The sequence below is a fragment of the Luteibacter anthropi genome (assembly GCF_023699965.1).
GTDB classification, from domain to species: domain Bacteria; phylum Pseudomonadota; class Gammaproteobacteria; order Xanthomonadales; family Rhodanobacteraceae; genus Luteibacter; species Luteibacter anthropi.
In genome coordinates, this window is the sequence record NZ_CP077072.1 from 2,588,877 (window position 1) to 2,703,707 (window position 114,831).

101 protein-coding genes, 1 pseudogene and 1 riboswitch (1 of these 103 cut by a window edge) are annotated in these 114,831 nt (G+C 65.3%); of the genes and pseudogenes, 66 read left to right on the forward strand and 36 right to left on the reverse strand.

The genetic code is table 11. The features are described 5' to 3' along the window. The 11 genes from nrdR to KR767_RS11425 all read left to right on the forward strand — a co-directional run. Positions 1–332, forward strand: the 3' portion of a protein-coding gene (gene nrdR, locus KR767_RS11375) for a transcriptional regulator NrdR (protein WP_166947522.1). Its footprint begins 184 nt before the window's first position; 332 of the gene's 516 nt are visible here — the last part of the coding sequence; the start codon falls outside the window, past its left edge; it ends in the stop codon at positions 330–332. Between the two features lie 206 nt (positions 333–538). Further along, positions 539–1,606 carry a bifunctional diaminohydroxyphosphoribosylaminopyrimidine deaminase/5-amino-6-(5-phosphoribosylamino)uracil reductase RibD gene (gene ribD, locus KR767_RS11380; RefSeq protein WP_425602750.1) on the forward strand — a complete coding sequence of 356 codons (1,068 nt, stop codon included), beginning with the start codon at positions 539–541 and terminating at the stop codon, positions 1,604–1,606. Between the two features lie 351 nt (positions 1,607–1,957). Next, positions 1,958–2,947: a Gfo/Idh/MocA family protein gene (locus KR767_RS11385; RefSeq protein ID WP_250876396.1), complete on the forward strand. Its 990-nt coding sequence runs from the start codon at positions 1,958–1,960 to the stop codon at positions 2,945–2,947. Positions 2,948–3,223: 276 nt separating this feature from the next. Continuing rightward, positions 3,224–3,373, forward strand: a riboswitch (FMN riboswitch). 126 nt (positions 3,374–3,499) lie between these two features. Then, positions 3,500–4,141, forward strand: a complete 642-nt coding sequence (locus KR767_RS11390; protein WP_250876397.1) for a riboflavin synthase — start codon at positions 3,500–3,502, stop codon at positions 4,139–4,141. A 13-nt stretch (positions 4,142–4,154) separates the two neighbouring features. Then, on the forward strand, positions 4,155–5,246 hold the full coding sequence (gene ribB, locus KR767_RS11395; RefSeq protein WP_250876398.1) for a 3,4-dihydroxy-2-butanone-4-phosphate synthase: 1,092 nt from the start codon (positions 4,155–4,157) through the stop codon (positions 5,244–5,246). 10 nt (positions 5,247–5,256) lie between these two features. Beyond that, positions 5,257–6,186 carry a muramoyltetrapeptide carboxypeptidase gene (gene ldcA / locus KR767_RS11400; protein WP_250876399.1) on the forward strand — a complete coding sequence of 310 codons (930 nt, stop codon included), beginning with the start codon at positions 5,257–5,259 and terminating at the stop codon, positions 6,184–6,186. A gap of 45 nt (positions 6,187–6,231) precedes the next feature. Continuing rightward, positions 6,232–6,699 (forward strand): 6,7-dimethyl-8-ribityllumazine synthase, encoded by a 468-nt coding sequence (gene ribH / locus KR767_RS11405; protein ID WP_166947532.1) that lies wholly within the window; start codon positions 6,232–6,234, stop codon positions 6,697–6,699. Beyond that, positions 6,696–7,130, forward strand: a complete 435-nt coding sequence (nusB, locus tag KR767_RS11410) for a transcription antitermination factor NusB (RefSeq protein WP_166947534.1) — start codon at positions 6,696–6,698, stop codon at positions 7,128–7,130. Before ribH ends, nusB begins: the two co-directional genes overlap by 4 nt. A 34-nt stretch (positions 7,131–7,164) precedes the next feature. After that, a complete protein-coding gene (thiL, locus tag KR767_RS11415; RefSeq protein ID WP_250876400.1) occupies positions 7,165–8,118 on the forward strand; it encodes a thiamine-phosphate kinase in 954 nt (317 codons plus the stop codon). Then, the gene (locus KR767_RS11420) at positions 8,115–8,618 is read left to right on the forward strand and encodes a phosphatidylglycerophosphatase A family protein (protein ID WP_250876401.1); all 504 of its coding nucleotides are present in this window, start codon (positions 8,115–8,117) and stop codon (positions 8,616–8,618) included. Before thiL ends, KR767_RS11420 begins: the two co-directional genes overlap by 4 nt. A 9-nt stretch (positions 8,619–8,627) precedes the next feature. After that, positions 8,628–9,596, forward strand: coding sequence for a potassium channel beta subunit family protein (locus tag KR767_RS11425; protein WP_166947540.1), 969 nt, complete (start codon positions 8,628–8,630; stop codon positions 9,594–9,596). Positions 9,597–10,093: 497 nt separating this feature from the next. Here KR767_RS11425 and KR767_RS11430 read toward each other — a convergent pair whose 3' ends face one another. Next, positions 10,094–10,828, reverse strand: a complete 735-nt coding sequence (locus KR767_RS11430) for a 16S rRNA (uracil(1498)-N(3))-methyltransferase (protein ID WP_250876402.1) — start codon at positions 10,826–10,828, stop codon at positions 10,094–10,096. An 88-nt stretch (positions 10,829–10,916) separates the two neighbouring features. Here KR767_RS11430 and KR767_RS11435 point away from each other — a divergent pair, with 88 nt between their 5' ends. Further along, positions 10,917–11,543, forward strand: a complete 627-nt coding sequence (locus KR767_RS11435; RefSeq protein WP_166947544.1) for a 2-hydroxychromene-2-carboxylate isomerase — start codon at positions 10,917–10,919, stop codon at positions 11,541–11,543. On the opposite strand, the gene KR767_RS11440 is transcribed toward KR767_RS11435, so the two are convergent. Then, entirely contained in the window at positions 11,540–12,910 is a 1,371-nt protein-coding gene (locus KR767_RS11440; protein WP_250876403.1) for an adenosylmethionine--8-amino-7-oxononanoate transaminase, read from the reverse strand. The genes KR767_RS11435 and KR767_RS11440 overlap by 4 nt on opposite strands. Before the next feature lie 58 nt (positions 12,911–12,968). On the opposite strand from KR767_RS11440, the gene gspN reads away from it, so the two are divergent. From gspN to KR767_RS11475, 7 genes are all read left to right on the forward strand, one after another. After that, positions 12,969–13,742, forward strand: a complete 774-nt coding sequence (gspN, locus tag KR767_RS11445) for a type II secretion system protein N (RefSeq protein WP_250876404.1) — start codon at positions 12,969–12,971, stop codon at positions 13,740–13,742. Continuing rightward, a complete protein-coding gene (locus KR767_RS11450) occupies positions 13,739–14,527 on the forward strand; it encodes an inositol monophosphatase family protein (protein ID WP_250876405.1) in 789 nt (262 codons plus the stop codon). Before gspN ends, KR767_RS11450 begins: the two co-directional genes overlap by 4 nt. Next, positions 14,524–15,081: an ADP compounds hydrolase NudE gene (gene nudE / locus KR767_RS11455; protein ID WP_166947552.1), complete on the forward strand. Its 558-nt coding sequence runs from the start codon at positions 14,524–14,526 to the stop codon at positions 15,079–15,081. Before KR767_RS11450 ends, nudE begins: the two co-directional genes overlap by 4 nt. Then, positions 15,081–15,899, forward strand: coding sequence for a 3'(2'),5'-bisphosphate nucleotidase CysQ (gene cysQ, locus KR767_RS11460; RefSeq protein ID WP_250876406.1), 819 nt, complete (start codon positions 15,081–15,083; stop codon positions 15,897–15,899). The genes nudE and cysQ overlap by 1 nt, the downstream gene beginning before the upstream one ends. Continuing rightward, positions 15,896–16,684: a nucleoside triphosphate pyrophosphohydrolase gene (gene mazG, locus KR767_RS11465; protein ID WP_250876407.1), complete on the forward strand. Its 789-nt coding sequence runs from the start codon at positions 15,896–15,898 to the stop codon at positions 16,682–16,684. Before cysQ ends, mazG begins: the two co-directional genes overlap by 4 nt. A gap of 807 nt (positions 16,685–17,491) precedes the next feature. Continuing rightward, positions 17,492–17,641, forward strand: coding sequence for a hypothetical protein (locus KR767_RS11470; protein ID WP_250876408.1), 150 nt, complete (start codon positions 17,492–17,494; stop codon positions 17,639–17,641). Continuing rightward, entirely contained in the window at positions 17,638–17,853 is a 216-nt protein-coding gene (locus KR767_RS11475) for a hypothetical protein (RefSeq protein ID WP_250876409.1), read from the forward strand. Before KR767_RS11470 ends, KR767_RS11475 begins: the two co-directional genes overlap by 4 nt. Before the next feature lie 648 nt (positions 17,854–18,501). Here the strand turns inward: KR767_RS11475 and KR767_RS11480 are convergent. Beyond that, positions 18,502–19,023, reverse strand: coding sequence for a hypothetical protein (locus KR767_RS11480; RefSeq protein ID WP_166947558.1), 522 nt, complete (start codon positions 19,021–19,023; stop codon positions 18,502–18,504). Positions 19,024–19,188: 165 nt separating this feature from the next. Here KR767_RS11480 and KR767_RS11485 point away from each other — a divergent pair, with 165 nt between their 5' ends. The 3 genes from KR767_RS11485 to KR767_RS11495 all read left to right on the forward strand — a co-directional run bounded on the left by KR767_RS11485 (position 19,189) and on the right by KR767_RS11495 (position 22,007). After that, positions 19,189–19,953, forward strand: coding sequence for a DUF4097 family beta strand repeat-containing protein (locus KR767_RS11485; protein WP_250876410.1), 765 nt, complete (start codon positions 19,189–19,191; stop codon positions 19,951–19,953). Between the two features lie 110 nt (positions 19,954–20,063). Continuing rightward, the gene (locus tag KR767_RS11490) at positions 20,064–20,834 is read left to right on the forward strand and encodes a GIN domain-containing protein (RefSeq protein ID WP_250876411.1); all 771 of its coding nucleotides are present in this window, start codon (positions 20,064–20,066) and stop codon (positions 20,832–20,834) included. Between the two features lie 3 nt (positions 20,835–20,837). After that, a complete protein-coding gene (locus KR767_RS11495) occupies positions 20,838–22,007 on the forward strand; it encodes an SLC13 family permease (protein WP_250876412.1) in 1,170 nt (389 codons plus the stop codon). 840 nt (positions 22,008–22,847) lie between these two features. Here the strand turns inward: KR767_RS11495 and KR767_RS11500 are convergent. Continuing rightward, positions 22,848–23,774, reverse strand: coding sequence for a LysR family transcriptional regulator (locus tag KR767_RS11500; RefSeq protein ID WP_250876413.1), 927 nt, complete (start codon positions 23,772–23,774; stop codon positions 22,848–22,850). A 121-nt stretch (positions 23,775–23,895) separates the two neighbouring features. Here KR767_RS11500 and KR767_RS11505 point away from each other — a divergent pair, with 121 nt between their 5' ends. Further along, the gene (locus KR767_RS11505; protein WP_250876414.1) at positions 23,896–24,597 is read left to right on the forward strand and encodes an SDR family NAD(P)-dependent oxidoreductase; all 702 of its coding nucleotides are present in this window, start codon (positions 23,896–23,898) and stop codon (positions 24,595–24,597) included. A 3-nt stretch (positions 24,598–24,600) separates the two neighbouring features. Here the strand turns inward: KR767_RS11505 and KR767_RS11510 are convergent, their stop codons facing one another. The 5 genes from KR767_RS11510 to KR767_RS11530 form a co-directional block, all read right to left on the reverse strand. Beyond that, positions 24,601–25,884 (reverse strand): polyhydroxyalkanoate depolymerase, encoded by a 1,284-nt coding sequence (locus KR767_RS11510; RefSeq protein ID WP_250876415.1) that lies wholly within the window; start codon positions 25,882–25,884, stop codon positions 24,601–24,603. 79 nt (positions 25,885–25,963) lie between these two features. Continuing rightward, positions 25,964–26,728, reverse strand: a complete 765-nt coding sequence (locus KR767_RS11515) for a class I SAM-dependent methyltransferase (RefSeq protein ID WP_250876416.1) — start codon at positions 26,726–26,728, stop codon at positions 25,964–25,966. A 26-nt stretch (positions 26,729–26,754) separates the two neighbouring features. Further along, complete coding sequence (locus KR767_RS11520; protein ID WP_250876417.1) at positions 26,755–29,031, reverse strand: xanthine dehydrogenase family protein molybdopterin-binding subunit; 2,277 nt, start codon at positions 29,029–29,031, stop codon at positions 26,755–26,757. Continuing rightward, complete coding sequence (locus KR767_RS11525) at positions 29,028–29,579, reverse strand: (2Fe-2S)-binding protein (RefSeq protein ID WP_284732838.1); 552 nt, start codon at positions 29,577–29,579, stop codon at positions 29,028–29,030. The genes KR767_RS11520 and KR767_RS11525 overlap by 4 nt, the downstream gene beginning before the upstream one ends. A 47-nt stretch (positions 29,580–29,626) precedes the next feature. Then, on the reverse strand, positions 29,627–30,940 hold the full coding sequence (locus tag KR767_RS11530) for an amino acid permease (protein ID WP_166947576.1): 1,314 nt from the start codon (positions 30,938–30,940) through the stop codon (positions 29,627–29,629). A gap of 386 nt (positions 30,941–31,326) precedes the next feature. On the opposite strand from KR767_RS11530, the gene KR767_RS11535 reads away from it, so the two are divergent. The 3 genes from KR767_RS11535 to murD are packed head-to-tail and all read left to right on the forward strand — an operon-like array spanning position 31,327 to position 36,573. Beyond that, positions 31,327–33,888, forward strand: a complete 2,562-nt coding sequence (locus KR767_RS11535; protein WP_250879153.1) for a bifunctional aspartate kinase/diaminopimelate decarboxylase — start codon at positions 31,327–31,329, stop codon at positions 33,886–33,888. Next, positions 33,885–35,234, forward strand: a complete 1,350-nt coding sequence (gene murL, locus KR767_RS11540; RefSeq protein ID WP_250876418.1) for a UDP-N-acetyl-alpha-D-muramoyl-L-alanyl-L-glutamate epimerase — start codon at positions 33,885–33,887, stop codon at positions 35,232–35,234. The genes KR767_RS11535 and murL overlap by 4 nt, the downstream gene beginning before the upstream one ends. Beyond that, entirely contained in the window at positions 35,221–36,573 is a 1,353-nt protein-coding gene (gene murD / locus KR767_RS11545) for a UDP-N-acetylmuramoyl-L-alanine--D-glutamate ligase (RefSeq protein ID WP_250876419.1), read from the forward strand. Before murL ends, murD begins: the two co-directional genes overlap by 14 nt. Before the next feature lie 235 nt (positions 36,574–36,808). On the opposite strand, the gene KR767_RS11550 is transcribed toward murD, so the two are convergent. Both KR767_RS11550 and fliK read right to left on the reverse strand, forming a co-directional pair. Further along, positions 36,809–37,072 (reverse strand): flagellar biosynthesis protein, encoded by a 264-nt coding sequence (locus KR767_RS11550; RefSeq protein ID WP_250876420.1) that lies wholly within the window; start codon positions 37,070–37,072, stop codon positions 36,809–36,811. Next, complete coding sequence (gene fliK / locus KR767_RS11555) at positions 37,069–38,223, reverse strand: flagellar hook-length control protein FliK (RefSeq protein WP_250876421.1); 1,155 nt, start codon at positions 38,221–38,223, stop codon at positions 37,069–37,071. The genes KR767_RS11550 and fliK overlap by 4 nt, the downstream gene beginning before the upstream one ends. A 126-nt stretch (positions 38,224–38,349) precedes the next feature. Between fliK and tgt the strand changes: the two genes are divergently transcribed. The 4 genes from tgt to secF all read left to right on the forward strand — a co-directional run bounded on the left by tgt (position 38,350) and on the right by secF (position 42,904). Next, positions 38,350–39,483 (forward strand): tRNA guanosine(34) transglycosylase Tgt, encoded by a 1,134-nt coding sequence (tgt, locus tag KR767_RS11560; RefSeq protein ID WP_166947586.1) that lies wholly within the window; start codon positions 38,350–38,352, stop codon positions 39,481–39,483. Positions 39,484–39,623: 140 nt separating this feature from the next. Continuing rightward, entirely contained in the window at positions 39,624–39,977 is a 354-nt protein-coding gene (gene yajC / locus KR767_RS11565; protein ID WP_166947588.1) for a preprotein translocase subunit YajC, read from the forward strand. A gap of 67 nt (positions 39,978–40,044) precedes the next feature. Beyond that, complete coding sequence (gene secD, locus KR767_RS11570; RefSeq protein WP_250876422.1) at positions 40,045–41,922, forward strand: protein translocase subunit SecD; 1,878 nt, start codon at positions 40,045–40,047, stop codon at positions 41,920–41,922. A 13-nt stretch (positions 41,923–41,935) separates the two neighbouring features. Next, complete coding sequence (secF, locus tag KR767_RS11575; RefSeq protein ID WP_166947592.1) at positions 41,936–42,904, forward strand: protein translocase subunit SecF; 969 nt, start codon at positions 41,936–41,938, stop codon at positions 42,902–42,904. 76 nt (positions 42,905–42,980) lie between these two features. Here secF and KR767_RS11580 read toward each other — a convergent pair whose 3' ends face one another. Next, positions 42,981–43,220, reverse strand: a complete 240-nt coding sequence (locus KR767_RS11580) for a hypothetical protein (protein ID WP_166947594.1) — start codon at positions 43,218–43,220, stop codon at positions 42,981–42,983. Positions 43,221–43,422: 202 nt separating this feature from the next. Between KR767_RS11580 and KR767_RS11585 the strand changes: the two genes are divergently transcribed. Beyond that, on the forward strand, positions 43,423–43,758 hold the full coding sequence (locus tag KR767_RS11585) for a hypothetical protein (RefSeq protein ID WP_250876423.1): 336 nt from the start codon (positions 43,423–43,425) through the stop codon (positions 43,756–43,758). 9 nt (positions 43,759–43,767) lie between these two features. On the opposite strand, the gene KR767_RS11590 is transcribed toward KR767_RS11585, so the two are convergent. Continuing rightward, complete coding sequence (locus tag KR767_RS11590; RefSeq protein WP_250876424.1) at positions 43,768–44,142, reverse strand: response regulator; 375 nt, start codon at positions 44,140–44,142, stop codon at positions 43,768–43,770. A 136-nt stretch (positions 44,143–44,278) separates the two neighbouring features. On the opposite strand from KR767_RS11590, the gene KR767_RS11595 reads away from it, so the two are divergent. The 4 genes from KR767_RS11595 to KR767_RS11610 all read left to right on the forward strand — a co-directional run bounded on the left by KR767_RS11595 (position 44,279) and on the right by KR767_RS11610 (position 47,892). After that, positions 44,279–45,592: a two-component system sensor histidine kinase NtrB gene (locus KR767_RS11595; RefSeq protein ID WP_166947598.1), complete on the forward strand. Its 1,314-nt coding sequence runs from the start codon at positions 44,279–44,281 to the stop codon at positions 45,590–45,592. Between the two features lie 81 nt (positions 45,593–45,673). Further along, positions 45,674–46,528 carry a flagellar motor stator protein MotA gene (motA, locus tag KR767_RS11600; protein ID WP_166947600.1) on the forward strand — a complete coding sequence of 285 codons (855 nt, stop codon included), beginning with the start codon at positions 45,674–45,676 and terminating at the stop codon, positions 46,526–46,528. Positions 46,529–46,534: 6 nt separating this feature from the next. Further along, entirely contained in the window at positions 46,535–47,533 is a 999-nt protein-coding gene (motB, locus tag KR767_RS11605; RefSeq protein WP_166947602.1) for a flagellar motor protein MotB, read from the forward strand. Positions 47,534–47,664: 131 nt separating this feature from the next. Continuing rightward, positions 47,665–47,892 (forward strand): hypothetical protein, encoded by a 228-nt coding sequence (locus KR767_RS11610; RefSeq protein ID WP_166947603.1) that lies wholly within the window; start codon positions 47,665–47,667, stop codon positions 47,890–47,892. 9 nt (positions 47,893–47,901) lie between these two features. Here the strand turns inward: KR767_RS11610 and murU are convergent, their stop codons facing one another. Next, positions 47,902–48,582 (reverse strand): N-acetylmuramate alpha-1-phosphate uridylyltransferase MurU, encoded by a 681-nt coding sequence (gene murU / locus KR767_RS11615; RefSeq protein ID WP_250876425.1) that lies wholly within the window; start codon positions 48,580–48,582, stop codon positions 47,902–47,904. Next, positions 48,579–49,592, reverse strand: coding sequence for an aminoglycoside phosphotransferase family protein (locus KR767_RS11620; protein WP_250876426.1), 1,014 nt, complete (start codon positions 49,590–49,592; stop codon positions 48,579–48,581). The genes murU and KR767_RS11620 overlap by 4 nt, the downstream gene beginning before the upstream one ends. A gap of 160 nt (positions 49,593–49,752) precedes the next feature. Between KR767_RS11620 and KR767_RS11625 the strand changes: the two genes are divergently transcribed. Next, on the forward strand, positions 49,753–51,030 hold the full coding sequence (locus tag KR767_RS11625) for a nucleotide sugar dehydrogenase (RefSeq protein ID WP_250876427.1): 1,278 nt from the start codon (positions 49,753–49,755) through the stop codon (positions 51,028–51,030). A 225-nt stretch (positions 51,031–51,255) separates the two neighbouring features. Here the strand turns inward: KR767_RS11625 and KR767_RS11630 are convergent, their stop codons facing one another. The 7 genes from KR767_RS11630 to KR767_RS11660 all read right to left on the reverse strand — a co-directional run bounded on the left by KR767_RS11630 (position 51,256) and on the right by KR767_RS11660 (position 60,568). Continuing rightward, entirely contained in the window at positions 51,256–54,294 is a 3,039-nt protein-coding gene (locus KR767_RS11630; protein WP_250876428.1) for a TonB-dependent receptor, read from the reverse strand. Between the two features lie 325 nt (positions 54,295–54,619). Next, positions 54,620–55,927: an ammonium transporter gene (locus tag KR767_RS11635; RefSeq protein ID WP_250876429.1), complete on the reverse strand. Its 1,308-nt coding sequence runs from the start codon at positions 55,925–55,927 to the stop codon at positions 54,620–54,622. Next, positions 55,917–56,255, reverse strand: coding sequence for a P-II family nitrogen regulator (locus KR767_RS11640; protein ID WP_166947615.1), 339 nt, complete (start codon positions 56,253–56,255; stop codon positions 55,917–55,919). The genes KR767_RS11635 and KR767_RS11640 overlap by 11 nt, the downstream gene beginning before the upstream one ends. Positions 56,256–56,401: 146 nt before the next feature. Next, entirely contained in the window at positions 56,402–57,322 is a 921-nt protein-coding gene (locus KR767_RS11645; RefSeq protein WP_250876430.1) for an efflux RND transporter periplasmic adaptor subunit, read from the reverse strand. Continuing rightward, positions 57,319–58,095 carry an ABC transporter ATP-binding protein gene (locus KR767_RS11650; protein ID WP_166947619.1) on the reverse strand — a complete coding sequence of 259 codons (777 nt, stop codon included), beginning with the start codon at positions 58,093–58,095 and terminating at the stop codon, positions 57,319–57,321. Before KR767_RS11650 ends, KR767_RS11645 begins: the two co-directional genes overlap by 4 nt. Next, positions 58,092–59,225, reverse strand: a complete 1,134-nt coding sequence (locus KR767_RS11655; RefSeq protein WP_166947621.1) for an ABC transporter permease — start codon at positions 59,223–59,225, stop codon at positions 58,092–58,094. Before KR767_RS11655 ends, KR767_RS11650 begins: the two co-directional genes overlap by 4 nt. Continuing rightward, positions 59,225–60,568, reverse strand: a complete 1,344-nt coding sequence (locus KR767_RS11660) for a TolC family protein (RefSeq protein WP_250876431.1) — start codon at positions 60,566–60,568, stop codon at positions 59,225–59,227. Before KR767_RS11660 ends, KR767_RS11655 begins: the two co-directional genes overlap by 1 nt. 403 nt (positions 60,569–60,971) lie before the next feature. On the opposite strand from KR767_RS11660, the gene KR767_RS11665 reads away from it, so the two are divergent. The 9 genes from KR767_RS11665 to KR767_RS11705 all read left to right on the forward strand — a co-directional run bounded on the left by KR767_RS11665 (position 60,972) and on the right by KR767_RS11705 (position 68,537). Continuing rightward, positions 60,972–61,424 carry an SUF system Fe-S cluster assembly regulator gene (locus tag KR767_RS11665; protein ID WP_166947625.1) on the forward strand — a complete coding sequence of 151 codons (453 nt, stop codon included), beginning with the start codon at positions 60,972–60,974 and terminating at the stop codon, positions 61,422–61,424. Positions 61,425–61,438: 14 nt separating this feature from the next. Next, positions 61,439–62,899 (forward strand): Fe-S cluster assembly protein SufB, encoded by a 1,461-nt coding sequence (gene sufB / locus KR767_RS11670; protein WP_166947955.1) that lies wholly within the window; start codon positions 61,439–61,441, stop codon positions 62,897–62,899. Next, the gene (locus KR767_RS11675; RefSeq protein ID WP_166947627.1) at positions 62,899–63,300 is read left to right on the forward strand and encodes an ACT domain-containing protein; all 402 of its coding nucleotides are present in this window, start codon (positions 62,899–62,901) and stop codon (positions 63,298–63,300) included. The genes sufB and KR767_RS11675 overlap by 1 nt, the downstream gene beginning before the upstream one ends. Before the next feature lie 20 nt (positions 63,301–63,320). Beyond that, a complete protein-coding gene (gene sufC, locus KR767_RS11680; protein WP_250879154.1) occupies positions 63,321–64,106 on the forward strand; it encodes a Fe-S cluster assembly ATPase SufC in 786 nt (261 codons plus the stop codon). Next, positions 64,103–65,419, forward strand: coding sequence for a Fe-S cluster assembly protein SufD (gene sufD / locus KR767_RS11685; RefSeq protein WP_250876432.1), 1,317 nt, complete (start codon positions 64,103–64,105; stop codon positions 65,417–65,419). The genes sufC and sufD overlap by 4 nt, the downstream gene beginning before the upstream one ends. A 14-nt stretch (positions 65,420–65,433) precedes the next feature. Further along, positions 65,434–66,681: an aminotransferase class V-fold PLP-dependent enzyme gene (locus KR767_RS11690; RefSeq protein ID WP_250876433.1), complete on the forward strand. Its 1,248-nt coding sequence runs from the start codon at positions 65,434–65,436 to the stop codon at positions 66,679–66,681. A gap of 139 nt (positions 66,682–66,820) precedes the next feature. Further along, complete coding sequence (locus KR767_RS11695) at positions 66,821–67,351, forward strand: GNAT family N-acetyltransferase (RefSeq protein WP_166947633.1); 531 nt, start codon at positions 66,821–66,823, stop codon at positions 67,349–67,351. Beyond that, positions 67,351–67,665, forward strand: coding sequence for a non-heme iron oxygenase ferredoxin subunit (locus tag KR767_RS11700; RefSeq protein WP_250876434.1), 315 nt, complete (start codon positions 67,351–67,353; stop codon positions 67,663–67,665). Before KR767_RS11695 ends, KR767_RS11700 begins: the two co-directional genes overlap by 1 nt. Positions 67,666–67,754: 89 nt before the next feature. Further along, positions 67,755–68,537 (forward strand): CPBP family intramembrane glutamic endopeptidase, encoded by a 783-nt coding sequence (locus tag KR767_RS11705; protein WP_166947637.1) that lies wholly within the window; start codon positions 67,755–67,757, stop codon positions 68,535–68,537. Between the two features lie 6 nt (positions 68,538–68,543). Here the strand turns inward: KR767_RS11705 and KR767_RS11710 are convergent, their stop codons facing one another. Further along, on the reverse strand, positions 68,544–69,305 hold the full coding sequence (locus tag KR767_RS11710) for a MipA/OmpV family protein (RefSeq protein WP_166947639.1): 762 nt from the start codon (positions 69,303–69,305) through the stop codon (positions 68,544–68,546). A 135-nt stretch (positions 69,306–69,440) separates the two neighbouring features. Between KR767_RS11710 and KR767_RS11715 the strand changes: the two genes are divergently transcribed. From KR767_RS11715 to KR767_RS11740, 6 genes are all read left to right on the forward strand, one after another. Further along, positions 69,441–70,154, forward strand: coding sequence for an HAD-IB family phosphatase (locus KR767_RS11715; protein WP_166947641.1), 714 nt, complete (start codon positions 69,441–69,443; stop codon positions 70,152–70,154). Beyond that, a complete protein-coding gene (locus KR767_RS11720; protein ID WP_166947643.1) occupies positions 70,151–71,557 on the forward strand; it encodes an aspartate aminotransferase family protein in 1,407 nt (468 codons plus the stop codon). The genes KR767_RS11715 and KR767_RS11720 overlap by 4 nt, the downstream gene beginning before the upstream one ends. Before the next feature lie 17 nt (positions 71,558–71,574). Beyond that, positions 71,575–72,639 carry a GNAT family N-acetyltransferase gene (locus tag KR767_RS11725; RefSeq protein ID WP_250876435.1) on the forward strand — a complete coding sequence of 355 codons (1,065 nt, stop codon included), beginning with the start codon at positions 71,575–71,577 and terminating at the stop codon, positions 72,637–72,639. Beyond that, positions 72,617–73,477, forward strand: a complete 861-nt coding sequence (locus tag KR767_RS11730) for an arginase family protein (RefSeq protein WP_166947645.1) — start codon at positions 72,617–72,619, stop codon at positions 73,475–73,477. The genes KR767_RS11725 and KR767_RS11730 overlap by 23 nt, the downstream gene beginning before the upstream one ends. A 917-nt stretch (positions 73,478–74,394) precedes the next feature. Further along, on the forward strand, positions 74,395–76,761 hold the full coding sequence (locus KR767_RS11735; protein ID WP_250876436.1) for a hypothetical protein: 2,367 nt from the start codon (positions 74,395–74,397) through the stop codon (positions 76,759–76,761). After that, on the forward strand, positions 76,758–78,047 hold the full coding sequence (locus KR767_RS11740) for a hypothetical protein (protein ID WP_250876437.1): 1,290 nt from the start codon (positions 76,758–76,760) through the stop codon (positions 78,045–78,047). The genes KR767_RS11735 and KR767_RS11740 overlap by 4 nt, the downstream gene beginning before the upstream one ends. 90 nt (positions 78,048–78,137) lie before the next feature. Here the strand turns inward: KR767_RS11740 and KR767_RS11745 are convergent, their stop codons facing one another. Continuing rightward, complete coding sequence (locus KR767_RS11745) at positions 78,138–79,154, reverse strand: YeiH family protein (protein ID WP_250876438.1); 1,017 nt, start codon at positions 79,152–79,154, stop codon at positions 78,138–78,140. 93 nt (positions 79,155–79,247) lie between these two features. Here KR767_RS11745 and KR767_RS11750 point away from each other — a divergent pair, with 93 nt between their 5' ends. Continuing rightward, complete coding sequence (locus tag KR767_RS11750; protein WP_250876439.1) at positions 79,248–80,135, forward strand: LysR substrate-binding domain-containing protein; 888 nt, start codon at positions 79,248–79,250, stop codon at positions 80,133–80,135. Between the two features lie 888 nt (positions 80,136–81,023). Here KR767_RS11750 and KR767_RS11755 read toward each other — a convergent pair. The 5 genes from KR767_RS11755 to KR767_RS11775 all read right to left on the reverse strand — a co-directional run bounded on the left by KR767_RS11755 (position 81,024) and on the right by KR767_RS11775 (position 87,972). Next, positions 81,024–82,016, reverse strand: coding sequence for a two-component system response regulator (locus KR767_RS11755; RefSeq protein WP_208392500.1), 993 nt, complete (start codon positions 82,014–82,016; stop codon positions 81,024–81,026). Further along, entirely contained in the window at positions 82,013–82,582 is a 570-nt protein-coding gene (locus KR767_RS11760; RefSeq protein ID WP_250876440.1) for a chemotaxis protein CheB, read from the reverse strand. The genes KR767_RS11755 and KR767_RS11760 overlap by 4 nt, the downstream gene beginning before the upstream one ends. Continuing rightward, complete coding sequence (locus KR767_RS11765; protein WP_250876441.1) at positions 82,579–83,418, reverse strand: CheR family methyltransferase; 840 nt, start codon at positions 83,416–83,418, stop codon at positions 82,579–82,581. The genes KR767_RS11760 and KR767_RS11765 overlap by 4 nt, the downstream gene beginning before the upstream one ends. 1 nt (position 83,419) lies before the next feature. Continuing rightward, complete coding sequence (locus tag KR767_RS11770; protein WP_250876442.1) at positions 83,420–87,076, reverse strand: response regulator; 3,657 nt, start codon at positions 87,074–87,076, stop codon at positions 83,420–83,422. A gap of 101 nt (positions 87,077–87,177) precedes the next feature. Then, positions 87,178–87,972 (reverse strand): CPBP family intramembrane glutamic endopeptidase, encoded by a 795-nt coding sequence (locus tag KR767_RS11775; protein ID WP_250876443.1) that lies wholly within the window; start codon positions 87,970–87,972, stop codon positions 87,178–87,180. 201 nt (positions 87,973–88,173) lie between these two features. On the opposite strand from KR767_RS11775, the gene KR767_RS11780 reads away from it, so the two are divergent. Continuing rightward, positions 88,174–89,835, forward strand: coding sequence for an FAD-dependent oxidoreductase (locus KR767_RS11780; protein ID WP_250876444.1), 1,662 nt, complete (start codon positions 88,174–88,176; stop codon positions 89,833–89,835). A gap of 721 nt (positions 89,836–90,556) precedes the next feature. Then, on the forward strand, positions 90,557–90,730 hold the full coding sequence (locus KR767_RS11785; RefSeq protein WP_250876445.1) for a hypothetical protein: 174 nt from the start codon (positions 90,557–90,559) through the stop codon (positions 90,728–90,730). A 725-nt stretch (positions 90,731–91,455) separates the two neighbouring features. On the opposite strand, the gene KR767_RS11790 is transcribed toward KR767_RS11785, so the two are convergent. Beyond that, a complete protein-coding gene (locus KR767_RS11790) occupies positions 91,456–93,057 on the reverse strand; it encodes a peptide chain release factor 3 (RefSeq protein ID WP_166947659.1) in 1,602 nt (533 codons plus the stop codon). A gap of 181 nt (positions 93,058–93,238) precedes the next feature. Between KR767_RS11790 and leuS the strand changes: the two genes are divergently transcribed. From leuS to KR767_RS11820, 6 genes are all read left to right on the forward strand, one after another. Beyond that, positions 93,239–95,986, forward strand: a complete 2,748-nt coding sequence (gene leuS, locus KR767_RS11795; RefSeq protein WP_250876446.1) for a leucine--tRNA ligase — start codon at positions 93,239–93,241, stop codon at positions 95,984–95,986. A gap of 2 nt (positions 95,987–95,988) precedes the next feature. Beyond that, the gene (locus KR767_RS11800) at positions 95,989–96,531 is read left to right on the forward strand and encodes an LPS-assembly lipoprotein LptE (protein ID WP_250876447.1); all 543 of its coding nucleotides are present in this window, start codon (positions 95,989–95,991) and stop codon (positions 96,529–96,531) included. Between the two features lie 13 nt (positions 96,532–96,544). Beyond that, positions 96,545–97,555, forward strand: coding sequence for a DNA polymerase III subunit delta (holA, locus tag KR767_RS11805; protein WP_166947665.1), 1,011 nt, complete (start codon positions 96,545–96,547; stop codon positions 97,553–97,555). 5 nt (positions 97,556–97,560) lie between these two features. Then, positions 97,561–98,193, forward strand: a complete 633-nt coding sequence (gene nadD / locus KR767_RS11810; RefSeq protein ID WP_425483456.1) for a nicotinate-nucleotide adenylyltransferase — start codon at positions 97,561–97,563, stop codon at positions 98,191–98,193. Between the two features lie 79 nt (positions 98,194–98,272). Next, complete coding sequence (gene mutL / locus KR767_RS11815; protein WP_250876448.1) at positions 98,273–100,108, forward strand: DNA mismatch repair endonuclease MutL; 1,836 nt, start codon at positions 98,273–98,275, stop codon at positions 100,106–100,108. A gap of 61 nt (positions 100,109–100,169) precedes the next feature. Next, positions 100,170–100,997: a DUF1684 domain-containing protein gene (locus KR767_RS11820; RefSeq protein WP_250876449.1), complete on the forward strand. Its 828-nt coding sequence runs from the start codon at positions 100,170–100,172 to the stop codon at positions 100,995–100,997. A gap of 151 nt (positions 100,998–101,148) precedes the next feature. Here KR767_RS11820 and KR767_RS11825 read toward each other — a convergent pair whose 3' ends face one another. Then, positions 101,149–101,931, reverse strand: coding sequence for an enoyl-CoA hydratase-related protein (locus KR767_RS11825; protein WP_250876450.1), 783 nt, complete (start codon positions 101,929–101,931; stop codon positions 101,149–101,151). A 145-nt stretch (positions 101,932–102,076) separates the two neighbouring features. Here KR767_RS11825 and bamJ point away from each other — a divergent pair, with 145 nt between their 5' ends. The 3 genes and pseudogenes from bamJ (at position 102,077) to KR767_RS11845 (ending at position 104,470) form a co-directional block, all read left to right on the forward strand. Further along, positions 102,077–102,790, forward strand: coding sequence for a BamJ family beta-barrel-assembly machinery protein (bamJ, locus tag KR767_RS11830; protein ID WP_250876451.1), 714 nt, complete (start codon positions 102,077–102,079; stop codon positions 102,788–102,790). Positions 102,791–102,822: 32 nt separating this feature from the next. Beyond that, positions 102,823–103,622 (forward strand): annotated as a pseudogene (locus KR767_RS11840) (CoA pyrophosphatase). Next, positions 103,616–104,470 carry a sulfurtransferase gene (locus KR767_RS11845; RefSeq protein WP_250876453.1) on the forward strand — a complete coding sequence of 285 codons (855 nt, stop codon included), beginning with the start codon at positions 103,616–103,618 and terminating at the stop codon, positions 104,468–104,470. The pseudogene KR767_RS11840 and the gene KR767_RS11845 overlap by 7 nt, the downstream one beginning before the upstream one ends. Before the next feature lie 588 nt (positions 104,471–105,058). Here KR767_RS11845 and KR767_RS11850 read toward each other — a convergent pair. Beyond that, a complete protein-coding gene (locus KR767_RS11850) occupies positions 105,059–106,090 on the reverse strand; it encodes an oxidoreductase (protein ID WP_250876454.1) in 1,032 nt (343 codons plus the stop codon). Between the two features lie 97 nt (positions 106,091–106,187). On the opposite strand from KR767_RS11850, the gene KR767_RS11855 reads away from it, so the two are divergent. Then, on the forward strand, positions 106,188–107,744 hold the full coding sequence (locus KR767_RS11855) for a POT-type proton-dependent oligopeptide transporter (RefSeq protein ID WP_250876455.1): 1,557 nt from the start codon (positions 106,188–106,190) through the stop codon (positions 107,742–107,744). Between the two features lie 58 nt (positions 107,745–107,802). After that, on the forward strand, positions 107,803–108,609 hold the full coding sequence (locus tag KR767_RS11860) for an SDR family oxidoreductase (protein WP_166947678.1): 807 nt from the start codon (positions 107,803–107,805) through the stop codon (positions 108,607–108,609). A 537-nt stretch (positions 108,610–109,146) separates the two neighbouring features. Here the strand turns inward: KR767_RS11860 and KR767_RS11865 are convergent. From KR767_RS11865 to KR767_RS11875, 3 genes are all read right to left on the reverse strand, one after another. Next, positions 109,147–109,920, reverse strand: a complete 774-nt coding sequence (locus tag KR767_RS11865; protein ID WP_250876456.1) for a metallophosphoesterase family protein — start codon at positions 109,918–109,920, stop codon at positions 109,147–109,149. Next, entirely contained in the window at positions 109,917–110,864 is a 948-nt protein-coding gene (locus KR767_RS11870) for a diacylglycerol/lipid kinase family protein (RefSeq protein ID WP_250876457.1), read from the reverse strand. Before KR767_RS11870 ends, KR767_RS11865 begins: the two co-directional genes overlap by 4 nt. Before the next feature lie 68 nt (positions 110,865–110,932). Then, positions 110,933–111,712, reverse strand: coding sequence for a phosphatase PAP2 family protein (locus tag KR767_RS11875; RefSeq protein WP_250876458.1), 780 nt, complete (start codon positions 111,710–111,712; stop codon positions 110,933–110,935). 82 nt (positions 111,713–111,794) lie between these two features. Here KR767_RS11875 and KR767_RS11880 point away from each other — a divergent pair, with 82 nt between their 5' ends. Then, positions 111,795–113,408: an alpha/beta hydrolase gene (locus KR767_RS11880; RefSeq protein WP_250876459.1), complete on the forward strand. Its 1,614-nt coding sequence runs from the start codon at positions 111,795–111,797 to the stop codon at positions 113,406–113,408. A gap of 88 nt (positions 113,409–113,496) precedes the next feature. Here KR767_RS11880 and KR767_RS11885 read toward each other — a convergent pair whose 3' ends face one another. Further along, on the reverse strand, positions 113,497–113,703 hold the full coding sequence (locus KR767_RS11885) for a hypothetical protein (RefSeq protein WP_250876460.1): 207 nt from the start codon (positions 113,701–113,703) through the stop codon (positions 113,497–113,499). Positions 113,704–114,831 lie beyond the last annotated feature (1,128 nt).

Sequence of the window (114,831 nt, forward strand, 5' to 3'; positions counted from 1 at the left end):
ACGAACACAAGCTGCGGGTGAGCTTCGAGCGCGCCCTGCAGAAGCGTCCGGTGGCCAGCGACGCGGTGGATTCGGCCGTGCGTGCCGTCACCAACGACCTGCGCCGCTGTGGCGAGCGCGAGGTGCCGTCGCGGCAGGTGGGCGAGCTGGTGATGCGTGAGCTGAAGGCGCTCGACCAGGTGGCCTACGTGCGTTTCGCGTCGGTGTACCGCCGCTTCGAGGATGTGCACGCCTTCCGCGAGGAAATCGAGAAACTGGAACGCGATCTTCCTAAGATTGAAGGCCTGCAACTCCCCCTGCTTGACGTCACCAAGCGCGGCCGCAAAGGCTAAGTTCCCTGTAGGAGCGCGCCTCGCGCGCGACCGGCACAGGCGATCCCGCTCGTTTCATACCTCAGCATTCCGTTCCAGCCCGGTCGCGCGCGAGGCGCGCTCCTACATGTCAGGCTCCTGTTCCTTCGGGGGAGGGGAAGGGGCTTTCGATCTGCGAGAATGGCGGCATGTCCAAGCCCTTCTTTCCCGCTCTCGACCACGTCCACATGGCGCATGCCCTGCGCCTGGCGGAGCGTGGCCTGCATACCACCCAGCCCAACCCCCGCGTCGGCTGCGTCATCGCCCGCGGCGAGACCGTGCTCGGCACCGGCTGGCATCCCAAGGCCGGCCAGCCCCATGCCGAGGTGTTCGCCCTGTGCGAAGCGGGCGAAGCGGCCCGTGGTGCCACGGCCTACGTCACGCTGGAACCCTGCGCCCATCACGGTCGTACGCCGCCCTGTGCGGATGCCCTGATTACCGCCGGGGTAGGGCGTGTCGTCATTGCGCATGAAGATCCCTTCGACAAGGTGGCCGGCAAGGGCATCGAAAAGCTGCGTGCCGCTGGTATCGGCGTGCAGGTGGGGCTGATGCGCGACGCGGCGCATGAGTTGAACATCGGCTTCTTCAGCCGTATCCAGCGCGGACGCCCGTGGGTGCGGGTCAAGCTCGCCATGAGCCTCGATGGCCGCACTGCGCTGGCTGACGGCTCGTCGAAATGGATCACCGGCGATGCGGCGCGTGCCGACGTGCAGCGCTGGCGCGCCCGGGCTTCGGCCATCCTGTCGGCCAGTGGCACGGTGCTCGCGGACAATCCCCACCTCACGGTGCGCCTGCCCGCAGGCGAAGCCTTCGTGCCGCCGCTGCGCGCGATCCTGGATACACACCTGCGTACGCCTGCCGGCGCCAACGTGCTCGATGAAAACGCACCCACGGTGTTGTTTCATGCAGCGGCCGCCGAGGTTCCGGCGCATCTGCAAGAGGCCAGACGTGTAGGGATCCGCCGCGACGATGGTGGCCTCGATCTGCACGCGGCCCTGCACTGGCTGGCATTGAACGACATCAACGAGGTACACGTCGAAGCCGGCCCGGTGTTGTGTGGTGCCTTGCTCGCGAAGGGGCTGGCCGACGAACTGCTCGTCTACGTGGCTCCCGTCCTGCTGGGAAGCACCGCAAGGCCCATGCTCGAACTGCCACCGCTGGACGACATGGCTTCACGCTGGCAGATGGAAACCCTCGACCGACGCCAGGTAGGCGACGACATGCGCCTGCTGATGCGCCCGGCAGCGAAAGCCTGAATGGCCATCGCACTCCACCCTGCCGTGAATCCTGCACATGGGCCGTAACGTGATCGCACGCCACCTAATGCACACGAGCCGTAACGTGATCGCACTCCCGCCTATGCGCACGAGCCGTACCGTGATCGCACCCCCGCCTATGTGCATGAGCCGTACCGTGATCGCACCCCCGCCTACCGTCATTCCTGCGTACGCAGGAATCCAGCGCCCCGGTCTGCGGTTGTCGCGAGAGCGCCGAATCGGCTCTGCGGCCCGTCCCCACGCTCCGCGCTGGGTTCCTGCTTTCGCAGGAACGACGGGTCGTGGGCGGGATGGACGTGCCACGGAACCCGGCGTCGAGCAGGGCGGTGCGTGGTCATGATGCACGTGGGGTGGGGCATTATCGGGTGCGGCGCGGTGACCGAGGTAAAGAGCGGCCCCGCTTTTTCCAAAGTCCCCGACTCATCGCTGGTTGCCGTCATGCGTCGCGATGCGGACAAGGCGCGTGACTACGCAACGCGCCACCATGTTCCTTGCTGGTACGACAACGCCGAAGCGCTGATCGCCGATCCGCAGGTCGATGCCGTCTACGTTGCAACCCCGCCGTCGAGTCATCGCGACTATGCGCTGAAGGCCATCGCCGCCGGCAAGCCCGTCTACCTCGAAAAACCCATGGCGATGAATCATCGCGAATGCATGGACATCGTGGAGGCGGGAAAGGCCGCGAACGTACCTGTATTCGTTGCGTACTACCGCCGGGCGCTGCCCCGTTTCACCACCCTCGCCAGCCTGCTTCGCGACGGCGTCATCGGTACGCCGCGCCTGGTGAACGTGCTGCTGCACCACCCGCTGGAAGCGCGCTACCGCGACCCGGCCAACCTCCCCTGGACGGTGCGCCCCGAACTCTCCGGTGGCGGCATCTTCGTGGATATCGGCTGCCACACGCTCGACATCCTCGATTTCCTGCTGGGCCCGATCGTCGACGTACGTGGCATGAGCGCGAACCAGATGGCCGCCTATCCGGCCGAAGATACCGTGGCCATGGCATTCGCCTTTGGCAGCGGGATACTCGGCACGGGCCTGTGGAATTTCGGGGCAGACCGGCGCGAGGATCGCGTGGAGATCGTGGGCGACCGTGGCCGGCTGGTATTCGCCACGTTCGGCGATGGTCCGATCCGCGTCGAATCCAACGGAAAGGTGGAAGAGCTTCGCATCGCCAATCCCTTGCATATCCAACAACCATTGATCAGCACCGTGGTCGATGCCTTGCTGGGGCGCGGGGGATGTCCCTCCACCGGTGAATCAGCCGCGCGGACGAGCCAGGTGATGGATCAGGTGCTGAAGCCACCCCGTCATACCTAGGCGACGACGCTCATTGTAGGAGCGGGCCTCGCCCGCGCCCCCTCAGCATCGGTTCCCTGCGAATGAGGCTTTGTGCGTCATCAGGCGAGCGTTTAGCGCCTGCCCGGTGGCGCCTGCGTCATTAGTCACCGTGGGTCTTCGCAGGGGTCGCGGGCAAGGCCCGCTCCTACAGGAGATCGGCGGCCGGCAGGATTCCGTAGCGGGGGCTTGAAAGGTGCATAGAAGCCCCCCATCCCGCCATGGCGCACGGAAAGCCCATGCTATCCTTGCGCCTCACAGCGTCTTCAGGGCGGGGCGAAATTCCCCACCGGCGGTAGGTTTCCTTCGGGAAGCGAGCCCGCGAGCGCTCCCGGTCCTGCCGGGAGGTCAGCAGATCCGGTCGAATGCCGGAGCCGACGGTCACAGTCCGGATGAAAGAAGACGGCGACAGGCATCCCCTTGCGGGGAGGCATGCCGCCATGCGCCTTGGGGCGTTTTTCGCTCACCACCGCGGGAAACGTTTCATGAAAAACCAAAGCTGCACCGTCGCCTTCCCCATGGGAGGCCACTGACATGTTCACCGGCATCATCCAGGCCGTCGGTCGCATTTCGCGACTCGAACCGCGCGGCGGCGACGTCCGCCTCGTCGTGGACACCGCCACCCTCGACATGACCGACGTCGCCCTGGGCGACAGCATCGCCGTGTCCGGCGTGTGCCTCACCGTGATCGAGTTCGACACCCATAGCTTCGCCGCGGACGTCTCCAACGAAACCCTCGCTCATACCTCGCTAGGCAACTACAAGGCCGGCGATGCGGTGAATCTCGAAAAGGCGCTGCGCCTCGCCGACCGCCTGGGCGGCCATCTGGTCTCGGGCCACGTCGACGGCACCGGCAAGGTGGTGTCCATCGTGCCCGACGGCCGCTCGCTGCGCTGGACGTTCGAAGTGCCGCGCGAGCTGGCGCGCTACATCGCGCACAAGGGTTCGGTCTGCATCGACGGCACCAGCCTCACCGTGAACGAAGTCAACGGCAACCGCTTCGGCGTGAACCTGATTCCGCATACGGTGGATCAGACCACCTTCTCCGCGCGCCGTCCCGGTGACTCGGTAAACATCGAAGTCGACGTGGTCGCCCGTTACGTCGAACGCCTGCTTTCGGCAGGCGAAGCGCCGCGCCTCGACGAGGCCTTCCTGAAACAGCACGGCTTCGCCTGACCCCGGACCTGTCATGCCATTCAATACCATTCCCGAAATCCTCGAAGACATGCGCAACGGGCGCATGGTCGTGATCCTCGACGATGAAGACCGCGAGAACGAAGGCGACATCGTGATGGCTGCCGAGAAGGTGCGCCCGGAAGACGTCAACTTCATGGTGAAGGAAGCCCGCGGGCTGATGTGCCTGACGCTGACGGAACAGCGCACGCGCCAGCTCGGCCTGAAGCCGATGGTCAGCGACAACAACTCGCCGTACCACACCAACTTCACCGTCTCCATCGAGGCCGCCGAAGGTGTAACCACGGGCATCTCTGCCCAGGATCGCGCCCGCACGGTGCAGGTGGCCGTGGCGAAGAACGCCTCGCCGGCCGACATCACCATGCCGGGCCACGTCTTCCCGCTCACCGCCCAGCCCGGTGGCGTGCTCACCCGCGCCGGCCACACCGAAGCCGGTTGTGACCTCGCGGCGCTGGCCGGCCTCGAACCGGCCTCCGTGCTGATCGAGATCCTGCACGACGACGGCTCCATGGCGCGCCGTCCCGAACTGGAAGCCTTCGCGGCGAAGCATGGCCTGAAGATCGGCACCATCGCCGACCTGATCCGCTATCGCCTGGAAACAGAGAAGACCATCGAGCGCGTCTTCGCCGAAGACGTGGAAACCGAGTTCGGTCCGTTCCGCCTCGTGGCCTTCCGCGACGCCATCCGTCGCGGGCTGCACTTCGCGCTCACCCTGGGCGATGTCGGCAACGGCGACCCCGTGCTTACCCGCGTCCATGTGCGCAATACGCTCTCCGACGTGCTGCACCTGAAGCGCGACGACCTGGGTCAGACCGTCACCGAAGCGCTGCGTCGCATCGCCGGCGAAGGGCGCGGCGTGCTGCTGGTGCTGTCCGGCGAAGACACTCCCGACGCCCTGCTGGCCCGCCTGCGTCGCGAGGCTGCCCCCCAGCCGCCGCCGAAGGACGACCAGGAGTGGCGCCAGCTCGGACTGGGCGCCCAGATCCTTGCCGACCTGGGCGTGAAGCGTCTCACGGTCATCGGAACGCCACGCAAGTTCGTCGGCATCGCCGGCTTTGGGCTTGAAGTGGTCGGTCAGGCCAGTTAAACACGTCACCATGCCTGCCTCCTACGACATCCGCCTGTTCGCACCCGCCGGTTACCCCCACAACGCCGAGGCCATGAGTCGCGGCATCCTCCGCCTGGAGGAGGCCGGGCATCGCCTGTCGGGCAAGGAGGTGCTGGAGCGCCGTGAACTGCGTTTCGCCGGCACGGACGCGGAGCGGGCGGCGGATATCAACGCCCTGACCGATCCATCGCGTCCGCTTCCCGACGTGATGCTGGCCATCCGGGGCGGCTACGGGGCCCATCCCCTGTTGCCGCTGCTGGACTACGAGGGCCTGCGTCGGCTGCAAGGCGCGCCGATGGCCCTGGTCGGCCACAGCGACTTCACCGCGCTGCAATGCGCGCTGCTCACCCGTAGCGGCGTCACCACGCTGGGCGGCCCGATGCTCGGTGCGGATTTCGGGGCACCTGAGCTGGATCCGCTCACCTGGAACCACTTCTGGCATGTCCTCGGTTCCGACGAGGCCGAAGCGACCTGGGACGCCCCGGACAGCGACGACCTGGAGGTCTCGGGCACCCTTTGGGGCGGCAACCTCGCCATGCTCACCAGTCTGGTGGGCACGGAGTACTTTCCCCACATCGAAGGGGGCATTCTCTTCATCGAGGAAATCGCCGAGCCGCCTTACCGGGTCGAGCGCATGCTCTACCACCTCATCCATGCAGGCGTACTGGGCCGGCAGAAGGCCCTGGTGCTGGGCGATTTCACCAGCTACCGGGTGGCCGGCTACGACAATGGCTACGACCTGCCCGTTACCTTCGAGCGTATCGCCGCCGCCTGTGGCATCCCCGTGATCCACGGCCTGCCGTTCGGCCATGCACCGGCCAAGTTCACCCTTCCGTTCGGCGTGCCCGGCACGCTGCAAGTGAACGGCGGGCGGGCCCGGCTGGCCTTCAGCGGGCATCCCCGGCCCAAAACCCCGTAAAATATCCGGCCGCCCGGCGGCCGATCCGCCATCAGGACACCCCACATGAAGATCATCGAAGGCGATTTCGCCACTCCCAAGGGCCGTTTCGCCATCGTCGCCGGCCGTTTCAATGCGTTCGTCGTCGAGCCGCTGGTGGAAGGCGCGCGTGACGCGCTGGTCCGCCACGGCGTGAAGGACGACGCGATCGACCTGATTCGCGTGCCGGGAGCGTGGGAAATCGCGCAGGCCGCCTACAAGGTCGCCGGCTCCGGCAAGTACGCCGCCGTGATCGGCCTGGGTGCCGTCATCCGCGGTTCCACCCCGCATTTCGACTACGTGGCGGGCGAAGCCGCCAAGGGCCTGGGCCAGGCGGCCTATGCCTCCGGCGTGCCCGTGTGCTTCGGCGTGCTCACCACCGACAGCATCGAGCAGGCCATCGAGCGTGCCGGTACCAAGGCCGGCAACAAGGGTGCCGACGCCGCCATGGTCGCGATCGAGATGACCAACCTCTATTCGAAGCTCGGCAAATGACCAACATCGATCTCGCTGCGCGTTCGCGCGCCCGCCGTCGTGCGCTCCAGGCCCTGTATGCCTGGCAGGTCGGCGGCAGCCGCATGGGCGCGGTCATCGCGCAGTTCCGTCACGAGCAGGACATGGAAGTGGCCGACCTCGAATACTTCGAGGACATCCTGCGTGGCGTCGAGCAGCACCTCGCCGAACTCGACGACGGCATCAAGCCCTTCGTGGATCGCGAAGTGGGCCAGATCGACCCCATCGAGCGTGCCGCCCTGCGCATGGGTGCCTACGAGCTGAAGTACCGTCCGGACGTCCCGTACCGCGTGGTGATCAATGAAGCGGTGGAAGCCACCAAGCGCTTCGGTGCCGATCACGGCCACAGCTATGTGAACGGTGTTCTCGACAAACTCGCGACGCACTGGCGTACGGCCGAAAAGCGATCCTGAGGAAAGGCATCCGCCCTTCCTCACCAGGACACGCATGGAATTCGACCTGATCGAACGCATCCGCCGGCATACCGAGTCGCACCGCGACGACGTAAAGATCGGCATAGGCGACGATGCCGCCATCGTCGCGGTTCCCGCAGGACGGGAACTTGCCATTGCAGTGGATAGCCTCGTGGAGGGTATCCACTTTCCCGTGGGTACCGATCCGGCCGACATCGGCTGGAAGGCACTGGCGGTGAATCTTTCCGACCTCGCGGCCATGGGCGCCACGCCGGCCTGGGCGCTATTGGCGCTCACGATCCCCACGCAGGACGAGGCCTTCATCGATGGCCTTGCCCGCGGTTTTGCCGAGCTGGCCACGCCATTTCGCCTCGCACTGATCGGTGGAGATACCACGCGCGGTCCGTTGACCGTGACCGTCGCGGTGCATGGTTTCACCGCACCGGACGAAGCACTGCTGCGCTCCACTGCGCGCGTGGGTGACGTGGTGATGGTCACCGGTACGCTGGGCGACGCGGCCGCTGGCCTGCGCTGTCTTGCCGAGGCCGATACCTCGCCTTATGCCGAACTCATCGGCCGGCTCAACCGGCCCACGCCACGGGTGGCGGTGGGGCAGGCGCTGCGTGGCATCGCCACGGCCTGCATCGATGTGTCCGACGGCCTCGTGGCCGATCTGGGCCATATCTGTGCGAAGAGTGGCGTGGGTGCCGATATCGATGCGGCCCTGCTGCCGCGTTCGTCGGCGATGATCGCCCACTTCCACGATGCCGACGCCATTGATTTCGCGCTCGGTGGCGGCGACGACTACGAGCTGTGCTTCACCGTACCTGCCGAACGTGCAGGCGACCTGTCCGCCGATCTGGCCCGGCTTGGCTGCGGCGCCACGCGGATCGGCCGCATCGTGGAAGGGCAGGGCGTGCGCGTCATCGGCACCGATGGCGAAACGCTTGCCCCTTCGCGTGCGGGCTGGAACCATTTCGCGGCATGAGCAGCACCAAATACGTCCTGGACCCGGCGGATCGGCGCCGCCTGCTGGCCTCGCAGGCAGGCTGGATCGCCTGTGGCTTCGGCTCGGGCCTGACGCCGAAGGCGCAGGGCACGGCCGGTTCTTTGGCGGCCCTCCTGCCGTGGCTGCTGCTGCGTGGCCTTTCGGTGCCGGCATGGCTGGTCGTGATCGGCGTGTCTTTCGTGATCGGCGTGTGGGCCTGCGATCGGGCAGGGCGCATCCTGGGCGTGGACGATCATCGCAGCCTCGTCTGGGATGAATTCGTCGGCCAGTGGATTGCCTTGCTCCCGGCGTTGTTCGCGCCGTGGTGGGCGGTGATCCTTGGCTTCGTGCTGTTCCGCGTGTTCGACGTGGCCAAGCCGCCACCCATCGGCTGGTTCGACCGGCGGGTGAAAGGCGGCCTGGGTGTCATGCTCGACGACGTGATCGCCGGTATCTTCGCCGGGGTGGTGCTTTACCTCGTCCTTTCGCTCATCCGCTAGGAATTTGCCATGCAATACCGTCGCCTCGGTTCCACAGGTCTGAAGATCTCCGCCCTGTCCTATGGTGCATGGGTCACCTTCGGACGACAGGTGGGGCGATCGGCTGCACGCGACCTGATCGCGCTGGCGTACGACAACGGCGTCAATTTCTTCGACAACGCCGAGACATACAACGCCGGCGAAGCCGAAAAGCTGATGGGCGACGTGATCGCCGACCTGCGCCTGCCGCGCGATGCGTACTGCGTATCGAGCAAGGTGTACTTCGGCGCCAGCAAGGATCCAAAGCCGACGCAGCGCGGCCTGTCGCGCAAGCATGTGTTCGATGCCTGCCACCAGGCGCTGGATCGACTGCGCGTCGATTACCTCGATATGTATTTCTGCCATCGTGCCGATCCGGACACGCCCGTGCTGGAGACGGTGTGGGCGATGGATACGCTGGTGCGCCAGGGCAAGGTGCTCTACTGGGGCACGAGCGAGTGGCCGGCGGAGCGGATCGAGGAAGCGCATCGCGTGGCGCGCGAGAATCATCTCGTACCACCGTCGATGGAGCAGCCGGAGTACAACCTGCTGCATCGCGAGCGGGTTGAGAAAGAGTATGCCTCGCTGTACGAGAAGCACGGCATGGGCACCACGATCTGGTCGCCGCTGGCATCGGGTTTGCTCACGGGCAAATACAACGACGGCATCCCCGACGACTCGCGGCTGGGGCAGCCAGACAACGCATGGCTGCGAAAGGGGTTGCTGGAAAACGATGGCGCCAGACTGAAAACGGTGCGTGCGCTGGCGCCCATCGCCGAAGAACTCGGCATCCCGCTCGCCCGCCTGTCGCTGGCGTGGTGCCTGAAAAACCCGCACGTTTCCACGGTCATCCTCGGCGCAAGCCGCAAGGAACAGCTATCGGAAAACCTGCTGGCACTCGACGCCCTGCCGCTTCTCACCGACGACGTGATGTCCCGCATCGCCAAGATCACCATGTAGGAGCGCGCCTCGCGCGACCGGTTGTTGCGTCAGCGTTCCATAGGACTGTCGCGCGCAAGGCGCGCTCCTACAAATGCCCTGTGACCGCCTATGACGATGTAGGAGCGCGCCTGCGCGCGACCGGTTATCGCGTCACCGTTCCATAGCCCTGTCGCGCGCAAGGCGCGCTCCTACAAAAGCCCTGTGACCGCCTATGACGATGTAGGAGCGCGCCTGCGCGCGACCGGTCATCGCGTCACCGTTCCATAGCCCTGTCGCGCGCAAGGCGCGCTCCTACAAAAGCCCTGTGACCGCCTATGACGATGTAGGAGCGCGCCTCGCGCGCGACCGGTCATCGCGTCACCGTTCCATAGCCCTGTCGCGCGCAAGGCGCGCTCCTACAAAAGCCCTGTGATCGCCTATGACGATGTAGGAGCGCGCCTGCGCGCGACCGGTTATCGCGTCACCGTTCCATAGGCTGTCGCGCGCAAGGCGCGCTCCTACAGAAGGTGGGGTGATCAGACGTCGCCGTATAGCGCCTGCAATGCCGCGATGGCGGCAAGCCCTGCTGTTTCGGTGCGCAGGATACGTGGCCCCAGCTTCAACCCGGTAAACCCCGTCGCCGCCAGCGCCGATCGATCCCGCTCACCGAAGCCGCCTTCCGGTCCGATGGCCAGGATCGCGGCGTCCTTCAGTGCCAGCTCCCCGGGGCGCTTCGACCCCTCCGGCAACAACGCCAGTCGCATCGGGCCGCCCTCGCCGAGCGAACCCAGCCATGCCCCCAACGACACCGCCGGCTCGATCACCGGCACCCGCGCCCGACCGGACTGCTCGCACGCGCTGGCCGCCACGGCACGCCAGTGCAGCAACCGCTTTTCGGCACGCGACGCATCGAGCTTCACCTCGGAACGCTCGGTAAGAATCGGCACGATCCGCGCGATACCCAGCTCCGTGGCCTTCTGCACGATCAGGTCCATCTTCTCGCCACGGGCCACGCCCTGGGCCAGGGTGAGCGCCAACGGCGACTCGTTCTCCACCGCGCGACCTTCGCCAACGGTGGCAACCACCTCCCGTTTGCCCACGGCACTCAGCGTAGCGTCGTATTCCAGGCCGTCGTCGCCGGAAAAGAGCACCACAGGAGCGCCGACATCAAGCCGAAGCACCCGGGCGACGTGCTCTGCGGCCTGGGCGGGAAGGGTGAAGTCCGTGCCGCTGGCGAGCGGGCGGTCGACATGGATACGGATGGTGCGCATGGGGCAGTCTGACGCATTCGATGGATCGCACATTGTAGCCAGCCCCGGGCCCCGCTATCGTCGGCCCACTCGCGAGGGAGCCCAAGGCATGTCGATCGTCTGGTACTTCGATTTCGTCTCGCCGTTCTGCTGGCTCCAGTGGCCCGCCATCCGCAAGCTGGCCGGGGAACGCGAGGTGACCCTCCGGCCCATCCTCTTCGGCGCCCTGCTCAACCAGCTCGAACAGCGCGGTCCGGCGGAAATCCCGCGCAAGCGCGAGTTCACCTATCGCTATGCCCTGTGGCGGGCCCGTCAGGCCGGCACGCCCCTCAAATTCCCGCCGGCCCATCCGTTCAATCCGCTGCCCGCACTGCGCCTGTGCATCGCCGCCGGTACCAGCATGGATGTGGTGGGTACGCTCTTCGAATGGATCTGGGCGCACGGCCGCGCGGCAGACAGCGCCGACGCCCTGGCGCCACTGGCGACGGCACTGGGCATCGACGACATGCAGGCAGCGCTGTCGTCATCCGAGGTCAAGGCCGCCTTGCAACGGAACTTCGAGCTTGCACTCGAAGACCGGGTTTTCGGCGTCCCCACGCTCGCCATCGACGGCGAGCTGTTCTGGGGCGCCGATGCCCATGGTTTCGCGATGGACTACCTGTCGCATCCTCAGCTGTTTGCCGAAGGCGAGATGCATCGCCTCGGCGAACTGCCCGTGGCTGCTTCGCGCCGTTAGGCCACGGCCTTTGCGATACCGGCGATGGCGGTATCCACCATGAAATCGATCTCGTCCTTCGTCACCACGTAAGGCGGCATGAAGTAGACGATGTTGCCCAGCGGTCGCAGCAAGGCACCGTTTTCCAGCCCATGCCGGTAAACCCGCAGACCGCGACGGTCACCGGCAGGGAAGGGCGTGCGGGTGGCCTTGTCGGCGACCAGTTCGATGGCGGCGATCATGCCGGTCTGGCGCACGTGGGCCACGTTCGGATGAGCGTTGAGCGGCGCGATGCGCGCGGCCATATGCGCCGCCAGCTCGCGATTGCGTTCCAGCACGGGATCGTCGCGGAAGATCTTCAGCGTGGCGGTGGCCGCGCGGCAGGCCAGCGGGTTGCCCGTGTAGCTATGCGAGTGCAGGAAAGCCTTGCCCGCAGCGTATTCGGCGTAGAAGGCCTCGTAGACGTCCTTCGTGGTGAGCACGGCCGACAGCGGCAGGAAACCGCCGGTAAGCCCCTTCGACAGGCACATGAAATCGGGCGATACACCGGCCTGTTCGCAGGCGAACAAGGTGCCCGTGCGCCCGAAGCCCACGGCGATCTCGTCGGCGATGAAGTGCACGTCGAACTCGTCGCACAGCTTGCGCAGGCCGGTGAGATAGGACGGATCGTACATGCGCATGCCACCTGCGCATTGCACCAGCGGCTCGACGATGACCGCGCAGGTTTCGTGCGCATGGCGTTCCAGCAGCGTGCGCATCTCGCCGAGGCGGCGCTCTGCGATATCGCGCGGCGATTCGCCCGGTTCGCCTTCGTAGGTATCCGGCGACGGTGCCAGTTCCGGTGTGAGCAGCAACGGGGCGTAGGTCTTGCGATACAGCGCCACGTCGCTCACCGAGAGCGCGCCCAGGGTTTCGCCGTGGTAGCTGCCGGTGAGTGCGATGAAGCGGGTCTTCTCGCCGTGGCCGCGGTTGAGCCAGTAATGGAAGCTCATCTTCAGGGCCACTTCGATGGCCGCCGAGCCGTTGTCCGCGAGGAAGACGCGATCCAGTCCCTTCGGGGTGATCCGCACCAGCTCTTCGGCCAGCTCCACTGCCGGTTCGTGGGTGAAGCCGGCGAAGATCACGTGTTCCAGCTTGTCGAGCTGGTCCTTCAGGGCGGCGCCGATGCGGGGTTCCGCATGGCCGAACAGGTTGGTCCACCAGGAACTTACCGCGTCGAGGTAGCGTTTACCGTCCGTTCCGACGAGCCACGCCCCTTCGCCACGAAGGACGGGTACCATCGGAAGGGTTTCGTGGTCGTGCATCTGGGTGCACGGGTGCCAGAGGGTCGAAAGGTCTCGCGCCACGAGCGCGTCGGCCGCCGGAGCGGTGAAAAGGGCGTCGGTCATCCGCCCATGATCCCCCCTCCGCCGACCGCTTCTCAAGTGAACGTTTCGAGGTGACGGTTTGAAGTGGTTCCGCTGGATCGGCCTGACGGTCGTGCTGCTGGCGCTCGGCGCAGGGCTGCTTTACTGGTTCCTGCCGGCCAGTGTCGCCGCAGCCTTCATCACTGCGCGGGCGCACGGCCTGGTGCTGGAAGACGTCTCGGGCACCGCCTGGGACGGTCGCGCCGGCCGGGTGGCAACGGCCAGTGGCCGTGAGCTGGGCGAGTTGCGCTGGCGGCTGGGGCGCGATGCGATCCTGGGCCGCACCCATCTGGATATCCATCTGAACGGACAGTCGGGCCGCTTCGACGGCCACCTCGACCGCACCGACCCCGATCGCATGACCTGGACCGGCGTGGACTTCCGCCTGGACGCCGCCGTGCTGACCGGCCCCGCACTGCCGCCGGAGCTGGTGCCGGTGGGCGTGGTCGAAGGCACGGTGCCGCGCGCCGAGTTGCAGAACAACTGGCCCATGGCGCTGGATGCCGACGTGCGCTGGCGCGCCGCGGCGGTGAAAACGCCCGAAGGCCACGTCGCCCTCGGCGGCATCGCCCTCAAGGCACGCAGCGATGCGGGCGTGCTGCGCGCCGACCTGCGTGACGACGGCGAGGGCTCGCTTGCCGTCACTGCCGCCCTGGCCGGCTCGCCGCTGGGCTGGCGTTTCCAGGGGCGCCTCGTACCACGCATTGCCGACAGCGCACTCACCCATCTCATCGCCCGTTTCGGCCCCGTGGCCCGCGACGGCTCCGTCACCCTCCAGCGCAAGGCGGGCCTGGCGCCCACCCTCGACCCATGACCGATACCCTCGACAAGGCCCTGGCCGCCGCCCGCGATGCCGCAGGCGCCGCCGCCGACATCATTCTTCATTACTGGCGCTCGGGCGTGGACGTCATCGTCAAGGGCGACGACACGCCGGTGACCGTGGCCGACCGCGAGGCCGAACTGGCGATCCGCGAGATCCTGGCCCGCGCGCTGCCCGAGGCAGGCATCTACGGCGAGGAATACGGCGCGGACGACACCTCGCGCGAATGGCTCTGGCTGGTCGATCCGCTCGACGGCACCAAGAGCTTCGTGCGCCGCACGCCGTTCTTCTCCACCCAGATCGCCCTGATGCACCGTGGCGAGCTGGTGCTGGGTGTCTCCTCCGCGCCGGTCTATGACGAACGCATGTGGGCGGTGCGCGGACGTGGCGCCTTCCTGGATGGCGAGCCCGTCCGCGTCGCGGATACCACCGCGTTCTCGCAGGCCGCGATTTCCACCGGCAACGTGAAGACACTGACCTCCGATGCACGCTGGAATGTGCTGGGCGCCATGATCCGCGACAGCAACCGTATCCGCGGCTATGGCGATTTCTGCCACTACCACCTGCTTGCACGCGGCAGCCTCGACCTCGTGGTGGAATCCGATCTCAACATCCTCGACATCGCTGCGCTGGCCGTGATCGTGCGCGAGGCGGGTGGCGTCTTTACCGATCTGGACGGTGGCCAGATCGGTCTGGATACCCGCAGCGTGCTCGCCGGCACGCCGGCCATCCATGCCGAAGCACTGTCGCGATTCCGGGGCGCTACAATCGACCGATGAACAAGCGCCCGACCATCCTCGCCACACGTGACGCGCCACAAGACCATTTCCGCCGTGTGGAGGAGGTCGATCTCGAATTCTCCAACGGCGAGCGTCGTACCTTCCATCGACTGCATAGCGGCGGCCATGGCGCCGTGCTTATCGTCGCCATGCGCGATGCCGACACGGTATTGCTGGTGCGCGAGTATGGCGTCGGCATCGACAGCTACGAACTGGGCGCACCCAAAGGGCGCATCGACGAAGGCGAAACCGCCGAACAGGCCGCCGACCGCGAACTGAAGGAAGAAATCGGCTTCGGCGCGCGCAGCGTGCAGTTCCTGGGCACGCTGTCGCTGTCGCCTTCGTACATGAGCCACACCATCCAGGTGATGCTCGCGCAAGATCTCTACCCCGAGCGCCTGCCCGGCGACGAACCGGAAGAACTCGAAGTGGTGCCCTGGCGGATGGATAAACTGCACGAGCTGATCGCCCGCGACGACGTCACGGACGGCCGCTCCATCGCCGCCCTGTTCATGGCCCGCGAATTCCTCGCCGGTCGCTATCGTCCCTCGTGATGTCGCCGGCCCCCGCCCAGTGCCTCGATGCCGTGTGTGCCATCGCACGACGTGCCGCCGAGGCCATCCTGGCGATCTACGCGCAGGATTTCGAAGTAGTCCGCAAGGACGACGATTCCCCCGTCACCGCCGCCGACCTCGCCGCCCAGCGCATCATTGCCGAAGGGTTGCGTGAGATTGCCCCGGGCGTGCCGGTGATTTCCGAAGAGGCGCTTGCCGCGCCCTGGTCCGAGCGCCGCACCTGGCGTCGGCACTGGCTGGTCGATCCGCTTGATGGCACGCGTGAATTCGTCAAGCGCAACGGCGAGTTCACCGTGAACATCGCACTCATCGAAGATCATCGCCCGGTCCTGGGCGTCGTGCTCGCGCCGGTCGGTGGCGATACGTACTTCGCAGCCAGCGGTGCCGGCGCCTGGCGCCAGCGCGAACCGGGTGCGGAAAAGGAGCGCATCCGCACGCGCCGCGCCGATGGGCGCCTGCGCGTCACGGGAAGCCGTTCGCACGCCGGCGCACGGGCAGGCGCATTGCTCGACCGCCTGGGCGAGCACGAAACCTTTGCGCTGGGTTCGTCGCTGAAGTTCTGTGTGATCGCACGCGGCGACGCCGACATCTACCTGCGCCTGGGCGCCACGTCCGAGTGGGACACGGCGGCGGCGCAATGCGTGATGGAAGAAGCCGGCGGCGCCGTACTCGACCTGGCCGGGCGTCCCTTCCGTTACAACACGCGCGATTCGCTCATCAATCCCGAATTCATCGCCTGCGGCGACACCACCGTCGACTGGACGGCACGCCTCATCGATCCGGACGACCACGCATGACCCGACCCGTCGACGACCTCCTCGCGATCATGGCTCGCCTGCGCGATCCCGAAGGAGGTTGTCCATGGGACCTGCGTCAGAATTTCTCGACAATTGCACCCTATACGATCGAGGAAGCCTACGAGGTGGCCGACGCCATCGACCGCAACGACATGCACGACCTGCGTGATGAACTGGGCGACTTGCTGTTGCAGGTGGTATTCCATTCGCGCATGGCCGAAGAGGGCGGTCACTTCACCTTCGGCGATGTAGTGCAGGCCATCTGCGACAAGATGGAACGCCGTCATCCCCACGTGTTCGGCGACCTCACGCACGAAAGCGACAGCGCGCGTTCCCGCGACTGGGATCGCCTGAAGGCGGAAGAACGCAAGGCAAAAGGCGGTGACGACACCAGCGCACTGGCAGGCATCTCTCACGGATTGCCCGAATGGCAGCGCGCAGTGAAGCTGCAAAAACGCGCCGCCAACGTCGGCTTCGACTGGCCCGACCACCGCCCGGTACTCGACAAGCTGGCCGAAGAACTGGACGAAGTCCGCCACGAATTCGACAACGGCGCCGTGGAAGAACGCCTCGCCGACGAAATCGGCGACCTGCTGTTCGTAGCCGCCAACCTGGCAAGACACGCAAAGGTAGATGTCTCCCGCGCCTTGCGCGGCGCCAACGCAAAGTTCGAACGCCGCTTCCGTGCCATGGAAACACTGGCCGCGCAAGACGGTCGAACACTCGCATCCTACCCACTGCAAGAGCAGGAATCGCTGTGGGCAAAAGTAAAAAGCAAAGAGTAGGAGCGTGCTTGCGCGCGACCGTTTGATACGCTGCGTCACCAATTAAAACTGTCTCCCTACCGAAGGTGTGGGAGCCGATCGCATCGGCGATGTTGCGCTCCATAGGAACGTCAGCCCGTGTGGGTTTCCGCTCCGTAGTAAGGGCTCGCCTATTGGCCTCGCACTCGGCGCGTGTGGCGTGGTCGCCTGGAGGCGACGGGTGCGGCCCTTGGCGCGCCGGCCTGCGGTGTCCCTCGGGAAAGGAGGAGCCGCTGCGCGGCTCGGTGTCTTATGGCTGCGCCCCTTCGGGCCCGGGGAGCGGGCGGGGCTTTTCGACTCGGCCTCCGTGCCTCGGCAGGAAAGGCCGGCCTTCCTGGCCGGCCCCGCTTCGCGGCCTTTTCCGCCCACTCCCCTCACCTCCATCACCTCGCGCCAAGGGCCACCCCCGCCGCCTCTACCCATCTCACGGTGATCTTGTAGGAGCGCGCCTGCGCGCGACCGGTTGTCGCGAAAACCATCATCGTTTCGATCCAACCGGTCGCGCGCAAGCACGCTCCTACAGGGATGCGGTGTCGCAAGACGGATCGCCGATGCGACCGGCGCCACCTCACGACTAACCTGACGCAACTACTGTCGTGTAGGAGCGCGCTTGCGCGCGACCATTCATCGCGCAGAACATCATCGTTGCCGTTCAACCGGTCGCGCGCAAGGCGCGCTCCTAGAGGGGGCGCGTGTCGCACGATGGATATCGAATCGATCGGCGCCAAAGCCGATTCGACCGCATGAAAGGCGTATACCGATGCGATGCAGTGCGTCTTTACGGAATACATGGCCGAAACCGAGTTGCCGAATCAACGCGGTGTCGCCCGGGCGATGTCGGGCGTCAACGTGCTGTATCGCATGCGTCTGCAATGCATCAGGCAGGCGAACGGGCGGCGCATATGGGGCGAGGTGCGTGCGCTGGGAGGCGCGAAATGATCGTGGGGCTGTGGGAAGTGGGTGTCGCGCTGATGTTGCTGGTGGTGAACCTGCTTATCTACCTGAGCAGCTATGGCGGGGCGTGTTCACTGGTGACGGGGGCGCGGATGTTTTCAGTGCTGTCGTTTGTGGTGTTTATTGCCGGGTCGTACGCCGTGGGCGATATGGCGAGCATCCATCGCCGATGCGATCGGCTCCTACCCCTCCGGTAGCAGCGTTACGTTGTAGGAGCGTGCTTGCGCGCGACCGGATGAATCGAAACGATGAAGGTATTCGCGATAACCGGTCGCGCGCAGGCGCGCTCCTACAGGGGTGCAGTAACCCCAGAGGTTTTTCCACACGATCACCATGAGATCGGCAGAGGCGACGGGGGCGGCCCTTGGCGCGACTTGATGGAGGTGAGGGGAGCGGGCGGAAAAGGCCGCGTAGCGGGGCCGGCCAGGAAGGCCGGCCTTTCCTGCCGAGGCACGGAGGCCGAGTCAGGAAACCCCGCCCACTCCCCGGGCCCGAAGGGGCGAAGCCATAAGACACTGAGCCGCGTAGCGGCTCTCCTTTCCCGAGGGACACCGCAGGCCGGAGCGCCAAGGGCCGCCCCCGTCGCCTCTGCAACGCCACGCCTCACGCGCCGATGCGAGGCCGTAAGCCGAGCCTTCCCTACGGAGCGAAACACCACATGGGCTGGGTTCCTACGGAGCGCAACATCGCCGATACGATCGGCTCCTACCCCTTCGGTAGGGATGCCTCTTTCAACTGGCGATGCGGCGTATCAAACGGTCGCGCGCAAGCACGCTCCTACAACGCATATCGGGGCGAAAAAGAAACGGAGCCATGAGGCTCCGTTTCTCGTGCTCGCAGCGGTCTTACTTGCTATCGGGGGTCTTTGCCGATGCGCGCTGCTGCATGCGTGCCTTGAAGGCTTCCATTTCCTGGTGGCGCTTCTGGTCCTGCGCGAGGCTCTCGTCGAGGCTCTTGCGCATCGTGGCGATGGCGGCGTCTACGTTTTGCGGCTGCATCTGCGTGCGGGCCAGGTGACGGTAAGCGTAGTCACGCACGCGCGGGTTCTGCGACTTGGCGAGGATGTCGTTGTACAGCGCGGGCAGTTCCTTCTGGCGACCGGACATGATGTACAGGCGTTCCAGGCCGCGGATGTCGCCGATTACGCCACTGCGCATGCCGCCGTGGCCGTGCTGGCTCCAGCCGCCCTTACCGTGGTCGCCACCGGGGCCGCGGCCCCACTTCTGACCCTGGCCCTGGCCCTGCGGGGCACTGTGTGCGGCCGGAGCGGCCGGAGCTTGCGGGGCGGCATCCTGCGCGAACGCGAAGGCGGCCGAACCGGCAAGGAGGAGTGAAACTGCGCTGGCGATAAGGGTCTTGCGTTGCATGAGATGTCTCCGGGTTGGGCTTGCACGGGGAAAAACGTGCCGTAACGACGACGGTTGACCGTTACGTTGGCGTTCGCTCAGATTCGCGGGAACTCCCGGTATGCAACCTTTTGCGGTCGGGCGGCATCCATGCCCGGGTCAGACACGCCCCCGGAGGATTTACCCATGCGTCAGTCACTGTTTGCCTTGCTGTTGCTTGTCCCCGCCGTTGCCATGGCCGATGGCCGTTGCGAATTTCACGCCGACCGCCATCTCGACCTCGATTTTTCGGGCGTGCGCCAGGTGCGTTTCCTCACCGGTTCTTACGAGCTGGAGGTTGCCGGAAATGCCTCTGGTAATCGTGGTTCGGCCGATGGAAAGGCTTGTGCATCCGACAAGGATGCCCTGGAGAATCTGGTCATCACCCAGAGCCGGGACGGCGACGTGCTGACGGTCACCCTGGGAAATTTTGCTCCCCAGTGGCATTGGAACAGCGGCTATAACGACCTGCGCGTAACGGCCAGCGTGCCAGCCGGCGTGCCGGTTCGCGTCGAAGTGGCTTCGGGTACCGCGAAGGTGCGCAGCGTGGCGTCGCTGGACACCACCGTCGCCTCCGGCCTGCTCAAGGCCGAGGGTGTCAAGGGCCAGGTCGGTGCACGGGTGGCTTCCGGGCAGGCGACGTTCACCGACATCGGCTCCTTGAATGTCGAAAGCGTCGCGTCCGGGTCGCTCGATGCCCGCCAGATCCGCGGCAATGCCACGCTGGGATCCGTGGCCTCGGGTTCCCTGCGGGTCAGCGGGGTAAACGGTAACGTCAGCGCGCGTGGCGTGGCCTCGGGCGGCCTCACGGTCAGCGACGTGAAGGGAAGCCTCGCCGTGGACCACAAGGGCAGCGGCAGCATCAACTACTCCGGCATCGGCGGCACGGTAGACGTGCCGAAAGACCGATAAACACCGGCGACCACTTCCGGCATGCTCGTGTCGGCGAAATTCCATCCTGTAACGTTTGGCTGTCCAGCCGCTCATCTCTACCGGCCCAGACTTCCACGGAGGCTTCATCCATGCGTCAACTCATCCTCGCCGCCCTCCTGCTGGCACCCGCGGCGGCATTTGCCAGCAATCACTGCGAGTTTCACGCCGACCGCAATCTCGATCTCGACCTGAGCGGTATCAGCAAGGTGCACTTCGTCACCAACGCCTTCGACCTCACGGTGGAAGCCAAGGGCAGCGGCACGCGTGGCAGCGTGAGCGGCAAGGCATGCGCATCGGACCAGAAGCTGCTCGACGGCCTGGCGGTTACCCAGCAGAAGAACGGCGACACGCTGACCATTGCCCTGGAAAGCAAGGAGAGCAGCTGGGGATTCGGTAGCCACTACACCGACCTCAAGGCCAACGTGGCCATTCCGGCCAGCATCCCGGTCGAGCTGGAGGTGGGCTCGGGCAGCGCCAAGGTGCGCGGCCTGAAGTCGTTGGACACCCAGGTCGGGTCAGGCGAGCTTGAAGCCAACGACATCGCCGGACCGGTCACCGTGAAGGTGGGTTCGGGTGAAGCCGCCTTCCGCGGCATTGGTCCCCTCAATGTGACGGCGGTAGGCTCGGGTGACCTGCGTGCCAATGAGATTGCCGGCGATGCCAGGGTGGACACCATCGGCTCCGGTGACGCCGAGATTGGCGGCGTGAAGGGCAGCCTGTCCGTGGACCGCATCGGCTCGGGCAGCCTGGCTGTCGGTCATGTCGAGAAGAATCTCACGGTGCGCAAGAAGGGCAGCGGCGACCTGAACTACACGAAGGAAAACGTCGGCGGCAAGCTGGATGTGCCGAAGCAGGATTGATTCATGCCTGCACGTGGCCGCGACGATCGCGGCCACTATCATCTGCCCATCTTGGGTGGGAATCTGCGGATGAACTGGTTGCCGGAGTCGCTGCGCGGATTACGCCGCGACATGTTGTTCCTCACGCTCCTGGCAGCGTCGGTCGTGTTCGCGATCGCGCTGCCGTCGCGCCTGCCCGAATGGCCCGGGCTGGTCGACTGGCCGACTATCGCGGCACTTACAGGTTTGCTACTGCTCACCAAGGCAGTGGAGACGAGCGGCGCCCTGCATGTGGCGGGTCACTGGCTGATCGATCGCACGGCCACTCGTCGCATCGCGGCGCTCGGCCTCGTCGCGGCCACGGCGCTGCTGTCGATGCTGCTGACCAACGACGTCTCGCTCTTTGTCATGGTGCCGTTGACACTCAGCATGTGCCGCATCGCGCGCATGCCGGCGACCAAGCTGGTGATCTTCGAGGCGCTGGCCGTCAATGCTGGCTCGATGCTTACGCCCATCGGTAACCCGCAGAATCTGTTCCTGTGGCAGCAGTGGGGCAACGGCTTCGGCGGCTTCGTGCTGGCGATGTTGCCGCTGGTGGCCTTGGCGCTAGGTTTGTTGCTGGTTGTAACGGCTTTTGCTTTTCCCGCAACGCGCCTCGAAGTGCACGACCGTGGCGACGAGCAGGTGGATCACCGCATGCTGATCGTCGCGGCAGTGCTGTACCTGCCTTTCATCGTGCTTGCCGACATGCACATGGCAGGCTGGGCCTTGCTCGGTGTCTTTGTCGTATTTCTGGCGTTTCGGCCGCGTATCGTCGTTGCGATCGACTGGGGGCTGTTGCTAACCTTCGTGCTGATGTTCATCGACCTGAAGCTGCTGGCCGGGCTCCAGGTGATTCGTGATTTCATCGGTGGCCTGGGTCTGGATCATCCGGGGCATCTCTACGTCACCAGCGCATTGGTATCCCAGGTGATGAGCAATGTGCCGGCGACCATCCTGCTCAGCGAGTACTCGCATGACTGGCGCACGCTTGCGTGGGGCGTGAATGCAGGCGGATTCGGCGTGGTGCTTGGTTCGCTCGCAAACCTGATTGCCTTGCGCCTGCTTGGTGAGCGCAAGGCATGGCTTGCGTTTCATATCTGGTCGATTCCCTTTTTCATCGTGGTGGGCTTGCTGGGCTGGGCGTTGCTCTAGCTCGCGTTATCCACATGGAATGTGGAAAGCCACTGCATAAGGGTGTGGATAAGCCGGGAGCGGGCTTTCGTGTCAGTAGCTTGCATTGCCTTGGTCAAACCGTGACCACTGTAGGAGCGCGCCTTGCGCGCGACCGGGGTCGTCGTGCTGACCGGTCGCGCGCGAGGCGCGCTCCTACAGAAGCTGGTTATCCACATGGAGTGTGGATACGCGCTGCATAAGGGTGTGGATAAGCCGGAACCGAGCTTGCGTGTCAGCAGGTTGCGTTGCAATGGTTAAAACGTAACCACTGTAGGAGCGCGCCTTGCGCGCGACCGGTTTCCGCGACAACCCCGGTCGCGCGCAAGGCGCGCTCCTACAGAAGCTGGTTATCCACATGGAGTGTGGATACGCGCTGCATAAGGGTGTGGATAAGCCGGAACCGGTCTTTCGTGTCAGCAGGTTGCGTTGCAATGGTTAAAACGTAACCACTGTAGGAGCGCGCCTTGCGCGCGACCGGTCAGCGCGACAACCCCCGGTCGCGCGCAAGGCGCGCTCCTACAGAAGCTGGTTATCCACATGGAGTGTGGATACGCGCTGCATAAGGGTGTGGATAAGCCGGAACCGGTCTTTCGTGTCAGCAGGTTGCGTTGCAATGGTTAAAACGTAACCACTGTAGGAGCGCGCCTTGCGCGCGACCGGTTTCCGCGACAACCCCGGTCGCGCGCAAGGCGCGCTCCTACAGAAGCCGGTTATCCACATGGAATGTGGATACGCACTGCATAAGGGTGTGGACAAGTCGGATCGCGCTTTGGCAGTCAACGACTTGCGTTTCACTGGTCAATTCATGAGCAGCGCACGTCAATCGGGATAAGCCTGCCGGCACAGTGACACGACGACATCGCGCAGCCAGCGATGCGCCGGGTCTGCATCCATGCGCGGATGCCAGATGGCGCAGATGGTGAAAGGCGGCGTTTCCAGCGGCAGCTCGAATGACACCAGGCCCGGGGTGGTCGTGTCGGTCGCGGTCAGTGCATTGCCCAGGCAGGAGCGTGGCACGGTCGCGACGAGGCCGGCATGTTGCGCGATGCGCAAGGCATCGGGGAATCCGGGCACTTCGACGCGTACATCGCGCCTCAGGCCCAGTGCGTAGAGCGCCTCGTCCAGCGGATGGGGAGTACTCCCTTTCGGCAACACTGCGACATGAGCAAAGGCCGCGAATTGCTCTGCGCTGATGCGTCGCTGTTTCAACAGGGGATGGCCTTCCCGCACCACGCCGACCAGCCGGTCCTGAAACAAAGGCTGTGACTGCATTTCCGGCGCAGGAGACTCCACCACGCCGACGTCCAGGTCGATCTGCCCCTCGCGCAGCGGCGTCGCATCCTTGTCCGGCTTCGGCGCGAAACGAAGGCGTACGAGAGGTGCCACTTCGTTGATCGCCTTCAGCAACGGCAACGAGAAGAACGCGATGAACGCCTCGTTTGCGCGGATGGTGAACAGGCGGTCCAGCGAGGTGATGTCCACGCGGTCGCTGGGCGGGCTCAGCACCGCGTGTACGTCCCGCGCGAGCGCAGGCACGCGTTCGCGCAGGGCAATGGCGTGCGGGGTGGGTACCAGGCCGCGACCGGCGCGCACGAGCAAGGGATCGCCCGTGGCCAAGCGCAGGCGCGTGAGCGTGCGGCTCATGGCCGAGGCACTCAGGCCCAGGCGGCGCGCGGCGCGGGTCACGCTGCCTTCGGCAAGCAGCACATCCAGGGCGGTGAGCAGGTTGAGGTCGATGGCGTCCATGGCGCGAGGATACCGCCATATATGGCGTTGAATGCAATCATGTATTGATTCCTATGCGTCTTGCGCATGTATCCACCCGGGCGCAGCATGCGTTGGGTCACGACCTCCGAAGGACTCTCCCATGGTTTACACCCCCTCTATCCTCCTCATCGGCGCCTCGCGTGGACTTGGCCATGCGATCGCTGCGGAATGCCTTGATAAGGGCTGGCATGTCGTCGGCACGGTACGTCGCGGGAGCGGACATACGCCGCTGCACGCGCTGGCCGATGCCCATCCCGGCCGCGTAGAGATCGAGGTGGTGGACGTCTGCGAGCAGGCCCAGATCGCCGCGCTGCGCGACCGCCTGGAAGGGCGACGCTTCGACATCCTCTTCGTCAACGCGGGAACGACCAACCGCGACCCGAGCCAGACCATCGGCGAGGTGGCAACGGACGACTTCATGCACGTCATGCTGACCAATACGCTCGGCCCCATGCGCGTCGTCGAGGCGCTGGAGCGCAACGTGCCGGCAGACGGCATCGTTGCCGTGATGTCGTCGGGGCAGGGCAGCGTGGGCAACAACGAAGGCGGCCAGCGCGAGGTCTATCGTGCGAGCAAGGCGGCACTGAACATGTGCATGCGCAGCTTCGCTGCACGTCATGCCGGTTCGTCACGGGCGATGGTGCTGATGGCGCCGGGTTGGGTGCGCACGGAGCTGGGTGGTACGGGTGCGCCGCTCACCATCGAGGAAAGCATTCCCGGTCTCGTGGACGTGCTGCTGAAGCAGCAGGGCACCCCGGGCCTGCGATACCTGGACTATCGCGGCCGGACGGTGCCCTGGTGACACTCAGGCGCGGCGTGTGCCCTTGGCGCCCGTATTGCTGTTGCCCTTGTCGAACTTCTTGATGAAGTCGCGGACATCCGGGTAGACGATCTCGCGCCAGCGGCGGCCACTGAAGATGCCGTAATGGCCGGCCCCTTCGATGGTGATGTGCTTCTTCTGCTTCTTGGCGATGCCCTTGCAGAGGCCATGCGCAGCTTCGGTCTGGCCCAGCCCGGAGATGTCGTCCAGCTCGCCTTCGATGGTGAGCAGGGCGGTGTTCTTGATCTTCGCCGGCTGCACCAGCTCCCCGTGCACTTCCCACGTGCCCTTGGGCAGGCGGTGTTCCTGGAACACGGTTTCGATGGTGTCGAGGTAGTACTCGGCCGGCATGTCGAGCACGGCGTTGTATTCGTCGTAGAACTTGCGATGCGCCTCGGCGTCGTCGAGGTCGCCCTTGCGCAGGTTTTCGTAGAAGTCCCAGTGCGACATGAGGTGGCGGCTGGGATTCATCGCGATGAAGCCGGCATGCTGCAGGAAGCCCGGATACACGTCGCGTCCCGCACCCGGATACTGGTAAGGCACCTTGTGGATCAGCTGGCCGCTGAACCACGACAGCGGACGCGTGGTGGCGAGGTTGTCGACGCTGGTGGGGCTCTTGCGCGTGTCGATGGGGCCACCCATGAGGGTGAGCGAGGCAGGCGTGTCTTCGCCACGGGCCGCCATCAGCGAGACAGCGGCGAGCACCGGCACGGTGGGCTGGCACACCGAGATGACATGCGCGCGATGCACGCCGACATGGCGGATGAATTCCTCGATGTACGACACGTAGTCGGCCAGCGAGAACGAGCCTTCTTCCACCGGGATCATGCGCGCGTCGACCCAGTCGGTGATGTACACCTTGTGGTCGCGCAGCAGGGTGCGCACGGTATCGCGCAGCAGGGTGGAGTGGTGGCCCGAGAGCGGCGCCACCACGAGCACCGCCGGATCGTGCTTCATCTTGTCGACCGTGGCCTGGTCGTCGGAGAAGCGCTTGAAGCGCTTGAGCGTACAGAACGGCTTCGCCATGGCCACCTGTTCGACGATGGCGACGTCATGCCCGTGGGCATGCACGCTGTGGATGCCGAACTCAGGTTTCTCGTAGGCCTTGCCCAGGCGGAACATCAGCTCGTAGCCCGCGGCGGCGCGGTCGGCTCCCGGCATGCGGGCGAAGGGGCTGGCGGCGTCGCCGAACATCTTCGCGCTGGCTTCGGCCCAATAGGTAAGCGGGCTGAGCATCGAGCGCTGCCATTCGTGCATGAGGTAGAGCATGCCGGTTCCGGGGGCGGGGAGATGGCGCATCATAACCAGTTGCGGCGCGCCATGTGTAAAGCCCCTGTTTTTACTCGATTTAAGGGGTGACCTTGCGGCAGACCAGCAGGACTTCGTCCACGCCAGCGCCCGGCGTGAAGCCCGGCGTGAAAGCCAGGGGCTTCTGGAAACGCACGCCCAGCGGCATGAAGACCTTGTTGTACCACCACATGGCGCGGGCCCGGCGATGGGTCAGGAACCACTGCCCCAGATCCAGCAGGCGGGAGGACTTCGGTTGCATGCCATAGACGGCGCTGCGCTCGATGGTGATCCCATGGCGGGCGAGCAGGGCGCGGATGCCGTCGGGCTCGTAGCGGCGGTAGTGGCCCACGAATTCATCGAAGGCGGTCCAGGCGGCAGGGTCCAGCGGCACCGACAGCAACAGGTGCGCTCCCGGCGTGGCGACGCGGGCCAGTTCGGCGACGGCGCCTTCGTCGTCCACCACGTGTTCGAGGATGTCGAGCGCGCAGACGAAGTCGAAGCTGGCGTCCTGGAAGGGCAGTTCACCGATGAGGCCGTGCGCCACATTGGCGCCGTGCTTCGCCAGTTGCGTGAGCGCGGGCTGGCTGAGGTCCAGGAACTGGGTATCTGCCAGGGGCAGGCGAGGGCGCAGGCCCGGGGCGATTTCCAGTCGACGGGTGGTCTTCGCCACCAGTTCGCTGACCAGCGGCCAGGTGTTGAAACGCTCCGGAGCGAACAGCTTCGCCTCGGACCACAGGCTGTCGTAGAAACGGCGATTGGTGCCGACCAGGTCGGCGTCGCTGCGCGGTGCCGATGGCCCCGAGGTGAACGATGAGAATGTCATGCGATACCTCGGGAACCGGTCGGGAATTACCGCAGCCGCGCCAGTTCGCGCAGCAGGGGCAGCCTGCGTACGCGCACGGCCGTGGCGCGGAAGACGGCATTGGCCAGGGCCGGTGCCGCGGAAGGAACGCCAACGACGCTCGCACCCGCCGGATCGGCGGTGGAGGGCACGATGATGGTCTCTACTTCGTTGGGCATCGGCTGCGTCGCGGACAGCGCGTAATCGCGCAGGCCGCTCTGCTGCACCTTGCCATCCTTGATGGTGATGGCGAGGTTGAGGGCAGTGGACAGTGCGTCCATGGTGGCGCCCTGCAACTGCGCTTCCAGGCCCTTCGGGTTGATGACCCGGCCGACATCGGCCGCCACCACGACACGCACGATGTCGATACCGTCCTGGGTGGGGGCGACTTCAACGGCATGGGCCACGTAAGCGCCGAAGACATAGGCGCAGGCGATGCCCAGGCCGTTCTCGCTACGCAACCAGCGGCTCCAGTCGAGCTTGTCGGCGGCGAGCTTCAGCACGTTCGCCATGCGGGCGGTATCGATGGGGCCACCGCGTCCGGCGTAGGGCAGCTGACGCGGGCTGCCCAGCAGGGCCACGCGGAAATCCAGTGGATTGGCCTGCACCGAATGCGCCAGTTCGTCGATGAAGCTTTCGCTGGCGAAGGTGGGCGTCACATGGGGTGAGCCGCGCCATTCGCCACGCTGCAGCTGCGACGACAGCGGATACCAGTCGCTGCGGAAGTTCGGCACCAGGCCGGCAGGGAGTGCGTCGGCTACCAGCTCGGACTGCCAGAGGCGATTGTCGGGAACGTTGCGGTTGACCAGCGCCGAGGGGCTGGCCATGCGCTGGTGCCAACCGACGATGTTCTTCTTGCGGTCGAGTGAGGCATTGAGACGGTGCACCGCCATGGGGCGGTAGTAGTCGTGACCGAGATCGTCGTCACGGGTCCACAGCACCTTGATCGGGCGATTGCGGATCGTGTCCGGCTTCTTCGCCAGGGCGATGGCCACCGCCTCGGCCACGTAGTCGGCTTCAAGGCGACGACCGAAGCCGCCACCGCCGCGCGGTACGCGGATATCGATCTGGTCCGGCTTCAGGCCTGTCATCCGCTGCACCACCGAGTACACCTGTCGCGGCGACTGGGTCGCGGCGATGACGGTAATGCTGGTGTCCGGGTCGAGGCGAACGGTGCAGTTGGGTGTTTCCGCGGTGGCATGGGCCACCCACGGCTGGAAATAGGTGGCTTCGAGGGCGCGTGCGGCCTTCTTGCGCACGGCGAGCACGTCGCCGTCGTTGCGCACCGTCGATGGCGTGGCCTGTTCGTTGCCGAACAGGTCGAGGGCCTGCTGTTCGAGCGTGCCGGTGGATGGCTCGGTGTTTGCGCCAGGTTTCCAGGTGGCCTTGAGCGCGTTGCGACCGGAGAGCGCCGCCCAGGTATCGCTGGCGAGCACCACGATGGCGGGCGCCTGCGCGGCGAGTCCTGCGGGCTGGCCTTGCTCAGGCGTCAGGTCGATGACAGCTTGCACGCCCGGAATGCGCCCGGCGGCTTCCCTGTCGGCCTGGTCGAGCGAACCGCCCGGATAAGGGCAGCGCGCCAGCACGGCGATGACGGGGTCGCCGATGTTGTCGTCGCCGGCATAGGCCAGTGCGCCCGTCACCACGGCAAGCGCATCGACGTCACCGGCCGGCTGGCCGATGAACTGGTAGCGGTCGGCCTGCTTCACCGGCGGCGCGCTGGACGGCGCGTCGATATCGGCGGCGCTGGCTGCGAGGTCGGCGTAGGAGATGCGGCGGCCATCGGCGGCCACGGCCATGCCGTTTTCGCCACGAAGCTGGTCGGCGGGGATGCCGAGACGGCGAGCGGCGGCCTGTAGCAGCAGCCAGCGCGCCAGGGCGCCGGCCTGGCGCAGGTCGGCCCAGGCGGCCGGGATGCTGGTGGCATCGCCGCTGCGCTGGTGGCCGTAGGTGAATTTCGCCTGGCCGTTGTCGACGCTGACGCCGAGGCCCAGCGGCTCGACGATGATGCGGCTCCAGTCGGCGTCCATTTCCTCGGCGATGATGCGGGCCAGGGAGGTGGCGGTGCCTTCGCCGTTATCGGGGTCGCGTACGCCGATGAACACACGGCCATCGGCGGCCACGCGCAGGTAAGGGCCCACCTGCGACCAGCTGTCGCCCAGCAGGGCCAGGGGCACCGGGCGCTCGGCGGCCTCGACGGAGCCGATGCCGATCACCAGGGCGCCAGCGGCACCGGCGGCGTACTTCAGGAAGCGGCGGCGGGAAAGACGGATCTCACCGCTCATGCCTTGCCGTCCTTCATGGTGTCGGCGGCGCGCTTGATCGCCTTGCGGATACGGCCATAGCTGCCGCAGCGGCAGAGGTTGCCGATCTTGTCGATATCGGCATCGGAAGGATTCTTCTGCCGGGAGAGCAGGTCGACCGCAGCCATGATCTGGCCCGGTTGGCAGAAGCCGCACATGATGGCGTCCTCGTCGATCCAGGCCTGCTGCACGGGATGCAGCTTGCCGTCCTTGCCGGCCAGTCCCTCGACGGTGGTGACCCGCTTGCCGGTCATCTTTTCCATCCGGGTCTGGCACGACGCCACGGCCTTGCCGTCGACGATGACCGTGCAGAAGCCACAGTCGCCCTGCTCGCAACCGTACTTGGCGCCGGTCAGACGCAGCACGTCGCGCAGGTACCACAGCAGCGGCATGGCCTTGTCGCCGGTGTGGCGGTAGCGCTTGTCGTTGACGATCAGATCGATGCCATCGCGTACGGGCTTGGGCGCCGGTTGACTGGCGTCATGGGCGTTGGGGACGGGTACGGGAGACGTCGGGCCTTGCTGTGCCATCTGCTTTCCTCAGCTGAACGGACGCATTGTGGCATCCGTTCAGCTGTTCAGCGAGCCACTTGGCTGAACAGCCGGCGCCACACGGCGTACACGGGCAATCCGGCAAGCACCACCAGGCAGACGACCCCGGCGCTGAGCGGTTTGGACCATGCGTACGCCGTGACCACGGCGATCACCGTGACCAGGAACAGCAGGGGCAGCAGAGGGTAGGCCGGGGTGACGAAGGCAGGGCGCTCGTTCACGCGACGGCGGTACCAGAACAGGGTGGCGATGGTGACGGCGTAGGCAGCCCAGTCGCCGAAGGTAGCGAAGTCGAGCAGCTGGCCGTAATTGGCTACCAGCACCAGGAAGATCGCCCAGCCGGAGAGCATCATCAGGGCGATGTTCGGCGTGCGGTGGCGCGGGTGCAGGCGCGACACCATGGAGAAGAACAGGCCGTCCTCGCCCATCACCTGCAATACGCGCGCACCGGCGACGAGGGTGATGTTGCAGAATCCAAGCGTGGAAATGGCAATGCCAATGGCGATGATCTTCGCGCCCGAGGCGCCGAATACGCGGCTCATGACATCGGCAGCCGGCGCCTGGCTGGCGGCGAGGCCGTCGTGGCCCAGCACGGCGAGGTAGGCGTAGTTGGTGAGCACATAGGCCGTGATCACTACCAGCATGCCAAGCACCAGGGCGCGCGGCAGGGTCTTCTGCGGCTCGCGCACTTCGCCGGCGAGGTTGTTCAGGTAAGCGAAGCCGGAGAAAGCGAACAGCACCGGCAGCAGGGCGCCGGCGAGGTTGCCCGAGGGCGGCGAGGCGCTGGCAGCGAGAGCCTGCGTGGTGCCGGCACCGGCGAACGCAAGCCCCGTGACCACCAGCACGGCAATGGCCGTTAGCTTCAGGATCGCGAACACGTTCTGTATCTGCGCGCCCAGGCGGATGCCGAACAGGTTGATGCCGGTCACGAAGACCAGGGCACCGGCCGCCAGCGGCTTCACCAGGGTGGGCGACAGCCCGAACACGGAGGTGGCATAGCTGCCGAAGATGGTCGCCACGGCGGCGGCACTGCCGCTGTAGATCACCAGCAGCATCGTCCAGCCGAACAGAAAGCCGGCCAGACGGCCAAATGCCTCGCGCAGGTAGACGTAGCTGCCGCCTGCTTCGGGCCGGCGCGCGCCCAGCTCGGCGTAGCAGAGGCAGCCCACCAGGGTGAGCAGGCCGCCGGCCACCCACAGGCCCAGCAGGATCAGCCCCGAGTCGGTGCGCTGCGCGGCGATGCCCGGATTGAGGAAGATCCCCCCGCCGATGATGCCGCCGACGACGATCAGTGCGGCGTCCATGAGGGTGAGGCGGCGGGCGTAGCCGGGGTTTTCCATGATGGGCGTCGCGGTGTGGTGATGATGGCCGTGCAGGATGGCGCGCGCCCCCACCTTACGCAAGGAAATGTCAGCGCTACCCATGCAGGAGCGCGCCCGCCACGGCCCCATCCCCCTGTAGGAGCGCGCCTTGCGCGCGACAGGCCAACGAAGCGATGACGAGGCGTGTTTCCATGGTTGCGTTCGGATAGCCTGCAAGGCGCCTGGCGTACCGGTCGCGCGCAAGGCGCGCTCCTACATGGGTGGCGGTTTGCCTTTTTCCCGTTGCAGCGCAACACTTCGGTGAATTTGCCGGGTAACCCGGCATCCGCTTTCCCCACCAACCGAAGAGTCCCGTGAGCGAGAACGCAAACGCGCCGTTGCCAGTCAACGCGCCCTGGATCGTCATGAAGTTCGGCGGCACCTCCGTGGCCACCGCCGCACGCTGGCGCAATATCCTCGAGCTGGCCGCCAGCCGCCGCGCCGAAGGCGCCCGCGTGCTGATCGTGGTATCCGCCCTGTCCGGCATTACCGACGGGCTGAAACAGCTTTGCACTCACTCCGAACCCAAACGTCGCTCGGATGCGGCCTCCGCACTGGCCGATCGCCACCATGCCCTGCTCGCCGAGATGTCCCTGGCGATGCCGGATACCCTGGGTGCCCGCCTCGCGGACCTGGCCGGACTCGCCGACACCGGCGCGACCTTGCTGGGTGAGCTGGCCTGGCAGGCTGCCGTGCAGGCGCATGGCGAGCTGATGTCCAGCGCCCTGGGTGCGGCCTTCCTCAGTGCCAACGGTCTGCCCACCACCTGGCTGGACGCCCGCGAGTGCCTGCACGCCGTGGCCCTGCCCAACCAGAACGAGCGCACGCGACTGCTCTCGGCCATGGTCGAGCCCCACCACGACGCCGCGCTGTCGGCGATGCTGGCGGAGCGGGGCGAGGTCTTCATCACGCAGGGTTTCATTGCCCGGGATGACGACGGTCGCACGGTGCTCTTGGGTCGCGGTGGCTCGGATACCTCGGCGGCGTACTTCGGTGCGCTGCTTGCGGCGGCGCGTGTGGAGATCTGGACCGACGTGGCCGGCATGTTCAGCGCCAACCCGCGCCAGGTGGCCAGTGCCCGCCTGCTCCAGCGCCTGGACTACGAAGAGGCCCAGGAAATCGCCTCCACCGGGGCCAAGGTGCTGCATCCGCGCTGCCTGTCGCCGTTGCGCGAGCCGCGCGTGCCTCTGCTGGTGAAGGACACGAATCGTCCGGAACTGGAAGGCACGGTCATCGGCCCCGAGGTGCGCGAGCATGCGCCCAGCGTCAAGGCGATCAGTGCGCGCAAGGGCATCACGCTGATCTCCATGGAATCCGTGGGCATGTGGCAGCAGGTCGGCTTCCTGGCCGACGTGTTCGATGCCTTCAAGCGCCACGGCCTGTCGGTCGACCTCATCGGCTCGGCGGAAACCAACGTCACCGTGTCGCTCGATCCCACCGAGAACCTGCTCGATTCCGACGCCATCGCGGCGCTGGCGGCCGATCTCGCCCGCGTCTGCCGGGTGAAGGTCATCGCTCCGTGCGCGGCCATCACCCTCGTGGGTCGCGGCATGCGCTCGATGCTGCACAAGCTGTCGGGCGTGCTGGCGGAATTCGGCCAGCTGCGCGTGCATCTCATCTCGCAGTCGTCCAACAACCTCAACCTCACCTTCGTGGTGGACGAGGACGTGGTGGACAACATGCTGCCGCGCCTGCACGAGCTGCTGATCGGTGCCGGCGCGCTGCGCACCGACGACAGCGTGGTCTTCGGTCCCAGCTGGCAGTCGCTGTACGGCACCGGTGAACCGGTGCTGCCGGCCGCCGCATGGTGGCAGGCCGAGCGTCCGCGCCTGCTCGAACTGGCTGGCGAACGCACCCCGCGCTACGTCTACCACCTGCCCACCGTGCGTGCGCAGGCACGCCGGCTGAAGGCGCTGAACGCCGTGGATCGCGTGCATTACGCGGTCAAGGCCAACACGCATCCAGCCATCCTGCGCGCTCTTGCGGAAGAGGGTTTTGCCTTCGAATGCGTGTCGCCGGGCGAACTGGCGGCGGTATCGGCCGTGGTGCCCGAAAGCGCGCCGTTGCTGTTCACCCCCAACTTCGCCTCGCGTCGCGACTTCGCCGCCGCACTGGCGACCCGCGCCACCATCACCATCGATGCGCTGCATCCGGTGGAGCACTGGGGCGAGATGTTTGCCGGTCGCGACATCGTGCTGCGCGTGGACCTGGGCCGTGGCCTCGGTCACCACGACAAGGTGAAAACCGGCGGCACGGACAGCAAGTTCGGCGTGCCCATCGAACATGTAGACCGCTTCCTGCGCCTGGCCGATGCGGCCGGTGCACGGGTGATCGGCCTGCATGCGCACCTGGGCTCGGGCATCCTCGATGCCGGTCACTGGGGCGAGGTCTATTCGCAGCTTGCGGCGCTGGCCGAACGCATCGGCACCATCTCGGTGCTGAACATCGGTGGTGGTCTCGGGGTGCCGTCGCATCCGGGCGAGGCGCCGCTGGACATGGCCGCGCTCGATCGCGTCATCACCTCCGTGCGCCAGGCGTATCCGCAGTTCCAATTGTGGATGGAACCCGGGCGCTTCCTCGTGGCCGATGCTGGCGTGCTGCTGGCGAAGGTCACCCAGGACAAGGAGAAGGGCGCGAACGTGCGTTACCTGGGCCTCGATACGGGCATGAACAGCCTGATCCGCCCAGCGCTTTACGATGCCTGGCACGAAATTGCCAACCTCACGCGTTTCGGCGAACCCGCCACCACGATGTACCAGGTGGTCGGCCCGATCTGCGAGTCCGGGGATATCCTCGGCTCCGACCGGCGCCTGCCCGAATCGCGCGAGGACGATGTCATCCTCATCGCCCAGGCTGGTGCCTACGGTGCGGCGATGGCGTCGCGATACAACCTGCGTGACGAGGCCGACGAGGTGATCCTCCCGTGACAACCCGGTTCACCGATCCACGCGGAAGCCAGCGCTTCCGCTTTGTCCGCCATGCCTTCACCGATGGCGTGGCCGAACTGGCGTATGCGTTCGACGAGGGTCCCGAACTCGTCGAACGCGTGACCTTCCCCGGCGCGCCCCAGGTGCCGGCCGGACGCGAGGCCGCTTTCGCGGCGGCTCTGCGCCTGCTCCACATCGTCGCCGGTGTCAGCTACTACAAGGCGGGCATTCCGGAAACGATCGTCGTCGAGGGCGAGCCCCTCGACGAGGACAGCGCGTCGCTTGCCGACGCGCTGTACTTGCATGGCCTGGCCGAGTTCGCCTATCGCAACCGGCTCGACCTGCGTGGTCGCATCCGTTTTCCCTTCGAGGGCAAGGGCGGTGGTACCGCGCCGGCCGTCGGCCTGCCGCATCGCTCGCTGCTGCCCATCGGTGGCGGCAAGGATTCGGTGGTGGCCGTCGAGGCGGTGAAATCCATCGGTGCCGAGGCCACGGCGGTATGGGTCGGCAATTCGCCGCTCATTGCCGAATGTGCTGCCCGCACCGGCCTGTCCACGCTCAATATCTCGCGTGAACTCGCGCCAGGGTTGTTCGAGCTGAACCAGCTCGGCGCGTGGAACGGCCACATTCCGGTGACCGCGATCAACTCCGCGATTCTTACGCTGGCCGCGATCCTGTATGGCTACGATTCCATCGTGTTTGCCAACGAGCGTTCTGCCTCCGTGGCCACGCTGGAATACGACGGCCAGGAAGTGAACCACCAGTGGAGCAAGGGCTTCGGTTTCGAGAAGACCTTCCACGATTACCTGCATTCGCATGTCGCGTCCGATCTCGACTACTGCTCGTTGTTGCGGCCGTGGTCGGAGTTGGCGGTCACCAGTGCGTTCGCGCGCCTGGGTGGTGAATACTTCGGTGTGTTCTCCAGCTGCAATCGCAATTTCAGGATACTGGGCCCCAAGCCGGCGGATCGCTGGTGCGGGCAGTGTCCGAAGTGCCATTTCGTGTTCCTCGCGCTGGCGCCGTTCATGCCCAAGGCACGCTTGGTATCGATCTTCGGCCGTAACCTGCTCGATGACGAATCGCTGGCTGGCGCGTTCGATGCGCTGCTGGAATACAAGGATCACAAGCCGTTCGAATGCGTGGGCGAGGGCGCGGAAGCGCGCGCTGCGCTGGCCTCGCTGGCCGAGCGGCCGGAGTGGCGTGAAGACGCCCTCGTCTCGCGCTTCCGTCGCGAGATCCTTCCGCAACTGGACAAGGACGAACTGGATATCGATGCATGGCTGAAGCCAGGCGCATCGCATCTGGTGCCGGAACGCCTGCGCGGAGCGCTGGATGCACTGGGCTGAGCTCGACGGTCGACGCGTTGCCGTCTGGGGATTCGGCCGCGAGGGTCGCGCTGCGCTGAATGCGCTGGCGCGGCACCTGCCGGGGCAGGCGGTTGATCTGTATGGCTCCGCCGAGGAGGCCGATATCGCACGGAAGGATTTTCCTTCCGTGGCGGTGCACGCCGTCGCGCCGGACGCCGATGCGCTGGCGTCGTTCGATATCGTGATCAAATCGCCCGGTATTTCCGCCTATCGGCCGGAACTGCTGGCGGCGAAGGAGCGCGGCACCCGTTTTACCTCGGGCACGGCACTGTGGTTCGCATCACATGCTGATACGCGTAGCATCGCGGTGACCGGTACCAAGGGAAAGAGCACCACCTCTGCGCTCATCGCGCATCTGGCGCGGTCGCTTGGCGTGCGGACGGCGCTGGCGGGCAATATCGGCCTGCCGATGCTCGAACTCGATGACGGCGTGGCCGATCTGTGGGTGATCGAGCTGTCGAGTTACCAGACGAGCGAAGCCAGTGGTGTGGATCTGGGTGTGGTCACCAGCCTGTACGAGGAGCATCTCGACTGGCATGGATCCCGCGAGCGTTATATCGATGACAAGTTGAAGCTGCTGGCTGCGTCGAAGAATGTGCTGGTGAATGCGATGCAGCCGGCGCTGCTTGATCGCGCTCGTGCGCATCCAGGATTGCACACCTTTGGCGATATGGCCGGCTGGCATGCCGCCGATGGTTTCATCCTGCGTGGCGATGAGCGCATCGCGCCGGCCACGGCGGTGTCGGCGCCGGGGCTGCACAATGCCATCAACGCCTGTGCCGCACTGGCGGCGCTGGAACTCATGGGCTTCGATGCGAAGGCCGCGGTGCCCGCGTTGTCGACTTTCGCTCCGCTGCCGCATCGTCTGCAACCGCTGGGCGAGCGCGATGGCCTGCACTGGATCAACGACTCCATCAGCACCACGCCGCTGGCGAGCCTTGCTGCGCTGGAAAGCGTGCCTGGGCAGCGCGTGGCGTTGATCGTCGGCGGGCACGATCGCGGGCTCGACTGGGCGCCGTTTGTCGATGCCATGCGTAAGCACTCACCCGAGGCGATCGTCTGCGAAGGGGCCAACGGGCCGCGTATTGCGGCGGCGCTGGAGGAAGCGGGTGTGCGCAACGTGTATCGGGTGACGGACCTGGCGGCTGCGGTGGAGGCATCGCGGCGCGTGCTGGGTCACACCGGCTGCGTCGTACTTTCGCCGGGGGCGCCGAGTTTCGATCAGTTCAAGGATTACACCGAGCGTGGCAGGCGTTTTGCCGAACTGGCGGGGTTCGAGCCGAAGGTGGCTTCGATTCAGGGGATGGGGATTTTTTAGGGTTCGTCACCTGTGGTCGCGCGCAAGGCGCGCTCCTACAAGGCAACGCATTCCATCCTGCGCAAGGCAGTGCCATGTAGGAGCGCGCCTCGCGCGCGACCCCGCACGCCAACGCATCCCCATCCTGTGCGCCCCCGATTCAAAGCGGCCGCCTTCCGCGCGACCCGCACGCCAACACATCCGCTTCTGTAGGAGCGCGCCTCGCGCGCGACCGGTCAGGCGATAACGACCGTACTTACTCCGCTGCCGCGGCCAGCAACGTTCCCACTACGGCTGCCAGCGCCGCATAAAGCTCCGGCGGCACATCCTCACGCAACCTCACGGCCGCCAGCAGCGTCGCCATCTGCGGATCGAGCTGCGGGGCAAGTCCCAGCGCCTGCGCACGCTCCAGCATCGCCTTCACCCCGTCGGCGTCGATCTGCTGGTTCTGTCCGTTGCTGGTAGGGGAGGCGAGTCGCAGCGTGACACTGCGGCGCGGGGAAGGAAGCGAATGGGTCATGCGCGTGCTTCGAGCAGGACGGCGCTGTACGCGTTCGTCGGGGCAGGCAAGCCGTGCGTGCAGGAGAACTGATCGAGCTGTAGCCCACTCTTTTCCAGCAGATGGCGCAGCGAAAGGAAACTGTCTTCCAGGCGGCCCACCGTCTGCTCGTGCTGCGCCCAAAGGCGCACCGAAACGCGCGGCACGCGAAGCTGGATTTCCCCCTGCACGGCACCCAGCGTCGGCGGATCGATGGCAAAGCCGATCGTCCACAGGCCCTCGGCTTCGACCGCGCCGGCCTTGCCTTCCTCGATACGCAGCTGGAGCACGTCATATCCACGTACGCCGGCCAGCGGAATCTCGACCATCCACAGCCCATGCTGCGGCTGGGATTCCAACTGCCCGATCTCGACGCGGGCCAGCGCGGCGCGGACATCGGTGCGCAGGTTGGCGACGAGGGTTTCCACCTCGTCGTCCGCGATCGCCAGTTCGGCGGCGCGCGGCTGTGCCACGAGGGCGCGCTGCGCCAGCGGCGGGGGAGTGTCGGCCAGGGTCCGTGGCGCCGCCAGTCCGGGGCGCGCCGTGGGCAGGTCGGCCAGCGCGCGGCGCAGCGCAAGCAGGGCCGCCTTGAAATCATCGGCGGCCGGAGTGGATTCGTCCGGTTGGGCGAGATGGGCTTCCAGGAAGCTGCCACTGCGGGCGATGGCCTCCTTCATGCCCAGCGGCGTGGCCACGTCGGCGGGCTTGTTGATCGAGGCTTCCAGCGTGGCGAGCGCGGCGCGCAGCGGGGCCGGAAGCGCCCGGGCCACCGGGCTGCGGGCCAGCTGCGCCAGCACGCCGAGCAGGGGCGCGTAACCGTTCTGCTGGGGAAGCCGCTCGCGCAGGCCCTGCATGGCCACGCGCTCATCCAGGCTGGCCATCAGCACTTCCAGTTGGGGCTGCGCACCCTGGGTCAGCACCCGCACCTGGAACTGCTGGGGGAGCTGGGTGCCGGTGGCATCCGCCTCGACGGCGATGCCGCCGATATCCAGCAGCACCTTGCCCACGTCGTTCTGGCCCATGATGCGTGCCGACAGCAGCGTACCCACCCGCCATGCATCGACGGCGGCCGTGGTGCCTGCGGCCGCGCCGGCCCACAACTGGGCGGCGAGGCTGGTCGGCTGGATGATCAAGGGCAGGTCCTCCGGGGGCCTGGGCGGGCCCCGGATGGGCGCGCTCCTATGGGATAAGGATCGGCCTGCCCGGCAAGAACTTTAGGCGGGTCGGCCGCACGGGCCGAGTCCGCTAGAATGGCACCCATGACCAATCTTCCCTTCGAACTCCTCGCCACCGACGGCGCGGCCCGGCGCGGTCGTCTCCGTTTCGGCCGTGGCACCGTGGAAACGCCCGCCTTCATGCCGGTGGGTACCTATGGCTCCGTGAAGGCCATGACCCCGCGCGACGTCCTGGACACCGGCGCGGAGATCATCCTCGGCAACACCTTCCACCTGTTCCTGCGGCCGGGGCTGGAGATCGTGGGCGAGTTTGGCGGCCTGCATCGCTTCATCGGCTGGGACAAGCCGATCCTGACCGACTCGGGTGGCTTCCAGGTGTTCTCGCTGGCACACAAGCGCAAGATCACGGAAGAAGGCGTCACCTTCGCCTCGCCGGTGGACGGCTCGAAGGTATTCCTGTCGCCGGAGGAATCCATGCGCATCCAGAAGGTGCTGGATTCCGACATCGCGATGATCTTCGACGAATGCACGCCGTATCCGGCTACGGAGAAGGTCGCCTCCGACTCCATGGAGCTGAGCCTGCGCTGGGCCGAGCGCTCGCGCCAGGCGTTCAACGACCTGCGCAACCCGAACGCCCTGTTCGGCATCGTCCAGGGCAGTACCTATGAGAATCTCCGTGCCCGTTCGGCCTCGAAGCTGATCGAGATCGGCTTCGACGGCTATGCCGTGGGCGGCCTCGCGGTGGGTGAGCCGGAGGCCGAGCGCAACCACACCCTCGACTTCACCCTGCCGATGCTGCCGAAGGATCGCCCGCGCTATCTCATGGGCGTGGGCCGGCCGGAGGACATCGTCGAGGCCGTGCGCCGGGGCATCGACATGTTCGACTGCGTGATGCCCACCCGTAACGCCCGCAACGGCTTCCTGTTTACCCGGGAAGGCACGTTACGCATACGTAACGCGAAGTTCGCCACCGATACGCGCGTGATCGAGGAAGGTTGCGATTGCTACGCCTGCGCCAACGGGTTCTCCCGCGCCTATCTGCGCCATCTCGACCGCTGCAACGAGATCCTGGGCAGCCAGCTGGCTACCATGCACAACCTGCGTCACTACCAGCGGCTCATGGCCGGTTTGCGTGGCGCGATCGAGGCCGGCACGTTGGATGATTTCGTGGCCGACTTCTACGAGGCCCGCAAAAAGGCGCAGGTGGACGGCCTGTAGAGCCTTGCGGCTTGCTCGCATCGCCCCAAAAGCCGTGACGGGGTGCGGTTCATTACCGCCGGGGCGCGTGGCATAATCCACGATCTTTTTACGTGAACGGTCGCTTTTCCTTGATCGTTCCATGACTTGCGAGAAATCCGATGAGCCTTACGACGTTTGCCACCGTTGCACAGCAGGGCGCCGCCGGCGCCACCGCCGGCGCTCAGCAGGGCGGAGCCCTCGGTCTTTCCCCGCTCATCATGATGGCGGTGCTGTTCGGCATCTTCTATTTCATGATGATCCGCCCGCAGATGAAGCGGCAGAAAGAACACCGCGCACTCCTGTCCGCTCTCGCCAAGGGCGACGAGGTGGTGATGAGCGGCGGCATGGCCGGTCGCATCGAGGACGTCGGCGAATCCTTCGTCCGTGTCGAGATCGCCCCGGGCACCGTCGTGCAGGTGCAGAAGGGCTCGATCACCCAGGTGCTTCCCAAGGGCAGCCTGAAGAAGTCCTGAGGGCTTTGTCCTCACCCGAGCGTCAGCCGCGGCCGGTTTCCCCGGCCGCCTTCATGGAACGTAATACATGAGTGATTTTCCACGCTGGAAGTACGCGCTGGTCGTGATCGTGCTGCTGTTCGGCATCGTTTACGCATTGCCGAACGTCTTCCCGCCGCAGCCGGCGGTGCAGGTTTCCGGCAACCGCGGTGCCGCGGTCGACGCCTCCCTCAAGAGCAAGATCCAGACCCTGCTCGACACCGCCAAGGTGCCGGCCTCGTCGATCGACGTCGACGACAAGGCAGGCCGCCTGCTCGCCCGCTTCGGTAATGCCGACGCCCAGTCGAAGGCGTCCGAGACGCTGCGTACGGGCCTGGGCGATGACTACACGGTGGCGCTCAACCAGGCATCCACGGTGCCGGGCTGGCTGCAGGCCATCAGCGCGAACTCGATGCCGCTCGGCCTCGATCTCCAGGGTGGCGTGCACTTCCTGATGGAAGTCGACCCGAACGCCGTGGTCGACGCGCAGGAAACCCGTTACACCGACGACATCCGCGCCCTGCTGCGCGAGAAGAAGGTCAACTACGACTCGGTCAACCGCAATGCGCGCGGCCAGGGCGTGAACCTCGTGCTGCGCACCGATGCCGACCGCCAGCAGGCTGCCGCGCTGATCGGCACGGATTACCCCGAGCTGCAGGTGGCCGACGGTCCGTCCAGCGGCAACCGCTTTACCATCAACGCCACGATCAAGCCGGCCAAGCTCCGCGAGCTGTCGCAGGCCATGATCACGCAGAACCTCACCACGCTGCGCCAGCGCGTCAATGCGCTGGGTGTGTCCGAGCCGCTGATCCAGCAGCAGGGCGCCAACCAGATCGTGGTGGAACTGGCGGGCGTGCAGGACACGGTCGAAGCCAAGAAGATCATCGGCGCCGTGGCCACGCTGCAGTACCGCGCGGGCCTCTACACGCCGCAGCAGGCACTCGACGCAGCCCGTTCGGGCAACATCCCGCCCGATGCCAAGCTTTACTGGGATCGCGATCACCAGCGCCCCTACCTGCTCAGCAAGTCCATCATCGCCACCGGCGACGAGCTGATCGACGCCACCTCGGGCCGCGACCAGCAGAACGGTTCGCCGAACGTGAGCGTCACGCTCAACGCCGCCGGCGCGCGCAAGATGCAGGACTTCACCAACAACAACGTCGGCAAGCCGATGGCGGTGCTGTACATCACGCGCACCACCGAAACCAAGATGGTCGACGGCAAGGAAGTGAAGACGCCGAAGATCACCGAGGAAGTCATCAACTACGCCAACATCAGCAGCCCCTTCGGCAAGAAGTTCCAGACCAACGGCCTGCCGTCGGACTCGGAAGCCTCCGAGCTGGCCTTGCTGCTGCGCGGCGGTTCGCTGGCCGTGCCCATCGATATCGTGGGCGAAAGCGTGATCGGCCCCAGCCTGGGCGCCGACAACATCGACAAGGGCTTCAAGGCAGTGATGCTGGGCCTGGGCCTCGTGCTCGTGGCCGCCGCCATCTACTACAAGCTCTTCGGCCTGGTGGCCGACATCGCCCTGTTCTTCAACCTCGTGTTGCTCGTGGCCGTGATGTCGCTGATCCACGTGACCCTCACCATGCCGGGCATCGCCGGTATCGTGCTGACACTGGGCATGGCGATCGACGCCAACGTGCTCATCTGCGAACGTATCCGAGAGGAACTGCGTAACGGCTCGTCGCCGCTGGCGGCGATCCGCACGGGTTACGACAAGGCATGGGCCACCATTCTCGATGCCAACGTCACCCACCTGCTCGCAGCGCTCGGCCTCATGACCATGGGCTCGGGCCCGATCAAGGGCTTCGGCGTCACGCTCTTCATCGGTATCCTCACCTCGATGTTCACGTCGGTGACGGTGACCCATGCCATCACGGCGCTGATCCACGGCGGCCGCAAGCTCAAGACCCTGTCGGTCTGACGGGAGGGACGCCATGGAAATCTTCAATCACAACTCGAACTTCAACTTCCTCGGCCTGCGCAAGTACAGCATCGGCCTTGCGGTGTTGCTGATGGTCGCCTCGCTGGCCCTGATCGGCGTGCGCGGCTTCAACTACGGGCAGGACTTCCTGGGCGGCGTGGCTGTGTCGGTGGCCTTCGATCATCCGGTCGATACCAATGACGTCCGCGTGGCCCTCGAAAAGAATGGCCTGGAAAATCCCCTGGTGCAGGCCGTGGGTGGCAATCGTGAAGTCACGGTGCGCCTCCAGCCCAAGGATGACAGCAAGCAGGCAGCTACCAACGAAAAGGGTGACGAGGTGGCTTCCAAGGTAGCCGCCGACGTCGTCACCGCCATCAAGGTGGGCCGTCCCGACGCGACCATGAAGAGCTACTCCTTCGTTGGCCCGCAGGTGGGCGAGGAACTGCGTAGCGACGGCATCGTGGCCGTGATCTTCGTGATCGTCGGCATCATGGGCTATCTGTGGATCCGCTTCGAGAAGCGTTTCGCGATCGCCGCGCTGGCGACCGAAGTGCACGACGTCCTGGTCACCCTGGGTATCTTCGCCCTGACCCAGCGTGAGTTCGACCTGACGGTGCTGGCCTCGGTGCTGGCGGTGGTCGGTTACTCCATCAACGACAAGGTGGTGGTGTTCGATCGCGTCCGCGAACTGTTCCGGTCCAGCCGTAACGCCACGCCGGAAGAAGTGCTGAACCGTTCGATCAACAGCACGCTGTCGCGAACCATCATCACCTCGCTGTTCACCGGCATCACCATGGCGGCGCTGTTCTTCATCGGCGGCCCGGTGGTTCACGGCTTCGCCATCACGATGCTCATCGGCATCCTGGTGGGCACGCTGTCGTCCATCTTCGTCGCCAGCCCCATCCTCCTGTGGCTGGGCGTGTCCAAGCAGGACCTCATGCCGCGCACCAAGGAAGATCCGGAACTGGAGCGTCGCCCGTAACAGGGCGTATCTCCGGGCAAAGAAAAACCCGCCATCGGCGGGTTTTTCTTTGCTGTCACGACCTCGTCCCTGAGATTCAGTGGTCGTCGCCATCCTCGAGGGCGCCTTCGGTGTCGTTGGCCAGAGTGACCACGACATAGGCGGACCCGACGAGTGAAGCGCACAACCAGGCGTATACCATCTGGATCGCCGTGCGAGGAATCGCGGCGGCTACCCTCGGCGTAAGCGCCAGGCCAACGAGGCCGACGATCGCGAGGATGGCGGCGGCGGCCCACGCCAGGCGCCGGGATGGCGACGTGGTGGTGGTGACGTTCATGGTGTTCAGCTGCCCCTGTTTGTTTCGTGTCACACCGCGTGAAGGATGCGTGACGGTGCTTGATGTAGGAAATACCCTACAAAAACTTGCGCGGCAAGTGCCAAAAACCTGAACGATGCCCTTGCTATTTTCATGTGCTTCTTGCAGGACGAATGGCAAATTCCTGCCTGCTTTGAATTTTTTTCTTTTTGAGGTCCCATCGATGGCTGAGCGCTCATTTCCCGGTTTCACACTTCGCAGCAGCGCCACCAGGGATGGGAGCCGCTTCAAGGCGCTTATATCCTCCCACCCCGTCGCGAGCGGGTTTCCCAGCTACTTCACCGTCTACGACAACCGCAGCTTCCGGGAGGAATCGGTGGCCGCCGAAGCCGCTGAAAAGGCGCTCGGGCTTGTCCTGGAGGTGGATGAAGAAGGCACGCCGGTCTTCGTCGAGGGAGAAACCGGTTTTGACGACGACCGGCCGGGTGCCGGGCCCGGTGAAGAGAGCGGCGAAGACGATGGTGAGAATGAGGACGACGAGGACGAGGGCAAGGACTGAACCCTGCGCTCAGTGATGGGTGGTGCGCATCGCGTCTTCGACGGCCTTCAGCAGGCTGCGCCGGTCGTAAGGCTTGGGCAGGAACGGGGCCAGATCGCCCAGACGGTCGGCGGCGTGGTACGCGTCGCCCGATACCACCACGCAGCGCACCGGATTGCCCAGGCGGCGGAGTTCGCGAACGAGCTCGATGCCGTCCATGTCGCCGGGCATGTTCACATCGGTGAGCACGAGCAGGATCTCCCGATGCAGGCCCAGCTCCACGAGCGCCTCGCGGGCGTTCATCGCGGTAAGCACGTCGTATCCCGCGGTCTCCAGGACGAAACTGGTGATGTCGAGGACGTTGCGATCATCTTCGACGACCAGAACGGGTCCTTTGGTGGCCATGCCGGCTCCATGCGAGAACTTCGATAGCACTGTCCGCTTCCATGTGTCGGGATGGCGTGAGAGTGGTGCTTGACAGGTGAAGGGCCGGCGTTGCGTGATAGAGGTGTTCAGGGGGCAGACGAACGGCGGGCGAGTCATGAGCGACTGGGAAGGACGGTACCGGCAATTCGTCGAGGCGTCGGCCGACTGCATGAAAGAACTGGATCGTGATGGCGTGATCCGGTTCGTATCGGGACTGGGGTGTGCTGCGCTGGCGCCGGATGGCCCGGAGCGGCTTATCGGTCGCCGCTGGGTCGATCTGTGGCCTGTGGAGGCGCGCGACATGGTGGCGCGGGCGCTGGATCGTGCCGCGACAGGCGATCGCGTGGATTTCGTAAGCGTCCGCGAAACCACGCTGGGAGCATCCCGCTGGTGGGAAGTGATGGTGGCGCCGGTGGTTGCGGGCGATGTCCTGGATCACTTCATCGTCATCAGTCGTGACGTCACCGAGCGGGTGCAGTTGCAGACAGCGCTGGAATCCATCAACGAATTGCTCCAGGACCGCCTGAACGAGTCCGTGGCCCGTTCGCTCAGTGCATCCACGCGTTACGGCACCTTGCTGGAGCGCCTGGAGTCCGAGCACGGCGCCCGGGAGGATGCGGAGAGCCGTCTTGCCGGTGTACGCGAGCAGCTGGACATGGCCCATAGTGCCCTCGACCTGGCCGAAGCCAGCGCCCGCCAGGCACAAAAACAGCATGCCATCGGGCAACTGGTAAGCGGCGTTGCCCATGACTTCAACAATATGTTGCAGACGGTCATCGTCAGCCTGTCGGGTCTGGAAGACGAGGCCACCAACCTCACGCCACGTCAGGGCCGGATGCTCTCCTATGCGATGGAGGGAGCCCGCCACGCCACGGCCCTCACCCGGCGTCTGCTCGCCTTCGCCCGCAACCAGCCGGAGCGCGCCGAGCCGGTGGAACTGGGCGAGCTGGTGAATAGCTTCGCCGACTTCGCACGTCATGCCATGGGCGGCCGGGTGGGGATACGGATCGAACGGCGGGACGGGGCGCTGCCCGTTTGGGCGGATCGTCACGCGCTGGAGCAGGCCCTGATGAATGTGTGCCTCAATGCACGCGATGCGATGGGCAATGCAGGCGACATCCGGATCGAACTGGGTGAACGCCCGGCGGCCTTGCCCCATGAACGCACCTTGCGTGAATCAGCTTCGGGCGTGCAGGTGTACGTGAGCGTGGCCGATACCGGCGGCGGCATGCCCGAGGAAGTTCGCCAGCGCCTGTTCGAGCCCTATTTCACCACCAAGGAAGGGGGCTCCGGCCTCGGACTGGCCCAGGTCTACGGCACCATGGCACAGGTGGGCGGCGGGGTGGAGATCGAGAGCGAGGCGGGAATCGGTACGCGGATTCGGCTCGTTTTCCCAAGGTATCCGGGACCGCTCACACTGGCGGAGTGATTCATGGACAAATCGTGATGGAATTCCTCAATTTGGCGAGCAACCAGCCGATAACGGAAACGACTGGGAGGAAGTGAAGTCATGTTGGTCATTATCGGTTCGATTATCGTCCTGGTCTCGGTGCTGGGTGGCTATGTTCTTTCGCACGGCACCATCGGGGCGCTGTGGCAACCTTACGAATTGCTGATCATCTTCGGCGCGGCCCTGGGTGCGTTCATCAGCGCCAACCCGCTGGATATCGTGAAGCGCTCCGCCAGCGAAGCCCTGGCCCTTTTCAAGGGGCCGAAGTACCGCAAGCAGGATTACGTGGACCTGCTGTCCCTGCTCTATGACATCTTCACCAAGATGCGCAAGGAAGGGCAGCTCGGCATGGAGGCCCACATCGAGGACCCGGCGAACAGCACGCTGTTCTCCGCGTACCCGAGGTTGATCGCAGAACACCACCTCATCGATTTCATCACCGACTGCCTGCGCCTGATCGTGGGCGGCAGCATGGACCCGCTTGAGCTGGAGCAGCTGCTGGAAGTAGAGCTGGAAACCCACCATCACGAGGCGCTGGCACCGGCGCTGGCGGTGCAGAAAATGGCTGACGCGTTGCCGGGCTTCGGCATCGTGGCCGCCGTGCTGGGTATCGTCATCACGATGCAGGCCATCGAGGGTGACACCGCGATGATCGGCCTGCATATTGCTGGCGCGCTGGTCGGCACCTTCCTGGGCATCCTGCTGTCCTATGGTTTCATCGGGCCGCTTTCGGCCGCGATGGAGTCGCGGGTGAACACCGACGGCAAGGCATTCGAATGCGTGAAGGTCGGGCTGATGGCCAACCTTCGCGGCTACAACCCCATGGTGGCGGTGGAATTCGCACGCAAGTCGCTGCACTCGGGCTCGCGCCCGAGCTTCCAGGATCTGGAAACGCACCTGAAGGGTGCCCGGTAAGTCGTCATGAGCGAGCTGAAGCAGGTTGTCATCATCCGGCGTCGGCGCAAGGGCGGCCATGGTCACCATGGCGGTGCCTGGAAGGTCGCCTATGCCGACTTCGTCACGGCCATGATGGCGTTCTTCCTCGTGATGTGGCTGGTGGGCGCGGGTACGAAACAGCAGCGTGCCGCCGTGTCGGAATACTTCAAGAATCCCAGCATGACGCAGGGACAATCCACCATGGCGCCGTCGGGAAAACTGGGGCCGGGTGGGGCGAGCACGAGCATGATCAAGCTCGGCGGCGCGATGGACCTGCCCAAGGGTCCGGGCGACCAGCAGGCGTTTGCCAAGCCCACCGACGCCGATGTAGATCGCCTGGCGAAGGAGAAGGAAAAGAAACGCCTCGAACAGCTGATGAAGGATCTCGAGGACGCCATCGCCAAGAGCCAGGCCATGGCTCCCTACAAGGATCAGTTGCTGCTCGATATCACGTCCGAAGGCCTGCGCATCCAGATCGTCGACAAGCAGAACCGTCCGATGTTCGATACGGGCAGCGGCGCGCTGAAGGTCTACACCGTGCAGATCCTTCACGAACTGGCCGGCTTCATCAACCAGGTGCCGAACCAGATCAGTATTTCAGGACATACGGACAATGCGCGGTATGTCCGTGCCGACAGTGCCTACGGCAATTGGGAACTGTCCGCCGACCGTGCCAATGCGGCGCGTCGTACCCTGGTGGAAGGCGGCATGCAGGCGGAAAAAGTCGCCCGCGTGGTGGGCCTTGCCGCGTCCGTACCCTTTGACAAGACCGATCCGTCATCGGCAGTGAATCGTCGCATCAGCATCGTGGTGATGACCCAGCAGGCGGCCAGGGCCGCGGCCGAAGTGGCGGGTGAGCCGGCGCCTTCCGATACACCGCGGGCACAGGGTGGCTCCCAGGCCGGAGCCCGTGGTGACCCCGCAGCGACGGCTCCTCCGATCGGCACGGCCGCGGTTTCTCTGCGGATGGCACACAACGGCTGAGTGGCCTGACTGGCGAATGGACGTCCATTCGCCATCGGCCGCGATCGTGCCGTCTTCGGCCCGCAACGACCGCCACTTGCAACGGTCATCTTCCCCCGTCAGTATCGGTTGCCTGGGGGAGGAAAACCGCAGTGGACAATCACAGCAAGTTTCGTGTGGTGGCCAAAGCCGTAAAACATCACGGCGATGAAGGCCACGTGTTCTACCGTTCGAGCTACCGTATCCTCGATCACATCGGTGAAGAAATCGATGCCTGTGACGGTGCGGTGGATCATCCCGATGTCACCAGCGCTTATAACGAAGCGTTTGCCCTGGGTCGCGAGCGATTGCGTGAGCTGGCCGCGGAATCGGTGCCGTGACGTAGCGGATCATTTGCCTGCGACGATATCGCGCAGTTCTTCCAGCTGCGCCGGCGTACCCACATTGCGCCAGAATCCCGTGTACTTTTCCGCGGAAAGCTGCCCTTGCACGATGGCGCGTCGATACATCGGACCCAGCTTGAACGCGCCGGGTGCTTCACCCGCCACCAGTGCGGGACGATAGACGCCGATGTTGCCGAAGGTCAGTCGCTCCGCGCCGGCGGGTGCGTTTTCGTCATGCAGGTGCCCCTCGTATAGCGAGAAGTCGCCTTCCGGATGAAACGCCGGATTCGGCACCATCACCAGATGGGCCAGGCCATCGGGCTCATGCGGCAAGGTGGCGTAATCGACATCGCTCCATATATCCGCGCTCACCACGATGAATGGCACGGTGCCCAGCAGCGGAAGCGCCTTGAGCATGCCGCCGCCGGTTTCCAGTGGTTCCGGGCCTTCATAGGAATAGCGGATACGTACGCCCCATGGCGCACCATCGCCCAGTGTTTCGGGAAACCGGTCCGCGAGATGCGCCGTATTGATGACGATATAGTTGACGCCGATCGCCGCAAGCTTCTCGATGTGATGCACGATCAGCGGCTTGCCATGCACCTCGAGCAGCGGCTTGGGCGTGACATCGGTGAGCGGACGCATGCGTTCGCCGCGCCCCGCTGCCAGGATGAGTGCATGCCTCATGCCGGGCTTGCCATCCGGATGTCGCGTCCGCCAATCTTCGCTTCGATGAGATCGGCGAGCGGCGCCGTATCGGCATGACGCCGCGCCGTGTCGAGTACATAACGCAGTACACGGGGAAGATCGGCAAGGTAGCCCGGTTTGCCGTCGCGATAACAAAGCCGGCAGAACAGGCCGAGGATCTTGATGTGACGCTGCAGGCCAGTAAGGTCGAACCAGCGACGGAAACGGTCGGTGTCCACCGTTTCGTCCAGCATGCGCGCATCGAGCAGGCGCAGGCGATACGCCTCGACCCAGCCTTCCACCCGTTCGTTGTCCCATACGATGTAGGCATCGCGCAGCAGCGACGCGAGATCGTAGGTGATCGGGCCCGACATGGCGCCCTGGAAATCGATGACGCCGGGAGAGCGTTCTTCCGTCACCAGCAGGTTGCGACTGTGGTAGTCGCGATGCATGAAGGCGCGAGGCTGCTCCGCAATGGTGCGCATGATGGTGCTGAACGCATTCTCGATGACGTCCCAGTCGCCGCACGCCAGCGATACACCAAGATGCTTTTCCAGCAGCCAGCTGGGCATCAGTTCCATTTCCATGGTCTGCCAGGCGTGGTCGAAGGCTGGCAGGCCGCTGGTATCCACGTGCATCTGCATGCGCAGCAACGCGTCGAGCGCTTCGCCGTAAAGTGCATCCACCGTGCCCTCGTTCAACTCGGGCAGGAAGGTACGGGTGCCGAGGTCCTCGATGAGCAGGAATCCCTGCTCCAGATCAGCCACCATTACCGTCGGCGTATGCAGCCCGGCGCCATGGAGGCGCTTGCCGATCTCCACCCAGGGAGCGGGGTTTTCCTTCTCTGGCGGGGAGTCCATCACGATGACCGGCTGGCCGTCGACGTAGCCGCGCCAGTAGCTGCGGAAACTGGCGTCCGCGGAGGCGGGTTCCAGGTCGAGGGAGGGCAGGCCGGTGGCGTGGCGGGCCCAGGCCAGGCGCGCGGCGGAGCGATCGTCGGTGGCGGTCATGCAGCGGATCGTAGCGGATGTGGGGCGCGAGCTTAGAGGGTTTGCCGGTCACTGTCATAGCCGGGCCGTGGCGCCGCGGGGGCACGGCTCCCCCGTCCGGTGGTACTAAGGCGGCGCTCTGGCGTGTACGCTTCGTTTCTTTTGGAAGCCCGGGCGCCTCATGGCTCTTACCCCTGATCCGCGGATCGGCATCATCGGTCTCGGTTATGTCGGCCTGCCGCTGGCCGTCGAATTCGGCAGACACTTCGATACCCTCGGATTCGATATCGATCCGAACCGCCTGGCCGAACTGCGCGAAGGTCGCGACCACACACGCGAAGTGGATGGGCAGGCGCTCGCCACGGCCGCCCGCCTTCGCTACAGCGGCGAGCTGGCGGATCTCGCCGGCTGCAACGTCTATATCGTCACGGTGCCTACGCCCATCGACGAAGCCCAGCGGCCGGATCTTTCCCCGCTGGAAGGCGCCTGTCGCATGCTGGGCGGCCTGCTGAAGCGCGGCGACCTGGTGATCTTCGAGTCGACCGTGTATCCGGGTACGACCGAAGAAATCTGCGTGCCGATCCTGGAGGCCGGTTCAGGGCTGTCGTTCAATGTCGATTTTCATTGCGGCTATAGCCCCGAGCGCATCAACCCGGGCGACCATGCGCGCCGCGTGATCGACATCCGCAAGCTTACCTCGGGCTCGTCGCCCGCGGCGGCCGAACGCGTCGACGCGCTGTACCGCACGATCATCCGCGCCGGCACGCACAAGACGTCCTCGATCCGCATCGCGGAAGCGGCCAAGGTCATCGAGAACGTGCAGCGCGACGTCAATATCGCCCTGGTCAACGAACTGGCCCTCATCTTCAATCGCCTGGGCATCGATACGGGCGAAGTGCTGGAAGCCGCCGGTACCAAGTGGAATTTCCTGCCGTTCCGTCCGGGTCTCGTTGGCGGCCACTGCATTGGCGTCGATCCGTACTACCTGACGCACAAGGCGGAAGTCACGGGGTATCACCCGGAGCTGATTCTCGCCGCACGACGTATCAACAGCCGCATGGGTACCTATGTGGCCGACCGCGTCATCCGCCTCATGAGCGAGCGACGCCTGCATATCGTGGATGCGCGCGTGCTGGTGCTGGGGTTTGCCTTCAAGGAAAACTGCCCCGACCTGCGCAATACGCGGGTGATCGATATCGTGCGTGAACTGCGCCAGTCGATGGCCGATGTCGATGTCTACGATCCGTGGGTCGAAGCCGACGAGTGCGACCGCGAGTATGGCGTACGGCCGGTGACGACCATCGATGAGGGCGCATACGACGCGGTGATCGTGGCCGTGGCGCATGACGAGTTTCGCGATTTCGGCGCGGAAAGGATTCGTGCGTTCGGCAAGCCCGGTGCCGTGCTTTACGACGTGAAATCGGTGCTTCCGCAGGACGCCGTGGACGGGCGCTTGTAAAGACGCGGGACGACCGACCTGGTTTCGACACCAGCGATCAACTTACGATAACCCTGTAGGAGCGCGCCTTGCGCGCGACCGGGTGATCGCGAAAACCGGTCGCGCGCAAGGCGCGCTCCTACAAAGGGCTGCGAAAAAAGACCCGGCTTCTCAGCCGGGTCAATAAGGGGAGGAGACGCCGTGCGATGGGAGAGTCGCACGGCGCCGATGTCGTAGTGATTGTTATCAGAGGTCGTAGCGCACCGCGAAACGGAAGTAACGCGGGGTCGAGAAGGTGATCGGACGCATGTAGGTCACCACCGGGGCGCCGGCGGCGCTTTCGCCCACTTCGATCACGCTGGTCTTGCGCTGCTGCGTGAACACGTTGAACACGTCGATGTTGAAGCCCAGCTTGTGATCGGCGAACGCCGGACGGTACTCGGCACCGATGTTCAGCTGTTCCGTCCACGGCAGGCGGCCACGCGAACCACGCGGCGACACCTTGCCGTCGCAGTAGAAGTACGACGCACCGTAACGGATCGGGTCACCCGGGGCCACGCCGATGCAGTTCACCGGACGACCGGACGCCACCGTGAGGTTGGCGCTGAACAGCCATTCCGGGGTCATCTGGTAGTAGCCGTACGCCTTGAACTGGTGCTTGCGATCGTTCGGCAGCGGACCGTTCGAACCTACCATGATTTCCGGTGCATCCCAGTCCTGCGTCACCGACGGGTCACGCTGGCCGATGTCCGACTTCAGCATGCCTTCGGAGTTGCCGTAGCTACGCGAGAACACGTAGTCGAACTTGCCGTACCACTTCTGGCTGAACTGGTGTTCGGCGTACAGGTTGAGCGCGTAGTACTGGCGCTTCAGGTCCGGGAAGCCCACGCCGTTGTTGGTGAAGTCCTGCTTGGTCAGCGTGACGTCGCGGTAGTTGCCCTTGCCGTCCATGTCTACCTGGAAGGTGTTGCTCTTGCCCGGGTTGAACAGGTAGCAACCCGAGATGGTGGCGTGGCTCATGTCGACGTTGTTGCGCTTGCCCCAGTTCGAGAACGGACGCGAGTCGCAGAAGTCGTCGATGGAGCTCTTCAGCTTGCGGTAGGTCGCCTTGGCACCGACCACCCACTCGCTGTCCAGCATCTTGTCGAAGCCCAGGATGTATTCGTCCTGGTAGTACGCGCCCATGCCCTTGGCGGCGATGGTGCGCGGGTCGGGCTGCGTGCCGTCGTGACCGTTGGAGGCATATTCGCTGCCGTTGGGCTTGAAGCCGACCGGCACGCCGGTCACCGGATCGACGCTGTCGAAGGTGCCGTACTGGCGCAGGAAGTACGAGCCCGACGCGGCGCGCACCGCCACGTTCGACGGGATGGCGAGGTGGTAGCGACCGGCGTTGCCGTAGATCTTCAGCGACGAGTCGCCGTAGACGTCCCAGGTGAGGCCCAGGCGCGGGGCGAGCTGGTGACGCTGCTTCACATAGACGTCGCCGTTACCGTTGATGTTCTTGAACTGCTCGTTACGCAGGCCGACGTAAGCCAGCCAGCGATCGTTGATCTGCCAGTGGTCTTCGATGAACTGGGCTTCCTGTACCGTCTTCACGTTGGACGCGGCGTAGTAGTAAACGCGCTGGACGTACTTCGTGGTGCCCTGGGGGAAGAGCACATCCGGGTAGCCGGCCACCGTACGGGCGTAGGTACCGTCTGGGTTCTTCTTCAGGTCGCCGTAGGACCAGTAATAGGCGCCGCCCTTGGCGCGACCGGAATCCGGGCCTTCGTAGAAGTTGCCCGCGAAGGATTCGAGGGTCTGGTTGTCGAGACCGGCGCGGATGTCGTGGTCACCCAGGCGGTACTCGACGTCGAGACGCCAGCCGTGGGTCTTGTCCTTGGCACCCGGGGCGATCATCTGGCCCTGCAGGTAGCAGCTGGGCGGGAAGACGGTCTTGCCGTTCTGCGTGTAGTTGCCGCTGATCAGCGGGCATTCGCCGCCGATGCTGTTGGTGCTCTGCACGTGGTCGGACACGCTGCGGCCGTACAGGGCATTCACCGTGAGGTTGTCGGTGAGGTAGCCGGTGTACTTGCCGATATAGACGTCACCACCCGGGGTGGCGCCGGCCGTGCCGTAGTTTTTGGTGCTGATCGAGCCGCGGTAGGCGCCGCGCTGGCCGGTGGTGTAGCTGTAGCCGTAGATCTGGTCCTTCTCAGTGGTCTTGTCGCTGAAGCCGGTGAGCTCAAGCAGGTGGTTGTCCGAGATGTTCCAGTCGATCTTGGCGAGCCAGCGGCTGGTCTTGGTGACCCAGTTCATATCGGTCGGCGCGGCGGTGGAGGCGCGCGTGAAGCCGTCCGTCTTGATGAAGTCGCCGGTGGCGTAGAGGAACAGCTTGTCCTTGATCAGCGGGCCGCTGACGTAGGCCGAGTATTCGGTGCCCGTGCTCTTGTTCTTGTGGCGGTCCTGGTAGAGCGTGCCGTTGACCAGGTAGATGTCGCGCGGGGAGTCGCGCAGGCCGCTCGGGGTGTAGACGATCTGGCCGCCGGCCTTCCAGGTGTTGCCGCCGCGCTTGGTGATCATGTTGACCACGCCGCCGGTGGAGCGACCGTACTCTGCGCCATAGCCGCCGGTGTAGATCTGCTGCTGGTCGATGGCGTCGTAGGGCAGGCTGGTGAGGCCCAGGCCCGTGAGCGCGTTGGTCACGGCGTAGCCGTTGACGTAGTACTGGTTTTCCGCTGCCGACGAACCGCCGAACGAGGCGACGTTGCCGTAACGGCCGTCGCCACCCACGGCACCCGGGGCCAGCAGGGCGGCCGAGGTGACGTCACGGGCGATGGGCAGCTTCTGCAGCTGCTCGGAGGTGAGCACGGTGCGCGAATCGACCGACGAAACGTCGATGGACGGCAGCACGTTGCCGGTGACCTGCACGCCTTCGAGGTCGTGGGCGGACGACGAGGAAGCGGCTTCAGCGGCGAACGACACGTCGACGCCGGTGCCGACCTGCACGGTGACGTTGTCACGGCTGCTGACGGTGGCGCCGTCGCGCAGGACCGAGATCTTGTAGCGGCCGATCGGCAGCGACGAGGCGCGGTAGCGGCCTTCGCCATCGACGTTGATGTCGCGGGTCAGGCCCGTATCGAGATTTTCCAGGTGTACGACGTTGCCCTGGCCAGCCGCAACGCGACCGAAGACGACGCCCGAAGCATTCGACTGCGCGTGAGCGGTACCGACCACCGCAAGCCCGAGGGCGAGCGCGAGAGCGGTGGGACGCAGGATGCTGCGGACGGGAGAGGAATAAAACATGCAAAAAGCCCCTACCGGACCCTGCCACGCAGGGCCCCGATTCGATGAACAGATGAGCGGCGCCCATGGGGGAATGCCGCGTGGATGCCCCGTTTACTTCGGCTGTCGACCTACCCAGCGACAGATGAAGAACGTCAGGCTATGACTGTTCTAGAGCAACATTTTGCGATTGTCAAATTCTTGTGAATCTGTTGTGACAGTTATATCTCAGGCATGATTCTGCCGAAAATGAGCATATTCTCAACGCGGTCAGCCACGTAAAAAGGCCGGCATTCCTGCCGGCCTCGTAAAATCCTGCACTTCGTTATCTGCCCGGAAGCGGGTATCAGGACAGGTTGTAGCCCCGCTCCTCATGCAGGGCGATATCCAGGCCGACCTGCTCCTGTTCCTCGTCCACGCGTAGGCCCACGATGACATCCACGAGTTTGAGAATGATCCACGTGGACACGAGGCTGTAGACCACGGTGAAGGCCACGCCCTTGCACTGGATCCACAGTTGCAGGCCAAGGTCGGTCACGGAGCCGAAGCCGCCGAGTACGGGCGCGGCCAGTGGTCCGGTCAGCAGGGCGCCGACGATGCCAGCCACCGCGTGCACGCCGAACACGTCAAGGGAATCGTCGTAGCCGAAGTGACGCTTGAGCCGCGTGGCGCAGAAGAAGCACACCACGCCCGCGATGAGGCCCAGCACCAGCGCTCCACCGGGGCCGCAGGTGCCGGCGGCGGGTGTGATGGCAACGAGGCCTGCCACCGCGCCGGAAGCAATGCCCAGTACGCTCGGGCGACGGTGGGTGAGCCACTCCACGACGGTCCAGCCGATCGCTGCGGCAGCGGTGGCGATCTGGGTCACCAGCATGGCCATGCCGGCGCTGCCATTGGCCGCCACGGCGGAGCCGGCGTTGAAGCCGAACCAGCCCAGCCAGAGCATGCTGGCGCCTACCAGGGTGTAACCCAGGTTATGCGGCGGCATGGGCGTGTGCGGATAGCCGCGCCGCTTGCCGATCACCAGGCAGCCGACCAGGCCGGCGATGCCCGCGTTGATGTGCACCACGGTGCCGCCGGCAAAATCGAGCACGCCCAGGTCGCCGAGGAAGGCGCCTGGGCCGCCCCACACCATGTGCGCCACGGGCAGGTAGGCCACGGTGAACCACAGGGCAGTGAACAGCAGCAGGGCGGAGAACTTCATGCGTTCCGCAATGGCACCCACGATGAGCGCCGGGGTGATGATCGCGAAGGTCATCTGGAACATCACGAACACCGCTTCGGGCACGGTGTTGTACAGGCTGTCGGGCTTCAGCCCGGCCAGCATCGCGTGGCCGAGGCCGCCGACGAAGGAATGCCAGCCGGTTGTTCCTGCGGCCATGCCGGTGGTGTCGAAGGCCACCGAATAGCCATAGACCACCCACAGCACCGTGACCAGCGCCGTGATGGCAAAGCACTGCATCAGCACCGAGAGCAGGTTCTTCGCGCGGACCATGCCGCCGTAAAACAAGGCCAGCCCGGGAATCGTCATCAGCAGCACGAGCATCGTGGCCGTGAGCATCCACGCGGTATCGCCTGAGTCCAGCTTTGCAGGAGCGGCGAGGGCCAGGGTGGGAAGAAGACAGGGGAGGCCGAATAGGGTCTTAAAGCGCATCGGCGTCCACCTCCTGGGTGCGGATGCGGATGGCTTGTTCCAGCTCCATCACGAAGATCTTGCCGTCGCCGATCTTGCCGGTACGGGCGGCTCCGCTGATGGCCTCGATGGCGCGCTCCACCTGCTCGTCGGTGACGGCAATCTCGATCTTGAGCTTGGGCAGGAAATCCACCACGTATTCCGCGCCGCGGTACAGCTCGGTGTGTCCGTGCTGGCGGCCGAAGCCTTTCACCTCGGTCACCGTCATGCCCTGCACGCCCACCTCGGCAAGGGCCTCACGTACGTCGTCCAGCGTGAATGGTTTGATGATCGCGTTGATCCACTTCATGACAGCGCCTCCCGTATCTGGACTACGGGAGACTCAGCAGGATGCGTGCCAGTGGATCGCGCCTTGTGCACCGCCGCACGGCGGCTCAAGGTGAAATGATTTGCACCATATGAGGGAGGTTGATCGCCCGCCCTTGGTGCAAGGGATTACCTGGCGGCCTTCTCGTCGTTGACGAAACGCACCAGCACGCGCTGACCGATGCGCATCGCCTGGCCGTCCGGATTGTCGAGGGTGAGGATGCAATCCACGGCACGCGAGTTGGCACGGACGGTGGGATCTTCCTCCAGCGTGCTGGCGCTGAAGACGGCACCGATGCGCTGCACGTGGGCGGCGATGGGTGTCTGGTCGCTGCCGTTGTCGTCGAGGATCTGCGCGACCATGCCCGGGTGGACATTGCCGACGAACGACTCGTTGAGCTCGGCACGTACGATCTTCGACCGTTCCGGCAGCAGGACGAAGGCCGCACCGGACTGCGCGGAAACACTGGTGCCCGGCTGGATGGAGCGCTTCACGACTTCGGCGGCCAGCGGCGCGCGCAGGCTGTGCTGGGCCAGGTCGTAGCGGGCCGATGCGAGCTTCTGGGTGGTCAGGGCTACGTTGGCGCGGGCGGCTTCCAGCTCGCCCTGCAACTGGGCGGCGCCCGCGTGGGCGTCGTCTGCGCTCTGGCCGTCGCCGGCACCGGCGCTGGCGGCATCCGTCAGGCGCTTCGCATGTAGCTGGGCAGCCTTCAGGCGGCCTTCCAGCTGTTTGACCTGGGCCTGCGCTTGGGCCTGTTCGGCCTCGGCGGCACTGACCGCCAGCTTGGCCGGCTCGGTATCCAGCACAGCCAGCAACTGGCCCTTGCGGACCTTGTCGCCCTCATGCGCACTGACCTCGGCAACGATGCCTTCGCGCGGCATGGCGAGGTTGACCAGCCCACCTTCGACATCGACGCGGCCGCGTGCCATGGCGGCGTAGGCCGGTGTGGCTGCGGTCGCGGCCGCCGGAGCCGGGTCGTTGTGCGAACACGCCGCCAGGGCCAGCGCGGCGGCGAGGGCGGCAAGCGGGAGGAGAGGACGGGCATTCATGGAGCGGATTCCTCGGTGCCGGGCGCGGCGTGCCCGGTAGTCGGACGCAGGGGGCCCTGCTGGCGACGATCGCTGAGTATGCGTCCGTCTTCCATCGTCAGCACGCGGTCGGCGTGGCTGACCAGTCGTGGGTCGTGGCTGACGCACAGCACCGTGGTGCCGTGGTCGCGGGCAATGCGGTGCAGGATGTCGATGATGATCTGGCCGTTGGCGGCATCCAGAGCACTGGTGGGTTCGTCGGCGAACAGCAGTTCCGGTTCCTTGGCCAGGGCGCGGGCGATGGCCACGCGCTGCTTCTCGCCGCCGGAAAGCTCCGAAGGGCGCAGGCGCATGCGCGGACCCAGGCCCACTTCTTCGAGCGACTGCACCGCGCGCTTCCTGGCTTCGCCGGGAGCGAGGCCAAGATAGTGCAGGGGCAGTTCCACCTGCTCGACCGCGCTCAGCGCCGGAAACAGGTTGAAGCCCTGGAACACGAAGCCCGTGTGATGCAGGCGGAAGCGTTCGAGCCTGCGGGTGTCGTAGTCGCAGAGGTTTTCGCCCAGCGCGTGCACGCTGCCTTCGTCGGGCGGCTGCAAGCCACTGAGGATCGCCAGCAGGGTGCTCTTGCCGCAGCCCGAGGGGCCCGAGATCAGCGTGAGTTCGCCCGTCTCGATGTCGATCGACAGGTCGCGCAGCACGCTGCTTCGCACGCGCCCGGAAACGAACGACTTGTGGATGCCGCGGGCCTGCAGGGCGATGCCGCGCGTGGATGCTGGAGTGTTCATCGCATTCATCGCAGCAGGGTGGCAGGGTCGGCGCGGCGCAGGCTGCGCATCGCGGCCAGTCCCGAGACGATGGCCAGGCCCATGACGAGGCCGAGGCAGGCAAGCGTGGCCACGGGGCTGAGCGCCACGGGCACGCTGTAATGGTGTGCGGCGAACAGGAACAGTGCGCCGAGGATCATGCTGCCGACCAGTCCGATGGCGCCGACCCAGAAAGCCTGCTCCATGACCACGCGGCGCAGTGCGCCCACGCCCACACCCAGGGCATTCAGCGTGGCGTATTCGCGCACCGAACCCACGACGGCGGCGACCAGGGTCTGGCTGGTGATCACCGCACCCACGAGGAAGACGATGCCGGCGAGGAACAGCACGCCGGCACCGGCGCCCGTATCAAGCATCCAGTACATCTGCGATTGGTGGGCGAAGTCGTCGGCCGTCCAGACGTCGTAGCGACCGAACGAATTGGCGCCTTCCAGACGTTCGGCCACGGCACTGGCTTGCGACGGATCGGCAACGCGGGCAACGAAATACGTGGTGCGGTTGCCGTCGCCCGGCGTGGTGTCGATGCGCCGGGCGGTTTCCAGCGAGGTGACGATGTTGACGCCGCCCAGGGCGCGCAGGCCCCGGCTCACGCCCACCACGCGCACGCGATGACCATTGATGGCGGCGACGCCACCGATGCCGACGCCAAGGTTGTCCAGGTCGGCGCGATCCACGATCACGGCGTCCGGCTCGGCGAGCTTCGCGCGCAGTGCAGGCGAGAGCGCCTTGGAGAACATCATGCCGTCAGGGCGGATGTCGATGCCGGAGACGAAGACGGAGACGCCGCCCGTGTCCTGCGGCCCGCGCCAGTCGGAATCCACCCACTGGAACGGCTCCACCTTCGTCACGGACGGGTCCATGCGCAGGTGCATCTCGATGCCGTTGTCGATAGTGCGCCCGAGGTTCACGCTCTGCGTGCCGGGGTAGCCCACCCACAGGTCGGCCGACGAGCCGGTGATGTAGACGCTGGAGCTGCCGAAGATGCCGAGCACGAGCGCGGCCTGCAGCAACTGCAACAGGCCGGCGAAACCCACCGCGAGGATCGCGGGCAGGAACCGGCGCCATTCGTAGATGAGGGTCTTGCGGGCGAGGGCGACCATCAGTGCTCGCCTTCGGCCGGATGCGGCGGCAGCGGTGCACCGCCCAGGGCCTTGTAGAGCGAGACATAGGCGAGGTCGCGTTCCACGCGGGCCTGGAGAAGGGCCAGTTCGCCATGGTCGCTTTCGATCTGGCTCTGGCGTGCATCCAGCGGGCTGGCGAGCTTCAGGCCCACCCGGGTCTGCAAGGCATCCGCACCCTGTCGCAATGCGGTGACGGCCTCGATGCTGGCCTGTTCGCGCTCGGACGACTGTTGCAGGTCGCCCATGGCGGTCTCGGCTTCGGCTACGCCCTGCAACACCGCCTGCCGGTAAGCCAGCACGGCGGCCTTGAGTTCGTAGCCCTTCGCGTGCGCGGCGGCAACGCGATTGCCCCAGTCGAACAGGGGAATATCGATGATCGGGCCAAGCGAAACGATGCCGCGGGACCGCGTATGCCGATAGCTGGTGATATCGGTGGACCACTGCATGGCCGCGCCGATTTGTAGATTGGGATACATCTGCGCGCGGGTCAGGCCCAGTTCGCCGGCGCTGCGCAGCACGTTGGCTTCGGCGGCCACGATTTCCGGCCGCGTGCGGACCAGGTCGGCAGGCGCGGTGGCAACGCGCAGCTCGCCCAGCTGCGGCAGGTCGCCGGCCTCGAGCCATGCGGCATCGGGTTCGGAACGACCGAGCAGCAAGGCGAGTTGCTGTGCACTGGCGTTGATGGCCTTGCGAGGATCGGCAAGGGTTGCACGGGCCTGTGCCTGGGCGACGCGTGCCTGGGCGACATCCTGGGTGGAGGCCAGGCGTAGTCCCTGGCGCACTTCGAGCAGGCGCAGTTGTTCTGCCTGGGCATCGACGGTGCGCTGGAGCACGGCTTCTTGCTGCTGCGCGGCGCGCAGCTGGATCCACTGGCGCACGACTTCGGCCACCAGCGACACACGCGCACCCTGCAGGGAGGCCTCGGCGTTTTCCAGGTCGCCCTGGGCGACACGCTTCGCGCCCTTGTGAGCGCCGAACAGGCCAAGCTCCCAGGTGGAATCGAAGCCGGCGATGAAGAACGACGCGCTGGCGTCGGGATCGATCGCGTCGTTGGTGCGGGCATGCAGGTTGGGCAGGAAGCGGTCGCCGCTGTGCCGCGCCAACAGGCGTGCGGCGCGGATGCGCTCGGCGGCCTGCTGGAGATCGAGATTCGTCTTCAGTGCTTCATCGACGAGGGCATCGAGCCGGGAGTCGCCGAAAGCGTGCCACCAGCCACGCAGGTCAGGCGTTGCGGCACCGCCTTCGGTGGGCGTCGCGTTGCGCCACTGGCTGGGCAGGTCGGGCTTGAGGTCGGGGGTTTGCACGCTGGCGCAGGCTGTCATGACAGCTATCGTCAGCGCCGTCATCGAGGCCCTAAGCAGGAGGCGCCTTGCGCCGGGTTTACGTTGGTTCCTGTCTGCCGGACAGCGAGACGGCGACAAATGAGCGAACACGTAACTTCCTGTACAGGACGATGAGGGTCCGGACGCGATCGCCAGCCAATCGCGTTCGGGCAGTGGATATCGAGAGGGCTGGGCCGGCATCCGGAACGCGGGTTCCGATGGGCCTCGGGTGGGGACCTCTCGTCCGGTGCGTATGTTAACCGCTCAGGCTTTCGCCAAGCTAAGGATGCGCTGATCTATTTCCATTCTCAAGCATGGCGGCGACAGGTATTCAGCCTCGCGTTGCACGCCGGGACGGAAAACAGTACCATTTTGGTCTGATTTCAACTGTCCCCCTTCCCCGATGCTCCGTGTCAGCCGACTGACAGACTACGCGACCGTGGTGATGACCTGCATCGCCGCGCACCCTGCCGACGTCCTCAGCACGGCCCAGATCGCCGACGAGGCGAGGCTGGAGCTGCCCACCGTGTCCAAGCTGCTCAAGCTGCTGGGGCACGCCGGGCTGGTGGAGTCGTTTCGCGGAGTCAACGGCGGTTATCGCCTGGCGCGTCCGGCCGAGGCGATCAGCCTCGCCGACATCGTCGAGGCGATGGAAGGTCCTATCGGTCTGACCGAATGCAGCATGGCCCACGGCCAGTGCGACCGGCAGTCCCAGTGCGGGGTCAGCGGCAGCTGGCAGTCCGTGTCCGGGGCCATCGGTGGCGTGCTGCGCGGCATGACCCTGGCACAGATGCTGGCCGGGCGCCCCGTGGCGCCGGTCGGGAGCGCGGCAAGCACCGCGCAGGCAAACGCATGAACGAGAGCGAACACATGACACGCGACGTGGCAGCGCCGGTGCGCGACAACGCCGAAGTCGAAGCGGCCCTCAACCGCCGCTACGAGGCCGGTTTCGTCACCGATATCGAATCCACCAGCCTTCCGCCGGGCCTGAACGAAGACACCGTTCGGCAGCTTTCGGCGATCAAGGGCGAACCGGAGTGGATGACCGAGTGGCGCCTGGCCGCCTACCGTCACTGGCTGACCATGCCGGAGCCGGATTGGGCCAAGCTCGACATCGCGCCCATCGATTACCAGTCGGTCAGCTACTACTCGGCGCCAAAGGCGGGTCCGAAGTCGCTCGACGAGGTGGATCCGAAGCTGCTGGAAACCTACGAGAAGCTGGGCGTGCCGCTGCATGAGCGCGCGAAACTCGCCGGCGTGGCCGTGGATGCGGTGTTCGACTCCGTGTCCGTGGGCACCACCTTCCGCAAGGAACTGGCCGAGGCCGGGGTGATCTTCTGCTCCATGTCCGAGGCCATCCGCGAGCATGGCGACCTGGTGCGCCAGTACCTGGGCAGCGTGGTGCCGGTAGCCGACAACTACTTTGCCGCCCTGAACTCGGCGGTGTTCTCCGATGGCAGTTTCGTGTTCATCCCCAGGGGCGTGCGTTGTCCCATGGAGCTGTCCACCTACTTCCGTATCAATGCGATCAACACCGGACAGTTTGAGCGCACGCTGATCGTGGCCGAGGACGACGCCTATGTCTCCTACCTCGAAGGCTGCACGGCGCCGATGCGCGACGAAAACCAGCTGCATGCGGCGGTGGTCGAGCTGGTAACGCTGGAACGCGCGCAGATCAAGTATTCCACCGTGCAGAACTGGTACCCCGGCGACGAGAACGGCGTGGGCGGTATCTACAACTTCGTGACCAAGCGCGGCGACTGCCGTGGTGCGGATTCCAAGATCTCCTGGACCCAGGTGGAAACCGGTTCGGCGATCACCTGGAAATACCCCAGCTGCGTGCTGCGTGGCGATCGTTCGGTGGGCGAGTTCTACTCCGTGGCGCTCACGCACCACCGCCAGCAGGCCGACACCGGCACCAAGATGATCCACATCGGCAAGAACACCAAGTCGAAGATCGTCGCCAAGGGCATCAGCGCGGGCCGCAGCTCCAACAGCTACCGCGGCCTGGTGAAGATCGAGAAGGGCGCCGACGGCGCGCGCAACTACACGCAGTGCGATTCGCTGCTGATCGGCAAGAAGTGCGGCGCGCACACCTTCCCGTACATGGAAGTGAAGAACCCCGGCGCCATCGTCGAGCACGAGGCCACCACCTCGAAGATCTCCGACGACCAGCTGTTCTATTGCCTTTCGCGCGGTATCGGCGAGGAAGACGCCGTATCGATGATCGTCGACGGCTTCTGCAAGCAGGTGTTCCGCGAGCTGCCGATGGAGTTCGCCGTGGAGGCCAAGAAGCTGCTCGAGGTGTCGCTCGAAGGTGCCGTGGGCTGATGGGCATCGTCGGCTCCGCTCCGGGCCTCACCGATCTGCGCGCGCTGCTGGCCGCGCTGGACCCGGTGTTGCATCCGGTGCCCAAGCGATTCCTGCATGTCTCGCATGAGAAGGCCCGCGAGCGCATGGCCGATGCGTTGATGATGTTCCGTGAAGACGAAGGCAGCACGCTCATCGTCGATGCGGAAGAAGACGCCTCCGAACGCATGCTCTGGGCCTGCATCACGCTGCGCGTGCAGTCCAGCCTTACCGCCGTCGGCATGATGGCGGCCGTATCCGCCGCGCTCGCGAAGCGCGGCATTCCCTGCAACCCCGTTTCCGCGTTCCTGCACGATCACATCTTCGTGCCCTGGGACCGCCGCGACGACGCGCTCGACGCGCTCTCGCACCTGACGCCCTGATGGACAGCACCGCCATGCACATGCTCAAGATCGACAACCTCCATGCCCGCGTCGAAGGCAAGGAGATCCTGAAAGGCCTTTCGCTCGAGGTGAAGCCGGGCGAGGTGCACGCCATCATGGGGCCCAACGGCGCGGGCAAGTCCACGCTGGGCAACGTGCTCTCGGGGCGCGAAGGCTATGAAGTGACCGAAGGCTCGGTCACCTTCGACGGCCGCGACCTGCTGGCGCTGGAGCCCGAAGATCGCGCCGCCGTCGGCGTGTTCCTGGCCTTCCAGTACCCGGTCGAGATCCCCGGCGTGAACAACACCTACTTCCTGCGTGCCGCGCTCAACGCGCAGCGGAAGTTCCGTGGCGAGGAAGAACTCGACTCCATGCGCTTCCTGAAGCTGGTGCGCGAGAAGCTGAAAATCATGCAGATCTCCGACGAACTGCTGCATCGCGCCGTCAACGAAGGTTTCTCGGGCGGCGAGAAGAAGCGCAACGAGATCTTCCAGATGGCGGTGCTGGAGCCGAAGCTGGCGATCCTCGACGAAACCGACTCCGGCCTGGACATCGATGCGCTCAAGCAGGTGGCCGAGGGCGTCAATGCGCTGCGTTCGGCAGAGCGCTCGTTCATCGTCGTCACTCATTACCAGCGCCTGCTCGACTACATCGAGCCGGACTTCGTCCACGTGCTGGCCGGTGGCCGCATCGTGGAAAGCGGCGACAAGCACCTGGCCCTGAAGCTCGAAGCCGAAGGCTACGCGTGGCTGGCCGACGCGCATCCCGAACTGCGCAAGGCCGACCTCGCCGGAGCGCCGGCATGACCAGCGCGCCGTCCCCGTTCGTGCGGGCGGCGCTGGACGCCGCCGCGACCGTACCGGCCAGCGGCATCGCCTGGCTCGACGCGGCCCGTCGCGAAAACCTCGATGCCTTTGCCGAGGCCGGCCTGCCCGAGGCCCGCAATGAAGCATGGAAGTACACCCCGCTGCGCGCGCTGGGCCAGCGTGCCTATGCGCGCGCCGATGCCGGTGTTGCCGCTTCCGTACCGCTGCCGTCGTTCACGCTGCCCGGTCTCGATGGTGCCCGCGCGGTGTTCGTCGATGGCGTGTTCCGTGCCGACCTGTCCTCGCTCGATGCGGGGCAGGGCGTGGAGCTGTCCTCGCTTGCCGCCGCCGTGCTGGCGCAGCCCGAACCGCTGCGCTTCGCGCTGGCGAACCGCTACCGCCGTGGCGCCGCCGATGCCTTCGCGCATCTGAATGCCGCGCTGGCCACCGATGGCCTCGTGCTGCGCGTGGCCGATGGCGTGCGCATGGCGAAGCCGCTGCACGTGGTTCACGCCACCAGTGGCGCACAGCCGGATACCGCCTGGCATGCGCGCGTGCTGGTGGAAGTGGGCAAGGGTGCCCATGCCGATGTCGTGGAGCATTTCGTGTCCGCCGGCGACGGTGCGCAGCTGGGCACCGTGGTGGCCGATTACGCCGTGCGTGAGGGCGCCACGCTGGGCCTCGTGCTCGTGCAGGACGCCTCGGCCTCGACGACGCTGGTCCGTCGCGGCCATGTGCGCCTCGACGCAAAAGCCGAAGTGACCGTGCATGCGGTGGAACTGGGTGGTGCGCTCGTACGTCACGAACTCACGGCCGACGTGCTCGGTGATGGCGCCCGTTTCGATACGCGCGGCGTGTTTGCACTGTCGGGCCGCCAGCATGTCGATACGCAGCTGGAAATCCATCACAAGGCGCGTGATACGGCATCGGATGCGCTCTGGCGCGGCATTGCCGACGGCCGTTCGCGGGGCGTCTTCCGTGGCGCCATCGTGGTCGCCGAAGGTGCCGATGGCACCGACGCGTCGCTGAGCAACAAGAACCTGCTGTTGTCGGGTCAGGCGGAAATCGATACCAAGCCCGAGCTCGAGATCTACGCCGACGAGGTGAAGGCCGCCCACGGCGCCACCATCGGCCAGCTCGACGAGCGCTCGCTGTTCTACCTGCGCTCGCGCGGCATCCCGCTCGTGCAGGCCCGCAGCCTGCTTACGCTGGCGTTCTGTCGTGCCGCGCTGGAGTCACTGCCGAACGAAGCCCTGCGCGAACACCTGGGCGAGCTGCTGGTGGCGCACCTGCCGACCAGCGTCACCGAATAAGTCCGGAGCCAGCCATGAACGCCAAGCCCGAACCGGCCGTCCTTCCCCTCGACGTGGAACGCATCCGCGCCGATTTTCCGCTGCTGTCGCGCACCGTGCACGGCAAGCCGCTGATCTATTTCGACAACGCGAACACGGGGCAGAAGCCGCTTTCCGTGATCGAGGCGGTGGATCGCCACTATCGCGGGCACAACGCCAACGTGGCCCGCGCCGTGCACCAGCTGGGCGAGGAGGCCACGTCGGCCTACGAAGGCGCGCGCGATGCCATTGCCCGTTTCATCAATGCATCGTCGCGCGATGAAGTGATCCTTACCTCGGGTACCACGCAGTCGATCAACCTGGTTGCGTATAGCTATGCGCTGCCGAAGCTGAAAGCGGGCGACGCCATCGTCACCACGGTGATGGAGCACCACGCCAATATCGTGCCGTGGCAGCTGGTGGCCGAGCGCACGGGCGCCACGGTGAAGGCGGCGCCGATCGATGCCAATGGCGAGCTCATCCTCGAAGAGTATTTCAAGCTGCTGACGCCGGAAGTGAAGCTGGCTTGCGTCACGCATGTGTCCAACGTGCTGGGCACGGTCAATCCGGTGCGCGAGATTGCCCGCGAGTGCCGCAAGCGCGGTATCCCTCTGCTGGTCGACGGCTCGCAGGCCGCGCCGCACCGCCCCATCGACGTGCAGGCACTGGGCTGCGACTTCTACGCGATCACCGGCCACAAGATGCTGGCGCCCACCGGCACGGGCGCGTTGTGGGCGAAGCGCGAACACCTGATGGCGATGCCGCCGTTCTTCGGCGGTGGCGAGATGATCCGCGAGGTGCGCTTCTCGGGCACCGTGTTCGCCGATCCGCCGCACCGTTTCGAGGCGGGTACGCCGAATATCGCCGGTTTCGCGGGTGTGAAGGCAGCCATCGATTATCTCGGCGGCATCGGTTTCGAGCGGATCAACGCCTACGAGCAGGATCTGCTGGCCTACGCCACCACGGCACTGGAAAGCGTGCCGGGCGTGCGGATTTTCGGCCGTGCGAAGGACAAGGAGCCTGTGATCTCGTTCCTGATCGAAGGCGCGCACGCCAACGACATGGCGACCCTGCTCGATCTGCAGGGCGTGGCCGTGCGCTCCGGACACCATTGCGCCCACCCGCTGATGCAGTTCTTCGGCGTGCCTGCGACCCTGCGTGCTTCGCTGGCGTTCTACAACACGAAGGCCGAGGTGGATGGGTTTATCGAGGCGATCGGCAGGGTCAGGAAGCTGCTGCTCTGAGATATGGCCGGTCGCGCGCGAGGCGCGCTCCTGCACAAGCCGTTTCGGTCCGGGCGTGCTCCTGCCCAAGCTGTCCTGTAGGAGCGCGCCTTGCGCGCGACCCGCGAAGCCATGATCCCACCGGGTTAGAATCCGCCCCATGACCACCCCGCACACTTTCCGCAACGCCACCCTAGCCGATGCGCCCCTCATCGCCGCCCTGGTCGAATCGGCTTATCGCGGCGACGCCAGCCGGGCAGGGTGGACCACGGAGGCCGATTTCCTGCATGGCCGCCGCACCGATGCCACCGAGATCACGGAACTGCTTGCCAGCGGTAACGGCCGTTTCGTCCTCCTCGAACGCGACGGCACGCTGGCCGCTTCCTGCTACATCGAGCGCCAGGGCGTGGTCTGTTACTTCGGCATGTTCTCCGTGCACCCGCCCCTGCAAGGCAGCGGTATCGGCCGCCTCGTGATGGCCGAGGCCGAACGCATCGCTCGCGAGGAATGGACATGCGAGCGCGTGGAAATGACCGTGATCGACATCCGCGACGAGCTGATCGCCTGGTACGAGCGCCGCGGTTACGCCCGCACCGGTCGCACCAAGGCCTTTCCGTATGGCGACGAGCGCTTCGGCCTGCCCCAGCGCGACGACCTGCGCTTCGAATACCTCGTGAAGGAACTCGCCTGATGGACGGCTGGATCCGCGTCGGTACCCGCAGCGAGCTGCTTCCCGGTGAATTCCGCGTGGCCTGGGATGGCGACACGGCCATCGCGGTCTACAACATCGACGGCGATCTCTACGCCATCGAGGACGTCTGCACCCACGACGGTGGCGAGCTGGCCGGTGGCCCGGTCATCGGGCACGAAGTGGAATGCGTGCGCCATGGCGCCCGTTTCGACGTGCGTACCGGCGAGGTCACCTGTCCCCCGGCCTACGAACCGGTGGCGACCTTCCCCGTGAAGGAAGACAACGGCGCGATCTGGACCCGCGACGACCGCTGATCCGTCAGTGGTAACCGATAGCCGGTGGCGCGCAAGGTCCTGCGCCCCTTAAGCTTCGCGCCTGCACGCCCACTCCCCCTGAGGAATCCATGCCCCTGAACGTCCATCGGCGCGCCGTGCTCGTGTTCGCGCTCCTGTTCGTTCTGTACCAGGGCGCGGAGGGCATCGGCGACATCCTGCTCGGCCGTTTCTGGGTCCAGGCCGGTTTCATGCTCGCCATGGTCGCGGCAGCGTGGCCACTCGGCCGCTGGCTGGGTTTCCGTGGCTACGACGCCTATGCGCTGGAATGGCGCCGGGTGACGCCCGTGCTGCTGATCGGCGGCCTGATGCTGGCGCTCATGGCCAAGTACATCGGCGTATGCGTGGGCATGGCGTTCGACATCTACGCGGCACGCGCACGCAACGCGACGCCCGTGGCGGCGGTGTCCTTCCTGTCGTCCATTCCCTGGGTGCTGGCGATCACCTTCGTGCCCTCGATCGCCGAAGACATCCTCACCCGGGGCTTCCTCTGGCGGGCGATCCGTCCGCGCTGGCCATCACCGGCGGTGTTCGTGCTGGCATCGGCAACGCTCTACGTCGCCAACCACATCTACCGGCTGGATGGCGGGGTGTCGGAGTGGGTGATGCTGTTCTGCTTCGGCCTGGCCTATGCCACGGCCGTGGTCCGCACCGGCTCGCTCTGGCTGGCCGTGGGCCTGCACTGGGGCTGGAACCTCGCCAACATCCTCATGGACGACATCCTGCCCTACGACACGCTGTCGATGGGCTGCTCCAACCTGCTGTCTGCCGCCGCCCACCTGGTGATGTTCGGCGTGATGTTTGCCATACCGTCCGTGCAGGAAACGGACGGCATGGACGCCGAGCCGGCCTGATCCCGATCAGAAGTGGTAGACGAAGGCCAGGGTCTGGGTGAACTGGTTGCGGGTGCCGAATCGGCGCACCAGCGGGCTGGCGGCCGCATTGCCCAGCAGCCGGCCGTAGGTGAGGCCCAGGGCGAAGCCCGTGTGCTCCGAGGTGGGAATGAACGCGTCGTAGCCCAGGCTGACCTGCTGGCGGCCGCCGCCGGGATGCCAGGTCGGGGTGCCGAGGTTTTCGGCCTCCAGGGCGGTCAGGCCGAAGAAGCGGCCCATGGCCGAGCCGTTCATACCCTCCACCAGCAGCTCCACCGAATGCTCGATATAGCCGATCTTCGGCAGGTCAAGGTCGGCATAGACGCCCCAGTAGGCGCCCGCGCCATCGAGATCGTGGGCCACGTGGGTGCCCACGGTCAGCTGCTTGCTGAGGTCGTATTCCAGGTAGCCGCCCCCGATGAAACGGGGCGAAAGCGAGGTTACCTTGCCGCCCAGGCGGCCCAGGTCATCGTGGGTCCGGCCCCACAGCCAGTTGCCGTAAATGCCCCCGTGCCAACGGTCATCACCTAAAAGGTCGATTGTGAGGCCGTCAGTAGTGGATAATTCACCTACGCCCGGCAGGTTGATGTCCACGTATGGAATGGCCTGGTTGCGGTGATCCTTCGATCCCTGCCATGTGGGCATCCGCTGCACGCCTGCACCGAATGCATAGGTAGGGGTTTCATCCTCGGCGTGAGCTGCGGAACAGGCGAGCATCAGCACGGAGATGGCGGTGAGCCAGCGACGCATGCGGAACAACCATCGGGAAAGGGGCGGCGAGCATGCCACATCTCCCGTATATCGGGCCTTCACGAGCGGGAAAGCCCTTGGAAAGGATGCTCACGTAGCCTCCACATTAACCTGGAACAAGGCTGTATCAACGTGGTGAGCAATACCTCCTGGAACATCCTCTGCGACTTCGACGGCACCATCGCCGTGGAAGACGTCATCGACTCGCTGCTCGACAATTTCGGCCGTCCCGGCTGGGAAGTCCTCGAGCGCGACTGGCGCGCGGGCATCATCGGTTCGGCCGTGTGCATGGCCGGCCAGGTGGCCCTGCTCGACATGGATCGCCCGCAGCTCGACCGCCACCTGGCGGGCCTGCGCATCGACCACGGTTTTGCCGCGTTCGTGAAGGCCACCATCGAACACAACATCCCCATGGAGATCGTCAGCGACGGCCTGGACCACGCGATCCACGCGATCCTCGCCAACCATGGCATCGCCAGCCTGCCCACCGTGGCCAACCACCTGAACCAGGCCGGTCCGCGCCAGTGGAACCTCACCTCGCCGTTCAGCGCCCCGGGCTGCCGCAGCGGCACCTGCAAGTGCGCGCGCGTGGCCTCGGCCAAGGCGCGTGGCGGCAAGACCCTGCTCATCGGTGATGGCGCCTCCGACTTCTGCGCGGCCGACCGCGTCGATTTCGTATTCGCCAAGAACCGCCTGATCGAACACTGCCGCGCCGCGGGCATCCCGTATGCCCCGATCGCCAGCTTCGACGAAGCCCTCGAATTGCTTCCCGCCCTGCTCGACGGTCGCCTGCCTCCGCAGGCCGTCATGCCCACCATTCTGCCGAGCTCCCAGGAAATCCCTGCATGAACGTGTTTGCCAAGAACTCCGATGTCGTGATCGACGACGCGACCCTGCTTGCCGACGAAGCGAAGTACTGCTCGTTCGGTGACACCGTCCATTACGTCGATCCGCCGAAGATCTTCCGCCACGCCGAAGGCAGCTACATCTACGACAGCGAGAACATCCCGTTCCTCGACCTGCAGATGTGGTACTCGGCCGTGAACTTCGGTTACGGCAACAAGCGCCTCAACGATCGCCTGAAGTCGCAGATCGACCTGCTGCCGCAGGTGGCCAGCCAGTACCTGCACCAGGGCAAGATCGAACTTGCCAAGACCATCGCGGTCGATGCCAAGCAGAAGTTCGGCGTCGACGGCCGCTGCCACTTCAACGTGGGTGGCGCGCAGGCGGTGGAAGACTCGCTCAAGCTCGTGCGCAACGCGCGCGGCGGCAAGAGCCTGATGTTCGCCTTCGAGGGCGGCTACCACGGCCGTACCCTGGGCGCTTCGTCCATCACCTCCAGCTACCGCTACCGTCGTCGCTTCGGCCACTTCGGCGAGCGCGCGCAGTTCATCCCGTTCCCGTATCCGTTCCGTCGTCCGAAGGGCATGACCCCCGAGGAATACTCCGACGCCTGCGTCCGTCAGTTCGAGCGTCTGTTCGAGACCGAATACAACGGCGTGTGGGATCCCAAGGTCAACGAAGCCGAATACGCCGCTTTCTATGTCGAGCCGATCCAGGGCACCGGCGGCTACGTCATCCCGCCGAAGAACTTCTTCATCGACCTCAAGAAGGTGCTCGACAAGTACGGCATCCTCATGGTCGTCGATGAAATCCAGATGGGTTTCTGGCGCACCGGCAAGCTGTGGTCGATCGAGCACTTCGGCGTCACGCCGGACGTCCTCGTCTTCGGCAAGGCACTCACCAACGGCCTGAACCCCCTGTCGGGCATCTGGGCGCGTGAAGAGCTGATCAACCCCACCGTGTTCCCGCCGGGCTCCACCCACTCCACGTTCAACTCCAACCCGCTGGGCACCGCCCTGGGTCTGGAAGTGATCCAGATGGGTTACGAGCTCGACTACGAAACCAAGGTGGCCGAGAAGGGCAAGCACTTCCTCGAGGGCCTGCGCGACCTGCAGAAGCGCCACAAGGAAATCGGCGACGTCGACGGCCTGGGCCTCGCGCTGCGCGCCGAGATCTGCACCGAAGACGGCTTCACCCCGAACAAGGCGTTGCTCGACCGCATGGTCGACATCGGCCTGGCCGGTGGCCTGACTCATGAAGGCAAGAAGATCGGCCTCGTGCTCGACGTGGGCGGCTGGTACAAGAACGTGATCACGTTCGCGCCGTCGCTCGACATCAGCCACGACGAGATCGACCTCGCCATCTCCCTGCTCGACCAGCTCCTCACGCTTGCCAAGCGTGGCGGCTGATCGCCGGTAAAGATCCGGTGGCGTTCGTGAACCAGCTCGAGCCGGATTCCCTGCTCGGGCACTTCAGGCGCCATCCGCCGCCGATGTTTCATCCCATCCCCGCGGCGGATGGCGCGCCACTTTTCGTGGCGCCGTTCGATCTGCTCACGACCGCCGACGAAGACCTTCGTCGGCGTGTTTCGTCGTGGCCGCTGCAAAAACTGCTCAGACGCCTGCTGGTGCAACGCACCTGCTTTGCCGGCACGACCGTGTCGGAATACTCGCTGTTTGTCGCGTCCAGCGATCCGGTGAAGGTGGCGCGTGACTGGGTGCGTCAGTTCGGCAGCGAGAACCCGCTGCTGATCGTGAAGGATCTCGCCGTCGACTCGCCGCTGACCAGCGCGGCCGATCGTGCGTGGACCGGGCGTTTCGTCGAGGCGGCGCGTGATGTGGGCTACATCCTCGTCGAGGGCCAGGCCCTGGCCTATGTGCCCATCGATTTCACCTCCACCGACGAATACCTGTCGCGCCTGTCGTCGTCGCGCCGGAAGAACCTGCGCCGCAAGCTGCGCTCGCGCGAAAAACTCCGGGTGGAGCGCATCCTCACGGGTGAGGCGTTCGCCACCGATGCCATGGTGGACACCTATTACGCCCTGTTCGAGAACGTCTACGACCAGAGCGAAATCCACTTCGACAAGCTCAGTCGCGATTTCTTCGCAGCGGTGCTGCGCGATGCCGGTGCCGTCGTTTTCAGCTACTACGCCGATGACCAGCTGGTCGGCTGGAATCTCTGCTACGAGCACGACGGCAAGCTGCTCGACAAGTACGTGGGCTTTTCGTATCCCGCAGCGCGGGATCTCGACCTGTACTTCGTCAGCTGGTTCGTGAACCTCGAATACGCCATCGAGCGCGGCCTGACTCACTACGTGGCAGGCTGGACCGATCCGGAAGTGAAGGCGCAGCTGGGTGCGCGCTTCCATCTCACCCGCCATGCGGTGTACGTGCGCAATCCGATCCTGCGCACGGTACTGCGGCGTTTCCAGCATCACTTCGAATCCGATAGCCAATGGGGGGCACACGATGCGGCAGCCGGTCGTTCTTGATGTCGACGGCTCGCTCGGCCCCCTGGCGCGGCGCATCGTATTGCCGTTGCGGGAGTGGGAAGAGACGATCCGATTCGGTTGTTCGCTGGCTAACATGCAGCGTTTTTCGAAGACGCTGGTGGAAACCCTGCCGCGTGAACATGGCACGGTGTTCCTGGGCAGCGGTGACTTCCATCACCTGACCTGGCCGCTGGTTGAGCGGGTGCCTGGCAGCGAGCGTTTCCAGGTGGTGGTGCTCGACAACCACCCCGACAACATGCGTTTTCCCTTCGGCGTGCATTGCGGTTCATGGGTGCGCAAGGTGGCGATGATGCCGCGCGTATCGCACGTGCATGTCATCGGTATCACATCGTCCGACATCGGCCGTGGGCATTCGTGGGAGAACTATCTCGGTCCGCTACGCGCGGGCAAGCTCACGTACTGGTCCACAGGCGTGGATGTGAGCTGGGCACGCCGGGTTGGTCTGGCGCAGGGGTTCCGCAGTTTCGAGTCATCGGAGGCGATGGTGGATGCCTTCGTTGACGACCAGCAGGGCAGCCGCGAGGCCACCTACCTGTCGATCGACAAGGACGCCTACGCACCCGACGTGGCAATGACGAACTGGGACCAGGGCACGCTCAGCGAGGCGGGCGGTGCGGCAATCATCGACGCGCTGCGCGGCCGCGTGATCGGCAGCGACGTCACCGGTGAGATTTCGCGCTACCAGTACAAGACATGGTGGAAGCGTCGCCTGAGCGCGATGGACGGCCAGGAAGACATCGACCCGGCCCGCCTGGCGGCATGGCAGGCCCAGCAGCACGCCCTGAACGTCCGCCTCCTCTCCCTCATCCACCGCTAATCCCCCGTGTAGGAGCGCGCCTCGCGCGCGACCGATCGAAGCGCTGCGTCGCCCGTTGAAAGCGGCCTCCCTAACGAAGGAGTGGGAGCCGACGCATCGGCGATGTTGCGCTCCGTAGGAACCCAGACCTTGTGGTGCGTCGCTCCATAGGAAGGGCTCGCCTATCGCCCTCGCATCGGCGCTGGAACGTGACGTTGCAGAGCCGACGGGGACGGCCCTTGTCGCTCCGGCCTGCGGTGTCCCTCGGGAAAGGAGGAGCCGCTGCGCGGCTCAGTGTCTTATGGCTTGCGCCCCTTCGGGCACGGTGAGCGGGCGGGGTTTCTCGACTCGGCCTCCGTGCCTCGGCGAGAAAGACGGGTCATCCTGACCCGCCCCCTTCGGGCCTTGTCCGCCCACTCCCCTCACCTCCATCAAGTCGCGCCAAGGGCCGCCCCCGCCGCCTCTGCCGAACGTCATCGCAGCTTGTTGTAGGAGCGCGCCTGCGCGCGACCGGTTGTCGCGAACATCATCATCGTTCCGATCCATCCGGTCGCGCGCAAGGCGCGCTCCTACAGGGATACGGGGTCGTGGTGCAAATACCTTGTAGGAGCGCGCCTGCGCGCGACCGGTTGCCGCGAACATCATCATCGTTCCGATCCATCCAGTCGTGCGCAAGGCGCACTCCTACAGGGATACGGGGTCGTGGTGCAAATACCTTGTAGGAGCGCGCCTGCGCGCGACCGGTTGTCGCGAACATCATCATCGTTCCGATTCATCCGGTCGCGCGCAGGGCGCGCTCCTACAGGGATCGGGTTTTACGGTATCGGTCGCCGTGTTCCTAGGAAACATCGACCGCATTTTCAGACCAGTCCTAAAGACATTCCCCTTCGCATGCCTACACTGGGGAACCTCTTCAGTCACTGATGAGGTCGCCTCCCTTGAGGCTGCGCAACAGGCTCTTTCCGGTGATCGGCATCGCGCTGTCGATCGTGGCGGCCCCTTATCTGGCCGGCCAACTTACGCTCTGGTTTCTCAGCCTCACCGATCCTCCGGTGACCTGGCACCTGTGGTCGGACTACGCCCGGGTGATGCATCAGGCCGGTTATGCCGCCTACGCCTGGCGCATCCGTCTCGCCGGTGGCCTGGGCTTCGGCATACCGCTGCTGGTGATCCTCGCCTGCGTCGTCACGTTGATTCGCGCTTTTCGCGCTCATCGTGCCTTGCGCCCGACACCGCGCTTCGAACCGCTGACCCACGTATCGGCAGCTTTCCGGCATGGCGTCGTCCTCGCGCGCGGTATTGCCACTGATCATTCGGTACTGGTCGTCGCGCCAAATGCCCGCCGCGCACTGCAAGGCACCCTCGTGCCGACCCTGCGCCACGCGCGTGGCCCCTGGCTGCTCGTCGGCACCCCGGAGGTCATTGCTGCCACAGCGTCGCAGACCCGAGGCCGGCCTGTGGTTCGCGTCGCTCCGTTCGGCCACGGCCATCGCTGGAATCCCTTCGCGGCGGCGTGGAGCGAAAACGGCCTGCACCTGCCTGTGTTGGAGAGTCTTGCCGAACGCTGGTTTCCGGTCACCGACCCTCGCCAGCGCTTGCTCACCAGCCATGCGCGGCAGGCGTTCGTGGCGCTGGTCCGGGCCATCGATGACGTACTTCGCCATGGTGGCGAGGTGGTCATCCCGGCGCCGGGTGACCTTCAGCGTTTCATTGAGCCTTTGAGTAAGGATTCACGCCGGTCCTATCTGGATCACCTCATCGCGGCACCGGGTATCTCGGAAGCTACGCGGCAGGCGCTGCAGCCCTGGTGCGCCCTGGACGACAAGGCCTTCGCACGGGTGAGCGAGGCCTTGCGGGGTGGCCTTGGCCTGTTCAGCCGTCCGCTGGCCGACGCCGCGACCCGGGGCAATGACCTTGCCGGCATCGACCTGACGAAGGCGGTCGTCCTGTTGGAACTTCCGGCCGACATGCAGCGACAGGCCCGGCCTCTGGTCGATGCCTTCATCGCGTGGTGGCGACATGCCACGCGCGAGGTACCGCATCGACGGCTGATCCTCGATGGACTCGACCACCTTGGCCACCTGCCGGTGCTGCTCGACGGCGACGTGTCATGCCTTGCCACGACGCGCCGCCTGTCGAACCTCCGCACGGTCTACGGTCGTGACTTTTCCGCCTTGCTTCAGCGCTTTCCCTGCGTGGTCATGCAGACCGCCCCCGATCAAACCACCGCGGAGGCTGAACAGGCCGCACTGGAAGCTTATGTGTCCGTGCATGAGCCGCACCGGCATCCACCGACGCGCCCGGCGACGACACGCGATCTGTGCGAACTGAAGGCCGATCACCAACTCGTGCTGATCCGTCCGCATTCGATACCGCGTCTATGTCGCATACCCACTATGCGCTACCGGCCTGCCACCTTGCCAGACCGTCCCGATGGAGATGCCATGCCTTTTCCCCGTTCCCTCGCCGGCCTGCTGGCCTCACTGATAACAGCGTGTTCTACGCAGGTACCCGATGAAAGCGTAGCTCCCGGATGGAGATATCGCGAGGATGATCCGCGTTGCAACAGCATGCACAAAACGGATCATCCGCCGCAGATGTACATCGACGCCTGCCTGGGACCGCATCGATTCCGGTTCTTGAAGAACCTCTATGTCGATCACATCGGGCAGGATCTCGTAGGAACAAGCGTCGGTCTTGCTGTTCAGTGGCCCTCCCTGGAGCCATTGCCGTTGGGGCTGGATTATCACGCAAATACACTGACCTTCATTTCGAATGTATCCATCGACATCCGTTTCACCGGCGGTCGATCAAAGGCATTGAATAAGCAGTACATGCTTAGGGCCATTCAGCCGCTCAATCCGAATGATCCGGTATCGCGGGCGCACCCCGGTGAAAATCTGGGTCTTCGTCTGAAGGAAGCCCCTGTCTACGGGCTGACACCGTATCTGGCCGACTTTGACAAGCTGAAGATCTACTATCGAAAGAAGTACGGGGTGGAGATGCCTGCGGCCAGCCCTGATAACAACAAGGACTGGTTTGTTCAGTTGGATGAAGACGGCGTACCCACCACGTTGATCAGTTGCGACTCGAGGCTTCTTGCCGATGGCGCTCGTATCGTGAATGGTCACATCGTCGATGCATTCAAGGAGGACCGGAATCGATCACTATGTGAACACCAGTTTCTCATACAGGAGTATGACCTCATTGTCTATGTGAGCTACTTACGTGTCGTCATGCATGACTGGCAGCGCATCGAAGCCTATGTGCGACGGCTTATTGCCTCGACGGAGGTTAAGCCGTGACCTCACCTGCAAGAGCGCTTGATGAAAAAGACCTGACCGTTCTCCAGCATTACGCGGATGCAGGGAATCGTGAACTCTATTGGAACTACCTTGCCCAGCTACCCGGTAATGACGGTTACGGTCTCCTGGCGTTGGGTGTGGTGCGTAATGACAACATGCCAGGGGCTACAGCCAATGCATATGCGCAGAACTATGCCCAGGACCATAACGGCAAGGTATTGACTGAGCGCGAGTGGGACGATTTCGGTGTTGATCTGGTAAGGCGAGATTTCTTGCACCGCAAGATATGGGCATCAGATCCAGATCATCCGGAGTATTCCCTTAACCTCCCCGCTCGATGGGTAAAAGATGCGCACGACAAATCGTTCGACAAGATAGGCATCGATCCCAATGCGTGGACGCCACGCAAGCTTCTGGAAGCAGCACAACAAAGGGATGTGGCGGAGAAGCAGCAAATCGCTCGTGGAGAGATGCTCCCCGAGGATGCCAGGCATCACGCCGAAACCCACTGGTCCACCATGCTCAACAACGGCTACGGCGGCCTGCACCGCATGAGCGCCACGGCCCTGCAAGCGTCGGTCGATCGCGTCATGTCACCGGACGACCAGAAGGGCTACATCACTGACATGGCAGCAGCGTACTTCACGGCCATGAAGGATCGCTCCCATCTTTCACCCGACATCATCGGCCAGAAGGATCACTACTTCGGTCGTGACCGCAATGGTGACTGGAGCGAATTCCGCGCCCTGCATACGGCGATCGGCACCGAGACCGACATGCGGGATGTCACCGATCCGAAGACCATCCAGGAGCTGGAAGACACCCGCAACCTTCGCCTGGAACGCAAAGCCGCCCGCGAGGCGTTTCATCCGGATGATCCAGGTAAGCTGCAGGCGTCGCCGCATCCGCTGGCGGATAGCCGGCCGTCGTCGAGCTTTCCTTCAGAGGCAGATGATCCTGTCTACGCCAGCATGCGGCTCCAGCTGCCGCTGGACGTATCCGATGAGAAGGTGGCGCAGATGGCGGTGCGGGCGAGGGGTATCGGCATTCACCACGAGCGTGATCTGGCCGGGGTGGATGTCGAGGGGAGGGAGCTGGTGTGTCGGGGCGTGCGACCGGGGAGCGAGGTGGCTGTGTCGATGGATACCCCTGCGCTACCCAAGGAGGACAACATGGCGTTGGCGCAGGGGCTGGATCAGCAGGCGTTTCAGCAATCGCAGCAACAGGCGATGCAGCAGGCTCAGCAGGTGGCCATGCAGCAGGACGGCCCGGTGATGCGGTTGTAGGAGCGTGCTTGCGCGCGACCGATTGTCGCGAAAACCATCAACGCATTCGCATCACCGGTCGCGCGCAAGGCGCGCTCCTACATGGTGTGGTTACCAGCGGCCTATGAGGTGTTGTACGAGCAGGCTGGTGAGTGCCACGGCGGCCCACACGCCCAGTCCCAGCAGGATCGGGCGTGGTCCCGTCGATGCCATGCGGCGCAGGTCGGCGGAGAGGCCGATGGCGGTCAGTGCCACGATGATCAGGCATTCCGCGATGAAGTGGATCACCGGCAGGGCAGCTTCGGGAATGACGCCTGCCGTGCGGATCGCCGATGCGACCAGGAACCACAGAATGAACCAGGGGAAGATCTTCGCCAGGCTGAAGTCGGTGGCGCCGCCGCGCTTTTCTTTCCACGCGACGACGAGTGCGATGACGAGGCAGATGGGAATGATCAGCGTGGCGCGGGTGAGCTTCACGATGGTGGCGTAATCGCCTGCCGCGTGGCTGTAGCTGTAGCCGGCCGCTACCACCGACGAGGTGTCGTTGATCGCCGTACCAGCCCACAGGCCGAAGCCGAGGTCGGAGAGGCCGAGCCAGTGGCCGAAAGCGGGGAAGGTGAGCACCGCCACGAGGTTGAACAGAAAGATGGTGGATATGGCGAACGCAGTGTCGTGTTCGTCGGGTTTCACGATGGGCACGACGGCGGCGATGGCGGAACCACCGCAGATGGCGGTGCCTACGCCGACGAGTAGCTTGAGCATGTCATGCACGCGCAGCAGCTTGCCCAGGCCCCAGGCAGCGAGGCCGGCGGCCGTCACGGTGGCGAGGGTCACCGACAGCGATTCCATGCCGGTGTGTGCGACCTGGGTGAGGCTGAGGCCGAAGCCGAGCGCGATGATCGACCATTGCAGCACCTGCTTGGAGGCGAAGCGGATGCCGGGCTGGAAGCGGGCGGAAGGAGCGGCGAAGTGGCGGACGAGGATGCCGAGCACGATGCCGCAGACCGCGCCTCCGACCAGGGGCATGAGCCGGCCAAGGCCGTAGGCGATGGCGGCGACGCCGAAGGCCAGCGCGATGCCCGGCAGGCGGGATTCGGCTGCGGGAGATGAGAGGGGGACGGTAGCCACGGGGTGGATCCTTCGCTTGGGACCCGTGAATTGTCGCGTGCCCACATCCATAAACATATTGAAAATGATTTATTCGGTGTATAAATCATCCTTATGCATTCGGTCAGCCCTCGTCAGTTGGATGTTTTCGCCGCCATCGCGACGACGGGCAGCGTGCGCGCTGCCAGTGAGCAGTTGTTCCTGAGCCAGCCTGCGGCGTCCATGGCGTTGGCGGAGCTGGAGCGCCAGATCGGGGCGCCGTTGTTTGACCGTGAGCGGGGGCGTCTGCGTCTGAACGATCGTGGCCGCGATCTGCTGCCGCTGGCCCGCGAGTTGATCGAGCGTCACGCGGAATTCGGTCGTCGCGCGCAGGGTGGTGTAGCCGAGCTGGCGGGGGATATCGGGGTCGGGGCGAGCAATACGGTGGGCAATTACCTGGTGGGTGACCTGCTGGGGCCGTTCGCCGAAGCCCACCCTGGTGTGTCGTTGCGTCTGGGTGTGTCAAATACCGCACAGATTGCGCAAGGCGTGCTCGACCATGAGTACGACATCGGTTGTGTCGAAGGGCCGGTGACGCATCCGTCATTGGAATCGCGGCCGTGGCGGGAGGATCGGCTGGTGGTCTGTGCGCGTCCTGCGCATCCACTGGCGGGTAAGAAGCGTCTGCGGCGTGAGGATTTTGCCGGTGAGCGCTGGGTATTGCGCGAGCGAGGCTCGGCTACGCGAGCGCTCAGCGAACGTGCCCTGGCGGAATTGCCGGAAGGGCACACCGTGCTGGAGCTGGATCAGTCGGAGGCGATCAAGCAGGCGGTGATTGCCGGACTGGGTATTGCGTGCCTGCCCGTAGTGGCGGTGAGCGACGCTGTGCAGACCGGGCGCTTGTGCGTACTGCCTACGCCCTTTCTGGATTTGCGAAGAATGCTGTCGATCCTGCTGCACCGGCGGAGATACCGTGGAGCGGTACTCGAAGCGTATCTTGCGTCCCTGAATCAGATCACCTAGCCGTCGTTCCAGCGGAAGCTGGGACCTGGCGCGATGCAGTCGGTTGTCGCGCTAACACCCCCTACGCCAGAGCCGATGCAGCGCCCTCGCTGTGCTGGTGAACCGGGGCGCTGGGTTCCTGTTTTCACAGGAACGACGGGTAGGAATGTAGCGGTAACCCTAACCAAGCCGCCGGGTAGGGACGTTTCGACAACCCCGCCCGAAGCCGTCGTTCCAGCGAAAGCTGGAACCCAGTGCGATGCAGCCGGTTGTCGCGCTAACATCCCCTACGCCGGAGCCGATGCAGCGCCCTCGCCTTACTGGCAAACCGGGCGCTGGGTTCCTGTTTTCACAGGAACGACGGGTAGGAATGTAGCGGTAACCCTAACTAAGCCGCCGGGTAGGGAAGTTTCGACAACCCCGCCCGAAGCCGTCGTTCCAGCGAAAGCTGGAACCCAGCGCGGTGCAGTCGGTTGTCGCGATAACACCCCCTACGCCAGAGCCGATGCAGCGTTCTCGCCTTACTGGCAAATCGGGGCGCTGGGTTCCTGTTTTCACAGGAACGACGGGTAGGAATGTAGCGGTAACCCTAACCAAGCCGCCGGGTAGGGAAGTTTCGACAACCCCGCCCGAAGCCGTCGTTCCAGCGAAAGCTGGAACCCAGCGCGGTGCAGACGGTTGTCGCGATGACACCCCCTACGCCAGAGCCGATGCAGCGCCCTCGTCTTACTGGCAAACCGGGGCGCTGGGTTCCTGTTTTCACAGGAACGACGGGTAGGAATGTAGCGGTAACCCTAACCAAGCCGCCGGGTAGGGAAGTTTCGACAACCCCGCCCGAAGCCGTCGTTCCAGCGAAAGCTGGAACCCAGTGCGGTGCAGTCGGTTATCGCGATAACGCAGCTACACCTCTCAAACACCAAGCACGCTACGGTTCTTCCCGTTTCGCTTCGCCTCATACATCGCCTCGTCGGCAGAGGCGACCAGGCGATCATAGATATCGCCCTGCTGGAACAACGTCACGCCGATGCTCGCACCGATGCGGGCGGGAATACGAAGATCAACGACGTCGAGCACATAAGGCTCGGCGATCACTTCGCACAAGGTCTTACATCGCGCAAGCGCACCTTCCGCGTCGGCCGTGTCGTGCAGGAGGATGGCGAACTCGTCACCGCCAAGACGGGCCACCGTATCGCTGCCACGTGTGCGCGCATCGATGCGCGCGGCAATCGCCTTGAGCAGCTCGTCACCGGCCGCATGGCCATGACCATCGTTCACGCCCTTGAAGCCATCGATGTCGATATAAGCCAGGGCAAACGAAGGGCCGCCGGCATTTGCAGCGTCGATGGCGCTCTCCAGCCGCTCGCGGAACAGCACGCGATTGGGCAGGCCGGTGAGGGCATCGTGCATGGCCTGGTGACGAACGACCTGCTCCATGCGCGTGCGCTCGGCCACTTCGCGGGTGAGCTGCTCGTTACGCTGCGAAAGCTCATCCAGTGCCTGCTGCAACAGCGCGCGCGCCTTGTAAAGCTCCAGGAAGATCTTCACCTTCGACTGCAGAATCACGTCGTTGATCGGCTTGGCGATGTAATCGACCGCACCCGCCGTGTAGCCCTTGATCCGGTTGATATCGTCCGAATATGCCGCCGTGACGAAGATGATCGGCGTCTCGCTCAGGTGGTCGTTCTCGGAGATGAGCTGCGCCACCTCGAAGCCGTCCATCTCCGGCATGTTGACGTCGAGCAACACCAGTGCGAACTGATGGTCCAGGCACAGCACCAGGGCGTCGTTACCGTTTTCTGCTTCGTAGATATCGGCATCGGCGCGCGCGAGCAGGCGGCGCATGGCGATGAGGTTGGCGGGGGTGTCGTCAACGACGAGGATCTTCGGGCGAATCGGATTCATGGCATGCACAATCGGTTGAGCTCGGCCGCGATGGCATCCAGCGGAAGCAGGACATCGGCACCTGCGACTTCCAGGCCGGCAAGCGGCATGACGTCGACTTCGGCGGTGGCAGGGTCCTGGATCACGGCGTAGCCACCCGCGTCGCGCACGGCCTTCAGGCCGTTGGCTCCGTCGGAATTGGCGCCGGTCATCAGGACGGCGACGAGGCCGTCGTGCCATGCCGCGGCAGCGGTTTCGAACAGGACGTCGATCGAAGGGCGCGCATAGGCAACCTTGGCATCGACACTCAGGGAAAAATGGGCGTTGCTTTCCACCAGAAGATGGTAGCCAGTGGGTGCCACATGCACGACACCCGGATCGATCGGTGCGCGTTCGCGCGCCTCGACCACGGGTAGCGGACTGTGCAGCTGGAGCAGTTCAACCAGCAGCGATACGTCGGGCGATCCGGTATGGCAGCAGACCACGACAGGTACTGGCAGCTGCGGATCGAGACCGGGAAGGAGCCGCTCCAGGGCGATGAGCCCCCCGGCACTGCAACCGATGGCGATGGCCGTACGCAGGCTCATTTGCGCAACGGCCTCGCGCCGGCACCACCGACCTGATAGATGCGCAGGGCACCATCGATATCGGCGAAGCCTGCGGCGGAAGGGGAGAAGTCGATGTTCTCGCGCGTACCCAGGCAAAGGAAGCCGCCGCGGACGAGGCTGTCGCGGAACAGGCCGAGCGTGCGGTCCTGCAAGGTGTTGCTGAAATAGATCAGCACGTTGCGGCACAGGATCAGGTGGGCTTCGCAGAACACCTCGTCGGTGACGAGGTTATGGTTGAAGAAAGTAACATTGCGGCGCAGGCGCTGGTCGATCTTGATGAAGTCGTAGCGTGCGCTGTAGTAATCGCTGAACGAGCGCGCACCGCCGGCCTCGATATAGTTGCGCGACCATTCGCGAGCATCGCGGGTGGCATAGATGCCTTCCGCTGCAGCGGCGAGCGCTGCGTCGTTGAAGTCGGTGGCATAGATGCGCGAGCGATCGTAGAGGCCGGCTTCTTCCAGCAGGATCGCAAGGGAATAGACCTCCTGCCCGTGCGCGCAGCCGGCCTGCCAGATGTTGATCTCCGGATAGGAGGCCAGCACCGGCAGCACCTTGTCGCGCAGCGCGCGGAAGACGGGCGGATCGCGGAACATCTCCGAGACCGGCACCGAGAGCCCTTCGATCACGCGCGACAGGAAACCATCCTCGTGCAGCACGCGATTCACCAGTTCGATGATCGTACCGGTATCGTGCGTGCGCACGAGCTGCTGCACCCGGCGCTTCAGGGATGCCGGAGCATACTCGCTGAAATCGTGCCCGTGGCGCAGCTGCATGGCGCGCACGAACAACTGGATCTCAATGTCCTCGACGTCCAAGTCAGTTCCTTGCCGGCAACCACACGCGGATCATCGACAGCAGGCGATCGATGTCGATGGGCTTGGAGAGGTAATCGTTGGCACCCGCTTCAAGACACTTCTCGCGATCGCCACGCATGGCCTTGGCGGTGAGCGCGATGATGGGCACCTTGGCCACGGCCGGCCGCGCGCGGATCGCGCGGGTGGTTTCGTAGCCGTCCATGACCGGCATCATGATGTCCATCAGCACCAGTTCGATAGCGGTGTCCCTGTCCAGCGTGTCGAGGGCCTTCTGGCCATCCTGCGCCATGGTGACGTCGATGCCCTTGGCACGCAGCACCTTGGACAGGGCGAACAGGTTGCGCATGTCGTCGTCCACGAGCAGCAGGCGACGCCCACGCAGATCGGCCTCGTCCACGCCGCCGGCTGCCGTCGCGGCTTCAGAACGCGCACCGCCGCCATGGCGGATCGAATGCAGGAACAGGCTCACCTCGTCGAGCAGGCGATCCGGAGAGCGGGCACCCTTCACCACGATGCTGTCGGTGTACTGGCGGATGCGCATGCTTTCCTCGCGGGAAAGATCACGACCGGAATAGACCACCACGGGCGGCGTGTGTCCGTTGCGAGAGAGGTGCTCCAGGAACTCCATGCCCGACATGCCGGGCAGGCCGAGATCGAGCACGATGCAGTCGTACGAGGTCTGCGTGCAACGGGCGAGGGCTTCCTCACCCGAGGCCGCCTCGTCGATCTCGACCGAGTCATCCTTCAGCAAGGTGCGAACGGCCGTGCGAGCGCTGGCGTCGTCATCCACCACCAGCAGGTGGCGTGTACGGCCTTCAGCGAAGTGCAGCAGGCGTTCGAATGCCGTGGAAATGGATTCGCGGCTGACCGGCTTGGTGAGGAAGCCGACGGCGCCCAGTTCGAGGCCGCGGCTGGCATCGTCGGTGGCGGAGATGAAATGCACCGGGATGTGCCGCGTGGAAGCATCGGACTTCAGGCGCTCGATGACCGTCCAGCCATCCATGCCCGGCAGCATCACGTCGAGCAGGATGCCCGTGGGACGGTACTGGCGGGCCAGGGCAAGGCCCGACTCGCCATCGCCAGCCGCAAGTACGCGATGCCCCTTGCGATGGATCATGTCCGCGAGAATGCGCGCGAAGGCCGGGTCGTCTTCCACTACCAGGATCGCCGTGTCGCCCGGGGCGATCGAACTGCGATCATCCGGAATGCTGTCGGCGATGAGCGATGGAGACAGGGGCAGGGTGGCCTCGGCGGCGGCCTGCTGGAGCGGCACCGGCTCGGCGCGGATGCCGCTGCCTTCGGGCGCTTCGTCGGGCAGGAAAATGGTGAACGTGCTGCCTTCGCCCGGCTGGCTTTGCAGCACGATGTCACCACCAAGCAGGTTGGCGATGCGCCGGGAGATGGCAAGCCCCAGGCCGGTGCCGCCGTACTGGCGGCTGGTGCTCGCATCCACCTGTTCGAAAGCGTGGAACACACGCTCGAACTTGTCGGCGGGGATGCCGATGCCGGAGTCGGTGACGGCGATGCCCACCGTATGCGCGCGGTCCATGCCCGTCGGGATCTTCGTGTCGGCATCCGGCCGGGCGATGCGCAGCGTGACGCGGCCTTCCGATGTGAACTTGAAGGCGTTGCTGAGCAGGTTGTTCGCCACCTGTTCCAGCTTGCCGCCATCGGTGCGGATCGACTCCGGAATGCCGCTGTGCAGATCGACGTCGAACCGCAGGCCTTTTTCCTGGGCCACATGGTTGAAGGTGCGGCCCAGCGTGCGGGCGAGGTCGCCCAGCGAGAAGGTGTCGACCACCAGTTCCATCTTGCCCGCCTCGACCTTGGACAGGTCGAGGATGTCGTTGATGAGGCGCAGCAGGTTGCTGCCGGCATCGTGGATGATGCGTGCGGATTCGACCTGCTCGCCGGTGAGGTTGTGTTCGTCGTTGTCGGCCAGGCTGCGCGAGAGGATCAGCAGGCTGTTGAGCGGCGTGCGCAGCTCGTGCGACATGTTGGCGAGGAATTCGGACTTGTACTGGCTGGCACGGGCCAGCTCTTCGGCCTTGTCCTGGGTGTCCTTCTGCAGGGATTCCAGGGCGTCCTTCTGCTGGTTGAGGGTGACGCTTTTCTCGCGCAGCTCCTCGTTGGATGCGTGCAGCTCTTCGGTCTGCACGCGGAGCTCTTCCTCGGAAGCGACCAGACGCTGCGACTGTTCTTCTAGCTCGGCCGTCTTGTTCTTCAGCTCTTCGTTGGTCTCGCGCAGGTCTTCCTGCTGGCGGCGCATGGCTTCTTCCGAAGCGCGCAGTTCGTCGGCCTGGCTCTGGGTCTGTTCCAGCAGCACGCGGGTGCGCAGCGCGCGGGTGAGGTTTTCCAGCGAGAGCGCCACCACCGGCATCAGCTCGTCGAGCAGGCGTTCCTCGATATCGCTCAGGTGCGCGAAGCTGGCGATTTCCAGCACGCCCAACAGGTTGTCGCGCGAGACGATGGGCACCACGGCCACGCTGCGCGGCGAAGCTTCGCCGGTGCCGGAGTGGATGCGGGTGTAGTCGTCGGGAACGTCCTGCAGGATGATCGAGCGGCGTTCGGTGGCGGCCTGGCCGATCAGGCCTTCACCCAGGGCGTATTCGGTGGTGACGTGGCGACGCTGCTTGAAGCCGTAGCTACCCAGCAGTTCGAGCCGCGAATTGTCCTCGCGGAACAGGTAGACGACACCGACGCCGGCCTTCAGTGCCGGCACGAGTTCGGTGACCAGCGTGTCGGCGAATTCCCGGTACGTGGTGGCTTCCTGCAACTTGCTGGAAATGGACGAGGCGACCGACTTGAGCCAGGTCTGGCCCGCCGTCTCGATCGCCATTTCCTTGAAGATCTGCAACGCGCGGGCGATTTCACCGATCTCGTCGCGCCGGCGGAGCTGGCGTACTTCGATGCTGTGGTCATGCGCCGCGAGGCGGGTCATCAGCTCGGTCATCCGCACGATGGGGCGGGTGATGAGGCGGAAGGTCATGGCAATGACCAGCGCGCCGAATACCAGGCAGAGCACCAGCGAGGCAATGTTGATGTACTTGGTGGCACGCAGCGTGCTGTCGAGTTCGCCGTTGCGGATGTCGAGCAGTTTTTCCTCGGTGTCCGACATCTCGTCGATGAGCTTGCGGATGTCCGTCATCAGCACCGTGCGCTGGGCGAGATAGCCCCGGCGAATGGTGTCACGAGCGGCGAGTGTTTCCGGGGTGATCTCCGTGCCCGTCTTGCGGATCGGATCGAGGGCGATGGTCTTCACCTCGGTCTTCCAGCGATCCAGCATGTCCTGGAGCCGGTCGATGCGCGCCTGTTGCAGCGGGTTGTCGATGGTGAGCTGGCGCAGCTTGCCCACGCTGTTCACAAGGTCGCGGTCGGCCGATTCGAAGTCGGCCGTTTCGCTATCGGACTGGTTCAGCAGGTAGCCCCGCGCTGCAACCTGCCGCGACTGCGCATCGGCGCTCACGTCGGCCAGGGTAAGCAGCACCACATAGGTGTGCCGCGACCAGCTCCGTGTGTCGCTTTCCCGCTCCATGGATATGAGGTTGGCGATGCATGCCGCCACGAACAGCACCAGCAAGGCACCGATGGCGATGACGATCTTGCGCTGAAGGGGCTGGTCGGCCAGCCAGTGACGCTGTTTTTCTTCGGTGGACATGCGATGACCGGTGGGATGCGGGTAAAGGGCGATGGCCCCTGGGGTAGTACATCGGAACGGCGTGTCCCATCCATGGGCGCCGCCACATTATCAGCGATCCGTCATGCCGGTGGCGTGTCACGGCGCCAGGGCGGGGGCACGAGGCTGCCCCGGCGCATCGCCAGGGCCAGGAAGCCGGCGGTCACCATGGAACAGATTCCCACCGTCACCACCGAGGCCTCCACGCCAAAAGCACCGCCGGTCAGCCAGTCGGGGCCCTGCATGTGGGACGCCAGGAGACCGTGCTGCTCGAAGCCCGACACCGGGATGCCATAGAACGGTCCCTGGGTGACATTCCAGGCGGCGTGGGCGCCCATGCACGCCCAGAGCGAGCGGGTCACATGGAAGAGCAGGCCAATAAGAAGGCCCGCCTCGATGGCGATGGCCACGGCAGACCAGGTGGTGGCGTTGGGGTTGGCGATATGCAGGCCACCGAAGACCGCGGCCGAGACCAGCAGGGCCGCCCAGGTACCCAGCCCTTCCTCGACGATGCGGAAGATCACGCCCCGGCTGATGATTTCCTCACCGACCCCGGCACCCACGCCCATGACGAGGATAGGCCCGAGCCAGTCCACATCGTGATGGATGCCATTCACGCCATACGCGCCAAGCGCCCACAAGGCACCGACGATGAGGGAGAACATGGCCGCGCCTCCGGCCAGCCCGAGAAGAAGGTGGGGCAGGGCCTTGCGTGGCGCCAGTTCGTTCACGCGCCGCCATTCGATGAAGCGGACGAGCAGCCAGTAAGCCAGCACGATAGGCAGCAGGCGAAAGAACTGGATGGCAGGGGTGACGTCACGGAACGCGATATGTCCGCGCGGCAGGCTCAGCGCGTTATAGGCGAGCTTCGTGAGCATATGGAGGATCGCCATGATCACGAAGAAAGCGACGATCCGCCCGAGAGGGCTGCGGAGCAGGCGGAGGGGGAGGCGGGGCGATGGCGCGTCAGGTTGCATGAAGGTCTCGTGGATGGGCTTGCGCGGGCAGTCTACGCAGGCATGATGTGCGGCATAAGCCCGATCGTGCCGTCAGCTCCATCCCCCCCTGGAACGCCGCCGATGTCCAAGCCGTCCGAGAACGACCCGTCCAGCCCGCTGAACCGTCGCGAGCAGACCTTTCCCCGCCTCGATGCGGACATGGCAGGCCGGATCGCCACCTATGGCCGCGAGGAGTACGTGCCCGCCGGCACCATACTCTTCCAGCGGGGCCAGCGCCGGGTCGATTACTTCTTCATCATCGAAGGCTGCATCGAGATCTACGACTTCGGCGAAGATGGTCAGCCGCGCATCTTCAATGTCCACGGCCCCAGCCAGTTCACCGGCGAGGTCGATCTCTTCAGCGAACGACAGGTCATGGTCAACGGCCGCACGGGCGCCGACACCCACCTGATCCGCGTCGATCCGGCCGGCTTCCGTCGCATGGTCTCGGCCGAGCCGGACATCGGCGAAATCATCATGCGCGCCTTCATCCTGCGCCGGGTGGGCCTGATCCAGAGCGGGCAGGGCGGCGTGACCCTGGCCGGTTCGGCCCATGCGGCGGATACCGTGAGGCTGCGCAGTTTCCTGATCCGCAATGGTTACCCCTATCGCCTGCTCGACACCGACGTGGACGAGGACACCCGTCACCTCATCGACGGCTTCGGCCTGGATCCGACCGAATGCCCCGTCGTGATCCTGCCCGACCGCCGCGTGCTGCGATGTCCGTCGACCGCCACGCTTGCCGACGAACTGGGCATCACCATCGAACTGGATGCATCCCATGTGTATGACACGACGGTGATCGGCGCCGGGCCGGCCGGTCTCGCGGCGGCTGTCTACGCTGCATCCGAAGGCCTCGATACGCTCGTGCTGGAGGCACTGGCGCCGGGTGGTCAGGCCGGCACCAGTTCCAAGATCGAGAACTACCTGGGCTTTCCCACCGGCATCTCCGGCCAGGCCCTCGCCGGTCGCGCGCAGGTGCAGGCCATGAAGTTCGGCGCACACATGGCCATCGCCCGCTCGGTGGAGCGCATGGATTGCAGCAGCCACCCCTATCGCCTCCACCTGGACGACGGCAGCGTCGTCACCACGCGTTCGGTCGTGATCGCCACGGGCGCGCGCTATCGCAAACTGGTGCAGGTGGATTACGAACGCTTTGAAGGGCAGGGCATCCACTACGCGGCCACGGCGATGGAAGCTACGCTCTGTGCCGGCGAGGAAGTGGTGGTCGTCGGCGGCGGCAACAGCGCCGGCCAGGCAGCGGTGTTCCTCGCACGCACCGTGGCACACGTACATATCCTCGTGCGTGGCGATGGCCTCGCCGCCACGATGTCCGACTACCTCGTGCAACGCATCGCGCAATCGCCACGCATCACGCTGCATTCGCACTGCCAGATCGATCACCTCGATGGCGATGGCTATCTGCGCGAAGTCGGCTGGCACTGCACGCGCACCGGTGTCACCACGCGCCGCGGCGTCGGCAGCCTCTTCGTGATGATCGGCGCCGAACCAAACACCGCCTGGCTACGCGACTGCCTCGACCTCGACCGCAAGGGTTTCGTGCTGACCGGCCGCGACGCAGACGGTTTCGCCACGCCATCCCCCTATGCCACCACCCTGCGCGGCGTATTCGCCGTGGGCGACGTACGCTCGGGCTCCGTAAAGCGCGTAGCCTCCGGCGTAGGCGAAGGCTCGGTAGTCGTCCAGGCCATCCACCGCTACCTCAACCCCTCCCCCGTGTAGGAGCGCGCCTTGCGCGCGACCGGTTGGAATGGTGTCGCTCCGTAGTAAAGCAGTCCATGCGGTGTTTCGCTCCGTAGGGTGAGCTCGCCTATTGGCCTCGCGCTCGGCGCCTGCTGCGTGGTCGCTCAGAGGCGACGGGGGCGGCCCTTGGCGCTCCGGCCTGCGGTGTCCCTCGGGAAAGGAGGAGCCGCTTCGCGGCTCAGTGTCTTATGGCTTGCGCCCCTTCGGGCCCGGTGAGCGGGCGGGGTTTCCTGACTCGACATCCTGTCTCGGCAGGAAAGGCCGGCCTTCCTGGCCGGCCCCGCTCCGCGGCCTTTTCCGCCCACTCCCCTCACCTCCATCAAGTCGCGCCAAGGGCCGCCCCCGCCGCCTCTACCGATCTCACGGTGATCTTGTAGGAGCGCGCCTGCGCGCGACCGGTTGTCGCGAAAACCATCATCGTTTCGATCCAACCGGTCGCGCGCAAGCACGCTCCTACAGAGATGCGGTGTCGCAAGATGGATCGCCGATGCGACCGGCGCCACCTCACGACTAACCTGGCGTAACTACTGTCGTGTAGGAGCGCGCCTGCGCGCGACCATTCATCGCGCAGAACATCATCGTTGCCGGTCGACCGGTCGCGCGCAAGCACGCTCCTACAGGGATTGCGTGTCGCTCGATGGATATCGAATCGATCGGCGCCAAAGCCGATGCGACCGCATGAAAGGCGTATGCCGATGTGATGCAGGGCGTCTTTACGGAATACATGGCCGAAACCGAGTTGCCGAATCAACGCTATGTTGCCCGGCTGATGTCGGGCGTCAACGTGCTGTATCGCATGCGTCTGCAATGCGCCAAGCAGGCGAACGGGCAGCGCACGTGGGGCGAGGTGCGTGCGCTGGGAGGCGCGAAATGATCGTGGGGCTGTGGGTGTCGCGCTGATGTTGCTGGTGGTGAACCTGCTTATCTACCTGAGCAGCTATGGCGGGGCGTATTCACTGGCGACGGGGGCGCGGATGTTTTCAGCGCTGTCGTTTGTGGTGTTTATTGCCGGGTCGTACGCCGTGGGCGATATGGCGAGCACCCATCGCCGATGCGATCGGCTCCTACCCCTCCGGTAGCACCGTTGCATTGTAGGAGCGTGCTTGCGCGCGACCGGATGAATCGAAACGATGAAGGTATTCGCGATAACCGGTCGCGCGCAGGCGCGCTCCTACAGGGGTGCAGTAACCCCAGAGGTTTTTCCACACGATCACCGTGAGATCGGTAGAGGCGGCGGGGGCGGCCCTTGGCGCGACTTGATGGAGGTGAGGGGAGTGGGCGGACAAGGCCGCGTAGCGGGGCCGGCCAGGAAGGCCGGCCTTTCCTGGCGAGACAGGATGTCGAGTCAGGAAACCCCGCCCGCTCACCGTGCCCGAAGGGGCGCAAGCCATCAAACACTGAGCCGCGCAGCGGCTCCTCCTTTCCCGAGGGACGCCGCAGGCCGGAGCGACAAGGGCCGCCCCCGTCGCCTCCAGGCGACCACGCCACAGGCGCCGAGTGCGAGGCCGAAAGGCGAGCCCTTCCTACGGAGCGAAACACCACAAGGCCGCTTTACTACGGAGCGACACCATTCCAACCGGTCGCGCGCGAGGCGCGCTCCTACAGTTCGATGGAGGCGGCGTGTTCGCGGGTGGCGGAGAAGCGGATGGTGGGCCAGCGTTCCTGAGCCAGTTGCAGGTTGACGCGGGTGGGGGCGAGGTAGACGAGTTCGCCGGCGGCGTCGATGGCGAGGTTGCCGGCGTTTTTTTCGCGGAATTCTTCCAGCTTCTTCGGATCGTCGCAGTGGATCCAGCGGGTCGTTGCCACGCCGACCTGTTCGAAGGCCGCATCGACGTTGTATTCGTCTTTCAGGCGGTAGGCCACCACGTCGAACTGGAGTACGCCGACGGCACCGAGGATGAGGTCGTTGGACATCAGCGGGCGGAAGAACTGCGTGGCGCCTTCTTCCGACAGCTGCGCCAGGCCCTTTTGCAGGGCCTTCATCTTCATCGGATCGCGCAGGCGCGCACGGCGGAACAGCTCTGGTGCGAAGTTGGGGATGCCGGTAAACGACAGGCCTTCACCTTCGGTGAAGGTGTCGCCGATGGTGATGGTGCCGTGGTTGTGCAGGCCGATCACGTCGCCGGGATAGGCTTTTTCCACGATTTCGCGATCCGACGCCATGAAGGTGAGTGCATTGGCGATGCGCACTTCCTTGCCCGTGCGCGTCTGCTGCATCTTCATGCCGGCGGTGTACGTGCCCGAGCAGATGCGCATGAATGCCACGCGGTCGCGGTGTGCCGGGTCCATGTTGGCCTGGATCTTGAAGACGAAGCCCGAGAGCTTTTCTTCATCCGGAGCGACTTCGCGGGTGAGCGTCTGCCGCGAACGCGGCGACGGGGCGTGTTCCACGAAGAAGTCGAGCAGCAGCTGCACGCCGAAGTTGTTCACGGCGGAGCCGAAGAACACGGGCGTCTGCTTGCCGGCCAGGTAGTCTTCCACGTTGAACGGGTTGGATGCGCCCAGCACCAGTTCCAGTTCGTCGCGCAGGTCGTTCAGGGCTTCCTCGCCGATGCGTGCGGCGAGTTCGGGGTGGTCCAGGCCCTTGAAAATGGTGGAATCCTGGCGGGTGAAGTTCTTGCCCGGCTCGAACACATGCACTTCGTCGAGCAGCACGTGGTACACGCCCTTCAGGCGCGAGCCCATGCCAATCGGCCACGTGAGGGGGGCGCAGGCGATGCCGAGCACCGATTCCACTTCGTCGAGCAGCTCGATGGGCGAGCGGCCCTCGCGATCGAGCTTGTTGATGAAGGTCATGATCGGCGTGTCGCGCAGGCGGCAGACCTCCATGAGCTTGATGGTGCGTTCCTCGACGCCCTTGGCGCAGTCGATCACCATCAGGGCCGAGTCCACGGCCGTGAGCACCCGGTAGGTGTCCTCGGAGAAGTCCGCGTGGCCCGGGGTGTCGAGCAGGTTGACGATGGCGTCGTTGTATGGGAACTGCATCACCGACGAGGTGACCGAGATGCCGCGCTCCTTTTCCAGGGCCATCCAGTCCGAGGTGGCGTGACGGGCCGCCTTGCGGCTCTTCACCGAGCCGGCCATCTGGATCGCGCCTCCGAACAACAGCAGTTTTTCGGTCAGCGTGGTCTTGCCCGCGTCGGGGTGGCTGACGATGGCGAAGCTGCGGCGGCGCCGGGTTTCGGAGAGGTGTGAGGACATGGAATCGTGGCCGTGGATGGGGCTAACCGCCTATTCTAACGCGGATTTGCCCCGCCGCCTGCCCCGGAAGCCGAGGGGGCGGACTTGGCCCGGATACCCCCCGTGGGATAGTCTCCCGCGATTGCAGGCCGCATACGACAGGGGCGGCCCTCCAGCCTTTCATCCGGATTACCAGGACATCATGCAGGACACCCACGATCAGGGAACGCGCGAACAGGGCGGTTACGCCCCCGACGCCGTCGAGACCGCCGCCCAGCGCTTCTGGAACGACACCCGCGCCTTCGAAGTGACCGAGGCCACGGACAAGCCGAAGTACTACTGCCTCTCGATGCTCCCGTACCCCTCGGGTGCCCTTCACATGGGCCACGTCCGCAACTACACCATCGGCGACGTGATCAGCCGCTTCCAGCGCCAGCAGGGCAAGAACGTGCTCCAGCCGATGGGCTGGGATGCCTTCGGCCTGCCCGCCGAGAACGCCGCGATCAAGAATCGCACGGCGCCGGCAAAGTGGACCTACAAGAACATCGAGCACATGCGCGAGCAGTTCAAGCGCATGGGCTTTGCCTACGACTGGACCCGCGAGGTCACCACCTGCCGCCCCGAGTACTACCGCTGGGAGCAGCAGATGTTCACCCGGCTCATGAAAAAGGGCCTGGTGTACCGCAAGAACAGCGTCGTGAACTGGGATCCGGTCGACCAGACCGTGCTCGCCAACGAGCAGGTCATCGACGGCAAGGGCTGGCGTTCCGGCGCCGTGGTGGAGAAGCGCGAGATTCCGCAGTGGTTCCTCAAGATCACCGCCTATGCGCAGGAACTGCTCGACAGCCTGGACACCCTGCCGGGCTGGCCCGATGCCGTGAAGACCATGCAGCGCAACTGGCTGGGACGCTCGCAGGGCCTGGAAATCACCTTCGACGTCGAAGGCCAGGCGGAGCCGCTGAAGGTGTTCACCACCCGCCCGGACACCCTGCTGGGCGTGTCCTACGTGGCCGTGGCCGCCGAGCACCCCATCGCTACGCGCGCCGCCGCGGGTAACGCGGGGCTCACCGAATTCATCGAAAGCTGCAAGGCCGGCGGCATTTCCGAGGCCGAGCTGGAAACCCAGGAAAAGCGCGGCTACTACACGGGCGTGGACGCCATCCACCCCATCACGGGCGAGAAGGTGCCCGTGTGGGTCGCCAACTTCGTGCTGATGGGTTACGGCACCGGTGCCGTCATGGCCGTACCCGGTCACGACCAGCGCGACTGGGAGTTTGCCCAGAAGTATTCGTTGCCGATCAAGATGGTGGTGGTCGACCGCGGCGTGCTCGACGCGCTGGCGGAAATGAGCCGCGACCTCAACAAGGGCGACGGCGCCGACGCCACCCAGCAGGCGCTGGAGGGCGGTCACACCGATGCCTACGCCACCTCGGCGGCCGTGGAAACGGTGCGCTCGTTCGAAGTGGCCATCCAGGATGCCGCCGCCTACACGGAGCACGGCTACCTGGTGAATTCCGGCGAATTCGACGGCCTGGATTTCGACGCGGCGTTCGACGCCATCGCGGCGAAGCTGGAAGCGGCCGGTCGTGGCGAGCGCCGGGTGAACTGGCGCATCCGCGACTGGGGCGTCAGCCGCCAGCGTTACTGGGGCTGTCCGATCCCCGTGATTTATTGTCCCAAGTGCGATGCCGTGCCGGTGCCGGAAGACCAGCTGCCGGTGGTGCTGCCCGAGGACGTCGAGTTCTCCGGCGTGCAGTCGCCGATCAAGGCCGACCCGGAATGGCGCAAGACCACCTGCCCGAACTGCGGCGGCCCGGCCGAGCGCGAGACCGACACCTTCGACACCTTCATGGAGTCGAGCTGGTACTACGCCCGCTACACCAGCCCGGATGCACAGGCCCAGGTGGACGAGCGCGCCAACTACTGGACGCCGGTCGACCAGTACATCGGTGGCATCGAGCACGCGATCCTGCATCTGCTGTACTTCCGCTTCTATCACAAGCTCATGCGTGACGAAGGGCTGGTGAACAGCGACGAGCCGGCCACGAACCTGCTCTGCCAGGGCATGGTCATCGCCGAAACCTATTTCCGTAAGGAAGCCGACGGTTCCTTCACCTGGTACAACCCGGCCGACGTGGACGTGCAGCGCGACGATCGCGCGCGCATCGTCGGTGCGACCTTGCGTGCCGATGGTCAGCCGGTGGAGATCGGCGGCGTCGAGAAGATGTCCAAGTCGAAGAACAACGGCGTGGACCCGCAGGAAATGATCGCGAAGTACGGCGCCGACACCGTGCGCCTGTTCTCCATGTTTGCCGCGCCGCCCGATCAGTCGCTGGAATGGAACGAGGCGGGCGTGGAAGGCATGTCGCGCTTCCTGCGCCGCCTGTGGCGCGATGTCACCGCGCATGTCGAGGCGGGCGCGGGGCAGGGCGACCACCCGGCCGGCGACGCCGCCCGCAAGACGCTGCGCCGCCAGTTGCACGAAACCATCCAGAAGGTCACCGACGACATCGGTCGCCGGCAGTCCTTCAACACAGCCATCGCGGCCCTGATGGAACTGCTGAACGCCGTGGGCCGGTTCGACGATGCCAGCGCGCAGGGCGTGGCCCTGCGCCAGGAGATCTTCACGGCCGTGATCCGCCTGATCAACCCGTTCACGCCGCATGTGTCCCATGCGTTGTGGCAGGCGCTGGGTCATTCCGAGACGCTGGTGGAGGACGCCGGCTGGCCGGCCGTCGATCCGGCGGCCCTGGTTCGTGACTCGCTCACCTACGCGGTTCAGGTGAACGGCAAGCTTCGCGCTACCATCGAGGTACCGGCTTCCGCTTCGAAGGAAGAAGCCGAGTCCATGGCGAGGGCCGTGCCGCAGGTGGAGGCCTTCCTCGAAGGCCTGACCGTGCGCAAGGTGATCGTCGTGCCCGGCAAGATCGTCAACATCGTCGCAGGATAACCATGAGCCTGAAGCTTCCCCGTTTGCTGCGTTCCGCCCTGGTGGTGGCCACCGTTGCCCTGCTGGCCGGTTGCGGCTTCCACCTTCGCCAGTCGGCCTCGTTGCCGGCGGGGATGAAGAAGATCCACCTCACGGTGTCCGGTGGCGGCAAGCTTGAGCGCGACCTCACCCGCGTGCTGGAGGGCTCCGGTGCCGTTGTCGTCGACAAGCCTTCGGCCGATTCGGCCGAGCTGGCAGTGACCAGCAACACCTTCCGCACCGATTCGCTCACCGTGAGCGGCACGGCGCGCGTCACCGAATACGCCGTGCGCTACCACGTCGAATTCAATGCGAAGGCACCGGACGGCACGCAGATCATTCCGACCCAGTCGGTCGATATGTCGCGCGAGTTCAGCTACGACGCCACCAACACCATCGGTACCGCCAGCCAGACCGAAGAACTGCAGCGCAGCCTGATCGGCGACATGGTGCAGTCGATCCTGTTCCGCCTGCAGGCGGCGGGTGCGCACCCGGCATTGGCAACACCAACACCCGCCGCGCAGTAAGGGAGCAGCTCCGGTGTCGATGAATCCCGGCCAGTGGCAGAAGCACCTTGCCGGCGATCGCATGGCGCCGGTGTATCTGCTGGTAGGCGAGGAACTGCTCGTGCTCGAAGCGGCCGATGCCGTGCGCGCCATGGCGCGCCGGCTGGGCTATGCCGAGCGCGAGGTGCTGGAAGCCGACAGTCGCTTCGACTGGGACGACCTGGCCCGTGCATCGGCCGGCCTGTCCCTGTTCGCCACCCAGCGCCTGCTCGACCTGCGCCTAGCCGGTGGCAAGGCAGGCAAGGATGGCGGCGCCGCCATCACGGAATTCGTGGGCAATCCGCCACCCGACACCACGCTGCTGATTACCGCCACCGAGTGGAGCAGCAAGCATGATGCGGCCTGGACCAAGAACGTGGACAAGGCCGGCATCCAGATCATCTTCAATGCGCCGCGTCCGCACGAGTGGACCCAGTGGATCGGCGCGCGTCTCGCTTCGCGCGGCGTGCAGGCCACGCCCGACGCCGTGGCCATGCTGGCCGAACGCGTGGAGGGCAACCTGCTCGCTGCGGCCCAGGAAGTGGACAAGCTCGTGGTGCTGGCGGGCGACCGCCGCCTCGATGCCGATACCCTGGAAAGCCTCGTCGCCGACAGCGCGCGCTTCGACGCCTTCAAGCTCACCGATGCGGCCTTCGCCGGGGAGGGCGGCCGCGCGCTGCGCATCCTGGCCGGGCTGCGTGCCGAGGGCGAGGAATTGATCGTACTGATGGGCTGGATGGTCAATCAGCTCCAGTTGGCCCTGCGCCTGGCCAACGCCCGCGACTTCGCCTCCCAGGCCCGGGCCGAGCGCCTGTGGCCGGCGCGCGAGCAGTTGTTCCGCAAGGCCCTGCGGCGCGCACCGCGCGAGCACTGGCTGGCCTGCCTGGCCCGTGCGGCACGCATCGACCGCATGGCCAAGGGGCGCCAGCAGGGCGATCCCTGGCTCGAGGCGGAGCGCCTTGTCGCCGCCATTGCCGAACCCCGCGCTGCCACGGCCTTCGCATGAGTGAATTGCGTCCGCTCGCCATTCTTGGCGGCACGTTCGATCCCATCCACAACGGCCACCTGCGCGCCGCGTGGGAGGCCGTGGAGGCACTGGACGCCGAGGTGCGCATGGTGCCGGCACGCACGCCGCCGCACCGGCCGCCGCCGGTGGCGGATGCCGCTGGTCGCGTTGCCTTGCTGCGTGCGGCGTTGTCGGGGCAGGACCGCCTCTCCATCGACACGCGCGAGCTGGATCGCGACGGTCCTTCGTACACCGTCGATACGCTGGCTTCGTTGCGTGCCGAGATCGGCCCCGATCGCCCGCTGGTGCTGCTGGTGGGTGCGGATGCCTTTGCCGGCCTCGCGTCCTGGCATCTGTGGAAGGAACTGTTCCGCCTGGCACATATCGGCGTGCTGACCCGGCCCGGTGGCGATCATCCGCTGCCGGACGAACTGGCCGCCTTCGTGGCGGACCGCCGCGCGCCTCGCGTGCAGGGCCCCGCAGGCCTCGTGGTGGACATCGCCATCACGCCGCTGGATATCGCCGCCACCGCGATCCGCGAGACCTTCGCCGCCGGCCACGAACCGCGCTTCCTGATGCCCTCCGAATGCTTCGCCGACGAGGCCTTGCTGGCGCCGTACCGCGCGCTCGGACGCTGATCCGGCGCAAGTCGCGGAGAGCGTCGCGACAGCCCATGGGCTATCCTTCCGGCTTGCAAGCCCGTCAGGTCTTACCGTCATGCCCATCCGTGTCCTGCCGCCCGAACTGATCAACCAGATCGCGGCCGGCGAAGTCATCGAACGCCCCGCCTCGGTGGTGAAGGAACTGGTCGAGAACAGCATCGACGCCGGTGCCCGCCGCATCGAAGTGGATATCGAGCAGGGCGGTTCGCGCCTGATCCGCGTACGCGACGACGGCGGCGGTATTCCGCGTGACGAACTGCCCCTGGCCGTGGCATCGCATGCCACCAGCAAGATCGGCAGCTTCGACGATCTCGAACGCGTGGCCAGCATGGGTTTTCGTGGCGAGGCGCTGGCGTCGGTGTCGTCCGTGGCCCGCTTCTCGCTCACCTCGCGGCATGGCGGCGAAGACGCGGCGTGGCGCATCGAGGTAGACGGTGGAAAGTTGCAGGATGCACGCCCCGCGCAGCATCCCCCCGGCACCACCATCGAAGTACGCGACCTGTTCTACAACGTGCCTGCACGCCGCAAGTTCCTCCGCGCCGAGCGCACGGAGTTCGCGCATATCGACGACCTGCTGAAGTCGCTCGCGCTGGCTCGCGAAGGCGTGGACATCCGCCTCACGCATAACGGCAAGCCCGTGCGCCTGTTGAAACCGGCGCGTGACGAGAACGCCGCACTGGCGCGTGTCGCCGAAGTGCTGGGGCCGGAATTCCCGGGGCAGTCGTTGCGGGTGGATCACGAAGCCGCGGGCATGCGTTTATCGGGGTGGGTTGGATTGCCCACGGCATCGCGCGCGCAGGCAGACCAGCAGTATTTCTACGTCAACGGGCGTCTTGTGCGTGACCGCGTCGTGGCCCATGCGGTTCGCCAGGCGTATGCCGACGTGCTTTTCCACGGACGCCATTCGGTGTTTGTGCTGTTCCTGGACGTCGATCCGGCGGGTGTGGATGTCAATGTGCATCCGGCCAAGAGCGAGGTGCGTTTCCGCGAGCAGCGCCTGATCCACGATTTCCTGTTCCGCACCTTGCACGAGGCCCTGGCGCATACGCGCGCCGGTGGCTCGCTGGCGGCGACGGACGCGCCGATGCCCATGGCCGCGATGTCGCCGGGTATGCCCTCGCGCCTGTCGGCACCGCAGGCATCGCTGCCGTCGTGGCCGTCATCCGCCAGCCAGCCGCGCCTGGACCTGGGCGTGCGCGACCAGCCGCTGGCCGATTACGCCACGCTGTTCGGGCCGCCAACGTCCGCTGCGGTGGCAGAACGACCGTTACCACAGGCCGGCCATGCGCTGGATGCGTCCAGCGACGTACCGCCGCTGGGTTATGCCATCGCGCAGCTGAAAAATATCTACGTGCTCGCGGAGAACGAGCATGGGCTCATCCTCGTCGACATGCACGCCGCGCACGAGCGCATCACCTACGAAAAGCTGAAGAACGGCCGGGTTACGGCCAACCTGCGCTCGCAGATGCTGCTGGTGCCGCTGAGCATTGCGGTGAGTGCCAAGGAAGCCGCCGCCGCCGAGGAACACGCCGAGCCGCTGGCCGACTGGGGGCTGGAGCTGTCGCGCAGCGGCCCGACAGGCGTGGTGGTGCGGCGCATTCCGTCGCTGCTGGAAGGCGCCGACGTGGCACAGCTCACCCGCGACGTGCTCGCCGAACTGGCCCAGCACGGCAGCTCGCGGCGACTGGAAGAGCTGGAAAACGAACTGCTTTCGACCATGGCCTGCCACGGCTCCGTGCGTGCGGGTCGTCGCCTGGGCATTCCCGAGATGAACGCGTTGCTGCGCGAGATGGAAGCCACCGAGCGCTCCGGCCAGTGCAACCACGGTCGTCCGACCTGGGTGCAGCTGTCGCTGGGCGAACTCGACCGCCTCTTCCTCCGCGGCCGCTGACCCCGCCATTGATGTTGTAGGAGCGCGCCTCGCGCGCGACCACCTCCGCCGAGCCTCTGTCATGACCCATCACGAAGCCTCCGTCCACAACGCCCGCACTCACCGCCTGTCCCTGCTTCAGTCACCTGGCGGCTGGCTCAGTCTCATCGGCCTCGACTGGTTGCAGCCGGGCGCGAATCGCATCGGTAGCGCCACCGACAACGACATCGTCCTGAAGGCGGGCCCGGCTCACCTGGGCACGATCACGCTCGCCGACGACGGTCGGACGACCATCGACCTGGCGCCGGGCACCGGCGCAACGGTCAACGGCGAGAAAGTCACCCACGCAGAGCTCTTCGACGACGCCCCGGGCCACACCCCCAGCGAAGTCCGCTTCGGCTCGGCGCATTTCTTCGTCATTGCCCGCGACGGCCGCAAGGCGCTGCGCGTGAAAGACGAACAGGCACATACCCGCACGCATTTCGAAGGGCTGGATTACTTCCCCATCGATGCCTCCTGGCGCGTGGAAGCCGACTGGGTACCGTTCGATCCGCCGATGGAGCTGGAAATGGGCACGGTGCTGGGCACCATCGACAAGGAAAAGGTGCCGGGCAAGGCCGTGTTCGTGCGCGACGGTCGCACCTTCGAGCTGTTTCCCATCCAGGAAACGCCCGATGCGTTGTTCTTTGTCTTCGGCGACCTCACCAGTGGCAGGGAAACCTATGGCGCGGCGCGCTTCCTCGATACGGGCCTGCCGCAGGACGGCAAGCTGGTGATCGATTTCAACGAGGCCCGCAATCCGCCCTGTGCGTTCACGCCTTACGCCACCTGCCCGCTGGCACCGCCGGAAAACCGGCTGGATATCCGCGTGGAAGCCGGCGAACTCAAATACAAAGGCTCGGCCCACTAACCCGCGCCGAGGCACCCCCTGTAGGAGCGCGCCTTGCGCGCGACCGGGATATGCCGTGCGCCGGTCGCGCGCAAGGCGCGCTCCTACAGGATGCCGGGTCATTGCGACGAACCGGTCGCGCGCGAGGCGCGCTCCTACAGGAAAGCGGGCTTCAGGCGCCCTTGAAGGTCGGCTTTCTGCGTTCGAGGAACGCGCTGGTTCCTTCCTGCATGTCCTCCGTCGAAAACGCGATGGCGAAGCCCTGCGTTTCAAACGCCAGGCCCTGATCCAGCGCGCACTCGCCGCCCTCGATCACCGCCTCGAGAATGCCCTTCAGCGCCAGCGGCGCGGCGGCGGCCAGCTGGTCGGCCATCGCGTCCACGGCGGTGTCCAGTTCTTCTGGTGTTACCACGCGGGTGACCACGCCCACGCGCTCGGCGCGGGCGGCATCGATCTGCTGGCCGAGAAGGCACAGCTCCAGCGCCACGCCACGGCCGGTGAGACGGGTGAGCCGCTGGGTGCCGCCGAAACCGGGAATCAGGCCCAGGCCGATCTCCGGCTGGCCGAACTTCGCCTTCTCACTGGCCACGCGCAGGTGGCAGGCCATGGCCAGCTCCATGCCACCGCCCAGCGTGTAGCCCCGGATCTTCGCGATGACCGGCTTGCCCAACCGCTCGACGGTCAGCATGAGCTCCTGGCCGGCGCGCGAGGCCGCCTGTGCCTTCACGGGCGACCACGCGCTCATCTCGGAGATGTCGGCACCCGCCACGAAGGCCTTCTCCCCGGCGCCCGTGAGGATCACGACACGCACGGCGTCGTCCTGTGCCGCCTGGCGGAAGGCGAGGGTCAGCTCGCCGATCGTCTCGCGGTTGAGCGCATTGAGCTTGTCGGGGCGGTTGACGGTGATCGTGCGGACGGCGCCGCGGTCCGCGGTGACGAGATTGCGGAAGGCCATGGTGGATTCCTGGCTGGGGGATGAGGGCCGAAATGGTAGCAGGGGAACCTTTCCCCATCCGGGGGCGTCTGAGGGCGTACGGACGAGCGAGCGGCTGATGGACTATCCTCACCGACGCCAGAAGTCCGGGTTCACGGAGAACGGGATGTCACGCTTGCGTTTCCTCGCCATTGCCACCGCATCGCTCATCCTGGGCGGCGCGCAGGTGCATGCGCAATCGGCGCCCGCCTCGGGCGCCCCGGCGATCGACAAGGCCAAGCTGTCCTACGCCATCGGGTACCAGATCGGCACCCAGTTCGCGAACAGCGCACAGCCGGATGTCGACATCGCCGTGCTCGTGAAGGCGTTGCAGGACGGCTACGCGAAACGGCAGCCGAGCGTGCCCATCGACACCATGCAGCAGCAGCTGGTGAATTTCGATTCCAAGGTGCAGCGCGACTCGATGGTGGAGTTCCGTCGCGTGTCCATGGCCAATGCCAAGCGCAGTGCCGATTTCCTCGCCAAGAACCGTACCCGGCCGGGCGTGGTGACCCTGCCGTCGGGCATCCAGTATGCCGTGCTCAGCAAGGGTAACGGCGCACAGGCCCAGCTCACCAGCACGGTGGTGGTGAATTACCGCGGTGCCCTCATCGACGGTACCGAGTTCGACAGCTCCTACGCCCATGGCAAGCCCGTCACCTTCACGGTCAACCGCGTCATCCCCGGCTGGCAGGATGTGATCCCACGCATGCACGTCGGCGACAAGTGGCAGGTGGTGATCCCGCCGGCCCTTGCCTATGGCGAGCGGGGCGAACTGCCGCGCATCGGCCCCAACGAGGCGCTGGTGTTCGACATCGAGCTGATGGACATACGCCAATAACGTGCCAGCACCCCGGCCGCCGCCGCGCTAGAATGGCCGGCGGTATGGCCACTTCGTCTCCGTCCCCTCTGCCATCGACACCCTGCACCGGCGTCTGCCGCATGGGCACGCACGGGTTGTGCGAGGGCTGCCTGCGCAGCCTCGATGAGATCGCGGCCTGGGCCGGTTTCGACGAAACCCACCGCCAGCGGATCATGGCGAGCCTCCCGTCGAGGAGAGCCGCCTGATGGACGACATGCTCGCCCGCCTGCACGGTGCCTTGCTGCCACTGGACAGCCCTCCCGGCCCGCGTGGCTGGAATCACGACGACATGGCACAGCTGATCGGCGCAGGTCCGCGTCGGCGCGCGGCCGTGCTGCTCGGCATCCGCGACGACCGCGACCAGAACGTGCTGCTCACCGTGCGCACCGACACCCTGCAACAGCATGCGGGGCAGGTGGCGTTTCCCGGTGGGCGTGTCGAGCCGGACGACCGCGATGTCATCGCCACCGCCTTGCGTGAAAGCCATGAGGAAATCGGGCTGGATGCGGGCCTCGTCACGCCGCTGGGTTTTCTCGATTCGTTCGAGACGATCAGCGGTTATACGGTGACGCCCGTCGTGGCCCGCGTTTCCGCGGACGCACACATCCGCCCCGATCCGGGCGAAGTGGCCGAAGTGTTCGAGGTGCCGTTCGGGTTCTTCATGGACCCGGACAACCTGCGTCGCTACACGATGGAATTCCGCGGCCATAACCGCGACATGGTCGAGTTCCTGCATGCGGGCTATCGCATCTGGGGCGTCACGGCCGCCATCCTTCTCAATCTCATCCGGCGAATGGGCCAACCATGCTGATCTCGCGCACCCTCATCGACACGGCCACGGCCGCCAACCTGCCGCTCGACGAGGTGCTGTTCGTCGATTGCCGGTTCGATCTCGCGGACGCGACGAAGGGCGACAGGGATTACGCCGACAGTCACATCGTGGGCGCGGTGCGCGCCGACCTGGATCGCGACCTGGCCGACATGGCCACGCCGGCGAACGGTCGGGGGCGTCATCCGTTGCCCGATCCTGCACGGTTCCAGGCGTTTCTTTCGCACATCGGCTGGCGGCCTGACGTGCAGGTGGTGGCCTATGACGGCGCGGGCGGCGCGCTCGCCGCGTCGCGTTTCTGGTGGCTGGCGCGTCTGGCGGGCCTGGACAACGTTGCCGTGCTCGATGGCGGCTGGCCGGCGTGGCTCGCGTCGAAGCTGCCCGTTGACGCCACGCTGCCGGTACGCGAGGCGACCAGCATGCATCTGCGTTTCGATGCGACGGGCACCGTATCGGCCGAGGAGCTGTCGGCAGGCTTGGCCAGCGGTCGCATCGTCTTGCTCGACGCGCGCGCGGCGCCACGGTATCGCGGCGAAGTGGAGCCGCTGGATCCCGTGGCGGGACACGTGCCCGGCGCACGCAATCGTCCCTTCGCCGACAATCTCGATGCGCATGGTTTCTTCCAGCGTCCCGAAGCCCTGCGCAAGGCATTCGAAGGACTGATCCGCCCTCACGACTCTGCCGAAGTCGTACACATGTGCGGCTCCGGTGTCACCGCCTGCCACAACCTGCTGGCGATGGACTACGCAGGTCTCTGCGGCTCGCGCCTGTACGCCCCCTCATGGTCAGGCTGGGTAAGCGACCCCACCCGCCCCGTAACCACCCTGTAGGAGCGCGCCTTGCGCGCGACCGGTTGGAATAGTGTCGCTCCGTAGTAAAGCTGCCCATGTGGTGCGTCGCTCCGTAGGGTGGGCTCGCCTGTCGGCCTCGCGCTCGGCGCCTGTGGCGTGGCGGCGCACGAGGCGACGGGGGGGGAGGGGGGGCTTGTCGCTCCGGCCTGCGGTGTCCCTCGGGAAAGGAGGAGCCGCTGCGCGGCTCAGTGTCTTATGGCTTCGCCCCTTCGGGCACGGGGAGCGGGCGGGGTTTCTCGACTCGGCCTCCGTGCCTCGGCGAGAAAGGCGGGTCATCCTGACCCGCCCCCTTCGGGCCTTGTCCGCCCACTCCCCTCACCTCCATCAAGTCGCGCCAAGGGCCACCCCCGCCGCCTCTCCCCACGTCGCGGCAGCTTGTTGTAGGAGCGCGCCTGCGCGCGACCGGTTATCGCGAAAATCATCATCGTTTCGATACCCCCGGTCGCGCGCAAGCACGCTCCTACAGGGAGATGGTGCGGCGTTCGGTGTAGGAGCGCGCCTGCGCGCGACCGGTTGTCGCGAACATCATCATCGTTTCGATACCCCTGGTCGCGCGCAAGCACGCTCCTACAGGGAGACGGTGCGGCGTTCGGTGGAGGAGCGCTGGGCGGCTTCGATGACGCGGATGACGTCACATGCTTCGCGGGCTTTCACTGGCAACGGCGCGCCATCGCGGATCGATGCGGCTACGCCTTCGTAGAACGCCGTATATCGTCCTGGCAACGTGTCGATGACGGTACCGGTGCCATCCGCGTCGGTGAAGCGCCCGAAGAATGCCGGCTCATCCTCGCCCCAGCGCTCGCCACCGGGGCGCTTGCCGTCGCGCAACGCGGCTTCCTGCCCGTCGATGCCGTATTTCACGAAGCTGCCGCCATCGCCGTGCACGAGGTAGCGCGGCCCGGGATCGCGCACCAGTACGGAGGCATGCAGCACCGCGCGGCGGCGGCCGTAGTCGAGCACCAGGTGGAAGTAATCGTCCGCGCGCGCCGCGGCCCGCTGGCGGGTTACGTCCGCCGTGACGGCCTGCGGCAGGCCGAACAGCACCAGCGCCTGGTCGATGAGATGTGCGCCAAGGTCGTAGAGCAAGCCGGAGCCCGGCGCTTCCGTTTCACGCCAGCCCTGCTTGATCTCGGGCCGGAATCGGTCGAAATGCGCTTCGTAATACGCGACGTCGCCCAGCCGGCCATCCTCGACCAGCCGCCGTACCGTAAGGAAGTCGTTGTCCCAGCGCCGATTCTGGAAGACGGACAGGCGCCGGTCCACGCGTTCGGCCAGGACGATCAGCGCTTCGGCTTCGCCGGCGTCCAGCGTGAACGGTTTGTCGACGACGACATGCTTGCCGGCCTCCAGCGCAGCGCGGGCCAGCGAGGCATGGCTCTCGTTGGGCGTGGCGATCACCACCAGCTCGATGGCGGGATCGGCCAGCAAATCTTGAGGATTTTCGTACGCAATAGCCTCGGGAAAGTCGCGCAGGATCTCGTCCTTGCGACGGCTGCCGATGGCGGCAAGGCGAAGACCGCTGGCGGCGGCGATAAGGGGCGCATGGAAGAACGCGCCGGCCGTGCCGTAGCCGATGAGGCCGGTAGGGATCGGGTGCATGGTGGCTCCACGAGTGGACATGCCGGCAAGGGTAGCGCGGCCGGCCTGAGCGTTTCGTTTAGGATCGACCGGTTTGTCGCCGCTGAAGCCCACGCCTATGAGTTCCGCCGAGTCCGCCCCCGCCCGCGCACGGTTGCCACGCCAGATTCCGTTCATCATCGGCAACGAGGGTTGCGAGCGCTTCAGCTTCTACGGCATGCGCAACATCCTCACGCCCTTCCTGGTGACGTCGCTGCTGATGTACCTGCCGGAGAGCGAACGCCCCGGTGCGGCGAAGGATGTGTTCCACACCTTCGTGATCGGTGTCTACTTCTTCCCCTTGCTGGGCGGCTGGCTGGCCGACCGTTTCCTGGGCAAGTACCGCACGGTGTTCTGGCTGAGCCTGGTGTACTGCGTGGGCCACCTGTGCCTGGCGCTGTTCGAGCATAGCGTGGCGGGGTTCTATACGGGACTGGCCTTGATTGCCTTCGGTGCGGGAGGCATCAAGCCCTGCGTCGCGGCCTTCGTGGGCGACCAGTTCGACGAGAGCAACCGCAAGCTCGCCAAGGTGGTCTTCGACGCGTTCTACTGGATCATCAACGTGGGCTCGTTCCTGGCCTCGCTGCTGATGCCGTTCTTTTTACGCAACTATGGCGCGGCGGTGGCGTTCGGCCTGCCCGGGGCGCTGATGTTCGTGGCGACGGTGGTGTTCTGGATGGGGCGCCGGCATTACGTGATGGTGCCGCCCAGCCGCAATGATCCACACAGTTTTGCGCGGGTGGTTCGTACGGCGTTGACGGCGAAGCGCGAGGGCCAGCCACGTCAGGGTCTTGCCGTTGCCATTGTCGCGACATGTCTTGCCGTGGCAACGCTGGCGCTTGCTCCGTCCCTGGGCATCGTGGCCACGCTGTGCATTGCCCTGGTGCTGCTGATCGGTGGCGGTGCGTTGGGTACGCGCATGCAGCTGGAGCGTGCACGTGGCGCGCATCCCGATGACGCCATCGATGGCGTGGCCGCCGTGCTTCGCGTGCTGGTGGTGTTTGCGCTGGTCACGCCGTTCTGGTCGCTGTTCGACCAGAAGGCTTCCACCTGGGTACTGCAGGCCAACGCCATGAGCGTGCCGGACTGGCTGCATCCGGCACAGATGCAGGCATTGAATCCGTTGCTGGTGCTGTTGCTGATTCCTTTCAACAACCTCGTGCTGTATCCGCTGCTGCGCCGTCGCGGTATCGAGCCGACCGCGCTGCGGCGGATGACGGCAGGTATCTTCCTGGCGGCGATCGCCTGGGTGATCGTGGGGGCGATGCAGCTGGCGCTGGATGGCGGCGACCCGATTTCCATTGCCTGGCAGATCCTGCCTTATGTGTTCCTTACGATGGGCGAGGTGTTGGTTTCCGCCACGGGCCTTGAGTTTGCCTACAGCCAGGCGCCCCCGGCGATGAAGGGCACGCTGATGAGTTTCTGGACGCTCAGCGTCACCGTGGGCAACCTGTGGGTGTTGCTTGCCAATGCCGGGGTGCGCAACGAGGGCGTGCTGGCGGCCATCGCCGGGACGGGACTTGGCACCACGGCCTTCCAGATGTTCTTCTTTGCCGCATTCGCTGCCGTCGCGGGGCTGGCTTTCGGGCTGTACGCGCGCCGGTACCGCGAGGTCGATTACTACCGGTCCGCGTGACGCCACCTCCACGGCGCTGCGCGGACCATCGCCAGCAGCCCGCCGGAGGATTCCCGCCATGCCAGCACGCAAACAGGCCGCACCCGTTCCCGCCTCAGCCACGAGCGAGTGGCCGGGCAGGGTGGTGCTGATTACCGGAGGTGCCCAGGGCGTGGGCAAGGGCATCGCGGAGGCGGTGCTGGCGGCCGGTGGCAGTGTCTTCATCGGCGATATCGACAGCGAGGCGGGCAAGGCCTGTCTCGATGAGTGGGGTGCCGGGGATCGCGCGGCCTTTCTCGCGCTGGATGTGTCGCGCGAGGCGAGCGTGACGCGTTTCGTCGATGTGGCGAAGCATCGTTTCGGGCGCATCGACGGGCTGGTGAACAACGCTGGCATTGCCGATCCGCATACCGGTCCACTGGAGAAGCTGGACTGGTCGGAGTGGAAGCGGCGCATCGATACCAACCTGGGCGGCACGTTCCTGTGTTGCAAACATGCGCTGCCGGAGCTGCGCAAGGCGAACGGCGCCATCGTCAACATTGCCTCGTCGCGCGCGCACCAGTCCGAGCCGGATACGGAGGCCTATGCGGCGAGCAAGGGTGGTGTGATCGCCTTCACCCATGCGCTGGCGATCAGCGCGGGTCCCGTGCGGGTGAACGCGATCAATCCCGGGTGGATCGTGGTGGACGACTGGAAAAAGCCATCGGCACGCCGCAAGCCGAAACTCTCGGCGGCCGACCACGCGCAGCACCCCGTAGGCCGTGCCGGCATCCCGCCGGACATCGGCGCGCTGGCAGTATTCCTGCTGTCGTCGCAAGCCGGCTTCATCACCGGCGAGAACTTCACGATAGACGGCGGCATCGCAAGAAAAATGCACTACGTGTAGGAGCGCGCCTCGCGCGCGACCGTCTGAAACTCCGCGTCACCGATTAAAGCGGCCTCCCTACCGAAGGGGTGGGAGCCGATCGCATCGGCGATTTTGCGCTCCGTAGAAATCCAGCCCATGCGGTGTTTCGCTCCGTAGGAAAGGCTCGCCTTACGGCCTCGCACTCGGCGCGTGAGGCGTGGCGTTGCAGAGGCGACGGGTGCGGCCCTTGGCGCGCCGGCCTGCGGTGTCCCTCGGGAAAGGAGGAGCCGCTGCGCGGCTCAGTGTCTTATGGCTTACGCCCCTTCGGGCACGGTGAGCGGGCGGGGTTTCTCGACTCGGCCTCCGTGCCTCGGCGAGAAAGACGGGTCATCCTGACCCGTCCCCTTCGGGCCTTTTCCGCCCACTCCCCTCACCTCCATCAAGTCGCGCCAAGGGCCGCCCCCGCCGCCTCTCCCCACGTGATCGCAGCTTGTTGTAGGAGCGCGCCTGCGCGCGACCGGTTGTTGCGAATATCTTCATCGTTTCGATTCAACTGGTCGCGCGCAAGGCGCGCTCCTACACGGGTTTGTCGATTTTTGTTGTGGTGGCGGGGTGGAAGGTTTGTGTTCCTTCGTTGAAATTCCACTGCTGTACCTGCGCGCTTCTTCCCTTGTGATGGATCACATGAAACGAATTGCTGATGCCTTCTCGGATGCGTGTCGATAACGCCGTTCCCGCCTGTACCGACCACATGCTGTCTTTCAGGTGGCGCACATAGGGCAGGTGGATATGTCCGCCCAGCACGAGATCGGCGCCGGCGTCGCTCCATGCGTCGATGGCCTTCTCGTGGTTGATGAGCAGGTTGGATATGTCTTTCTCGCGAATCACGTGTACCGGCTGGTGTGTGACCACGATGCGCAGTTGCGTTTCCCGGGCATGGCGCAGGTGTTTACAGACCTGTTCAATCTGCCTGTCCGAAACTTCGCCATTCTTGTGTCGCCCTGCCCTGACGGTGTTTACGCCGATGACCAGCAGATCGTCCTGTTCGTGCATGGGCTGAAGATCACGTCCGAAGACACGGCGATACTCGCCGAACGGATTGAAGATGCGTGCCGGCAGGTTGAACAGCGGCACATCATGGTTACCCGGCACTACGAGCGTCGGTCGCGCGTAGCCATCGATGAAGCGTCGTGCGGCATCGAACTGCGCACGTCGCGCGCGCTGGGTCACGTCGCCGGACAGGATCACCAGGTCAGGCATCAGCTGGCCGATGGCATCGTGCAGGGCACGCACGACCTCAGGCCGTTCGGTGCCGAAGTGGGTATCGGATATCTGGACGATGACGCTCAACCCGGGTCCTCCCCGGGTTGTCGGCCACCCCGGGTGATCAACACCAGCGGCCTGGGTGCCGCACGGAACACGAGCGGGCCATCCATCCAGAGGATTTCTCCATCCACCGCTACTTTCACCTTTTCGCGGTGCCGCTTCGGCGTGACGACGATCTGGCGGAAAGGGAAGCTCACCACATTGTCCGCATCGCCCAGGCGACCGATGGCGCCGCGTAGCAGCAGGCCGAGCATGGTGAGCTTGCCGATGGGCTTCAGTACCAGGCCAGCCAGCGTGCCGTCGTTGCGATGGACGTCGCTTGCCTCTGGCAGGCCGATTTTTTCCAGTTGCAGGGCATTGTTGCCGACGAACAGCGTGGGGGTGCGCAGCTGGCGTGAGCGGTCGCCGTCGCTGACTTCGATTCGCAGCGGGCGATATTCCCCCATCATGGTTGCAAGGCCCGACCAGAGTGCCACGAGGCGATGGCGTCCCAGGCGTTGCTTCCATGTTTCGCGATCTTCCAGCACCTGCGGATAGAGTCCGAGGCTGGCGTTCACCAGGAACAGGCGGTCGTTGACCATGCCGGCCTGCACGTTCATCGGTTCGCCGCGCAGCAGGGCTTCGGTAGCTTCGGCCGGGTCGGCGGAGATGCCGTGTGTGCGGCCGAAGAAGTTGAAGGTGCCCTGCGGCAGCACGCCCATGGGCAGCTGTTCACGCCATGCCGCGCCGGCCACGCAGTTGATGGTGCCGTCGCCACCCACGGCTACCAGTGCGCCGCCTTCGTGTCTGGCGTAGGTCACGGCATCGCTGACGGCCTGCGCGATGTCATGCGCTTCGTCGATCAGGAAAAACCGGTGCGGTCGTCCGGCTGCGTCGAGCAGGGTGCGGATGGTATCGCGCGCGGTGTCTGCATCGCCCCGTCCCGACCCGGCATTCATCACGATGGCAAGGGGAGGGGCATAGGACATGCGCTATCCGTCGGCGATGGGGTTCAGGGTGCCCAAGAGACCATCGCCCACGTGTTGGTCGCATGAAATTACGTTTCGGCCTTCGTGCCTTCGCGCAGGCGGAAGTACTCCGCGCTGCCGACACAGAGCGCCAGCCAGCCCAGGCCTGTCGCGTAACCGGCCATCACGTCGCTGAAGTAGTGCACCTGGAGCAGGATGCGCGAGATGCCGATGAGGGTGATCATCGCCACGGCGGCAATCACGATGGGGCGGTGAAGACGGGGCGGGCACAGCACCAGCAGCACATAGGCCAGCATCCCGTAGAAGACCATGGAGCCGGAGGCGTGGCCGCTGGGAAAGCTGAAACTATGCTCGGTGATGAAACCGTGGTCGTGCAGCGGGCGCTCACGCTGGAACCAGGCCTTGAGCGCACTGTTGATCAGGGCCGTGCCGCCGAGCGTGGCGATCCAGATACCGGCCAGCCGGACGTGCCGGCGCCACAGCAGGGTGACGAAGACCAGGCCGGCGGCGATGGCGACCACGACGGGGTCGCCGGTGTGGGTGAGCATCGCGATGATGCGCAGTACCGGTAGCGGGGTGTTGTCGCGCAGGTCGCTCGCCAGGGCGGCGTCGAAGGCGGTGAGGCCGGCTTGTTCGCGCACCTCGACGCCGATGGCTGTGGCGATCAGCAGCGTGGCCACGACCACGGCCAGCGCCGTCATCGGGCGCAGGAAGCTCCGGGCCACGGGGTCGAGCCCCTCGCGTCGGCGCACGGCGCGCCGCCACACGGTATCGGCGCCCAGCAGGGCTACGGCAAGCAGCACGGCCCACAGGGACAGTGCATGCCGGCTGATCCATTCCGCTTCCATTTCCGTCTGATCCTCGTCTCATGGCACGATCTGGGGATGTTGCCACGCCGCGACCCTCGCGGCCCATGAAGGGGATACCACGATGAAGGCCCGATCCGCCTGCGCCTGGCTAGCGTTCACCTTGTCCGTTTCACCGCTGCTCGTCCACGCGGACGACGCCCCGCTGGCCCATCGCATCGTCCGCGTGACGCTCGATGGCGCAGCCACCACCAAGCCCACCTCCGGCCGCCTGCTGCTGTTCGCCATGCCGGCCGACAAGGCGCGCGAGGCCGCGAAGGACGGCAAGGTCGAGGAAGTGGACATCAATCCGTTTCATCCCACGGCGGTGGCCGTGGCGGCACGCAACGTGAGCTGGATCGTGCCGGGACAGTCCGTGGATATCGACACGGATGGCGAGACCTTCCCGCAGCCGTTTTCGTCGCTGCCGGCGGGTGACTATGTGGTGCAGGCCGTGCTCGACGTGGCCCACGACTACAACTACAACTCGCGCCATGAGGGCGATTTCGTGAGCGACGTGGTACCCATGCACTTCGCGCCCGGAGCAAGCCTTCCGGTGGTGAAGCTGAGCAAGGGCGTGCCGCCGCGCGATCCCTGGCAGATGTCGCCCAGCACACCGCAGGCGGTGCGCGATGCACTGCCTGAGGCACGCCAGCATGCGCACGCGGAAATCATGCAGAGCCCGTCCCTTACGGCGTTCGCGGGACACCCGGTGTCCGTGCGCGCCTGGGTGGTGACACCGCCCGGCTACGATCCCAACGGCAGCACGCGCTATCCCACGGTGTATCTGACCCATGGTTTCACGGGCAGCTTCGATCGTTACGTGGGCACCATCGCCGGGGTCTACCAAGCCATGGCAACCAAGCAGACGCCGCCGATGATCTGGGTGTTGCTCGACGAATCCAGCCCTACCGGCACGCATGAGTTCGCCGATTCGGTGAACAACGGTCCGTGGGGGCAGGCGCTCACCACCGAGTACATTCCGTGGCTGGAATCGCGCTATCGCATGGATGCAAAGTCCACGGGCCGCTTCCTCAACGGTCACTCGTCCGGTGGCTGGGCGACGATGTGGTTGCAGACGCGCTATCCGAAGGTCTTCGGCGGCACGTGGTCCACCTCGCCCGATCCGGTCGATTTCCGCGATTTCACGGGCGCCGATCTCTACGCCGCCAACGCCAACATGTATCGCAAGCCGGACGGCTCCGCCAACCCGCTGATCCGCGACAAGGGCCAGGTGATCGCCACGTTCGAAACCTTCGCGAAGCTGGAGCGTGTGCTCGGCCCCTACGGCGGCCAGCTCGCATCGTTTGAGTGGGTGTTCTCGCCGCGCGGCGCCGACGGCCGGCCGCAGCCCATGTTCAACCGCGACACGGGCGCCATCGATGCCAATGTGGTTTCCTACTGGCGCGACCACTACGACATCGCACAGCGCCTGCGCACGCACTGGCCTGAGCTGAAGCCGGACCTCGACGGCAAGATCCACCTGATCGTAGGCACGGCGGATACGTTCTACCTCGACGGCCCGGCAAAGCTGCTCAAGGAAACCCTCGACGGCCTGCATGCAAAGAGCGACATCCGCCTGATCCCCGGCCGCACGCACTTCGACCTGTACACCGAAGGCGACGACCGCCAGGCATTGCTGAAAAAGATCGCATGGGAAATGTACGAAGTAGCCCGCCCCGGCCAAGCCAAACCCTAACCCTGTAGGAGCGCGCCTGCGCGCGACCGCTACGAAGCCATGCCAATCATGCGCTTCGCAGCGGTGGCGTGCGGTCGCGCTCCGATCATTAGGGGTGGCTTGTGTGTTCGGCGACACCGGGAAGCATGACGGATACCACGTCACGTGCAACGATGGCATGGTCTTCGATATGCAGGCGTGCCACATAGGCCAGTGGGCCCTGGGCGCCGTTGATGATCGCGTCGTAACCGCGTTCAACGAGTTCGACGGATATTCGCAGGGGATTGCCGAGATCGGCAAAGGCTGTTGTAGGCACCCCTACCGCGCGATCCTTGCAGCGAATACGAAGCCCTGAGGTTATCGTTTTTGGCGTCGTTCCCTCTGCACCCCATATCGCTGTGGGCCATGAGGGTGTGTAAACTTGTGAATACAGTGCTCTGGCCGGCTTACTCAAAATCAGGCTGCAGTACCACAGTCCGATTTGCTCTCAATATTAACTAATAGACTTCGCAAGAAGGGCTATGCCGCCAGCAACAACAAGACATCCGGCGAAGAGTGCTAGAGCGTAGCCAACCTGACGCCTTAGGCCTAAGCCTTTTTCGGTTAGCAGGTTTGGGAAAAGCAGTGCATTCATTGGATTCCATATGGTTTTTTTAGAGAATCGATCTGAGGATGACTTGAATTGCCAAGTCATCCGTACTGCTGAAATCACCGCCCAAATGACAGAAAGTGCGCCAGTTATGCATGACAATAAGAAGAAAAATGATATTGCGCGCATACTGATTCCTGGTCAAGTTCGTCCGAGTCTGGATTGGTTCCTGTCTCGGCGCTGCATGAGTGCATAAGTAGCCGGCGCTTGCGTGATTTCAAGGGCAATAGCTCATGGCCGCTTTATAGAAGGTCCATGTGAGGCTGATGGCAACTAACGTCCTGCCAGACTGGGTGATTGGCTCAATAACGAAAGACCTTCCATTGCGGCAAAAGTATGCTGAAGGCGTAGGTTCCGTCACCTCTTTTCTTAGCGACCAGCCCTGAGCAAGGAGGGACTTCTTTGTGTTTTCCATGACTTGTGTCGTGGATACTTCTGTGTCTACGCTTTGGGTCGCCCCAACAGAAGAGACTCTGTCGAAAGTCGTTCTTCCGAAAGATAGGCCCGCAACGGGTATTGAGGCTAGTTCTGTTGCAAGCTCTGCGGTTGTTGGTCTTGGGCGTTTGTCTTCATCGCTCTTCCATTCGCACCACTGGTAAATGTGAATTGATACTGGCGTTATGGCTGCAATGGCGAATAACGTAATCAGCGATGTTCTTGCCTTTGTTTTCATTGAATCATTGCCGTGCCCATGGTGGATGAGGTGTTCTTTGGTGCTTGGTAGAATGAGCAAAGTGTTGAGGCCTGTTTTCGTCTTCGATCCTGCTGGGTCTGAGGATGTGCACCATCCGGCCT

Excerpts from the sequence above, each read along its gene's own strand:
- ribD (WP_425602750.1), top strand. The coding sequence starts at position 539 with ATGGCGCATGCCCTGCGCCTGGCGGAGCGTGGCCTGCATACCACCCAG.
- KR767_RS11390 (WP_250876397.1), top strand. The coding sequence starts at position 3,500 with ATGTTCACCGGCATCATCCAGGCCGTCGGTCGCATTTCGCGACTCGAA.
- ribB (WP_250876398.1), top strand. The coding sequence starts at position 4,155 with ATGCCATTCAATACCATTCCCGAAATCCTCGAAGACATGCGCAACGGG.
- ldcA (WP_250876399.1), top strand. The coding sequence starts at position 5,257 with ATGCCTGCCTCCTACGACATCCGCCTGTTCGCACCCGCCGGTTACCCC.
- ribH (WP_166947532.1), top strand. The coding sequence starts at position 6,232 with ATGAAGATCATCGAAGGCGATTTCGCCACTCCCAAGGGCCGTTTCGCC.
- nusB (WP_166947534.1), top strand. The coding sequence starts at position 6,696 with ATGACCAACATCGATCTCGCTGCGCGTTCGCGCGCCCGCCGTCGTGCG.
- thiL (WP_250876400.1), top strand. The coding sequence starts at position 7,165 with ATGGAATTCGACCTGATCGAACGCATCCGCCGGCATACCGAGTCGCAC.
- KR767_RS11420 (WP_250876401.1), top strand. The coding sequence starts at position 8,115 with ATGAGCAGCACCAAATACGTCCTGGACCCGGCGGATCGGCGCCGCCTG.
- KR767_RS11425 (WP_166947540.1), top strand. The coding sequence starts at position 8,628 with ATGCAATACCGTCGCCTCGGTTCCACAGGTCTGAAGATCTCCGCCCTG.
- KR767_RS11430 (WP_250876402.1), bottom strand. The coding sequence starts at position 10,828 with ATGCGCACCATCCGTATCCATGTCGACCGCCCGCTCGCCAGCGGCACG.
- KR767_RS11435 (WP_166947544.1), top strand. The coding sequence starts at position 10,917 with ATGTCGATCGTCTGGTACTTCGATTTCGTCTCGCCGTTCTGCTGGCTC.
- KR767_RS11440 (WP_250876403.1), bottom strand. The coding sequence starts at position 12,910 with ATGACCGACGCCCTTTTCACCGCTCCGGCGGCCGACGCGCTCGTGGCG.
- KR767_RS11450 (WP_250876405.1), top strand. The coding sequence starts at position 13,739 with ATGACCGATACCCTCGACAAGGCCCTGGCCGCCGCCCGCGATGCCGCA.
- nudE (WP_166947552.1), top strand. The coding sequence starts at position 14,524 with ATGAACAAGCGCCCGACCATCCTCGCCACACGTGACGCGCCACAAGAC.
- cysQ (WP_250876406.1), top strand. The coding sequence starts at position 15,081 with ATGTCGCCGGCCCCCGCCCAGTGCCTCGATGCCGTGTGTGCCATCGCA.
- mazG (WP_250876407.1), top strand. The coding sequence starts at position 15,896 with ATGACCCGACCCGTCGACGACCTCCTCGCGATCATGGCTCGCCTGCGC.
- KR767_RS11470 (WP_250876408.1), top strand. The coding sequence starts at position 17,492 with ATGGCCGAAACCGAGTTGCCGAATCAACGCGGTGTCGCCCGGGCGATG.
- KR767_RS11475 (WP_250876409.1), top strand. The coding sequence starts at position 17,638 with ATGATCGTGGGGCTGTGGGAAGTGGGTGTCGCGCTGATGTTGCTGGTG.
- KR767_RS11480 (WP_166947558.1), bottom strand. The coding sequence starts at position 19,023 with ATGCAACGCAAGACCCTTATCGCCAGCGCAGTTTCACTCCTCCTTGCC.
- KR767_RS11485 (WP_250876410.1), top strand. The coding sequence starts at position 19,189 with ATGCGTCAGTCACTGTTTGCCTTGCTGTTGCTTGTCCCCGCCGTTGCC.
- KR767_RS11490 (WP_250876411.1), top strand. The coding sequence starts at position 20,064 with ATGCGTCAACTCATCCTCGCCGCCCTCCTGCTGGCACCCGCGGCGGCA.
- KR767_RS11495 (WP_250876412.1), top strand. The coding sequence starts at position 20,838 with ATGCCTGCACGTGGCCGCGACGATCGCGGCCACTATCATCTGCCCATC.
- KR767_RS11500 (WP_250876413.1), bottom strand. The coding sequence starts at position 23,774 with ATGGACGCCATCGACCTCAACCTGCTCACCGCCCTGGATGTGCTGCTT.
- KR767_RS11505 (WP_250876414.1), top strand. The coding sequence starts at position 23,896 with ATGGTTTACACCCCCTCTATCCTCCTCATCGGCGCCTCGCGTGGACTT.
- KR767_RS11510 (WP_250876415.1), bottom strand. The coding sequence starts at position 25,884 with ATGCTCTACCTCATGCACGAATGGCAGCGCTCGATGCTCAGCCCGCTT.
- KR767_RS11515 (WP_250876416.1), bottom strand. The coding sequence starts at position 26,728 with ATGACATTCTCATCGTTCACCTCGGGGCCATCGGCACCGCGCAGCGAC.
- KR767_RS11520 (WP_250876417.1), bottom strand. The coding sequence starts at position 29,031 with ATGAGCGGTGAGATCCGTCTTTCCCGCCGCCGCTTCCTGAAGTACGCC.
- KR767_RS11525 (WP_284732838.1), bottom strand. The coding sequence starts at position 29,579 with ATGGCACAGCAAGGCCCGACGTCTCCCGTACCCGTCCCCAACGCCCAT.
- KR767_RS11530 (WP_166947576.1), bottom strand. The coding sequence starts at position 30,940 with ATGGAAAACCCCGGCTACGCCCGCCGCCTCACCCTCATGGACGCCGCA.
- KR767_RS11535 (WP_250879153.1), top strand. The coding sequence starts at position 31,327 with ATGAAGTTCGGCGGCACCTCCGTGGCCACCGCCGCACGCTGGCGCAAT.
- murD (WP_250876419.1), top strand. The coding sequence starts at position 35,221 with ATGCACTGGGCTGAGCTCGACGGTCGACGCGTTGCCGTCTGGGGATTC.
- KR767_RS11550 (WP_250876420.1), bottom strand. The coding sequence starts at position 37,072 with ATGACCCATTCGCTTCCTTCCCCGCGCCGCAGTGTCACGCTGCGACTC.
- tgt (WP_166947586.1), top strand. The coding sequence starts at position 38,350 with ATGACCAATCTTCCCTTCGAACTCCTCGCCACCGACGGCGCGGCCCGG.
- yajC (WP_166947588.1), top strand. The coding sequence starts at position 39,624 with ATGAGCCTTACGACGTTTGCCACCGTTGCACAGCAGGGCGCCGCCGGC.
- secD (WP_250876422.1), top strand. The coding sequence starts at position 40,045 with ATGAGTGATTTTCCACGCTGGAAGTACGCGCTGGTCGTGATCGTGCTG.
- secF (WP_166947592.1), top strand. The coding sequence starts at position 41,936 with ATGGAAATCTTCAATCACAACTCGAACTTCAACTTCCTCGGCCTGCGC.
- KR767_RS11580 (WP_166947594.1), bottom strand. The coding sequence starts at position 43,220 with ATGAACGTCACCACCACCACGTCGCCATCCCGGCGCCTGGCGTGGGCC.
- KR767_RS11585 (WP_250876423.1), top strand. The coding sequence starts at position 43,423 with ATGGCTGAGCGCTCATTTCCCGGTTTCACACTTCGCAGCAGCGCCACC.
- KR767_RS11590 (WP_250876424.1), bottom strand. The coding sequence starts at position 44,142 with ATGGCCACCAAAGGACCCGTTCTGGTCGTCGAAGATGATCGCAACGTC.
- KR767_RS11595 (WP_166947598.1), top strand. The coding sequence starts at position 44,279 with ATGAGCGACTGGGAAGGACGGTACCGGCAATTCGTCGAGGCGTCGGCC.
- motA (WP_166947600.1), top strand. The coding sequence starts at position 45,674 with ATGTTGGTCATTATCGGTTCGATTATCGTCCTGGTCTCGGTGCTGGGT.
- motB (WP_166947602.1), top strand. The coding sequence starts at position 46,535 with ATGAGCGAGCTGAAGCAGGTTGTCATCATCCGGCGTCGGCGCAAGGGC.
- murU (WP_250876425.1), bottom strand. The coding sequence starts at position 48,582 with ATGAGGCATGCACTCATCCTGGCAGCGGGGCGCGGCGAACGCATGCGT.
- KR767_RS11620 (WP_250876426.1), bottom strand. The coding sequence starts at position 49,592 with ATGACCGCCACCGACGATCGCTCCGCCGCGCGCCTGGCCTGGGCCCGC.
- KR767_RS11625 (WP_250876427.1), top strand. The coding sequence starts at position 49,753 with ATGGCTCTTACCCCTGATCCGCGGATCGGCATCATCGGTCTCGGTTAT.
- KR767_RS11630 (WP_250876428.1), bottom strand. The coding sequence starts at position 54,294 with ATGTTTTATTCCTCTCCCGTCCGCAGCATCCTGCGTCCCACCGCTCTC.
- KR767_RS11635 (WP_250876429.1), bottom strand. The coding sequence starts at position 55,927 with ATGCGCTTTAAGACCCTATTCGGCCTCCCCTGTCTTCTTCCCACCCTG.
- KR767_RS11640 (WP_166947615.1), bottom strand. The coding sequence starts at position 56,255 with ATGAAGTGGATCAACGCGATCATCAAACCATTCACGCTGGACGACGTA.
- KR767_RS11645 (WP_250876430.1), bottom strand. The coding sequence starts at position 57,322 with ATGAATGCCCGTCCTCTCCTCCCGCTTGCCGCCCTCGCCGCCGCGCTG.
- KR767_RS11650 (WP_166947619.1), bottom strand. The coding sequence starts at position 58,095 with ATGAATGCGATGAACACTCCAGCATCCACGCGCGGCATCGCCCTGCAG.
- KR767_RS11655 (WP_166947621.1), bottom strand. The coding sequence starts at position 59,225 with ATGGTCGCCCTCGCCCGCAAGACCCTCATCTACGAATGGCGCCGGTTC.
- KR767_RS11660 (WP_250876431.1), bottom strand. The coding sequence starts at position 60,568 with ATGACAGCCTGCGCCAGCGTGCAAACCCCCGACCTCAAGCCCGACCTG.
- KR767_RS11665 (WP_166947625.1), top strand. The coding sequence starts at position 60,972 with ATGCTCCGTGTCAGCCGACTGACAGACTACGCGACCGTGGTGATGACC.
- sufB (WP_166947955.1), top strand. The coding sequence starts at position 61,439 with ATGACACGCGACGTGGCAGCGCCGGTGCGCGACAACGCCGAAGTCGAA.
- KR767_RS11675 (WP_166947627.1), top strand. The coding sequence starts at position 62,899 with ATGGGCATCGTCGGCTCCGCTCCGGGCCTCACCGATCTGCGCGCGCTG.
- sufC (WP_250879154.1), top strand. The coding sequence starts at position 63,321 with ATGCTCAAGATCGACAACCTCCATGCCCGCGTCGAAGGCAAGGAGATC.
- sufD (WP_250876432.1), top strand. The coding sequence starts at position 64,103 with ATGACCAGCGCGCCGTCCCCGTTCGTGCGGGCGGCGCTGGACGCCGCC.
- KR767_RS11690 (WP_250876433.1), top strand. The coding sequence starts at position 65,434 with ATGAACGCCAAGCCCGAACCGGCCGTCCTTCCCCTCGACGTGGAACGC.
- KR767_RS11695 (WP_166947633.1), top strand. The coding sequence starts at position 66,821 with ATGACCACCCCGCACACTTTCCGCAACGCCACCCTAGCCGATGCGCCC.
- KR767_RS11700 (WP_250876434.1), top strand. The coding sequence starts at position 67,351 with ATGGACGGCTGGATCCGCGTCGGTACCCGCAGCGAGCTGCTTCCCGGT.
- KR767_RS11705 (WP_166947637.1), top strand. The coding sequence starts at position 67,755 with ATGCCCCTGAACGTCCATCGGCGCGCCGTGCTCGTGTTCGCGCTCCTG.
- KR767_RS11710 (WP_166947639.1), bottom strand. The coding sequence starts at position 69,305 with ATGCGTCGCTGGCTCACCGCCATCTCCGTGCTGATGCTCGCCTGTTCC.
- KR767_RS11720 (WP_166947643.1), top strand. The coding sequence starts at position 70,151 with ATGAACGTGTTTGCCAAGAACTCCGATGTCGTGATCGACGACGCGACC.
- KR767_RS11730 (WP_166947645.1), top strand. The coding sequence starts at position 72,617 with ATGCGGCAGCCGGTCGTTCTTGATGTCGACGGCTCGCTCGGCCCCCTG.
- KR767_RS11750 (WP_250876439.1), top strand. The coding sequence starts at position 79,248 with ATGCATTCGGTCAGCCCTCGTCAGTTGGATGTTTTCGCCGCCATCGCG.
- KR767_RS11755 (WP_208392500.1), bottom strand. The coding sequence starts at position 82,016 with ATGAATCCGATTCGCCCGAAGATCCTCGTCGTTGACGACACCCCCGCC.
- KR767_RS11760 (WP_250876440.1), bottom strand. The coding sequence starts at position 82,582 with ATGAGCCTGCGTACGGCCATCGCCATCGGTTGCAGTGCCGGGGGGCTC.
- KR767_RS11770 (WP_250876442.1), bottom strand. The coding sequence starts at position 87,076 with ATGTCCACCGAAGAAAAACAGCGTCACTGGCTGGCCGACCAGCCCCTT.
- KR767_RS11775 (WP_250876443.1), bottom strand. The coding sequence starts at position 87,972 with ATGCTCACGAAGCTCGCCTATAACGCGCTGAGCCTGCCGCGCGGACAT.
- KR767_RS11780 (WP_250876444.1), top strand. The coding sequence starts at position 88,174 with ATGTCCAAGCCGTCCGAGAACGACCCGTCCAGCCCGCTGAACCGTCGC.
- KR767_RS11785 (WP_250876445.1), top strand. The coding sequence starts at position 90,557 with ATGCAGGGCGTCTTTACGGAATACATGGCCGAAACCGAGTTGCCGAAT.
- KR767_RS11790 (WP_166947659.1), bottom strand. The coding sequence starts at position 93,057 with ATGTCCTCACACCTCTCCGAAACCCGGCGCCGCCGCAGCTTCGCCATC.
- leuS (WP_250876446.1), top strand. The coding sequence starts at position 93,239 with ATGCAGGACACCCACGATCAGGGAACGCGCGAACAGGGCGGTTACGCC.
- KR767_RS11800 (WP_250876447.1), top strand. The coding sequence starts at position 95,989 with ATGAGCCTGAAGCTTCCCCGTTTGCTGCGTTCCGCCCTGGTGGTGGCC.
- mutL (WP_250876448.1), top strand. The coding sequence starts at position 98,273 with ATGCCCATCCGTGTCCTGCCGCCCGAACTGATCAACCAGATCGCGGCC.
- KR767_RS11820 (WP_250876449.1), top strand. The coding sequence starts at position 100,170 with ATGACCCATCACGAAGCCTCCGTCCACAACGCCCGCACTCACCGCCTG.
- KR767_RS11825 (WP_250876450.1), bottom strand. The coding sequence starts at position 101,931 with ATGGCCTTCCGCAATCTCGTCACCGCGGACCGCGGCGCCGTCCGCACG.
- bamJ (WP_250876451.1), top strand. The coding sequence starts at position 102,077 with ATGTCACGCTTGCGTTTCCTCGCCATTGCCACCGCATCGCTCATCCTG.
- KR767_RS11845 (WP_250876453.1), top strand. The coding sequence starts at position 103,616 with ATGCTGATCTCGCGCACCCTCATCGACACGGCCACGGCCGCCAACCTG.
- KR767_RS11850 (WP_250876454.1), bottom strand. The coding sequence starts at position 106,090 with ATGCACCCGATCCCTACCGGCCTCATCGGCTACGGCACGGCCGGCGCG.
- KR767_RS11855 (WP_250876455.1), top strand. The coding sequence starts at position 106,188 with ATGAGTTCCGCCGAGTCCGCCCCCGCCCGCGCACGGTTGCCACGCCAG.
- KR767_RS11860 (WP_166947678.1), top strand. The coding sequence starts at position 107,803 with ATGCCAGCACGCAAACAGGCCGCACCCGTTCCCGCCTCAGCCACGAGC.
- KR767_RS11870 (WP_250876457.1), bottom strand. The coding sequence starts at position 110,864 with ATGTCCTATGCCCCTCCCCTTGCCATCGTGATGAATGCCGGGTCGGGA.
- KR767_RS11875 (WP_250876458.1), bottom strand. The coding sequence starts at position 111,712 with ATGGAAGCGGAATGGATCAGCCGGCATGCACTGTCCCTGTGGGCCGTG.
- KR767_RS11880 (WP_250876459.1), top strand. The coding sequence starts at position 111,795 with ATGAAGGCCCGATCCGCCTGCGCCTGGCTAGCGTTCACCTTGTCCGTT.